This is a genomic window from Pseudoalteromonas sp. H103, assembly GCF_001469205.1.
Lineage (GTDB): Bacteria > Pseudomonadota > Gammaproteobacteria > Enterobacterales > Alteromonadaceae > Pseudoalteromonas > Pseudoalteromonas carrageenovora.
This window is the reverse complement of record NZ_LOFG01000006.1, coordinates 1-104,553: the sequence shown is the minus strand read 5'-3', so window position 1 is coordinate 104,553 and position 104,553 is coordinate 1. Positions and strand designations below refer to the sequence as shown.

At 39.9% G+C, this 104,553-nt stretch carries 96 protein-coding genes, 2 tRNA genes, 1 rRNA gene and 1 other RNA gene; 67 read left to right on the top strand and 33 right to left on the bottom strand.

The window, feature by feature from the left end; genetic code table 11:
- Positions 1–287 precede the first annotated feature (287 nt).
- The 4 genes from ATS74_RS06300 to ATS74_RS06280 all read left to right on the top strand — a co-directional run bounded on the left by ATS74_RS06300 (position 288) and on the right by ATS74_RS06280 (position 7,007).
- Positions 288–920 (top strand): putative quinol monooxygenase, encoded by a 633-nt coding sequence (locus tag ATS74_RS06300; protein WP_058548084.1) that lies wholly within the window; start codon positions 288–290, stop codon positions 918–920.
- A 288-nt stretch (positions 921–1,208) separates the two neighbouring features.
- The gene (locus ATS74_RS06290; RefSeq protein WP_058548082.1) at positions 1,209–2,624 is read left to right on the top strand and encodes a TolC family protein; all 1,416 of its coding nucleotides are present in this window, start codon (positions 1,209–1,211) and stop codon (positions 2,622–2,624) included.
- Positions 2,614–3,927: an efflux RND transporter periplasmic adaptor subunit gene (locus tag ATS74_RS06285; protein ID WP_058548081.1), complete on the top strand. Its 1,314-nt coding sequence runs from the start codon at positions 2,614–2,616 to the stop codon at positions 3,925–3,927. The genes ATS74_RS06290 and ATS74_RS06285 overlap by 11 nt, the downstream gene beginning before the upstream one ends.
- The gene (locus ATS74_RS06280) at positions 3,924–7,007 is read left to right on the top strand and encodes an efflux RND transporter permease subunit (RefSeq protein ID WP_058548080.1); all 3,084 of its coding nucleotides are present in this window, start codon (positions 3,924–3,926) and stop codon (positions 7,005–7,007) included. Before ATS74_RS06285 ends, ATS74_RS06280 begins: the two co-directional genes overlap by 4 nt.
- A 373-nt stretch (positions 7,008–7,380) precedes the next feature.
- Here the strand turns inward: ATS74_RS06280 and ssrS are convergent.
- Positions 7,381–7,563, bottom strand: a non-coding RNA gene (ssrS, locus tag ATS74_RS19655) — 6S RNA.
- 193 nt (positions 7,564–7,756) lie between these two features.
- On the opposite strand from ssrS, the gene ATS74_RS06275 reads away from it, so the two are divergent.
- The 4 genes from ATS74_RS06275 to ATS74_RS06260 are packed head-to-tail and all read left to right on the top strand — an operon-like array spanning position 7,757 to position 12,046.
- Positions 7,757–8,320 (top strand): UPF0149 family protein, encoded by a 564-nt coding sequence (locus ATS74_RS06275; RefSeq protein WP_058548079.1) that lies wholly within the window; start codon positions 7,757–7,759, stop codon positions 8,318–8,320.
- A 38-nt stretch (positions 8,321–8,358) separates the two neighbouring features.
- Positions 8,359–9,681, top strand: coding sequence for a Xaa-Pro aminopeptidase (pepP, locus tag ATS74_RS06270; RefSeq protein ID WP_058548078.1), 1,323 nt, complete (start codon positions 8,359–8,361; stop codon positions 9,679–9,681).
- Positions 9,682–9,695: 14 nt separating this feature from the next.
- Entirely contained in the window at positions 9,696–10,883 is a 1,188-nt protein-coding gene (gene ubiH / locus ATS74_RS06265) for a 2-octaprenyl-6-methoxyphenyl hydroxylase (protein ID WP_058548086.1), read from the top strand.
- Positions 10,880–12,046: an FAD-dependent oxidoreductase gene (locus ATS74_RS06260; protein WP_058548077.1), complete on the top strand. Its 1,167-nt coding sequence runs from the start codon at positions 10,880–10,882 to the stop codon at positions 12,044–12,046. Before ubiH ends, ATS74_RS06260 begins: the two co-directional genes overlap by 4 nt.
- 279 nt (positions 12,047–12,325) lie before the next feature.
- On the opposite strand, the gene ATS74_RS06255 is transcribed toward ATS74_RS06260, so the two are convergent.
- A complete protein-coding gene (locus tag ATS74_RS06255; RefSeq protein WP_058548076.1) occupies positions 12,326–13,525 on the bottom strand; it encodes an alpha/beta hydrolase-fold protein in 1,200 nt (399 codons plus the stop codon).
- A gap of 487 nt (positions 13,526–14,012) precedes the next feature.
- Between ATS74_RS06255 and rpsF the strand changes: the two genes are divergently transcribed.
- The 9 genes from rpsF (at position 14,013) to alr (ending at position 20,171) form a co-directional block, all read left to right on the top strand.
- Positions 14,013–14,354 (top strand): 30S ribosomal protein S6, encoded by a 342-nt coding sequence (gene rpsF / locus ATS74_RS06245; RefSeq protein WP_004588455.1) that lies wholly within the window; start codon positions 14,013–14,015, stop codon positions 14,352–14,354.
- 43 nt (positions 14,355–14,397) lie between these two features.
- Positions 14,398–14,715, top strand: coding sequence for a primosomal replication protein N (gene priB / locus ATS74_RS06240; protein ID WP_004588456.1), 318 nt, complete (start codon positions 14,398–14,400; stop codon positions 14,713–14,715).
- Positions 14,716–14,727: 12 nt separating this feature from the next.
- On the top strand, positions 14,728–14,955 hold the full coding sequence (rpsR, locus tag ATS74_RS06235; protein WP_002962753.1) for a 30S ribosomal protein S18: 228 nt from the start codon (positions 14,728–14,730) through the stop codon (positions 14,953–14,955).
- A 35-nt stretch (positions 14,956–14,990) separates the two neighbouring features.
- Complete coding sequence (rplI, locus tag ATS74_RS06230) at positions 14,991–15,443, top strand: 50S ribosomal protein L9 (protein ID WP_058548074.1); 453 nt, start codon at positions 14,991–14,993, stop codon at positions 15,441–15,443.
- A 185-nt stretch (positions 15,444–15,628) separates the two neighbouring features.
- A complete protein-coding gene (locus ATS74_RS06225) occupies positions 15,629–16,183 on the top strand; it encodes an RNA polymerase sigma factor (protein ID WP_058548073.1) in 555 nt (184 codons plus the stop codon).
- Positions 16,170–16,652 (top strand): hypothetical protein, encoded by a 483-nt coding sequence (locus tag ATS74_RS06220; RefSeq protein WP_201023022.1) that lies wholly within the window; start codon positions 16,170–16,172, stop codon positions 16,650–16,652. The genes ATS74_RS06225 and ATS74_RS06220 overlap by 14 nt, the downstream gene beginning before the upstream one ends.
- Positions 16,653–16,661: 9 nt before the next feature.
- On the top strand, positions 16,662–17,600 hold the full coding sequence (locus tag ATS74_RS06215; protein ID WP_058548072.1) for a DUF4097 family beta strand repeat-containing protein: 939 nt from the start codon (positions 16,662–16,664) through the stop codon (positions 17,598–17,600).
- 112 nt (positions 17,601–17,712) lie between these two features.
- On the top strand, positions 17,713–19,092 hold the full coding sequence (gene dnaB, locus ATS74_RS06210; protein ID WP_058548071.1) for a replicative DNA helicase: 1,380 nt from the start codon (positions 17,713–17,715) through the stop codon (positions 19,090–19,092).
- Positions 19,092–20,171, top strand: a complete 1,080-nt coding sequence (gene alr / locus ATS74_RS06205) for an alanine racemase (protein WP_058548070.1) — start codon at positions 19,092–19,094, stop codon at positions 20,169–20,171. Before dnaB ends, alr begins: the two co-directional genes overlap by 1 nt.
- A gap of 30 nt (positions 20,172–20,201) precedes the next feature.
- Here the strand turns inward: alr and ATS74_RS06200 are convergent, their stop codons facing one another.
- A complete protein-coding gene (locus ATS74_RS06200) occupies positions 20,202–20,441 on the bottom strand; it encodes a DUF2960 domain-containing protein (RefSeq protein ID WP_058548069.1) in 240 nt (79 codons plus the stop codon).
- Positions 20,442–20,540: 99 nt separating this feature from the next.
- On the opposite strand from ATS74_RS06200, the gene ATS74_RS06195 reads away from it, so the two are divergent.
- The 3 genes from ATS74_RS06195 to ATS74_RS06185 are packed head-to-tail and all read left to right on the top strand — an operon-like array spanning position 20,541 to position 22,255.
- Positions 20,541–20,792, top strand: coding sequence for a hypothetical protein (locus ATS74_RS06195; protein WP_004588464.1), 252 nt, complete (start codon positions 20,541–20,543; stop codon positions 20,790–20,792).
- A gap of 41 nt (positions 20,793–20,833) precedes the next feature.
- Positions 20,834–21,451, top strand: a complete 618-nt coding sequence (gene pnuC, locus ATS74_RS06190) for a nicotinamide riboside transporter PnuC (RefSeq protein ID WP_058548068.1) — start codon at positions 20,834–20,836, stop codon at positions 21,449–21,451.
- A gap of 3 nt (positions 21,452–21,454) precedes the next feature.
- Positions 21,455–22,255 (top strand): phosphotransferase, encoded by an 801-nt coding sequence (locus tag ATS74_RS06185; RefSeq protein ID WP_058548067.1) that lies wholly within the window; start codon positions 21,455–21,457, stop codon positions 22,253–22,255.
- Positions 22,256–22,260: 5 nt separating this feature from the next.
- Here ATS74_RS06185 and ATS74_RS06180 read toward each other — a convergent pair whose 3' ends face one another.
- The gene (locus tag ATS74_RS06180; RefSeq protein ID WP_058548066.1) at positions 22,261–22,443 is read right to left on the bottom strand and encodes a hypothetical protein; all 183 of its coding nucleotides are present in this window, start codon (positions 22,441–22,443) and stop codon (positions 22,261–22,263) included.
- 246 nt (positions 22,444–22,689) lie between these two features.
- On the opposite strand from ATS74_RS06180, the gene ATS74_RS06175 reads away from it, so the two are divergent.
- Together ATS74_RS06175 and ATS74_RS06170 are read left to right on the top strand one after the other, a co-directional pair.
- Positions 22,690–22,764 (top strand) — tRNA-Arg (locus ATS74_RS06175).
- A gap of 172 nt (positions 22,765–22,936) precedes the next feature.
- Positions 22,937–24,151, top strand: a complete 1,215-nt coding sequence (locus ATS74_RS06170; protein ID WP_058548065.1) for an HD-GYP domain-containing protein — start codon at positions 22,937–22,939, stop codon at positions 24,149–24,151.
- On the opposite strand, the gene ATS74_RS20095 is transcribed toward ATS74_RS06170, so the two are convergent.
- Complete coding sequence (locus ATS74_RS20095; protein WP_058548064.1) at positions 24,111–24,434, bottom strand: hypothetical protein; 324 nt, start codon at positions 24,432–24,434, stop codon at positions 24,111–24,113. The genes ATS74_RS06170 and ATS74_RS20095 overlap by 41 nt on opposite strands.
- Positions 24,435–24,718: 284 nt before the next feature.
- Here ATS74_RS20095 and ATS74_RS06160 point away from each other — a divergent pair, with 284 nt between their 5' ends.
- Positions 24,719–25,969, top strand: a complete 1,251-nt coding sequence (locus tag ATS74_RS06160; protein WP_058548063.1) for an outer membrane protein transport protein — start codon at positions 24,719–24,721, stop codon at positions 25,967–25,969.
- Positions 25,970–26,081: 112 nt separating this feature from the next.
- Here ATS74_RS06160 and ATS74_RS06155 read toward each other — a convergent pair whose 3' ends face one another.
- The 3 genes from ATS74_RS06155 to pepA form a co-directional block, all read right to left on the bottom strand.
- A complete protein-coding gene (locus ATS74_RS06155; protein ID WP_058548062.1) occupies positions 26,082–28,937 on the bottom strand; it encodes a valine--tRNA ligase in 2,856 nt (951 codons plus the stop codon).
- Positions 28,938–28,990: 53 nt separating this feature from the next.
- A complete protein-coding gene (locus ATS74_RS06150; protein ID WP_058405111.1) occupies positions 28,991–29,437 on the bottom strand; it encodes a DNA polymerase III subunit chi in 447 nt (148 codons plus the stop codon).
- Positions 29,438–29,592: 155 nt separating this feature from the next.
- A complete protein-coding gene (gene pepA / locus ATS74_RS06145; RefSeq protein WP_058548061.1) occupies positions 29,593–31,104 on the bottom strand; it encodes a leucyl aminopeptidase in 1,512 nt (503 codons plus the stop codon).
- 308 nt (positions 31,105–31,412) lie between these two features.
- On the opposite strand from pepA, the gene lptF reads away from it, so the two are divergent.
- Together lptF and lptG are read left to right on the top strand one after the other, a co-directional pair.
- Complete coding sequence (gene lptF, locus ATS74_RS06140; protein WP_058548060.1) at positions 31,413–32,525, top strand: LPS export ABC transporter permease LptF; 1,113 nt, start codon at positions 31,413–31,415, stop codon at positions 32,523–32,525.
- On the top strand, positions 32,522–33,589 hold the full coding sequence (gene lptG / locus ATS74_RS06135; protein ID WP_058548059.1) for an LPS export ABC transporter permease LptG: 1,068 nt from the start codon (positions 32,522–32,524) through the stop codon (positions 33,587–33,589). The genes lptF and lptG overlap by 4 nt, the downstream gene beginning before the upstream one ends.
- 69 nt (positions 33,590–33,658) lie before the next feature.
- Here the strand turns inward: lptG and ATS74_RS06130 are convergent, their stop codons facing one another.
- Positions 33,659–34,159 carry an RDD family protein gene (locus ATS74_RS06130; protein WP_058548058.1) on the bottom strand — a complete coding sequence of 167 codons (501 nt, stop codon included), beginning with the start codon at positions 34,157–34,159 and terminating at the stop codon, positions 33,659–33,661.
- 282 nt (positions 34,160–34,441) lie between these two features.
- On the opposite strand from ATS74_RS06130, the gene ATS74_RS06125 reads away from it, so the two are divergent.
- The 7 genes from ATS74_RS06125 (at position 34,442) to ATS74_RS06100 (ending at position 38,479) form a co-directional block, all read left to right on the top strand.
- Positions 34,442–34,526, top strand: a tRNA-Leu gene (locus ATS74_RS06125).
- A gap of 121 nt (positions 34,527–34,647) precedes the next feature.
- Positions 34,648–34,839 carry a hypothetical protein gene (locus ATS74_RS19840; RefSeq protein WP_152996109.1) on the top strand — a complete coding sequence of 64 codons (192 nt, stop codon included), beginning with the start codon at positions 34,648–34,650 and terminating at the stop codon, positions 34,837–34,839.
- Between the two features lie 432 nt (positions 34,840–35,271).
- Positions 35,272–36,561 carry a M20 family metallopeptidase gene (locus ATS74_RS06120; protein ID WP_058548057.1) on the top strand — a complete coding sequence of 430 codons (1,290 nt, stop codon included), beginning with the start codon at positions 35,272–35,274 and terminating at the stop codon, positions 36,559–36,561.
- 102 nt (positions 36,562–36,663) lie between these two features.
- A complete protein-coding gene (locus ATS74_RS06115; RefSeq protein WP_058548056.1) occupies positions 36,664–37,275 on the top strand; it encodes a TetR/AcrR family transcriptional regulator in 612 nt (203 codons plus the stop codon).
- Between the two features lie 30 nt (positions 37,276–37,305).
- Positions 37,306–37,716 carry a GFA family protein gene (locus ATS74_RS06110; RefSeq protein WP_058548055.1) on the top strand — a complete coding sequence of 137 codons (411 nt, stop codon included), beginning with the start codon at positions 37,306–37,308 and terminating at the stop codon, positions 37,714–37,716.
- Positions 37,717–37,731: 15 nt separating this feature from the next.
- Complete coding sequence (locus ATS74_RS06105) at positions 37,732–38,178, top strand: RidA family protein (RefSeq protein ID WP_058548054.1); 447 nt, start codon at positions 37,732–37,734, stop codon at positions 38,176–38,178.
- 76 nt (positions 38,179–38,254) lie between these two features.
- On the top strand, positions 38,255–38,479 hold the full coding sequence (locus ATS74_RS06100) for a hypothetical protein (RefSeq protein WP_058548053.1): 225 nt from the start codon (positions 38,255–38,257) through the stop codon (positions 38,477–38,479).
- 16 nt (positions 38,480–38,495) lie between these two features.
- Here ATS74_RS06100 and ATS74_RS06095 read toward each other — a convergent pair whose 3' ends face one another.
- Positions 38,496–39,698, bottom strand: coding sequence for an MFS transporter (locus ATS74_RS06095; protein ID WP_058548052.1), 1,203 nt, complete (start codon positions 39,696–39,698; stop codon positions 38,496–38,498).
- A gap of 101 nt (positions 39,699–39,799) precedes the next feature.
- Between ATS74_RS06095 and ATS74_RS06090 the strand changes: the two genes are divergently transcribed.
- The gene (locus ATS74_RS06090; RefSeq protein ID WP_058548051.1) at positions 39,800–40,582 is read left to right on the top strand and encodes an AraC family transcriptional regulator; all 783 of its coding nucleotides are present in this window, start codon (positions 39,800–39,802) and stop codon (positions 40,580–40,582) included.
- 14 nt (positions 40,583–40,596) lie between these two features.
- Here the strand turns inward: ATS74_RS06090 and ATS74_RS06085 are convergent, their stop codons facing one another.
- The 3 genes from ATS74_RS06085 to ATS74_RS06075 all read right to left on the bottom strand — a co-directional run bounded on the left by ATS74_RS06085 (position 40,597) and on the right by ATS74_RS06075 (position 44,104).
- Positions 40,597–42,657, bottom strand: a complete 2,061-nt coding sequence (locus ATS74_RS06085) for a TonB-dependent receptor (RefSeq protein WP_058548050.1) — start codon at positions 42,655–42,657, stop codon at positions 40,597–40,599.
- A 74-nt stretch (positions 42,658–42,731) separates the two neighbouring features.
- The gene (locus ATS74_RS06080; RefSeq protein ID WP_058548049.1) at positions 42,732–43,388 is read right to left on the bottom strand and encodes a YoaK family protein; all 657 of its coding nucleotides are present in this window, start codon (positions 43,386–43,388) and stop codon (positions 42,732–42,734) included.
- Between the two features lie 26 nt (positions 43,389–43,414).
- A complete protein-coding gene (locus tag ATS74_RS06075) occupies positions 43,415–44,104 on the bottom strand; it encodes a substrate-binding periplasmic protein (protein ID WP_058548048.1) in 690 nt (229 codons plus the stop codon).
- Positions 44,105–44,227: 123 nt separating this feature from the next.
- On the opposite strand from ATS74_RS06075, the gene ATS74_RS06070 reads away from it, so the two are divergent.
- The 3 genes from ATS74_RS06070 (at position 44,228) to ATS74_RS06060 (ending at position 46,018) form a co-directional block, all read left to right on the top strand.
- Positions 44,228–44,476: a TIGR03643 family protein gene (locus ATS74_RS06070; RefSeq protein WP_058548047.1), complete on the top strand. Its 249-nt coding sequence runs from the start codon at positions 44,228–44,230 to the stop codon at positions 44,474–44,476.
- A 76-nt stretch (positions 44,477–44,552) separates the two neighbouring features.
- Complete coding sequence (locus ATS74_RS06065) at positions 44,553–44,915, top strand: hypothetical protein (protein ID WP_058548046.1); 363 nt, start codon at positions 44,553–44,555, stop codon at positions 44,913–44,915.
- A gap of 23 nt (positions 44,916–44,938) precedes the next feature.
- Positions 44,939–46,018: an endonuclease/exonuclease/phosphatase family protein gene (locus ATS74_RS06060; protein WP_058548045.1), complete on the top strand. Its 1,080-nt coding sequence runs from the start codon at positions 44,939–44,941 to the stop codon at positions 46,016–46,018.
- Positions 46,019–46,244: 226 nt separating this feature from the next.
- Here the strand turns inward: ATS74_RS06060 and ATS74_RS06055 are convergent, their stop codons facing one another.
- The 5 genes from ATS74_RS06055 to ATS74_RS06035 form a co-directional block, all read right to left on the bottom strand.
- Entirely contained in the window at positions 46,245–46,559 is a 315-nt protein-coding gene (locus ATS74_RS06055; RefSeq protein ID WP_058548044.1) for a CC0125/CC1285 family lipoprotein, read from the bottom strand.
- 21 nt (positions 46,560–46,580) lie between these two features.
- Entirely contained in the window at positions 46,581–47,288 is a 708-nt protein-coding gene (locus ATS74_RS06050) for a hypothetical protein (RefSeq protein WP_152996108.1), read from the bottom strand.
- 108 nt (positions 47,289–47,396) lie between these two features.
- Positions 47,397–47,807: a hypothetical protein gene (locus tag ATS74_RS06045; protein WP_058548042.1), complete on the bottom strand. Its 411-nt coding sequence runs from the start codon at positions 47,805–47,807 to the stop codon at positions 47,397–47,399.
- A gap of 115 nt (positions 47,808–47,922) precedes the next feature.
- On the bottom strand, positions 47,923–48,426 hold the full coding sequence (locus tag ATS74_RS20090) for a DUF4265 domain-containing protein (protein ID WP_082660566.1): 504 nt from the start codon (positions 48,424–48,426) through the stop codon (positions 47,923–47,925).
- Positions 48,427–48,928: 502 nt separating this feature from the next.
- Positions 48,929–49,426: a GNAT family N-acetyltransferase gene (locus tag ATS74_RS06035; RefSeq protein WP_058548040.1), complete on the bottom strand. Its 498-nt coding sequence runs from the start codon at positions 49,424–49,426 to the stop codon at positions 48,929–48,931.
- Between the two features lie 393 nt (positions 49,427–49,819).
- On the opposite strand from ATS74_RS06035, the gene ATS74_RS06030 reads away from it, so the two are divergent.
- Positions 49,820–50,167 carry a hypothetical protein gene (locus tag ATS74_RS06030; protein WP_058548039.1) on the top strand — a complete coding sequence of 116 codons (348 nt, stop codon included), beginning with the start codon at positions 49,820–49,822 and terminating at the stop codon, positions 50,165–50,167.
- A gap of 153 nt (positions 50,168–50,320) precedes the next feature.
- On the opposite strand, the gene ATS74_RS06025 is transcribed toward ATS74_RS06030, so the two are convergent.
- Together ATS74_RS06025 and ATS74_RS06020 are read right to left on the bottom strand one after the other, a co-directional pair.
- Positions 50,321–51,697, bottom strand: coding sequence for an NAD-dependent succinate-semialdehyde dehydrogenase (locus ATS74_RS06025; RefSeq protein ID WP_058548038.1), 1,377 nt, complete (start codon positions 51,695–51,697; stop codon positions 50,321–50,323).
- Positions 51,698–51,913: 216 nt separating this feature from the next.
- The gene (locus tag ATS74_RS06020) at positions 51,914–52,429 is read right to left on the bottom strand and encodes an NUDIX hydrolase (RefSeq protein WP_058548037.1); all 516 of its coding nucleotides are present in this window, start codon (positions 52,427–52,429) and stop codon (positions 51,914–51,916) included.
- A gap of 238 nt (positions 52,430–52,667) precedes the next feature.
- On the opposite strand from ATS74_RS06020, the gene ATS74_RS06015 reads away from it, so the two are divergent.
- From ATS74_RS06015 to ATS74_RS05990, 6 genes are read left to right on the top strand one after another with little or no spacing between them, the layout of a single operon-like run.
- Complete coding sequence (locus ATS74_RS06015) at positions 52,668–54,008, top strand: sigma-54-dependent transcriptional regulator (protein ID WP_058548036.1); 1,341 nt, start codon at positions 52,668–52,670, stop codon at positions 54,006–54,008.
- 34 nt (positions 54,009–54,042) lie between these two features.
- Entirely contained in the window at positions 54,043–54,252 is a 210-nt protein-coding gene (locus ATS74_RS06010; RefSeq protein ID WP_058548035.1) for a histidine kinase, read from the top strand.
- A 43-nt stretch (positions 54,253–54,295) separates the two neighbouring features.
- The gene (locus ATS74_RS06005) at positions 54,296–55,780 is read left to right on the top strand and encodes a sensor histidine kinase (RefSeq protein ID WP_058548034.1); all 1,485 of its coding nucleotides are present in this window, start codon (positions 54,296–54,298) and stop codon (positions 55,778–55,780) included.
- Entirely contained in the window at positions 55,781–56,242 is a 462-nt protein-coding gene (locus ATS74_RS06000; protein WP_058548033.1) for a response regulator, read from the top strand. It begins immediately after the preceding gene.
- A gap of 11 nt (positions 56,243–56,253) precedes the next feature.
- Positions 56,254–58,224, top strand: coding sequence for an ATP-binding response regulator (locus ATS74_RS05995; RefSeq protein ID WP_058548032.1), 1,971 nt, complete (start codon positions 56,254–56,256; stop codon positions 58,222–58,224).
- A 15-nt stretch (positions 58,225–58,239) separates the two neighbouring features.
- Entirely contained in the window at positions 58,240–58,854 is a 615-nt protein-coding gene (locus tag ATS74_RS05990; protein ID WP_058548031.1) for a fumarylacetoacetate hydrolase family protein, read from the top strand.
- On the opposite strand, the gene ATS74_RS05985 is transcribed toward ATS74_RS05990, so the two are convergent.
- From ATS74_RS05985 to ATS74_RS05975, 3 genes are all read right to left on the bottom strand, one after another.
- A complete protein-coding gene (locus ATS74_RS05985) occupies positions 58,844–59,734 on the bottom strand; it encodes a hypothetical protein (RefSeq protein ID WP_058548030.1) in 891 nt (296 codons plus the stop codon). The genes ATS74_RS05990 and ATS74_RS05985 overlap by 11 nt on opposite strands.
- 130 nt (positions 59,735–59,864) lie before the next feature.
- On the bottom strand, positions 59,865–60,917 hold the full coding sequence (locus ATS74_RS05980) for an aldo/keto reductase (RefSeq protein ID WP_058548029.1): 1,053 nt from the start codon (positions 60,915–60,917) through the stop codon (positions 59,865–59,867).
- Between the two features lie 211 nt (positions 60,918–61,128).
- On the bottom strand, positions 61,129–61,563 hold the full coding sequence (locus ATS74_RS05975) for an acyl-CoA thioesterase (protein WP_058548028.1): 435 nt from the start codon (positions 61,561–61,563) through the stop codon (positions 61,129–61,131).
- Between the two features lie 398 nt (positions 61,564–61,961).
- On the opposite strand from ATS74_RS05975, the gene dinB reads away from it, so the two are divergent.
- Complete coding sequence (gene dinB / locus ATS74_RS05970) at positions 61,962–63,014, top strand: DNA polymerase IV (RefSeq protein ID WP_058548027.1); 1,053 nt, start codon at positions 61,962–61,964, stop codon at positions 63,012–63,014.
- 122 nt (positions 63,015–63,136) lie between these two features.
- Positions 63,137–64,672, top strand: a complete 1,536-nt coding sequence (locus tag ATS74_RS05965) for a M17 family metallopeptidase (RefSeq protein ID WP_058548026.1) — start codon at positions 63,137–63,139, stop codon at positions 64,670–64,672.
- A 58-nt stretch (positions 64,673–64,730) separates the two neighbouring features.
- On the opposite strand, the gene ATS74_RS05960 is transcribed toward ATS74_RS05965, so the two are convergent.
- Entirely contained in the window at positions 64,731–66,368 is a 1,638-nt protein-coding gene (locus ATS74_RS05960) for a methyl-accepting chemotaxis protein (protein ID WP_058548025.1), read from the bottom strand.
- Positions 66,369–66,511: 143 nt separating this feature from the next.
- On the bottom strand, positions 66,512–68,737 hold the full coding sequence (locus ATS74_RS05955) for a S9 family peptidase (protein WP_058548024.1): 2,226 nt from the start codon (positions 68,735–68,737) through the stop codon (positions 66,512–66,514).
- 112 nt (positions 68,738–68,849) lie between these two features.
- On the opposite strand from ATS74_RS05955, the gene ATS74_RS05950 reads away from it, so the two are divergent.
- Complete coding sequence (locus tag ATS74_RS05950) at positions 68,850–69,254, top strand: HIT domain-containing protein (protein WP_058548023.1); 405 nt, start codon at positions 68,850–68,852, stop codon at positions 69,252–69,254.
- Between the two features lie 32 nt (positions 69,255–69,286).
- Here the strand turns inward: ATS74_RS05950 and ATS74_RS05945 are convergent, their stop codons facing one another.
- Complete coding sequence (locus ATS74_RS05945; protein ID WP_058548022.1) at positions 69,287–70,987, bottom strand: dipeptidyl-peptidase 3 family protein; 1,701 nt, start codon at positions 70,985–70,987, stop codon at positions 69,287–69,289.
- A 295-nt stretch (positions 70,988–71,282) separates the two neighbouring features.
- On the opposite strand from ATS74_RS05945, the gene ATS74_RS05940 reads away from it, so the two are divergent.
- Positions 71,283–72,122: an HDOD domain-containing protein gene (locus ATS74_RS05940; protein WP_058548021.1), complete on the top strand. Its 840-nt coding sequence runs from the start codon at positions 71,283–71,285 to the stop codon at positions 72,120–72,122.
- Positions 72,123–72,180: 58 nt separating this feature from the next.
- Here the strand turns inward: ATS74_RS05940 and rdgC are convergent, their stop codons facing one another.
- The gene (rdgC, locus tag ATS74_RS05935) at positions 72,181–73,098 is read right to left on the bottom strand and encodes a recombination-associated protein RdgC (protein WP_058548020.1); all 918 of its coding nucleotides are present in this window, start codon (positions 73,096–73,098) and stop codon (positions 72,181–72,183) included.
- Positions 73,099–73,205: 107 nt separating this feature from the next.
- On the bottom strand, positions 73,206–74,972 hold the full coding sequence (locus tag ATS74_RS05930; protein ID WP_058548019.1) for a sensor histidine kinase: 1,767 nt from the start codon (positions 74,970–74,972) through the stop codon (positions 73,206–73,208).
- 323 nt (positions 74,973–75,295) lie between these two features.
- Here ATS74_RS05930 and ATS74_RS05925 point away from each other — a divergent pair, with 323 nt between their 5' ends.
- The 14 genes from ATS74_RS05925 (at position 75,296) to ATS74_RS05860 (ending at position 91,252) form a co-directional block, all read left to right on the top strand.
- Positions 75,296–75,664 (top strand): response regulator, encoded by a 369-nt coding sequence (locus tag ATS74_RS05925; protein ID WP_058548018.1) that lies wholly within the window; start codon positions 75,296–75,298, stop codon positions 75,662–75,664.
- A 229-nt stretch (positions 75,665–75,893) separates the two neighbouring features.
- Positions 75,894–78,311, top strand: coding sequence for a bifunctional aspartate kinase/homoserine dehydrogenase I (gene thrA, locus ATS74_RS05920; protein ID WP_058548017.1), 2,418 nt, complete (start codon positions 75,894–75,896; stop codon positions 78,309–78,311).
- Between the two features lie 9 nt (positions 78,312–78,320).
- The gene (gene thrB / locus ATS74_RS05915; RefSeq protein WP_058548016.1) at positions 78,321–79,256 is read left to right on the top strand and encodes a homoserine kinase; all 936 of its coding nucleotides are present in this window, start codon (positions 78,321–78,323) and stop codon (positions 79,254–79,256) included.
- A gap of 11 nt (positions 79,257–79,267) precedes the next feature.
- On the top strand, positions 79,268–80,551 hold the full coding sequence (gene thrC / locus ATS74_RS05910; protein ID WP_058548015.1) for a threonine synthase: 1,284 nt from the start codon (positions 79,268–79,270) through the stop codon (positions 80,549–80,551).
- 270 nt (positions 80,552–80,821) lie between these two features.
- Entirely contained in the window at positions 80,822–82,078 is a 1,257-nt protein-coding gene (gene glyA, locus ATS74_RS05905; RefSeq protein WP_058548014.1) for a serine hydroxymethyltransferase, read from the top strand.
- A gap of 104 nt (positions 82,079–82,182) precedes the next feature.
- Positions 82,183–82,632 (top strand): transcriptional regulator NrdR, encoded by a 450-nt coding sequence (gene nrdR / locus ATS74_RS05900; protein WP_002961761.1) that lies wholly within the window; start codon positions 82,183–82,185, stop codon positions 82,630–82,632.
- 2 nt (positions 82,633–82,634) lie between these two features.
- Positions 82,635–83,771: a bifunctional diaminohydroxyphosphoribosylaminopyrimidine deaminase/5-amino-6-(5-phosphoribosylamino)uracil reductase RibD gene (gene ribD, locus ATS74_RS05895; RefSeq protein ID WP_058548013.1), complete on the top strand. Its 1,137-nt coding sequence runs from the start codon at positions 82,635–82,637 to the stop codon at positions 83,769–83,771.
- A 16-nt stretch (positions 83,772–83,787) separates the two neighbouring features.
- Positions 83,788–84,441, top strand: a complete 654-nt coding sequence (locus tag ATS74_RS05890; RefSeq protein WP_058548012.1) for a riboflavin synthase — start codon at positions 83,788–83,790, stop codon at positions 84,439–84,441.
- 29 nt (positions 84,442–84,470) lie between these two features.
- Positions 84,471–85,583, top strand: a complete 1,113-nt coding sequence (gene ribBA, locus ATS74_RS05885; protein WP_058548011.1) for a bifunctional 3,4-dihydroxy-2-butanone-4-phosphate synthase/GTP cyclohydrolase II — start codon at positions 84,471–84,473, stop codon at positions 85,581–85,583.
- A 101-nt stretch (positions 85,584–85,684) separates the two neighbouring features.
- Positions 85,685–86,149 (top strand): 6,7-dimethyl-8-ribityllumazine synthase, encoded by a 465-nt coding sequence (gene ribH, locus ATS74_RS05880; protein ID WP_058548010.1) that lies wholly within the window; start codon positions 85,685–85,687, stop codon positions 86,147–86,149.
- Between the two features lie 15 nt (positions 86,150–86,164).
- Positions 86,165–86,575 carry a transcription antitermination factor NusB gene (gene nusB / locus ATS74_RS05875; protein WP_058548009.1) on the top strand — a complete coding sequence of 137 codons (411 nt, stop codon included), beginning with the start codon at positions 86,165–86,167 and terminating at the stop codon, positions 86,573–86,575.
- 96 nt (positions 86,576–86,671) lie between these two features.
- Complete coding sequence (thiL, locus tag ATS74_RS05870) at positions 86,672–87,646, top strand: thiamine-phosphate kinase (RefSeq protein ID WP_058548008.1); 975 nt, start codon at positions 86,672–86,674, stop codon at positions 87,644–87,646.
- Positions 87,643–88,128, top strand: coding sequence for a phosphatidylglycerophosphatase A family protein (locus ATS74_RS05865; RefSeq protein WP_058548007.1), 486 nt, complete (start codon positions 87,643–87,645; stop codon positions 88,126–88,128). Before thiL ends, ATS74_RS05865 begins: the two co-directional genes overlap by 4 nt.
- 37 nt (positions 88,129–88,165) lie before the next feature.
- Positions 88,166–91,252: a ligand-binding sensor domain-containing diguanylate cyclase gene (locus tag ATS74_RS05860; protein WP_058548006.1), complete on the top strand. Its 3,087-nt coding sequence runs from the start codon at positions 88,166–88,168 to the stop codon at positions 91,250–91,252.
- Between the two features lie 41 nt (positions 91,253–91,293).
- Here the strand turns inward: ATS74_RS05860 and ATS74_RS05855 are convergent, their stop codons facing one another.
- The 4 genes from ATS74_RS05855 to ATS74_RS05840 all read right to left on the bottom strand — a co-directional run bounded on the left by ATS74_RS05855 (position 91,294) and on the right by ATS74_RS05840 (position 96,706).
- A complete protein-coding gene (locus tag ATS74_RS05855) occupies positions 91,294–93,405 on the bottom strand; it encodes a hypothetical protein (RefSeq protein ID WP_058548005.1) in 2,112 nt (703 codons plus the stop codon).
- 200 nt (positions 93,406–93,605) lie between these two features.
- Positions 93,606–95,468 (bottom strand): 1-deoxy-D-xylulose-5-phosphate synthase, encoded by a 1,863-nt coding sequence (gene dxs / locus ATS74_RS05850; RefSeq protein WP_058548004.1) that lies wholly within the window; start codon positions 95,466–95,468, stop codon positions 93,606–93,608.
- Between the two features lie 105 nt (positions 95,469–95,573).
- A complete protein-coding gene (gene ispA / locus ATS74_RS05845; protein WP_058548003.1) occupies positions 95,574–96,461 on the bottom strand; it encodes a (2E,6E)-farnesyl diphosphate synthase in 888 nt (295 codons plus the stop codon).
- A gap of 2 nt (positions 96,462–96,463) precedes the next feature.
- Complete coding sequence (locus ATS74_RS05840) at positions 96,464–96,706, bottom strand: exodeoxyribonuclease VII small subunit (RefSeq protein WP_058548002.1); 243 nt, start codon at positions 96,704–96,706, stop codon at positions 96,464–96,466.
- 308 nt (positions 96,707–97,014) lie between these two features.
- On the opposite strand from ATS74_RS05840, the gene pomA reads away from it, so the two are divergent.
- The 4 genes from pomA (at position 97,015) to ATS74_RS05820 (ending at position 101,409) form a co-directional block, all read left to right on the top strand.
- Positions 97,015–97,782 carry a flagellar motor protein PomA gene (gene pomA, locus ATS74_RS05835; RefSeq protein WP_058548001.1) on the top strand — a complete coding sequence of 256 codons (768 nt, stop codon included), beginning with the start codon at positions 97,015–97,017 and terminating at the stop codon, positions 97,780–97,782.
- Positions 97,783–97,784: 2 nt separating this feature from the next.
- Positions 97,785–98,705 carry a flagellar motor protein MotB gene (locus ATS74_RS05830; protein WP_002961733.1) on the top strand — a complete coding sequence of 307 codons (921 nt, stop codon included), beginning with the start codon at positions 97,785–97,787 and terminating at the stop codon, positions 98,703–98,705.
- 212 nt (positions 98,706–98,917) lie between these two features.
- Positions 98,918–99,418: a hypothetical protein gene (locus tag ATS74_RS05825; protein WP_058548000.1), complete on the top strand. Its 501-nt coding sequence runs from the start codon at positions 98,918–98,920 to the stop codon at positions 99,416–99,418.
- Positions 99,419–99,468: 50 nt separating this feature from the next.
- Positions 99,469–101,409: a DNA topoisomerase III gene (locus ATS74_RS05820; RefSeq protein WP_058547999.1), complete on the top strand. Its 1,941-nt coding sequence runs from the start codon at positions 99,469–99,471 to the stop codon at positions 101,407–101,409.
- Positions 101,410–101,434: 25 nt separating this feature from the next.
- Here the strand turns inward: ATS74_RS05820 and ATS74_RS05815 are convergent, their stop codons facing one another.
- Positions 101,435–102,745, bottom strand: coding sequence for a M20 metallopeptidase family protein (locus ATS74_RS05815; RefSeq protein WP_058547998.1), 1,311 nt, complete (start codon positions 102,743–102,745; stop codon positions 101,435–101,437).
- 113 nt (positions 102,746–102,858) lie between these two features.
- Between ATS74_RS05815 and ATS74_RS05810 the strand changes: the two genes are divergently transcribed.
- Entirely contained in the window at positions 102,859–103,716 is an 858-nt protein-coding gene (locus ATS74_RS05810) for a tetratricopeptide repeat protein (protein ID WP_058547997.1), read from the top strand.
- Positions 103,717–104,330: 614 nt separating this feature from the next.
- Positions 104,331–104,553, top strand: a 16S ribosomal RNA gene (locus tag ATS74_RS05805); the annotation flags it as partial.

Sequence of the window (104,553 nt, the reverse complement as noted above, 5' to 3'; positions counted from 1 at the left end):
TTAAAGCATATGCAGTTGATAAGAAAGCAACTGACTCGTAATCAGTAGTCTGTATAAGTTATCCGTTCGACTTAGTTAGTCGGCACCATTTATTTAAAAGCCTCGCTTATTGCAAGGCTTTTTTGTATTTGTAGTTTATTGAACATTATTATGGGCAATATCTTCCATATTAATTGGGTTGTTCCTCTCTTTTTAAAAAGTCTCATATTTTGCACAATTAGCCTATCTACTCTCGCTGATTATTTTCATAAATGGCGATATAGCAACAAAATAAGTATGGGCTAATTATGATCACACAAATTGTTAAGTTTAATATTAAAGAACAAAATATTGAGCGGTTTAAAGCATTACTAGAAGACGATAAGCAAGGCGCTAAAGCCGAAACTGGTCTATTAGAAATGCGTTTATATCAAGATAAAAACGAATCAGGTGTATTTTTTGCCTATGAGCGTTTTGAAGATCAAAATGCAGTTGATTACCACGGCGCTCAAGGGTATACACATGCTTTATTACAAGTATTACCAGAAATTAGCCAATCAGCATCAGAGGTAATGCTTCTTGAAAACACAGCTCCCGCACCACTTCACGAAAGTAATCCAAAAGCTATAAACCCAGAAGACGATGTGTTTATTTTATTTTTTATATTTAAAATTAAGCCAAGTTTTAAAGAGCAGTTAATAGAGCGTTTTGAAACGCATGTAGAGCAAACTCGTAGCCAAGAGCCTGGTAATCTAGTGTTTGACTTATATAGCATTGAAAACAACAACGACACATTAGTTGTATATGAACATTGGCGGAATGAGTCGGCTCTTTGGGATATTCACTTTAATCAGCCGTACGCGCTAGAAACAGCAAAACTGTTAGAGCAAGCTGTTATTGGTGATATGAAGCAGTACATGAGTTTTGTTACTGAAATTTAAGCTTCTTTCAATTCGCTATAATACTGCCTTGTTAGTGACCTATTTTATTAATGCGATAATAGGTCACTAATTTTAATATAGCGTGTATAACTTCCCACCTAGCAAATGTTGTGCGTTATGACGTTTATTTTTTTAACATTTAAACCTGATCAAACCCTCACTTTTACCGTATAACTGCCTATTATGTTAATTCATCGCAACGTATGTAATGTTATGTAAAGTAAGTTGAGCCAAATTTGCCAAAGTGCTTGAATTACACTCATAAATGGCAGTAATTCAGGTTTAATTATGATTTGGCAATGCAAGCCAACCCTATTGGCAATTAGTGTAATGCTGCTTAGCGGCTGTACGAGTAATTTAAACTCGTCGCAGCGCATGGAGCAACCTAATGATGTGCCTCAGCAATGGCAACAAAAAGCCTCAAACTCAGTACTTGCAGTACAAGAGCAATGGCTCACTCAATTACAAAACCCTACGCTTAACAAGTTTGTACAACAAGCACTTAAAAATAACCAACAGCTTTTACAAACCAGCTACGATGTTGAAATTCAAAAGCAGCAGCTAATAGTATCTGGAGCAGCACTTTGGCCTAGTCTAGACTTATCTACCCGTACAAGCCGCAGTAAAGACAATCGTCCTGTTAGTTATAACAACGCAAGTTCAGTAAGCTTAGATTTAACTTATGAAGTGGATGTGTGGGGCAAGCTCTCTGATGCAAAGCGCGAGGCTAATCTTAACTATTTAGCTCAACAAGCACGCTTTGAGCAAGCCAAACAGCAACTAGTCGCAGATGTTGTTATCAGTTGGTTTGATGTCGTTTCAGCGCAGCAGTTGTTAGATCTATTTAAACGCAGAGAAGAAAACGCCCAACAAAGCCTAGAAATAATTGAATCAGGCTATCGTCAGGGTATTAATGAAGCACTTGATGTGTACCTTGCTCGAAACGAGCTTAACACTGAGCGCACTCGCATTGCGACACAGCAAGCTAATTTATCGGCTTCATCGCGTATTCTTGAACGCCTGCTAGGCGAATACCCAAAAGGTGCTATCAGCGCTAATAGTGACTTACCCGTTATTAATACCGATATACCTTTAGGTTTACCATCAGAACTTATAACGCGCAAACCCACGTTACGTGCTAGCTGGTATGAACTTTTAGCTACCGACGCAGCTTTAGCTTATGCGCATAAACTGCGTTTTCCTAGTTTAAATTTAACTGCGTCTTTGAGTGATAGCACAGACAGAGTAAGCGATTTATTTTCGCCTTCAAGCCTTGCATGGTCGTTATTAGGCAGTATTTCAGCGCCACTTTTTGAAGGTGGACGTTTAAAAGCGAACGAAGAAATAGCGCGCCTTAATACTCAAAAGCAAGAGCAGCTTTATTTACAAACGCTTTATGACGCTTTTGGCGATGTTGAAAATGCAATCTCGCAGCAACAATCTCTCAAAGCGCAGTACACAAGTACTCTAGAAGCACAAGAAAACGCACTTGCAGCAGAACAACTTTCGTTTGAGCAGTATCAAAGCGGCTTAGTGACTTATACAACTGTGCTAGATGCACAAGATAGATCTTTTGATGCGCAAAGTTCTTTAATTGAAATTAAAAATCAATTAATAGCTAACAGAATTAACTTACACGTTGCCCTTGGTGGTGATTTTGCAATGCCCTCAAGTGAACTAAAGAGCAATAATGATGAAAACTAAAACAGCAAAAATTATAATTCCAATAGTGGTCGTTGTTGCCACTTTATTAATTGTTATGTTTATTAAAGGTAATCCACCAGAAGCTAAGCGTTTTGGCTCTCCACCAAAGGCGTCAATTAGTGTGGCAGCACTTGAGCTTAAACCACAAAGCTATCAAATAATGATTGATAGTTACGGCACTGTAAAACCACGTACGCAAAGCTTATTGGTAGCCCAAGCTTCGGGGCAAATAATTGACGTAAGCGATGATTTTAGAGAAGGCGGTTTTTTTGAAAAAGGCGATGTACTTTTACAGCTAGATGATAGAGATCACCAAGCTGAAGTTAAATCGGCGCAAGCTAATTTACTAACCGCAGAGCAAGGTTTGTTAGAAGAAAAAGCACGTGGTCAACAAGCTATTACTGATTGGAAACGTCTTGGTGGCTCAAAACAAGCAAGTAGCTTAGTACTGCGTGAACCACAATTAGCTGCGGCAGAAGCTGAGGTTTTATCGGCGCAGGCTGCGCTTGAAAAAGCAAAGCTTGATTTAGAGCGTACAAAAGTAACGGCACCTTACGCTGGGCGTATACTTAGCCGCAGTGTTGATTTAGGGCAAGTGGTGAGTAACAATACACAGCTTGCCACTATTTATGCAATCGACAGTGTCGAGATCCGCCTACCTATTAAAAATAAAGATCTTCCGTTTGTAAATTTACCAGAGCAATACCGCGATGGCGCTAAAAATCAAGCGGGATCTGTAGTTGAGTTTTCGTCTGATTTAGTTGGCGAACAAATTTGGCACGGGCAGCTAGCCCGTACTGAAGGTGCAATTGATGAAAATGCGCAGCAGCTTTACGTGGTTGCAAAAATTAACGACCCGTATAAAGCCACAGCCAACAACCAATATCCGATAAAAATAGGTCAATATATTAAAGCGCAAATCACAGGTAAAACAGTACCTGATGCGTTAATTATTCCTAATAGTACTATTTACCAAGGCACGTACGTTTATATTGTTGAAGGCGGTGTACTAAAACGTAAAGACATTACGCTTGCTTGGCAAAATGCGACACAAGCGATGATAAAAACGGGTTTAAATGCAAACGATAAACTGGTTATTACGCCACTTGGACAAGTCAGTTCTGGCACACAAGTCAGTATTTTAGGTGAGCAAAATGCTGAGCAACCAAAAGGTGCGAACAAACAAGGCAAAGGAGGGCGCCCGTCACGTGAGCAGCTTGAGCAAAAAGCAAAAGAGTTGGGTATTAGCGTTGGTGAATTAATAAAGAAACGTCGCGCAGCAAAACAAGGAGATAAACCATGATAGCTTGGTTTACCAAAAACCATGTTGCTGCCAATTTATTGTTAGTGACGTTATTGCTGTCGGGGCTGTTTAGTTTATCGAGCAAAATACCGCTTGAGGTATTCCCATCATTCGAAACCGACATGATAAGCGTAAATGTAACTCTGCGTGGTTCAACGCCTGAGGATGTGGAACAAGGCGTAACAATTCGAATAGAAGAAGCCGTTCAAGATTTAGAGGGTATAAAACAAATATTCAGTCGTTCGTCAGAGGGCTCTGGCTCTGTAACGATAGAAGTAGAAAGCGGCTACGATCCACGTGAGCTACTTGCTGATATAAAAAGCCGAGTAGATGCAATTAACACCTTTCCTGCGGATGCCGAAAAGCCAATTGTAGCGTTAGCTGAGAGAATTCGTGAAGTAATAGCCGTTACAGTATCGAGTGATTACGGCGAAAAAGAAACACGTGAATACGCAGAAACAGTTCGCGACCAAATACTACGTTTACCTAATGTGACACAAGTAGAGCTAAGCGGCGTACGCGATTACGAAATTGCCGTAGAAGTAAGCCAAGACACATTACGCCAGTACGATTTAAGCCTTGCAGAAATATCGAGCGCGATTGCTAATTCAAGCTCTGATATTTCTGCTGGTAACTTAAAAACAGAAGGTGGGGACGTACTTATAAGCTCTAAAGGGCAAGCATATCGTAAAGATGAATTTGCCAGTATTGTTGTTAAAAACCAAACCGATGGCACAATTATCCGGTTAGGCGATATAGCATCAATTAAAGATGACTTTGAAGAAACACCAGTACGTACGCGCTTTAACGGCAAACAAGCTGCATTTATCGACGTGTACCGTATTGGTCCGCAAAGTGCTATTACAGTAGCTGACGACGTTAAAAACTATATAAAAGAGCAGCAAAGCTCGCTTCCTCAAGGGTTCGAACTTAGTTACTGGGATGATGACTCGGAGCTTGTAAAAAGCCGTATTTCAACCTTAACCACCAATGCCCTACAAGGTGGTATTTTAGTACTGGCTTTGCTGACTTTATTTTTACGCCCTGCAATTGCATTTTGGGTGTTTATTGGTATTCCGGTTTCATTTATGGGCGCGTTTATAGCCATGCCTATATTTGGCGTAACACTTAATATTATGAGCTTATTCGGTTTTATATTGGTACTGGGTATCGTGGTGGACGACGCCATTGTAACTGGCGAAAACGTCTATACGCATTTAAAAACGGCTAAATCGGGTGAGCAAGCCGCTATTTTAGGTACTCAAGAAGTCGCAACGCCAGTTACTTTTGGTGTATTAACTACCGTAGCCGCATTTTTACCCTTGGCTTTTATTGAAGGCGCCCGAGGAGCACTGTTTGCACAAATTCCGGTTGTGGTTATTCCGGTATTATTGTTTTCATTAATCGAATCTAAATTTGTATTACCAGCGCATTTAAAATATATAAAACTGCGCCATGAAAAAGGTAATCCTTCAAAGTTAGATGCACTTCAACAGCATTTTGCAGATGGATTTGAAAACGCGATTTTGAAGTACTACCAACCCACACTAAATTTAGCGCTGCGCCACAAAGTGACATCGGTTAGCTTATTTGTAGGTGTGTTTTTTATCATTTTAACTATGATCACCAGTGGGTGGACTAAGTTTGTATTTTTCCCGCGTATACCCAGCGAAACCGTGCGCGTTAACTTAACACTACCAACAGGCACACCCTTTGAAGTAACTAATAAATATGTAATTGATATGTCGCAAAAAGCGCAGCAATTACAAGATAAATACCGCGATACAGACACAGGTGAAAGCGTTATTTTAAATATATTAGCAACAACAGGTGGCCGTGGCGGAGTATCTAACTCAGGCTCTGTACGCTTTGAAATAACACCAGCTGAACAGCGTGAGTCAGATATAGGTTCGCGAGAGCTTGCCAGTGAATGGCGCGATTTAATAGGCGTGATACCAGGTGCAGAAAGCCTAACATTTAGAGCTGAAATAGGCAGAAGCTCTGACCCAATAGACGTACAACTAAGCGGTACCTCGTTAACGATTCTACAAGACGTGGCTGATCATATTAAAACGCGTTTAGCCACTTACCCAACGGTATTTGATATTGCCGATAGTATGTCTGATGGTAAAGAAGAGTTACGTATAGAGCTTACCCAGCAAGGCTTAGCACTGGGTTTAAATAGAGTTAATGTAGCAGGGCAAGTACGTAACTCATTTTTTGGCTCGCAAGTTCAGCGCATTCAACGTGGACGCGATGATGTACGTGTAATGGTGCGCTTGCCTATTGACGAGCGTCGCTCTGTAGCCGATTTACAAAACATTCTTATAAACACACCTGCGGGCGGTTCTGTACCGCTATCGCATGTAGCTACACTGACTGCGGGGCAAAGCCCTTCAACAATTAATCGAATCGATCGTTACCGTACTTTAAATGTGACCGCCGATATCGAAAAAAGTAATACAAACATGACTATTTTGCAGGCTGATCTATCTGAGTATCTTGACGGCTTAATGCAGCAATACCCTGGAGTAGATTACAAACTAGAAGGTGAAGCTAAAGAGCAAAGAGAGTCATTTGGTTCATTGGCTTGGGCACTAATCTTTGTATTTTTTATTATTTATGCGCTGTTAGCTATCCCGCTTAAATCGTACATGCAGCCACTTATAGTAATGAGCGTAATTCCGTTTGGCATGATAGGCGCCGTAGTGGGGCACTGGATTATGGGAATGGATTTAACCATTATGAGCTTGCTAGGTATGCTGGCACTTATAGGGGTAGTGGTAAACGATTCACTAGTTCTGGTTGATTTTATAAATAAAAAACGCAGTGAAGGCGGCCGTATAATTGATGCTGTTAAGCTTGCTGGGGCTGCGCGTTTTCGCCCTGTAATGTTAACTAGTTTAACCACCTTTATAGGCTTAATGCCGTTACTATTTGAAAAAGCCACTCAGGCGCAATTTTTAATTCCAATGGCGGTAAGCCTTGGTTTTGGGATTATCTTTGCAACCTTTATTACTCTATTGCTAGTACCAATAAACTATATGTTGATGGAGCGGTTTCAGGGTTGGTTTAAGTAACCAGAGTTAAAACTAAATAGATAAATTGAAAAGAGTTCTAGGACTAAGCTGTAAGTGAGAAATTGCTTACAGCTTTTTTTTGCTAAAGTTTATAGCAATTTTATTAAAAGCATGGTCAATTTATTGTATTAAATAGCGCACTCATTGCGTTAAAAATTATTTATATACGACGCTATGGATGCAAAAGCTAGATCAATGCGCGGAGTAATTAGCGATAACAACTCTATGTCATAGTTTTCCGTTTTATAGTTGCATTATTTTCTAGGCGCTTTAATAAATAGCTAATTTAATGCCATTGAAATTATAAGAATAATTTAGACAGTTGTAACAAGGAAGATGAATAAATAATAAGAGGGATTATAAAACTAAGAAGATGTTCCCCAAGATACGGTACCCGGTTTCAGTCCTGAAACCAGAAGGTTTCAGGGCGGAAATCTGCGGTCTACCGTAGGCTTCTCGGTACATGCCGAGCTTGCACAATAGTAGACGAACAGAAATCCTGGTATAAAATTTATCGGCTCAGGGACTTAACCAAGCTCCGGTACCCCAGGGAACAATTTAAGTATATAAGACATAATCCAATCCTTAAACCCTAAACGTAAAAAATTAAACTGTTCGCTTAGTTTTCCCCCAGCTTTAACTCGTCATTTACTTTATCGCATGCTTTTTGAGCTTGATCATACAATTAATTGGAGTTGCTTTTTATCGAGTGGTAGCATTGCTTTAACTAGCAAAGTGAAGATATAAACATGAGCGATTTACCTGATTACGAAAAAGCCCAGCTGCTTTTAGAAAAAAACGAAATTTTTGTATCACCTGCAGAAGCACATGGCGTTATTAGTGGCTTATTAGCATGTGGGTTGAGTATTGACGATAAAGAATACTTAGGCTTATTAAGCGACGTATTTAACGATGGTGAATCGTTTAGTAACGATTTAAAGCAATTTTTTGGCACTATTTATAAGCAAGTAGTTGCAAGCTTTAACGATGAAGCCTTTGCGTTTGACTTATTTTTACCAAGTGATGACGAAACACTCATCGATCAGGCAAATGGCCTCGTATCATGGGTTGCAGGCTTTATGCTTGGCTTTGGCTTAAAGCAAAAAGATTACGGTAAGTTATCGGCAGATGTTAAAGAGGTTATTAGTGATTTTAGCGAGATCACTCGTCTAGATACCACCTTCGAAGAAACCGAAGAAGATAGCAATGCGCTTCATGAAGTGATTGAGTATGTTCGTGTGTCGGCACTGCTTTGCTTTGCAGAGTTAGGTAAAGAGCAAAAAACACAAACAACTAAAAAAACTCTGCACTAAACATTCACTTTTAAAACAGCAAAACGGGTTGGTAAATAATGGTTGAAATAGATAAGTCAGAATTTAAAGCACGTCGCGAGCGCTTACTTGCACAAATGGATGCAAACAGTGTGGCAATTATTCCTGCTGCCAGTGAAGTTACCCGCAGCCGCGACACTGAATATGCCTTTAGACAAGATAGCGACTTTCTTTATTTAACCGGTTTTAACGAATCCGATGCTGTTTTGGTGCTTAGTAATAACAGCGACATACCTAGTACACTCTTTTGTCTTGATAAAGATAAACTAGCCGAAATTTGGCATGGCCGCAGAATTGGCTTTGATAAAGCTAAAAGTGACTACTTGTTTGATGAAGCTTACCCGCTAAGTGAGTTAAACGATAAGCTCGTAACTATGCTCAATGAAAAAGATGCAATTTATTTTGCACAAGGCGCTTATCCTTCATTTGATACCAAGGTTTTTTCGTTATTAGGTACGCTTAGAAGTGGCTCACGAAAAGGCCTTAAAGCACCAAGTGCCATAAAAGAAATACGCGGCCTGATTCACGAAATGCGTTTGTTTAAATCGCCAAGCGAAGTAAACATTATGCGTGAAGGCTGTGAAATAAGTGCTCGCGGACACATGCGGGCAATGCGCTATTCGCACCCCGGTGCTACTGAGTTTCAGCTAGAAGCAGAGCTGCATCATCATTATGCAATGAACGGTGCGCCGCACCCAGCTTACGGCACCATTGTTGGCAGTGGCGATAACGCTAATATTTTGCACTACACGCAAAATAGCGATGTGTTAAAAGATGGCGACCTAGTATTGATTGACTCTGGTTGTGAGCTACAAGGCTACGCGGCTGATATTACGCGTACTTTTCCCGTAAATGGACAATTTAGCGAGCCGCAAGCCGCGCTTTATAACATTGTACTTAAAGCACAAGAAGTAGCTTTTGAAGAGGTTAAACCCGGCGGGTTTATGTCGCACGCTAATAAACGTGCAATGCAAGTGATGACCCAAGGTTTACTCGAACTCGGTATTTTAACCGGCGACTTTGATGAATTAATGGCAAAAGGAGCGTGCAAAGAATACTACATGCATGGTCTTGGTCATTGGTTAGGGCTAGATGTTCACGATGTAGGTGATTACAAACAAAATAATGTTGAACGCGCATTTGAGCCAGGCATGGTTTTAACCATAGAGCCCGGGCTTTATATAAGTGAAGATTCAAACGCACCACAGCAATATAAAGGCATTGGTATTCGTATTGAAGATAACCTTTTAATCACTGAATCAGGGCACGAAAACCTAACCCTAAGTGTGCCTAAAACCATAAACGATATTGAATTACTAATGCAAAGCGCTAAAAACGCATAAGCTTGGAGAGTAAAGTGGCTAAGCAGTTTGATGTTGTAGTTATTGGTGGCGGGCTTGCTGGTGCAAGCTGCGCGCTAAGTATTGCTAAAACAAATCCTTCACTCAGTATTGCGGTAGTAGAAGCAAACCAAGTAACGGGCGATTACCACCCAAGCTTTGATGACAGAAGCATAGCCCTTGCTCAGCAATCTGTTGAGTATTTACAGCGCTTAAATTTGTTTGATAAAAATGCACCGTTTACAGCAGCAATAAAAAAAGTAAGCGTGTCGGATCGTGGTCACTTTGGTAAAGCACATATTAATTGCGACGAATTTGCTAAGCCCTCATTAGGTTACGTAGTTGAGGTAAACCCGTTTGGCCGAGCACTCTATCAGCGATTAACACAGGCAAGCATTTCACTTTATTGCCCCGACAGCGTAAGCACCATTAAGCAAAGCCTAAACAGTAACGAGCTTACTTTACAAAGCGGCGAGCAATTAAATACTAAGCTACTTGTTATTGCCGATGGTGCACAATCTCCAACCCGAAAATTACTCGGTTTACGCTTTAACACTCAGCCCTATGAGCAAGGCGCTATAATTGCAAATGTTGAAGTAGCAGGCGGGCATAACAATCATGCTTATGAGCGTTTTACTGAGCACGGGCCTATGGCGCTTTTACCAATGAGCAATAACCGTTACTCATTAGTGTGGTGTATGAAGCAACAGCAAGTTGAGCAGCATACCGTTTTAAATGAAAGCGACTTTTTAAATACGCTACAAAGTGCATTTGGTTACCGAGCAGGGCAATTTACAAAAGTTGGCACACGCACAAGCTACCCGCTGGTTTATGGGCAAGCAGAATCATTAACGGCGCATCGTACAGTAGTAATTGGTAACGCCGCACATGCTATTCACCCTATTGCAGGGCAGGGCTTTAATTTAGGCCTGCGTGATGTACAAGTACTTAGTGATTTAATAGCAACAAGTAAAAACGAGTTAGGCTGTTATGCGTTTACCCGTGAGTATTCACAAAAGCGCATTAGCGATATAAATACTGTAATGACATTAACCGATGCACTGGTTAGGCTTTTTTCAAACTCGTCACGGGTATTGGCGCTTGGGCGCAGCATTGGGCTTTTCTCAATGGATTTATTTCCCGCATTAAAAGCACCCTTGGCAAAGCAGCTAATGGGGCAAGTTAAACAAGGTAGGCGTTTATGAAGCAAGCACAGGTTTGTATAGTGGGTGGTGGCTGCGTGGGCTTAACTCTCGCTTTAGGGCTGGCAAAAGCCAATGTAAGTGTTGTGGTGTTAGATGCCGGGCCAAAACAAGCGCCCCCAACTGATGAATACGCCTTGCGCGTCAGTGCGCTGAGCATAGCAAGCCAAACCTTGTTTGAGCAACTTAATGTGTGGCCACACATAATAGCAGAGCGAGCGTGTGCCTATACGCATATGGACGTACGCGACGCCGACAGCTTTGGTAAAATAGCCTTTAATAACGAGCAACTTGAGCTTGAACATTTAGGCCATATAGTAGAGAACGATATTATTCGTTTTGCGCTTATAAAAGAGCTAGAGCAACAACCAAGTGCCACACTCATGTTTGATACTGAGTATCAGCAAATACACCAAAGTGAGTCCGACGTATTTATAACTCTTAAAAGCGGCGAGCCAATTATTGCTAAGCTGCTGGTGGCGGCCGATGGCGCAAATTCGGCTATTCGTAAACAATTTAATATGGCGCTCAGCTTTAAAGATTACGACCACCACGCGCTAGTTGCTACGGTTAAAACCCATGAGCCACATGCATACACCGCGCGCCAAGTGTTTTTACCAACAGGGCCACTGGCATTTTTACCCTTAAGCGATGACAACACCCACTCTATTGTATGGTCTACCAGCCCCAACCATTGTGATGAATTGTTAGCAATGGACGACAGCAGCTTTAATAAAGCCGTAATGGCTGCCATAGATGGCCAATGCGGGCTGTGTGAAGTGCTAAGTAAACGCGCAGCATTTCCACTTAAAATGCGCTACGCCCAGCAATGGGTAAGTGGCAAAGTGGTATTAATGGGTGATGCAGCGCACACCATTCACCCTTTGGCAGGTCTGGGTATGAACCTAGGCCTAAAAGACGCCGCGTATTTAATTGAGCTTTTAACAAGGGATAGTAAAGAATTTGCCAGCACGCGCACACTTCGTGATTACGAGCGCACCCGCAAGCTCGACGCGCAAAAGCACATAGCCATGATGCAAGGGCTCAAAGAGTTATTTGAAGGTGCAAACCCAGTTAAAAAGCTGATACGTGGAGTCGGGCTGTCACTCGTTGATAACCTAGGCCCAATAAAACACCTATTCGCCAAAGAAGCGATAGGCAAATAACGTAGGTTGGGAAGAGCAAAGCGAAACCCAATGAGAAAGTAAAGTAGTCAGTTTTTAGCTGTCAGCTTTCAGTCAGAGAAAAACCGATGTTTAGTTTAAACATCGGTTTTTTGGCTTTAAGTAGATTAAAAGCTGCGCTTTTCACGCGAGCAAGCTTGGCGTCTACGTGTAAAGTTTACCACTGAGCTTAATATTACCTGTAGGCGTGCAGCTTGCTGACGCGACGAGCGTAGCGCGTAATTATTATCGTTAGTTAAAAAGCGCTTTGTGTTAAATCAGCTACAAATTATTTTGTGCTTCATTGACCATATCTTTGAGCGCATCAACTAACATTGGATCTCGCGAGTTTTGTTTAGCAAGTTCTAGTGCGTGTTTCATACTAGTAACAGCCTCCTTAAATTGTTTGTCAGCCGTGTAGCCTTGCGACAATCGCATGTGGGAGTAAGCAGCATCAGGATAATCGCGAGTAAAGTGTTTAAGCGTAGTTATCGCTTTTTTAGTATTGCCAAATTTTTGCTGGCTATGGGCAAATTCTACGTACACATCTTGTGGAATTTTAAGCTCAAATCCGTACTTATCACTCAGTGCTTGGTAGTAACCGGTAATAAGCGATACATCAGCAAATCTTCCGTGCTCGTCAGTCACTTTAAATATGAGGTCGCCAAATAGATTAATTAGGCTATCGCTAAGTGCTGGTAGTATGGTGCCCATATGAGAAAAAGTAGGGTAATGTTTATACTCCCATTTTAGCTGCGTAGGCATTTGTTGTTCTAAATTTACTAACGTATTTAATACACCCGTATAAAAGCGTGACCCTTCACTTGCCACACTAATAAATAACGATTGAGCGCCTTTAGGGTTTTTAGTGTATTTAATAATATTATTTTTTAACTCTTCGTCACTCCACCAACTATTTGGGCTAATAGCTATGTAGTTGTTAAATAATTCCGGTTGATTAACTAAAGTATAAAGCGCCAATGTACCAGCATTAGAGTGACCAATTAAGGTGCTGTAGCCGTTAGTTGAGTAATTACTATTTATATAAGGCATGAGTTCGTCAGACACAAACTTTAAAAAATTATCGGTTTGCCCAGCGTCAGGCCATTTATTTTTAACAAAGGTTTGAAATTCAGTTTTTGGCTCACCTTGTACTTTAGGTAAGTAATCACGAACGCGGTAGGTTGTATCAACACCAACAAGCATTGCATTAGGTATTTGCTCGTAATCAACAAGGGATTTAACTACACCAGAGGCTGTATGAAAGTGCTCAACACCATCAAGTAAATAAATAACATAAAGCGGCTGATCGTCTTTTACAGTGTCAGGTATAAAAATTCTGATAGGCCTGTCTTCGTTAAGTATTTTTGATTGTAGAATAACTTTTTTACCAACGGGTATGTCGGTTGTAGAGGTGTTTGCATAGCTCGAAAAAGATGTACTAACTGTAAGTACTAATACTAGCGATAGTAAGAGCTTCATAAATATCCTTATTTAATAATGTGTTGCTTAATAATTGCACGACTTTATGTTTGAGTAAATGTTTATATTTTAGGGGCAAATGTAGAGCTTAAGTAATTTAAAGCTGCGCTTTTTATGCAAGCAAGCTTTGCGTCTACACACAAACCCAAAGCACTTATTGTAATTCTGCTTGTTGATATAAAGCGGACGCATATTAATATCACTCTGATAGCTGATAGCTGATAGCTGATAGCTGATAGCTGATAGCTGATAGCTGATAGCTGATAGCTGATAGCTGATAGCTGATAGCTGATAGCTGATAGCTGATAGCTGATAGCTGATAGCTGATAGCTTTAACACTTATCTATTAAAGCTTAAAAAACCTGCTTGCTTAATTATCCATCTAAGCGTAAAATGCGCGCTCATTTCGGCTTTTAAACTATTAATTCCTTGCCTTAAACCGACCGGCCGAAACGGTAGAAGGCTCTATTAACCGTAAGGAATATCCATGCGTCATTACGAAATCGTATTCATGGTTCACCCTGATCAGAGTGAGCAAGTATCTGGTATGATCGAACGTTATACTGGTTCTATCACTGAAGCTGGTGGTACTATTCACCGTCTTGAAGACTGGGGCCGTCGTCAACTGGCTTACCCAATCAACAAGCTTCATAAAGCTCATTATGTTCTTATGAACGTTGAAGCACCTACTGAAGTAATCAGCGAGCTAGAAACTACTTTCCGCTACAACGATGCAGTGCTTCGTAACTTAGTTATGCGTACTAAAAATGCAGTAACTGAAGCGTCTCCTCTTGCAAGAGAAGAGAAGAAAGAAGCACCAGCTGCTTAATTGTTTTGAGTCCTAGCATGGCACGTAGTCAGCAGTTAGTGTAATGGTTAGCCCATATATGAATCAGCTGGTTATATCGGGGGTTGTTTGTAAAACACCCAAGTTTAGCCAAAGCCCTGCAGGCATACCGCATTGTATTTTTGTTGTAGAACATAAATCGATGCAAACCGAAGCAGATCTTAACCGTAATAGTTACGTTAGGCTTCAGGTTGTTGCCAGTGGTAAGCAAATGCAACAACAGACTCAACATTTGCACGTTGGGCAGGCATTGCAAGTGAGTGGTTTTTTAAATCGCCACGAAGGTCGTAACGGCCTTAGCCAATTGGTTTTGCATGCTCAGCATATAGAAAGAATTATTTGAGGAATTAATCTCATGGCACGTTATTTCAGACGTCGTAAGTTCTGCCGCTTTAAAGCGGAAGGCGTACAACAAATCGATTACAAAGATCTAGCTACTCTTAGAAACTATGTTACAGAAAGTGGCAAAATCGTACCTAGCCGTATTACAGGTACTAGCGCTAAATACCAGCGCCAGCTAGCAACTGCTATTAAGCGTGCTCGCTACTTAGCCCTTCTTCCATACACTGACTTACATAAGTAAGCAGCGGATTAACAGTTTTTAAAAGGTGTAGAAACATGCAAGTTATTCTACTAGATAAGATCGCTAACCTAGGTAGCCTAGGTGAACAGGTTGTAGTTAAATCTGGTTTCGCACGTAACTTCCTTTTCCCGCAAGGTAAGGCAGTTCCTGCGACTAAAGCTAACATTGAAACTTTTGACGCACGTCGCGCAGAACTTGAAGCGAAAATCGCTGAACAGTTAGTTGCTGCACAAGCACGCGCTGACAAACTAGAAGCATTAGCAGAAGTTACTTTAGTATCTAAAGCTGGTGACGAAGGTAAGTTATTCGGTTCAATCGGTACTCGTGACATCGCTGACGCTATCTCAGCTGTTGGTGTTGAAGTTGCTAAATCAGAAGTTCGTTTACCTCTAGGTACTATCCGTGAGACTGGCGAATTTGACGTTGCAATCGCAGTACACTCAGACGTAACAGCTACTATTAAAGTAATCGTTATTGCTGAAGCTTAATTTTTAATTAAGCCCAAAAAGCCGTGCTTTTAGCGCGGCTTTTTTGTGTCTAAAATTCCTCTAACACCCTCCTAAATCTCACCAAATAAAAATTTTTATTATTTTTTAAACCTTTTTCGTCTGTCTTTGCGTCTTACTAATCAATAAACTAAAAGCATAAAAATAATTAAAAGGCGATATCACGGATGTTACACGTTAAACCCGAAAACGCGCCCATGTGCGAAGCTGCATTAATTGAGCGAGTTAAATCGGGTGATCAAGGCGCATACAAAGCGTTATATGAGCTGCACATAAAACGTGTTTACGGTTTATGTTTGCGCTTACTGGCCGACGAAGCGCACGCTGAAGACGCCTCCCAAGAGGTGTTTGTGCATGTATGGAACAAAATAGCACAGTTTGATGGGCGCTCTCAGTTTTCTACTTGGTTACACAGTGTGGCAAGTAACGTGGCGATTAGTTATGTACGCAAACATAAAAGCTGGCTTAATAAAGTAATAAGTATTGAACAAAGCGGTATGGATGAGCAAAGCGCACAAAGCTGTAAAGGCTTGAACGGGTTAGATAAATTAATTGTTCGCTTACCAGAGCGTGCCCGTATGGTGTTTGTTTTATACGCCATTGAAGGCTATCGCCATGAAGAAATAGCAATGCAATTAGGTATGGCTGTAGGGTCTAGTAAATCGCAATATCATCGTGCAAGGCAGTTATTACAAGAGTGGTACGAGTATGAGTATGAGTAAACAAAACTTTGATGACTACTTAAACGAGTCTTTAAACAATTTAAATAAAGACATAGCGCCCAAAAAAGCGCTTTGGGCGGGTATAGAGCATGCCATAGTAACGGCAAAACCGAGAGTTAATAAAGCACCGTTATGGCCAAAGTTAACAGCCATTGCTGCTTGCAGTGTGGCCGCATTGCTTGCTGTAAATATGTTTATAAACAATAACGAGCCAAGCCAAGTGGTTGCTATGAGCGATTACTTTAAAGCGCAAAAGCAAAGTTTATTAGTGCAGTACAAAAACCAGGATGCACTTACCAATAACTGGCAAGCACAGTTACAAGAGCTTGAAGATGCAGAGCAAGCAATTAAACAAGCGCTTGAAAACGAGCCACAAAACCAAGCGTTACTAACTATGCTGGCGCAAGTTTACCAGCAACAACTCGATTTAATAAACAAGGTGCATGCACCGCGTTGGCAGCAAATATAGGGGAATAACATGAAAGCAATTTTACTCGGATTAAGCCTATTACCACTAAGTGTATTAGCGGGTGATAAAATAGATAAGCAAATAGAAGTACCAAGCGGTGGTACTATTTTTATTGAAAACCAACGCGGCGACGTACAGATAACTGGTTGGGATAAAAATGAGTTTAAAGTATCTGGTGAGCTTGATGATAAAGCACAAGGCTTTGAGCTAAAAACAACGGGCGAAAAAACCGAGTTTATAGTAAAAATGCCAAGCAATTTGGGTTGGGGAAACAATGGTGATGGCTCTAACTTAACTGTATTTATGCCAAAAAGCAGTAGTTTAGAGTTTGCTGGTGTTAATGTATCTGTGGTTGCTAAAACCCTTAAAAACGGTGCTGAAGTAGATGTAGTTAATGGTGAAATTACCGTTGATGATATTACTGGCAATATTAAGCTCACTACGGTAAATGGTGATGTAAACGCAGAGAATTTAAACGGTAATATTCAATTTGAAACCGTAAACGGTGAAATTAACGATAGGCAGTCAAGTGGCGAGCTGCGTTTTAGTGCCGTAAATGGCGATATTAAATCAAACTCAACAGCAAGTGATGTACGATTAGAAAACGTTAACGGCGATATCGATTTTACATTATCGAGTATTAAAAACTTGCGTATAAATACCGTAAATGGCGAAGCCGAAGTACATATTAAAGAGCTGCTAAAAGGTGGCGATGTACGTTTTGAGTCGGTTAGTGGCGATGGTGAGTTTTACTTCCCGCAAAGTGTATCGGCTAAATTTGAAATTAAAGCTCATGCTAATGGTAAAATTATTAATAAAGTAACCCGCGATAAAGTAAGCAAAGCCAAATATGGTCCTGCGAGTGATTTAGAGTTTAGCGCAAATGGCGGCAATGCAAACGTTGAAATGGATACGATAAGTGGGCGCATAGCGCTTCGCACTAAATAGCGTATTTAGCGTGTATGATTACAAAAAGCAGGAAAAGATTTCCTGCTTTGCTATTTGCACAGCCCCGCCAAGTCGATAGAATAGAGCCATTCAATTTTAGTACTGTGAAGTTATGGCCAAACCAGATAAGCAAGTCGATACCCTTAAAGTTCCTCCCCATTCAATAGAAGCTGAACAATCTGTTTTAGGTGGCTTAATGCTTGATAATCAAGCTTTTGACCGCGTAGCTGAGCTTGTTGTATCGCAGGACTTTTATACCCGCACGCACAAGTTAATTTTTGAGGCGATGACGGCGCTTGCTGAAATTGGCGATCCGATAGATTTAATTACAATTTCTGAAAGCCTAGAAAAAAATAATCAACTTGCTGGTATTGGTGGTTTTGCTTACTTAGCTGAAATAGCTAAAAACACCCCAAGTGCTGCTAATATCGATGCTTACGCAAACATAGTGCGCGAGCGAGCCGTTGTTCGTGAAATGATTGGTGTTGCAAACGAAATAGCCGAAGCAGGCTTTAATACCGAAGGGCGCACCAGCCATGACTTATTAGATTTTGCCGAGAGTAAGGTATTTAAAATTGCCGAGCAGCGCTCAAAAAGCACTGAAGGTCCGCAAAGCATACACAACATACTCGAAAAAACCGTTGATAAAATAGAAGAGCTTTATCAATCACCACAAGATGGTGTTACCGGCGTAAGTACGGGTTATGCCGACCTTGATAAAATGACCACAGGCTTACAACCTTCTGATTTAATTATTGTTGCAGCACGTCCGTCGATGGGTAAAACCACCTTTGCGATGAACCTTGCAGAGCACGCGGCTATGACTCAAGACAAGCCTGTGCTTATTTACTCATTAGAGATGCCCTCTGAACAAATTATGATGAGGATGTTGGCATCACTTGGTCGTATTAACCAAACTAAGGTACGTACCGGCCAGCTAGATGACGACGATTGGGCGCGACTTTCATCAACCATGGGTTTGTTGATGGAAAAAGGCAAAATGTACGTTGATGATGCATCGGGGCTTACACCTACCGATGTACGCTCACGCGCAAGGCGTATAGCGCGTGATCATGGTGGTATTAGTATGATCATGGTCGATTACTTGCAGCTAATGCGTGTACCTAGTTTATCGGATAACCGAACACTTGAAATTGCAGAAATTTCGCGCTCTCTTAAGTCTCTTGCAAAAGAGCTTAAATGCCCGGTTGTTGCGCTTTCGCAGCTAAACCGTACGCTTGAGCAACGTGCTGATAAACGCCCAATTAACTCAGATTTACGTGAATCAGGTTCAATAGAGCAAGATGCCGATTTAATCATGTTTATATACCGTGATGAAGTGTACAACGAAGACAGCACTGAAAAAGGCATCGCCGAAATCATCATAGGTAAACAGCGTAACGGTCCAATTGGTAAAGTACGCTTAACATTCCAAGGTCAATTTTCTCGCTTTGATAATTACGCGGGGCCAGCAGTAGATGACGAATATTAATGCGACTAGCCACAGCTGAAATAAATTTAACGGCACTTGCGCACAACCTAGCACAAGTGAAGCGTTTTGCGCCTAATAGTAAAATTATGGCGGTATTAAAAGCCAATGCATATGGGCATGGTTTAGTAACCATTGCCCAGCATTTAAATGGCGCTGATGCCTTTGCTGTTGCCCGTATTGATGAAGCCTTAGCGCTTCGTGCAGGCGGGTTAACCAAGCCAATAGTGCTACTAGAGGGCTTTTTTAATAAAGCCGATTTGCCTATTTTACTCGCGAATAATTTTCAAACCATTATTCATGATGCTAACCAATTAGCGGCACTAGAAAATGCCAAGCTTGATGCGCCAATAACATGCTGGCTAAAAGTAAATACCGGTATGCACCGACTAGGTATTGCACCTGAGCAGTTTGAAGAATTTTATAATCGCTTGCAAAAAACAGCGAATGCAAAAAACACCATTAATTTAATGACTCATTTTTCGTGTGCTGATGATGTTGATAATACAAAAACGGTTCAACAAATTACGTTATTTGATAACTTAGTAAATGGTATTGACCAAGCGCATTGCTTATCAAATTCGGCGGGAATTATTGCTTGGCCAACAGGGCATGGTGATTGGGTGCGCCCTGGACTTATGCTTTATGGTGTATCGCCAATGGCTAACAAAGTGGGGCAGCAGCATAAGCTCAAACCCGTTATGCATTTAACAACTAAAGTGATTGCAGTACGTAATGTAGCTGCGCACGAGGCTGTTGGGTATGGTGGACGCTGGCAAAGTGACAAGCCTACCAAGCTTGCTGTTGTGGCAATGGGTTATGGTGATGGTTATCCGCGCCACGCAAAAGAAGGCACCCCAGTAATGATCGCAGGACAACGCTACGGTATAGTGGGTAGTGTTTCTATGGATATGATCAGTATTGATATTGGCTTAAATGAGCACAATGTAAAAGTAGGCGACAGCGTTACAATGTGGGGGCCAGAGCTTCCTGTTGAAGAAATAGCACAATGTGCCGATACTATCCCTTACGAGTTATTGTGTAATATCACACCGCGCGTAAGTTATGAGTATCAGCCATAGTTAGTTTTTAGCGTATACCAGTTGGTATAATTACTCTTTTATAAAGTAAATATCGCTAAAGCCCATACGGGAAAATTCTTGATCGCGAAAATTACGTACTGCCGATGACCCTTTAGAGGTCATTTCTATTTGGCGCACCATATTTAAGTAGTTTGTTAAATCGATACCTTCGGCAGCCGCAATAGCTTGATACATATCGTGGTATTTGTCTTTTGCGAAGTTAATTTCGCGCGGTTGGTTTTTAAATGTATAGGTTATTCTGCGTGCCATAATAAGCTCAGCTAAATTGAGTGTTAGTGTAATTTTACACTGTATTGAACCGGCATTGAATGATTTGTTGAAATCAAATAATTAAAAGTAGAGTTTAAAATGAAATTATCAGTAGAGATCAGTAAATACCCGCTTCATCAAGATTACATCCCGTTTATTAAAGGCTTTATTGACCGCTTAAATGAATACGACAATTTAAAAGTAATCACTAATACGCTTTCTACACAAATTTTTGGTGATTACGATTTAGTTATGCAAGTGCTTAATACCGAAATTAAACGCTCGTACGAAGAGTTTGGTAAGGCAATTTTTGTATGTAAGTTTTTATCTGGCGATTTATCTCCAGAGTAATCGCTCCTATTTAATTTGTATTAAAAACGGTAACCGCACACATGGACTTTTTAACGCAAACCTTAAGTGGTTTTACAGCAATGTCGCATTGGGAATATATTGCGGTAGTGTTGTCTATTGCTTATTTATTGCTCGCAATAAAAGAGAGCTTATGGTGCTGGCCTGCCGCTTTTCTAAGTACACTTATTTATACCATAATGTACTGGAATGGCGCGCTACTTATGGAGTCCTTGCTTAATTTTTATTACATGTATATGGCTGTATTTGGTTGGGCTGTGTGGCGTAAAGGTAAAAAAAATAGCTTAAGTATCACATCGTGGTCGATTGACCGTCACGCTAAACTTATAGCCACTACAAGCGCTACGGCTATTGTTATTGGCTACGTAATGCAAAATTATACCCACGCTGATTTTGCCTACCTAGATAGCTTTACTACTTGCTTTGCCGTAGTGACCACTTACTTAGTTGCTAAAAAGGTACTCGAAAATTGGTTATATTGGATAGTCATAGATGCAGCCTCAATGTATCTATATTACGAAAAAGGCTATTATCCAACGCTAGCGCTCTTTGTTTTTTATACTATTATGGCTGCTTGGGGCTTTAAAACCTGGTACGAAGAATACGAGCAGAGCCAAGCTAAGCCACTGGCACAGCTTTAGTTAATGATTGAGTATACTCAGTTAGTAAAAGTGTGTAGTGCGTTTATGGAGCCTTTAAGCATTGTTTCAACCGAACGATTGCTTAATGGCTTTAGTAACGATAATTTTTTAATACGCACTCAGCAAAGCGCCTATTTATTAAAATGTTATAAAACGCAGTGGCCAGCAATTGGCTTACAGGCGCAGCAAGAACTAAGTAAGCAATTTATTTGCCCAAAACCGATATGGACAGATAAAAAAAATAACTACGCGGCTTTTAATTATATAGAAGGCGACATTGCTCAAAATAATACCCAGCAAAACCTCATTAGCAAACTTGCTAAAGTGCATGCTTACCCTGTAAAAACGCCGCCCATGAACATAGCTCAAGAGTTGCTTTACTATCAGCAAAGCGATATATATAAACATCACCAATTACAAATAGAACATGCTTTAAAAAGCATTGCCAAAATGCCTTACAGTGAAGGGTTTTGTCATAATGATTTAGTAAAAGACAATATTATTGTGAATACTTCGGGTATGTACTTAATTGATTTTGAATATGCTCAAACCAACGATATTTACTTTGATTTAGCTGCACTGGCAGTTAGCTTTAATTTAAACGAGCAAAGTAGAGAAGCGTTATTAAACAGTTATAAAACCTACTTAAAAAAAGAAGGTGAGTTTTATCACTCGACAGAGAAACTTGATTATTACAGCGTGTTATTTTTAGTGTTATGTATTGGTTGGTATGAGCAGCGCGACATAAATACAAAATCTGTAGGGTTACGCGCGCAACTAATTAAACTTTTAAAGACTTTATAATGCGATTACAGGCCACCAAAGCGCTCAGCTAATTCTTTATATTTTGCAACTTCTGCTGAATCAAATTGTGGCTCGCCGTTTTCATCTTCTGATTTTGCTATTAGTAAACTCTCGCGAGCAAGACGTTTTACACGCTCAACTTTCACACCTAAAAATTCAGCTGTTTGCTCTGTAGACATTAAACTCATAATTATTTCCCTCGTATTAAATCAATTCGTATCACAATAACCATAGTAATAATGTTGCTAAAGCGTTACTGCTTTTTACCGAATATGAATAAATAGCGTGTTTTTAAGTCATTGTGAAGTGTTTTATTTAAAACAGCTTAATTAATAAGCATATAAGCTGATGTTACTGGTATTTATTTAAAGATCTCTTTATTATTGCTGATGCTAAAGCACTGATATCGCGAGTTGGTGTGGCGGCACAAATGTGCTCTCGTGGTGAAATGGATATCACGTGGCCCTCCGGAGGCTGAGTTGTAGGTTCGATCCCTACCGAGAGCGCCATTTGATTAAAGCTTTTGTGCAATATATGTTTTTATCTTCTTACTTTATAAAACCTTCCATAAGTAATCCTTTGTAGTTATTTATTACTGCATGCAACTCAAAAACTAGACTTTTAAGCTTAATTAATGCTATTTAAGGTACATATTCTCAAACTGTAAAAAATCCTGCCTTTATGCTAATTACTTTGCCTATATCTGAGCTTACCCCTGGTATGTACGTCGATAGCGTAACTAAACAGCACGAAGGCATTAATAGCATTAAAATTAAGACCAGTGGTTTAGTGCGAGATAAATCAATTATTCAGCGTTTAGTCGCTGAGGGGGTGTTAGAGCTTCTTATTGATTTTACTAAAGGCGATGCGGCTATTCCCGCTAAATACAAGCCGAAAAATAAACCTAAAACCTTTAATAGCCAACAAAAAGCTGAAAAAACACCTATAGCAATAACACTTGAGCAAGAATTTGCCAAAGCGAGTGTTAATTACGATCAACAAGGGCGTAAGCTACAATCGCTTTATGGTGATTTAACCTCTGGGCTTAGCTTAAATGTTAAGGTGCTTGATGAGATAGCGAGTGAGATAGTGAGCTCGGTATTTCGTAATGCAAACGCAATGTCTATCCTGACCCGCATTAAAGATAAGCATAGTTATAACTGGCGACACATGATCAATTGCGCCATTTTTACTGCAGTATTTGCTAAGTACCTTGGTTACAAAGAGCCTTTAGTACAAGAGTTGGCTATGGGCGCATTACTTCATGATTTAGGCCAAGCAAAGCTCCCACAAGGTATTTTTTCAAAACCAAGTAAAGTAACCAATAACGAGCTTGTTGCTATAAAAAAGCATGTTGCACAGGGTCTTGGTTTAGTTAAAGGTGAAAAAGGCATTACACCGCTTATGCTCGATATGATAGTAAATCACCATGAACGGTTAGATGGCTCTGGTTATCCACGCGCTATACAAGGTGATAAAATAAGCCGACCAGCACGTATTATGGCAATTGTAGATGTATATGATGCAATGACTGCCGATAGACCGCATCAAGATGGTGATGAGCCGATTAATGCGCTACGTTACTTATTAGCTAATAAACAAATGTTTGATGCCGAGCTGGTACAGCACTTTATTAAGTGCTTAGGAGTGCACCCCGTAGGGACAATAGTAAAGCTGACTAACGATCGTTTAGCGCTAGTACTTGAAGGTAATAAGCTTAATCCTATAAAGCCTAAAATTAAGCTATTTTATAATGCTAAGCATAGCCATCATATAACGCCAAAAAACATTGATTTAAGTGAGCACACCCACGACATAAAAATACTAGCAAGTGTAAAGCCACTCGACTATCAAATTAATTTGTCTCGCTTGTTAAAAGAGCATTTGCTGAATTAGTTTTACTACATTGCCTTTTTTTACTTTGCTTAGCCGAAATAAACGCCCCTAAAAAGCAACTTCCCATTAAAGTTAACCATATTAAAGTGCCTAGCTCTACATGAAGCGCAATGCAACACAACGCTAAAGAAACCAATGCATTTAACATGGCTCCTAGCCAATAATGATTTACCGGGTTATCACATTGCCCTGCTTGTGTGCATGCGCAATAATTTGCTTTATAGAAGCAAAATACACTTGCACCACAAAATATTAGTCCTGCAATAATAAGTGAAATGATCACAGCGTTACTTCCTTAGTGATTTTATAAAGAGTGTAATTTGCTCTATATTTCAAGTCAATCTAAATGATAATTAATTACAATTAGAGCTTTAACTCTAATAACACATTTCTCATCCGATGAGTTTTAAATAGTTGTTAAAATGTCGTTAAATAACATGTTTTTTGCTGTTTTTTGACGCTTTCATAGGGTTTTTTACAAAAAATTAAGGTAGTGTAGCAAAGTTTCAAATCCTAATAACAACACACATAGCTACCCAAACAGTAGGTTTGGTTAAGGACTCAACAATGAAATTTTCTAAAACGCTTATTGCAGCCTCGCTTGCATTTGTTTCGGCTGATACTTTTGCAGCCGCGTTTCAATTATCAGAGCAAAATGCATCGGGTTTAGGCCGTGCATATGCTGGTGAAGCATCTATCGCAGACGATGCGTCTGTAGTTGCACGTAACCCAGCACTAATGACTTTATTTAAAGACAAGCAGCTAAGTGTTGCTGCTATTGGCGTAATTCCAGATGTAAGCTTAGAAGGCGAAAGTGCTCCAACAGGTATTGATGAGTCATCATTAGATGATGATAGCATTGCCCCAAGTGCAGTGGTACCAGCAGCTTACTTCACTATGCCTTACAACGATAAAGTATCAATTGGTTTTGGTGCGTTTTCTAATTTTGGTTTATCAACAGATTTTGAAGATGATTACTCAGCAGGTCAAATTGCTGGTAAAACAGAAATCTTCACCGTTAACTTAAATGCAAGCGTTGCCTATAAAGTAACTGAAAAATTTAGCTACGGTATTGGATTAAACGCAATTTACGCTGATGCAACAATCGTTCGTCATGCAGGTTCTGGTTTACCATTTGCTGCAAGCACTGAAGTTGTTAATTTAGAAGGTGATGATACAGGTTACGCTTTAAATGTTGGTTTAATGTACCAGCTAGATGATAATAGCCGCTTTGGTTTTAATTATCGTACTGAAACAGATATTACATTTGAAGGCGACTTTTCTAGTGCTCTACCAACAGAGTTTGGTGGTACTAGTGGGGTGAAATACCCTGGTTCTGTTGATATCACGCTTCCTGCAATAGCCGAGTTTTCTGGCTCACACCAGCTAGATGACAAGTTAGGCTTACATTACAGTGTATTATGGACAGGTTGGAGCAGCTTTGAGTCACTAGAAGCACAAGTAACAGCTCCAACTGGCGATAAGTTTAGCGCATTTAATAAAGATGAAAGCTTCTCTGATTCATACCGTTTTGCTGTTGGTTCAGATTACCAATATAACGAAAACTTATTACTTCGTGCTGGTGTAGCATTTGATGAATCTCCAGTTTCACAAGATCACCTATCGATTTCTATCCCAGATACCGATCGTTTTTGGTTCTCGTTTGGCGGTAACTACGCAATTGATCAAAGCTCAAACGTTGATCTTGGTGTAAGTATTATCCGTGGTAAAACTCAAAACTTTGAAGAGGAAGGGTTTGAGTTTGAGTCTAAAGGCCACGCGGTATTACTTGGCGCTCAGTACAACTACAAGTTCTAATATAGAAGTGCTTTGTAGTTAAATGCAAGGTACAAAAAAGCCGCTCACTTATTAAAGTGAGCGGCTTTTTTAATGCCTATTAAATGATGTTAATAGGTATTCTTATGAAAGCTTATAAGCTTTCTATTTTAGTTTTTTGCTCAAGTAGCTTAGTTTTAGCATCGGTGAATTCAGCTAATTTAGCGTTTTCTTTTGCAAGTACGGCTTCAGGTGCATTGTTTACAAACTTTTCGTTAGCTAGTTTGTTTTGCACTTGTGCTAGGCCTTTTTCTGCTTTTTCGAGTTGCTTGTTAATACGTGCAAGCTCGGCTTCAACATCAATTAAGCCCGCCATAGGGATCATAATTTCAAGGTTGCCAACATAAGAGGTTGCACACGCTGGTGCCCCGTCTTTGTTTTCAAGCATTGTAAACTCTTCAAGTTTAGCAAGTGATGCTAAGAATGATTTGTTCTGCTCAATGCGGCGTACATCATCGCTTGATGCGTTGGCAAGTAATAAGCTAAGCGGTTTACTTGGGCTAATATCCATTTCACCACGAATATTACGAATAGCTAAAATGAATTGTTTAACCCACTCTAAATCGTCCATCGCTTGTGCATCAACGCTTGCTTCATTATAAACAGGGAAGCCTTGTACCATAATGCTAGTGCCTTTAGTTTCAAGGCCTGCAAGTGGCGCTACACGTTGCCAAATTGTTTCTGTGATGTATGGCATCATTGGGTGCATTAAGCGCAGTAGGCTTTCAAGTACAGTGATTAGCGTGTGACGCGTACCACGTTGTTGTGCTTCATTACCTTTGAATAATACCGGCTTAGTGAGCTCTAAGTACCAGTCGCAGAACTGGTTCCATGTGAATTCATAAAGTGTATTAGCGGCAAGGTCAAAACGGTAGTTATCTAAGTGCTCAGTATACGTTTTAACGGTCGCTTCATACTGGCCTAAAATCCAGCGATCAGCTAGCGAGTACTCTTTGGCTGCATCGCTTGTAAAACCACAATCTTGTTCTTCGGTATTCATAAGTACGTAACGGCTAGCGTTCCATAACTTATTACAGAAGTTGCGGTAACCTTCTAGGCGGTTCATATCCCAATTGATATCGCGACCTGTTGACGCCATTGCTGCTAATGTAAAGCGCAGGGCATCGGTACCGTGTGCTTCAATGCCGTTATCGAAGGTTTTACGAGTATCTTTTTCGATTTTTTTAGCGACTTTTTCTTGCATCAAATTACTGGTGCGCTTGGTTACTAAGCTCTCAAGGTCGATACCGTCAATCATGTCGATTGGATCAAGTACGTTACCTTTTGATTTTGACATTTTATCGCCATTTTCATCGCGAATAAGACCGGTAACGTAAACAGTTTTAAATGGCACTTGTGGCTTGCCGTTGTCATCTTTTATAAAGTGCATGGTCATCATGATCATACGCGCCACCCAGAAAAAGATAATATCAAAACCGGTTACCAGCACGTCAGACGGGTGGAAAGTTTTTAAATCATCGGTATTTTCAGGCCAACCTTGCGTTGAGAACGTCCAAAGCGCAGACGAGAACCAAGTATCAAGTACATCTTCGTCTTGGCTTAGCGCAACATCATCAGCTATATTATTTTCGCGGCGTACTTCAGCTTCATCACGACCAACAAACACATTGCCTTCGCTGTCGTACCAAGCTGGAATACGGTGACCCCACCAAAGTTGGCGTGAAATACACCAATCTTGTACATCGTTCATCCACGAGAAGTACATGTTTTCATACTGCTGTGGCACAAACTGAATATCGCCATTTTTAACCGCGTCTTTTGCAGGCTCAGCAAGCGGAGCAACACGCACATACCATTGGTCGGTAAGAAGTGGCTCAATGACCACACCAGAGCGGTCGCCATAAGGCACTGTTAACGCATGGTCTTCTATTTTTTCAAGTAAACCAAGTTCTTCAAATTCTGCGATAATCGCTTTACGTGCAGCAAAGCGATCAAGCCCGTGCAAGCGCTCTGGAATTGGCGCGTCAAACTCAAGCTCTTTACCGTCAAAGGTGTATGTTTCACCTTGAGTAAGGATAGCGGCGTCTTTATCGAAAATGTTGATCATCGGCATTTGATGACGCTTGCCAACTTCGTTATCGTTAAAGTCGTGCGCTGGCGTTATTTTTACACAACCTGTGCCTTTGTCTTTATCAGCGTGTTCATCTGCAACAATGGTGATACGACGATTTACGATAGGCAGTAAAATCTCTTTACCAATTAAATCTGTGTAGCGCTCGTCATCTGGATTAACCGCAACACCTGAGTCACCTAGCATGGTTTCTGGACGTGTTGTGGCTACGACAATGTAGTCTTTGCCGTCTTGTGTTTTAATGCCATCGGCTAGTGGGTAACGTAAGTTCCACATGTGGCCTTGTTTGTCTTTGTTTTCAACTTCAAGGTCTGAAATAGCCGTGTGTAATTTTGGATCCCAGTTTACTAGGCGCTTACCGCGGTAAATTAGGTTTTCTTTATGAAGGCGTACAAAGACTTCTTTAACGGCTTCAGATAGGCCATCGTCCATAGTAAAACGTTCACGGTCCCAATCAACCGATGCGCCAAGACGTCGAAGCTGCTTAGTAATTGTACCACCAGATTCGTTTTTCCATTCCCAAATTTTATTAATAAAATCTTCGCGGCCTAAATCGTGACGTGTTTTACCTTCTTCAGCGTGTAGTTTACGCTCAACCAACATTTGCGTTGCAATACCCGCGTGGTCAGTACCTACTTGCCATAATGTGTTGTTACCTTGCATACGTTTAAAACGCGTTAGGGTATCCATTATAGTATCTTGGAAGGCGTGGCCCATGTGCAAGCTACCAGTAACATTTGGCGGCGGGATCATAATCGAATACGGTACGCCTTGGCCAGATGGCTTAAAGTAGCCTTTTTGTTCCCAGTCTTGATATAGAGACTGTTCAATATCTTGCGGATTGTAGGTTTTATCCATTACACAGAACCTTAAATAAGTACTTAAATTAGTTGGTTAGTTTGCCTGATTGGCTAGCTATTTATATCTTGCGTGGTGAGATTGGCACCGAGTTGGCGTAGCTTTTTAAAACGCTCGCGGGCTGCTTGTTTAGCAGCAGGTTCTACGGGGACAAAATCAAAAACTTGGTTAAATCGACGAATATAATCCGGTAACTGGGTAGCCAAGTTAATTAAAACTTTACGGTTGCCAACAGGTGGCGTAATGCCAATTTCTACAGGTGCGCCGCCTTTTGGGCCTTCACCTTGTAAATTATGTGGCACAAAACTATCTGGGTCGAATGCCCAAATTATTTCATCAATGGCACAGGCCGTTTCGTTATCGTTTACACAAATAAATACACGCTGCCCATTTCGATACTGATCGGCCGCAACTTGTGCAGCCAAAGCAAAATGATCATCAGCCTGGGCTTTAGACTCATCTTGTTGCTTTAGAACGAAAAATTTAGCGTTCATGTTCATTGTATCGGGGTTTCCCATGACATTGAATGTATACCAAGTTGATATACTTAAATTAAGAGGCAGATTTTGCCATATAACCGAGTTTGCTTCAATTAATACACAAATAAATAAGGCGCCAAATGGCGCCTTATAAAGAGCTATTTTAAACGGTATGTTTAATCTTGAGCGGCTTCACTTACACCGGCTCTATTTAATAAATACTGAGTAAGCATAGGAACAGGGCGGCCAGTTGCGCCTTTTTTAGCGCCACTGCGCCATGCAGTACCGGCTACATCTAAATGTGCCCAGTTGTACTTTTTAGTAAACTTAGATAAAAAACACGCTGCGGTAATTGTACCTGCAGAGCGCCCGCCTAAGTTTGTAAAGTCGGCAAATGGGCTATCTAGTTGATCTTGATAGTCATCCCACAGTGGTAACTGCCATGCACGGTCGCCACTTTGCTCAGAGGCTTTTAATAAGTCATGCGCTAGCGGGTTATGATTTGAAAGTAACCCTGTAGCATGAGCACCTAATGCCACAATACACGCACCCGTTAGTGTGGCTACGTCAATCACTGTATCTGGGTCAAAGCGTTCAACGTAAGTAAGTGCATCACATAATACTAAGCGCCCTTCAGCATCGGTATTAAGTACTTCAACAGTTTGACCCGACATAGTTGTTAAAATATCACCTGGGCGATATGCATTAGAACTAGGCATGTTTTCACAGCCGGCTAAAACACCAATTACGTTAATAGGTAACTGCATTTGTGCCAGTGCGCGCATTGCGCCAATAACACCTGCTGCACCACCCATGTCGTATTTCATTTCATCCATGGCCTCGCCAGGTTTAATAGAAATACCGCCTGAGTCAAACGTTAAACCTTTACCTACAAGTACAATTGGCGCTTGGTCATCGCTTGCGCCTTTGTAGTTAATAATCGACATAATAGATTCGTTATCACTACCACGGCCAACAGCTAAGTATGAGTTCATACCGAGCTCAGCCATTTTTTCTTCGCCAATGATGTCAACAGTGATGTTATCAAAATTGGTAGCCAGCTCTTGAGCTTGTTCACCTAAATACGCAGGGTTACAAATGTTAGGCGGCATGTTCGCTACGTCTTTACATAGCTTGCTACCTGCTGCAATAGCTAAACCGTGCTCAATAGCGCTTTCGCCAATAGTGAGTTCGCGACGAGTAGGTACGTTAAATACCATTTTACGAAGTGGACGACGCGGGTCTACTTTTTTACTTTTCAGCTGGTTAAACGTATATAAACAATCTTGTGTTGTTTCTACCGCTTGGCGTACTTTCCAGTAGGTATCGCGACCTTTAACGTGTTGCTCTGTTAAAAAGCACACAGCTTCCATAGAACCTGTTTCGTTTAAGGTATTAATTGTTTTAGAAATAATTTGCTTATATTGCTTATCATCAAGCTCACGCTCTTTACCACAACCAACAAGCAATACGCGCTCGCTTAATACATTAGGTACATGATGCAATAATAAAACTTGCCCCGGCTTACCTTCTAGGTCGCCACGGCGAAGTAAATTTGAGATATAACCATCACTGATTTTATCGAGTTGTTCACCAATGGGGGATAACCTACGTGGCTCGTAAACGCCAACGACAATACATGCGCTGCGTTGTTTTTCTGGGCTACCACTTTTTACGTTAAATTCCATTGTCACTCCTGATTTTGAGTCATTTAAGTTATAAATAGGGGCTAAAAAATTATTTCCTAGTCTAAATTACGTAACTTATGTAGAGATAGTTTTAATTTTAGCTGACTTTACTAGACTCTTACTGTGTAATTGAACTTTATATGCTTAAGGGCTACTAATGCAACATTATATCGCGTACTTAGGTAGGATAATTAATTTTGATAGCTTATAATAATAGCCTATTTACCAATTTTAACTGGGTAAAATAGCTATTTAACTATTCAACACTCACTATTGTAGTGAAATTCCATGTTTAACAGGGGCGAGCATTGCTTATTTTCCGTTATTTGACCGCTGAGGTTTTAAAATCGCAGGTCGCCGTATTTTTAACTTTGATGACTATTTTTTTGTCGCAAAAGTTTGTTGGCATTTTAGGCGATGCGTCTGAAGGAAGTATTCCTGCTAAGTTAGTTTTATCGATGATTGCGCTAAAGCTTCCGCAACTAGCTTCGCTTATTTTACCTCTGAGTATATTTTTAGGCATTATTTTAGCCTACAGCCGAATTTACGCCGATAGCGAAATGACCGTTCTTAAAGCCTGTGGCGTAAGTGAATGGTACGTTGTACGAGTAACCCTAATTTCAAGCGTTGGTTTGGCTATATTGGCGGCTGCATTAACTATGTATATTGCCCCTTGGGCAAGCGAGCAAGAGTATCAACTAAAAGAACAAGCTAAAGCTGATGCCGGATTATCAGCGCTCAGAGCTGGGCGGTTTCAAGAAACCGGCAATGAAAAAGCCGTGGTGTTTATTCATAATATTGAAAAGGGCGGCAAAGAGCTAAACAAAGTGTTTGTAGCACAACTGCCTGATAGCGAAAAAGACAACCTAGCTCGCTTAGTATACGCCGAGCAAGGTGTCGTTGTGGAGTCAATCAGTGGTGAGCAACAACTTGTTCTTACTGATGGTAAACGCTACGAAACCGACGGTAAAACACCGGCACTTAATTTAACCGAATTTGACGGGTACAGTGTGCAAATTCGTGAACAAGAAATAGAGCACCAGCGTCGTAAATTAGAAGCCGTACCTACTAATCAGTTACTTGCTTTAAATACCTCTGAGTCTATTGCTCAGTGGCAATGGCGTATAGCTATACCACTTTCTATTCCTTTGCTTACTTTACTAGCCGTGCCATTAAGTGTGGTTAATCCTCGCCAAGGTAAATTTGCAAAATTAGTGCCTGCAATTAGCTTGTACTTAGGGTATTTCATTTTACTTAATGCCGCCAAATTTGCAGTAGAAGATGGCAAAATTCCGCCTTCAATAGGCCTGTGGTGGATACATTTAAGTGCACTCTTTATTGGCAGTTTATTAATTATTAAAGGGCGCCCGTTAGGTGCTTGGCTTAAAGCTGTTATTACTAAGCGGGAGTTAGGCGTATGATGAAAACGCTTGATTGGTATTTAGGTCGTAGTGTTTTACAAACAACCGGCTTTGCATTGCTGGTACTTGTAGGTATTAGCACCTTAATTAAATTTATCGACCAGTTAAAATCGGTAGGGCGCGGCAGCTACGATTTAATGACTGCGATGCTTTATACTTTGTACTCAATACCTGGTGATTTAGTTATATTTTTCCCTATGGCGGCACTGATAGGTGGTTTAACGGGCTTAGGCGCACTTGCCTCAAATAGTGAGCTAGTTGTTATGCAAGCAGCGGGAATGTCGCGCTTGCAAATTATTGGTTCAGTAATGAAAACCGCTGTATTTATGGCGGTATGTATGATGGCTTTAGGCGAGTGGGGCGCACCAGAAGCGCAGCTGCATGCCAAAGAAATGCGTAATCAAGCAATACATGGTGGCGATGTATTTAATGCTCAAAAAGGTGTTTGGGCAAAAGATGGCAACAACTTTATTAATATTGAAGATGTAGATCAAAACGGAAAATTAAATGGTTTGCACATGTATCACTTTGATAAATCGTTAGATTTAACGCAAATCACAAAAGCCCGTGAGGCCGTAAGCCGAGATGAAGGCTGGTTATTACGTGATGTAAATAAAGTACATATAACAGATGATGAAATTAGCAGTGAACAAATAAAAGAAGAGTTTTATCCATCGCAATTAACAGCTGAAAAGCTAGGCGTGGTATCGGTAAAACCTGAGTCGCTTTCGTTCACAGGCCTTTGGTCATATCTTGGCTACTTAAAGCAGAACGAGCAAGACACTAGTACTTACGAGTTAGCGTTATGGCGAAAAATAATGCAGCCAGTATCTGTTGCGGTTATGTTGTTAGTGGCACTGTCGTTTATATTTGGCCCGCTGCGTACGGTTACAATGGGCGCACGTATTATTATGGGTGTAGTAACTGGGATTATATTTCACTTAACTAACGAAATATTTGGCCCTGTGGTTATGGTTTACCAAATACCCGCTATTATCGGTGCTGTACTGCCAAGTGTTATATTTATAAGTTTTGCTACGTATTTAATGAATAAACGGGTATAGCTGTTTATTTATGCATTAAAAAGGGTGACCAATGGTCACCCTTTTTGCTTTTAGTTACTTTAATTAGTACTAATCAAGCTCTCGGTAAATGCGTTTATTTTCTTCTTTGGTAAGCGCTATGACCTCTGTTTTAGAGAGGTAATCTTGCAGTGCTTTATTGTTTTTAAAATCAACTAATACCAGTAAATTACCCAAACCAAGCAATGCACAAAGACTGCGAATAATAGCCTGCGGCCAGCTAATTAAGTTACCTTCAAGAGTTTGCACCTTTAAACGCCATGCACGCATACCGATCGTTTGACCGCTTTTAGTCCAAAAATAGCCAAAAAATACTAAGGTAACAATAATAAGTAGGGCACTTCTAATACTTGAAAATAATAACGATTCTTGAATAAGTGCCGACACATCTTCAGCGCCATTTAAACTAATAACATCGAGAGAAATAAGCCCTTGTACGGCAAACAAATAGAGTACAACCGTTAACATAGCAAACGCAATAATGGCTAACGTATCGTAAACTAACGAAGCAAAGCGACGCCAAAAACCAGCACGTGGAAACTCACCCGACATAAATATACTCTCACTATTAATATGCGCGCTAGTTTAGCAAAAAAGCTTACAAATACTAAGCGCTATAGTTTAGCGATACTATTTAACCTAATAATTACTTTTATAAATGTTAATAGGTGGCTAAATGTTAAGCGGTTGATCATGCTAATGTCATAAAACGCTTGCCGCTAACCCTATTGTTTGTATAATGCTTGGCATAGAGACGAAGGCACATAAATAATCCTTAGCTCTAAAGTGGTTTTTCTTTATCTTCTCGTGTTTAGAAGGTTAAAGAAAAATGACGCCAGCGTGATGAAATTGGTAGACATGGGGGATTCAAAATCCCCTTCCGAAAGGAGTGGCGGTTCGAGTCCGCCCGCTGGTACCACTTTTTATAACCTCTGCTAGTTTTAGCAGAGGTTTTTTTATGTCTGAAATTTGTGTTGGGGCGAACTCGAGCACCACTCAAGTGGCGCTAGTATCAGTTACAGTCCACCTGCTGGGTGAGAGTGAACCGAAACGAAGTTTCGCAGTTACTCGAAGTGAGTTCATGGATGAACGATGGATACTGCTTCAGGGATGAATTAAGTATTCGTAATAAAATTTGTAAAGCTGAATTCAAGCGCCGCTCAGGTGGCGCTAGTATCAGTTACAGTCCACTTGTTGGTACCACTTTCTATGACCCTAACCAAATTGGTTAGGTTTTTTTATGTCTGAAATTTGTGTTGGGGCGAACTCGAGCACCACTCAAGTGGCGCTAGTATCAGTTACAGTCCACCTGCGGGTACCTCTTTTTATAACCTCTGCTAGTTTTAGCAGAGGTTTTTTATGCCTGAAATTTAGTAGGTGAGTTCGAGCATCATTCAAAGTGACGTTATTATTTGTATTCCAAGTGCAGGTACCTTTTTATAATTCTGACCAAATTAATTAGGGTTTCTTTCTAAAATTTGGGTGTTTTGATTTAAGTGAATCTGAGAGCTCTTTTATAGTTTGCATTGCGTGCATAAAAAGAGTTATGTCAGATCCATAAAATAGTAACTGTATTTAAAAATGATGTAAGCTATAACTCAACAGCTCTTTTTGATAACACTAAATCGGTTGTTGGCTTCATTAAAATAATAAAGGAAAACAGGATGAAAAAATCACTACTTTCAGTGGCATTAGGTTTTGCTGCGCTAGGTGCGTTTAACGCACAGGCAAACCTTGATCAGCACGTTAAAAATGTAGAGCAGCAGGTAATTGAATGGCGACGCGATTTTCACCAAAACCCTGAGCTTGGTAACCGCGAAACGCGTACCGCAGGCATTGTGGCTAAACATTTAAAGTCGTTAGGTATGCAAGTACAAACCGATATTGCTTACACAGGTGTTGTTGGTATTTTAAAAGGCGCAAAGCCTGGCCCTACAGTAATGCTACGCGCCGATATGGATGCACTACCGGTAACAGAAAAAACAGATGTGCCATTTAAATCAACCAAAACCACAAATTTCCGTGGCGTTGATGTAGGCATAATGCACGCTTGTGGCCACGACACGCACGTAGCTATGTTAATGGGCGCTGCCGAAGTATTAGCAAATATGAAAGATGAATTGCATGGCAACATCATGTTTGTGTTTCAGCCTGCTGAAGAGGGCGCACCTTTAGGCGAAGAGGGCGGTGCAGAGTTAATGCTTAAAGAAGGTATTTTTACTAAATATAAACCTGACGTAGCATTTGGTCTACATATTACATCGAGCCTACATACAGGTAAAATTGGCTATCGAAGTGGGCCGTTTATGGCCAGTGCTGATCGCTTTGAAATAACGGTACATGGTCGCCAAGCGCATGGCTCAGCACCGTGGACAGGCGTTGACCCTATTGCTGCCGCTGCGCAAATTGTAACGGGCGTTAACCATATTGTGAGCCGCCAAGTAAATATAACCAAAGAGCCCGCTATTGTGTCGTTTGGTAAAATTGCCGGTGGTGTACGTAATAATATTATTCCTGAAGAAGTTGAAATGGTCGGAACTATTCGTAATTTTGATATGGATAATCGCGCGCAAATCTTTGAAAATATTAAAACAACCGCTACGCATATAGCTAAATCGTCGGGGGCAACGGCTGATGTGCATATTCACGAAGGTTACCCTGTAACGGTTAATAACCCTGAGCTTACAGCGCAAATGTTACCTAGCCTTGAAAAAGCAGCGGGTAAGCAGAATGTGCTAGAAATGGGTAAAATTACTGGCGCAGAAGACTTTTCGTTTTATGCATTAGAAATACCCAGTGTATTTGTGTTTTTAGGTGGCACGCCTGCAAACCAAGATTTAAAAACGGTAGCAAGTAACCACTCACCGTATTTCTACGCTGATGAGTCATCGTTTAAAGTGGGCACAAAAACACTTAGCCAATTAGCGGTAGATTACTTAAATAGCCACAAATAATGTCGTAGTTATCCAGCGAGTAAAGTAATTGCTGGCTGGGTATTGTTGTTTATATTAACAAGCTGCACTATGTGTGCACTTTAACCTAACACGTTTAAATTTATGTCTGATCAACCCTTTTTGGCACCTAAGCAACAACGCAGCCAGCAAACCCAAGAAAAACTATTAAAAGCGTTGCATCATAGTTTAAAAAGTAAGTTTTTTGAGCACATAAGTATAAAAGAGTTGGCCGATTACGCCGAAGTGTCGGTAGGTACGTTTTACCGTCGCTTTAAAAATAAAGAGTCGCTGCTGCCCATGTTGTATCAAGACTTTGGTATTGATTTAAATAACTGGGTAACAGAGCTTGAGACACAGAGCTATAAAAACCTAGACGATGTAGTTAACACTCTATGTCATAAAACGTATGTGTTTTTATCATCACAGCAGGGAATATTTAGAACACTGCATTTAAATTCGCGTTTGCACAGCGAGTTATTAGGCACCGATAAACACATAAACAGACGAGTTATTTATCAGCGTTTAGCGCAATTAATTACCCAAACAGATACTAAAGTAAGCGAGGCGGCAGCAAGTACGGCGGTATTTTTAATTGTTAGCTCATTGCTTGATAAAGTGCTTTATCACGATTTAACGCCTGCGATTGCTTGCCCTTTAAGTGCAGCGCATTACGCAGAAGAACTACCTAAAATTGTGTTAGCTTATTTAGGTTAAACACCTTTAAACATGCTCAAGGAGAGTAAAATGAAAATTACTGGAAGCTGCTATTGTGGTGAAATTAAATACCAAGCAGAATCTCAAAACAATAATGCACTTATTTGCCATTGCAGCGATTGCCAACGTATGTCGAGCGGTCCATTTAGAGCCGTTATAATTGCAGAGCCAAACTCGGTTGTGTTTACCCAAGGCGAGCCAAAAGAGTTTGTTAAAACAGCCCAAAGTGGTAACAAGCGTGCGCAGGGATTTTGTGGCACATGTGGTACAACACTTTATGCTACAAATGCAGAAAAAGAAGGTCGTGTTTATGGGTTGCGTATTGGTGCGGTTGATCAGCGCGATGAGTTTAAACCGTCTGCACAAATTTGGTCACAATCTACGCTCGCGTGGCTAAACGATTTACACAAAGTGCCGGCCTTTGAAACTACACCTCAATAAACAGGTAGGCTATTAATGAAAACACTGATAAAAACAGCCTTATTAGCAAGTGTACTACTTACCGTTTTTGCGCAGGCAAAATCCAGAAATGTCGACTTTTTAAATACAGGCAAAGCGAATCCTAACTTGCCATTTTCGCAAATAGTAAAAGCAGGTAATACGCTTTATATGTCGGGACAAATAGGGATTAACCCTGCAACCGGTAAGTTAGCAGCGGGTGGTTTTGAAGGTGAAGCTAAGCAAACTCTTGAAAATATTAAGCGCACTTTAGAGCTGCATAACTACAGCATGAGCAATATTGTAAAGTGCACGGTTATGCTGACCGACATAAGCGACTTTAAAGCGTTTAACGCTATTTATACGCAATATTTTAGTGCGCCGTATCCTGCACGTAGTGCCTTTGCTGTTAAAGCGTTAGCCCTTGATTCTTTAGTAGAAGTTGAGTGTATAGGCTCACTTTAAATTTAAAAAGTAAGTTTTCTGAAATTTTTTTAGCCAAATGACTGTCTATTTATAAGTCAGTCATTTGGAGGAAAATATGTGTAGTTCACCTAAAAGCAGCCGAGCAGTTAAAAAATCAGCCATTAACTTTAATGACGAGCTAACCCAAGAGCAGCGCCTGCGTTTTGCAGCAAAAGCTAATTTAGCACAAGAGCGCCGCGCACAGCGCGAAGCTACTCATAAACGCTATGAGAAAAAATATACCCCTGTAAAAAAGCCAGCAACGGGCTTGTTCTCATGGTTACAGCAGTTAGTAAGTTAGTTACAGCAGTAAAAAATTAACTGTTATTAAGCGTGGTATTTTTACCGCTAAACCATCCGCATATAGCACATAACACGCCCGCAACAGCACATAGCCACAATGGCGCACTCCAGCTCCCTGTTGCAGTATGCAATGCCCCTGCAACCATAGGGCCAATAGCCGCCAGCAAATAACCAATACTTTGTGACATACCCGAAAGCGATGCCGCTTGCGTGGAGTCATCAGTACGTAGGCTAATAAACGATAGCCCTAAAATAAAACACGCTCCAGAACTAAAACCAAGTAGTAGTGTCCATACCAAGGCAAAACTTGGCATATACAACAAACCAAGCGCACATGTTGCACTAAGTGATGCAAGTATAAAGCTAAGTGCGCTTTGATCTTTGAGCTTGGCAAGTAGCGGTATAAGTACAAGCCCAGGTATGGCGGTCGCAATTTGAAAAGCCCCATGATAGGCGCCTGCTTGCGTAGCGCTTTGGCCCGCTTCGGTTAAAATGCCCGGCAACCACGTAATGATGATGTAGTTTAAAAACGAATTTAAACCTAGCAATAGTGTAATTTGCCATGCAAGAGCATAACGCCAAATGCTTTTAGTCAGTGTTGAGGTATGTGCTGTTTGTGTAGGTTTTGTGTGTTTATTTAATTGCGCCATCCATACAATTAAAGTGGTGACTGTAATAAGCGTACTTGCGCCTAAAGCAAACTGCCAGCCCAAGCCTTCATATTGGCTAAGCGGGTAAACTAACGCTGAAAACCCACCCGATGTAACGCCCATAGTAAGTACATAAGCAGAGGTCATAACGGCGACTTTTGCGGCAAAGTCACGTTTTATTAAACTCGGTAATAAAACGTTAGCTATAGCAATACCAGCACCAATAATAGCTGTGCCAACAAACAACATTATTGACGAATTAAACACCCGCCCAGCAATACCCATTAATATTAAAAATACAGCAAAAAACAAAGTGCGCTCAAGCCCTTGGCGTTTAGCTAGGCTTGCTGCCATGGGCGATATAATCGCAAATGCAATAAGCGGTAACGTGGTGATAAACCCCGCCTGCGAAGCGGTTAAACCAAAGTGCGCAATTATTTGATCAAGCACTGGCGCAACACCTGTAAAAGGTGCACGTAAATTGGCGGCAATAAGTAAAATACCTATTACCAGTAGTATGCTCGAAAAGCGCGACGTGCCAGTATTGCTTTGAGGTGTGTGTGTCATTATTAAAAATAAGTTAGCTAATTATTGGCGCTAGTATAATTAAATCGGCACTATTATAATTTAGCTATACTGACATTAAATTGCTAAAAACAGACAAAACTATGTTTGAACCTAAAGGGTGGGGCTATCTGCAAAATTATGAGCATATGGTGCAGCCCATAATTGCCAAAGTAGATACCGCACAAGGCAGTAAAGAATACCCTTTACATACTCACCCAAAGGGGCAATTAATATTAGCGCTTGATGGCTATGTAACCTGCGAAGCGGCAAATAAAATGTGGATGGTGCCAACTCACAGCGCTATTTGGGTGCCTGCTAATACGTGCCACAGTAATCGCGCATCAGATAACGCTAATTTATGCTTTGTATTTATTGATGCCAACCTAAAAGGCATGCCCACACACACTTGTACTTTGGCTATTACTTCCCTCGTTAAAAGCTTAATGCTTAAGCTGGCAAGCGAAAACCAAGCTTATAGCGAAGGAGATAAAACCGCGCGTTTAGCCCAAGTATTGTTTGATTTATTAATAGAAATGCCAGCGCAGCCGCTTGATTTTGCGCTTTCTAAGCATGTAGTTATACAAACCATGAGCCGGGAGTTAATTGAGCATCCCAATAACCGCAAAACCCTTGCACAATGGGCAGTGCAATTTGCGTTAACCGAACGTACGTTGGCACGACTTATAAAAAAGCAAACCGGCATGACCTTTGGTAAGTGGCGAACGCAACTACATATAATTACCGCGCTGCAGGCACTTTCAGATGGGCAAAGCGTACAGCAAGTGTCGGAGTTATTAGGGTATGAATCGGTGAGTGCGTTTATAACTATGTTTAAAAAGGTAATGGGAAAATCGCCCACTAAATACTTGGGCGATTTAAATTAAGCTAAATGTGTGCTTTACCAAGTATACGTGGCTGAGAGCATTGCGTTACGTGGCTTACCAGGAAAGTACCTGTCGCCAGTAAAACTAGTGAAATCGGCACGCTCTGCGTAAGCTTCGTCGGTAAGGTTTATTACACGGGCAAGCACTTCTAGGTTATTGGTAACTTGCCATTTAGCGCGTAAGCTTAAAATATCATGGCCCTCGTAGCTATGAAGGTTTTCTGGGTCGGTATAGTAACTACTTACGCTATGCCATTGCAGTGCAAGCGCTAGGTTATTAAAGGCTTGCCAATTTAAATCAAGATTAGCAATGTTGCGCGGCGCAGTATCTACCTCGTTGCCGTTAATATTTAAGCCACTCACTAACTGGTTATTAGTATACGTATGCTTTGCATGTGTACCTGCAAATTGTAAGTTAAGTGTTTTACTTAATGCGTAATCTACTTCAAGCTCAATACCTCTGTGGCGAGAGCTGCCATTATTAACGTTAAAAAAGTCGCTATCGCGATAAATAGTGTTGTGCTTACTCATGGCATACACAGCCAATGCATAACTCACATCGCTGTAATATCCTTTTAAGCCAAGCTCGACATTATTAGCTATTTCTGGGTTTAAATTAGCGGTGGTTTGTTCGCGTTGTAATTGATATAGCTCAGCCGCTTGGGGCGCTCTATAGCCACGCGAAAAATTAGCATATACGGTATTGTTGTTATTGACCTTATAGCTTACACCTAGCTTAGGCGATATATTGCTAAAACTATTTTTACCACTAGCTGGGCGGCTATAGCGGCAACCGCCAAAGCCACATTCACTGCCATCATCTTTTGTACGGCCAGTAAGCATATTATTAGTGTAATCGTACTGCATATGCTCATATCTTAGGCCGGCGCTAATAAACCATTTATTTAATTGCCAATCAATAGATGCAAATGGCGCATACAGTGTTGCGTTTACGTCGTAATCGTAGTGTTTGCCTTGCGGTACTGTGGCAACTAAAAATGCAGAGCCCTGAGTTGGTTCGTTTTGGCTTTGTGTAAAATCGCTGCGGGTATATTCGCCATCAAGCCCTAGGTTTACTTTTATATTACTTTGTAAATTGTGCTGATAAAGAGATTGCACCCCAAAGCCTGTTTGGCTATTAGTTTCAAGTGGGGTGCCGGGTAAAAAGTGCTTAAAAAAGTCCATGCTTTGGTCGCGCACATAAGGCGTAATAGAAAGCACATTCCCGTTTTTTAATTGCCACTGGGCATTGCTCCACGCTCTAAATGAGCGGGCTTTTCTAAATGCATCGGGGTCAAAGTTTTGCTGTGCTATGTCTTCGTTTTTATAGCTTTCAAAACCCGTTATAAAGCCCGCTGTTTGCTGATCTAAATCTGTGTATGTAAGGCCAGAGGTAAGTAATAGGTTTGAACGCTCAAAGCGGTGGCGAATATTTACTTTTTGCTGTTTTACGCTCTCGTCGTCGCGATAACCAGTATCGTCAGTCACACTTGCGTTAATGCCAATCCCACTGTTGCCGTAGTCTTTCCCTGCGCGTAATTTATAACGAGCATAACCGTATGATCCATAGTCAAGCCCTAGCAATCCGCCGCCTTGGGTGGTGTCAGGCGTTATTACATTAATAACACCATGCACGGCATTAGAGCCATAAAGCGCAGAGCCCGGGCCTTTTAATACTTCAATACGCTTTGCCATTTCGCTATGCGCTTCAAATAGCTCGTTTATATTACAAAAGCCCGCAGCGCGAAGTGGTATGCCATCTTCAAGGGTGAGTATGCCGCCACATGCTGCCGCGCCCGAAAGTACAGGCGAGCGAAGTGCAGGTAAATACTCTTGCCCGTTACCACGTTGTACATTTGCGCCAGCAATACGCTGTAATGATTCTTCAACATGAGTTGGCGCAATACTGTTTAATTGCGCCTCAGATAAGGTGCTAATAGTAAGAGGAAGGGGTGTGGCAAGTGCTTCTGTACGCGAGGCGGTGGTTGTTATCGTTTCTATAGCATCATCGTTTTGATTATCAGCAATTGCAACATGGCTTAGTGGCAATAATAGCGGCAAAAAATAAGGTTTCATACATTCCTTTAAGGTAAGTAACGCTTTATTAACGCCATGGTAAGGTGTTTTAAACAATTTTTAAACCGATTGCGTTAAAGTGTGCGAACTCTATAAACCCTATACGTTATCGATAATACAAAGCACGCCAGTGCAGGCACCACTAAAGCGAGTATTGAGTAATACTCAAATAAAATAAACCCAGTAATACCGCCAAATAAAAAACCAATAATAATAAGTAAAAACATTACACCTTTTCGGCTATCAAAGGTTTCCCCTTTAAGTGCTTTACCTATCATTAGGCCAAGGTCGGTAAAAATTCCGGTTAAGTGAGTAGTACGCACTACGGCGCCGCTATAATTAGTGGCTAATGCATTTTGTAAACCACACGCGGCGCTGGCAAGTGTAATGCCATAAACATAAGACTGGTCGAGCAAATAAGCACTTAAAAGTAGTAAAAGGCCTTCAATAAATAACAAAGTGTCGTAATGTCGGCCAAGCTTTAACGAGCCACCAGTGAGTAAAAAGCCAGAAAGCGCCGAGCCCAGCATAAAGCTTAAAACTATACTCATTAGTAGTAACGCAGCAGAGGTACTGTTCATTAGTTTTATACCAAGTAAAGTAACACTGCCCGAAAGGTGAGAAATAGCCTGATGCTCAAATCCTAATAACCCTACAGCATTCACAATGCCAGCAATAAAGGCGAGCGCAAACGCGCCATATTCAACCCACTGTGGTAATTTTGTAAACATTAGATATCTCGTAAATATAATCGTGGCTATTGTTTTTGATTTTTAAAACGTATTATTTGCTCATCAACCAACTTGGTGTTTATTACGCCGTGTTTAAAGGCAATATAAACAGGAAGAGCAAACTCATTTAACTGCCTAGCGGTTATGTTTTTATGGTTTTTTGCATACCATAATCCGGCCTGATAATTAGTTATTGCGTAATCAACGCGGTTTTTATCAAGTAGCTCAAAAGTGGCTTTAGTGGAGAGCGAGCGCATTAAATTACTATCATCAATATTGTAATGCGCAGCAATAATGTTTGGTAAAGCAACACCTCTCAACATAGCTATACGCGCAGCTGATAAATCCGTTGTGTTTAACTGCTCCTTGGTTTTACCAAATAAACCAAATTGGGTGATATGCAGTGGCTCACTGGTAAAGTCTAAATATTGAGTGCGCTCTTTGTTATTTGCCAGTGAAAAATAGCAATCGTAATACCCGAGTGTCATTTCTTTTTTAATGCGTGCCCACGGTAAATGCATCACATCAATGTTTAAATTTAAATTACGCTCAATAAACCTTAAGTACTCTATATCAAGGCCAGAAAAGGTATTGGTTTGCTCATCATATATTGTAAAAGGAGGGTAGTGCGTGGTTGCGCAGCGAAGCGTTTTATTAGGCGTTGCCAATAATAGCTGAGAAAAAGTTAAAGCTAAAAACACCAATACAGCGCGCATAAACACAAACCCAAAAATTTTTATAAGTATAGAACCTGAGCGCTTATTATACAGATTAATTGCTTTAAATTGTGTGATCTATGTATTTTTATATCGCGTATAAATTAAATTTTTGAGAGCCACATGTTTAACGCAGAGCAGCAATCGCGCATTATTGAAATGGCGTGGGAAGATAGAACACCATACGAGGCAATAGAGCAGTTATACGGGCTTAAATATCCGCAGCTGGTGGTATTTATGCGCGAACATATTTCAAAAGGAAGTTTTAAAGTGTGGCGCAAACGCCACGCAGGGCGTACTACAAAACATTTAAAACTTCGCGACCCTTCAATAATGCGCAGCCATTGTAAAACCCAATATAAACATCGCTAGTTTTAAACTCGTTGTTTCATACAATGTTCAGTCGTGTTTGTTAATCTTTAGGTATTAACTACACAAGAGATTATGTATGAAAGCACCTATTTATACCGCTTTAATCGCATTTGCTTTATTTTCAGTGAGCGCTGATGCAAAACCACATAAAGAAAAGCATGGTTATAAACACGGCCATACTAAGCATTATTCAAGTAAACACTATGACGATAACCACCTTTCTAAAAAAGAAGAAATAAATCTGATACGTGCAGGGTGGACGCCACCAGGCTTGAGTAAACGTTATCACCGAGGTGATTTTTTAGAGCGTGATATATATAAGCAAGGTAGAGTGATTAAACGCTCTAGAGATAATGGTACAGTAAGTATAGTAATTGACCGTACGATTATTCATATGGTCCGCGATACTCGAGAAATTCTTTCTATTTTAAGTCGTTAAGTTAACTTTATAAGGATATTTAAATGCTTATTGTATTGGCTATAATTGCAGGCTTTTTTTTACTAGTCACCTTATTACCTATGTCATACAGCCAGCATTATTTAGTTCGTAGCTGTGACTTTGTTCGTTTACAAGTTTTTTATATAGCTAGCATTGTTGGAGTGGCTTCACTTTTATTACTTTGGCAAAGCGGTAATACAGGGTATTTACTCACAGCTTTAACGTCACTCGTTATTATGGTACTACAAGGGAAATGGATTTTTCCTTATACTTGGCTTGCTAAAAAAGAAGTTAAAACAGCTTCTGTGAGCGAAGATCACAGTGTAAGAATAATGTCGGCTAATGTGCTTATGTCAAACCACAATAGCGAGCAGCTTATTTCACTTGTTGATAAGCATCAGCCTGATTTATTAATAACACTTGAAAGCGATAGCTGGTGGGAAAACAAGTTATCGGTACTAAAAAAACACTACCCATACTTTATAGAGTGCCCAAAAGACAACCGCTATGGCATGCACTTATACAGTAAATTTAAAATTCTTGATGCTCAAATATGTGAGTTAATTGAAGATGATATACCCTCAATTCATATATTGTTTGAAAACGATGAAGGCCTGCAAATGCAAGGGCACTTTATTCATCCCGCACCACCAAGCCCCACTGAAGAAGATTCATCGCGCCCACGCGACTCGGAGCTAATAATGGTGGCTAAAGCACTTAAAAACCCAACCAGGCCAACAATTGTAGCGGGCGATTTAAACGATGTGGCATGGTCGCGTAGCACCCGTTTGTTTATGCAAATAAGTGGTTTTTTAGACCCACGCAAAGGCCGTGGTTTTTATAATACCTTTCACGCGAGTTACTTTTTTATGCGCTGGCCGCTGGATCATTTATTTCACAGCCAAGGCTTTAAAGTAAAACGTATTAAGCGCCTTGCTAAATATGGCTCAGACCACTTTGCACTGCTTACCGAGCTGGTGTTTGAAAATGCTAAGCAGCATTCATTAGAAGATAAATCAGATGAGCTTAAGCAAGAAGAAATACAAGAGCTTGCTATGAGTAAAGCCGATAAACGAAAAGTACCAAGGTTTGAGGAGGGCTAGCTATTAGTTTTTAGCTGTTAGTTGAATACGTTTTAACTTGAACGCTCAGGTTTAATTCATGATATTTCATCAAACTTGATAACTTCATCAGCCAGTGTAGGTCTGATAAGAGAAGCGCTATCCGACACAGTAAAATACCTTGCCAATTATAATCAATATTTTATGTTTTCGAGTGGCAAGAAAGTGCTATAAGCGGAATCTCGTAACCTTAGACTCTTGTTAGCATTTAATTACACTTAATTTCCGCTTTTTTCCAAGGGTGATCAAATGAAACACCAGTAGTTCCGGCTGCAAAGGAGTTATTTTTGCCTAATTCTGAAGTTACTTCAGTGTAACCATTTGGACATAATTCCTTTGCGCGCATATCCCAGTATGTGTTCACTGTCTCAGTGGAGTTTGTGCCATTACCTAAATATTCAACATAATAGTGGTTTTCGCCTAGCGCTTTATCTTTGTAACCACCTGACCATGTATGTGCCTGATAGCCCGTTGCACAACCAGCTAATAATAAGAACCCTGTAATTGATAAGCTAAACTTCATTGTTTCTCCAAACCTGACTTGTTAGCAGTCAGTTACACTTATATTTGTTAAGAGTAATTCCCCAACTTTAGTTAAACAGCAATCATCTACTTCTGGTAATCCAGTGTCAGTATCTATGTTAGAATCGTTGCCCCAATCAGGATCTATTTCTTTCTCTTTTACATAAACTAAGTTGAGTCTTTTTAGATTTGCTATATGTAAACCAAAATCCATTTTTAAGTGTTGGTATTCAATTTTTTTTTCTTCTGACAATTTGTCATATTGTCCAATAGCAAGTGAAGGAGTTGAGTATTCACTTGCTGTAGCTTGATACCACCTTTTTGATATTGAATTAAGTATCTCAATGTCTTTATCAGTGAGCTCTTGAAGAATAGCCAACAACTTTTTCTTAGTACTATATGAATCAGAATCTACATCAATAGTTTGCTTTAAGAAATTTACTAAAAACCTATTACGTTCTTCGGACAAGATTCTGACGGCTTGATACATTCCGTCCTCAAACAGGTCTAAAGCAAACTTATTATTGTTTAACTTTTCTATTTCTACTTTTTTTAACCGTTTGTCGAGCTCTTTAAGAAAAGAGGTAATCCGATCTAACCTTTGATTTGGTACAACCGAGCCAACGAGTTCTGCGAGTGCACCTCCAACAAAAGGGGCAGCACCTAAAACACCTTTGGTTAATGCTACTGCATGGTCTACGCGATTATTATCAATATCAGAATCTGGCACGGCCTTTCCTTTGACTGCTAACGCCACATTAAGCGGCTAAAAATTGTTGGCTATAATGTTGAACGAAGTGAAAACAGGCAACTGTTTTTAGCCCGTTTGAATGCCTTGTTAGCAGTACGATAACTCAAACTCTGAATTATTTAAAATACTCTCGATAAGTTTCTGATAGCTATTGGGATTACAAACATAACCAGAATAGTTTTTGTTATTAAAACTAAATTGATGGAGAGAAGAAAGCACAATTTTTTGACTATCCAGATACTCCTCAAATGAGGTAAGACTCACGGCAGAACAAGAAAAATTAAAGAGACCATTTATTAATAATTCAGTTATTACACCTTCAGATACTTGGGTATAAAACCACTGTAATTTAGAAAGTTGATTACTAAGATCTCGTAAACACAAAGATACGGCTTTCTCGGCTGTTTTCGATGAACTTTTGACCAAGGCATTAGATGGAAGATGAATTACACTCCCAATAAAATTTCCTGATTTTTCCTCGACACCTATTTCTAACACTGAACTTTCCTGCACTGCTAACTTTTAAATAAGGGGCGCAGACATGTGGGCTATAATGCGAAGCAGCCCACGTGTATGCGTCCCAGCGAACGCAGTGAGTGACTTAATTTTTTTGTTATGTTTCGGTGCTATGAGCACACTTTGCCTCTTCAAACTCCCACACTCCCGCAGATTCACCTGATTCTAAAATTGAATAAGCGGTAAATATATCGGTTGAAGGTGGCACATCAATACTTAGCAACTTTGATTGAGATCCTTCATAAGTACAACCAATGTGTTCAAGTTTCTGCCAATATTGCCCAAATCTATCGCTTTCTAGAACTCCAGCTTCTAGTAGTAATCTATAAGTTGAATGACCCGAGTTTTTAACAATCTCTACAACCTCTGGAGTTTCGTTACCTCTTGCTTTTACAACATCAAGATAGCTAAAACCATAAGCTGCGAACGGGGAGTTCTGAAGTCTGTAATTATCGTTGCCCAAAGGCTCTGCCCACAAAGTTTCTGTACTGGCATTTTGAATGTTATCGGATGTCAGCGTAATGCTGACTTTTACTAAATTTTCCAAAATATCTTCCGAGAAACATAACTTTAAGCTAAGGGGCGCAGATACGTGGGGCATAATGGCGAAGCCGCCCCGCGTATAGGCGTCCCAGCGACCGAAGGGAGAGGCTTAAGCGCTTTGTTAGAAGCAGAGCCTGTTCCATTGGCTTTTTTAAAAACTAATAAAGCCAGCATACGATTGATTGTTAAAGCAAACAAGCAAAATGCCAGTGCAGTGATGTAGGTGATTTGACTGAAGCAAGCCGCCCTATGAATTACGAAGTGCAATGGCACTTGCTGACTGAAAATAAGAACTTGGCGATAAAGCGCCTATTGCTTGACCTTTGAGGTCAATGCGGCGAAGTTAAAACCACCAAAAGCCAGAGCGATTTTTGCAACAGCAGGTGAGGGCGGTTGAATTGATATTTTTATAAGGCCAAACGCAGTTTAGGCTGACGCGTTCTAACGCCGCGTTAAGTAGTGAGCGACGCCTACGTCTAACCTAAACCATTACACCGTAAACACAAAACTCAATTTGAACCAAGAATACCATGCGTTGCGAATCTGCCTTAAACGCTTTGTTATGCGTTCATTCCATGTGCAGGGCTGATTCTGGACATGAGAACCATATCTATATACTGTCCACTTTTGAATGTACTCAAACGCTTAATGCCCTCAGTTTCAAAGCCTACCTTTTCATACAGAGCTTTGGCTGAAAGATTATCAGCATGAACCTCTAATTCAACACGAACTAAATTAAGCCAATTATCAGCTTGATTGATTGCTTCATGCATCAAGGCTTTTCCGACACCTTGTCCGTGACTTTCAGGGTGAACAGCGATGGCAATAGAAGCAGTATGCTTATCCCGAACTTTATCCGTTAGGAATAGCGTCACGTGTCCAACCACCTTACCATCAACTTCCGCGACTAACGTGTATTGATTTGATGCTGAAAAGAGATTTGAAACTTGCGAAGAGCTCAAAAAAGGAAGTTGTGATGTATTTGCCATTACTTCCGTAAAGCTATAAATATTATGAAGATCTTTATAATCAAATTCTTCTAAGTGTCTAATTTTCAAGTTACATCCTTACTGTAAGGTCTGCCGAACGCATAACAATTTAATAGTGCGCTCATCGCGCATATTTCTGCCGACGCCACGCTCATTTTTCTGCATTATATAGTTTTAACAAATAACCTAAGGTATTACTATCACTAAGTTTTCTAGAGTTTTTAGATAAAGTTAAATTAACCAATATGCGCTCAGCGCTCATTTTCATGAATATATGCGCAAAGAGCAGCCATACCAATCAATTCACGACGATATTTGGCCAACTCAATGACCGGTTATCGCTCATTATTGCCCGTCAGGTTAAGTCTAGTGAAATAGATTGCATTGCATAGTTAAAGTTTTTATATTGTTCGGCAATATTTTACTTGATGCTAATGAAGCACTGCGTGCAAAGGAAAGCATGTGAATTATAAAAAAATGTACTACCCAGTTAAGGCGCTTGCTGCCTTATCTTTAGTTGCAGTTGCAATCAAGTACTGGATGCCAACGGAGATTGGCTTTGCGTTTATGCTATTACCTTATTTGGTTTTGTATTTTTTAGCGAGTGCTAACAACTACCAAAATAAACGACTCTTTCTTATCAGAATTATAGCTGCATTATTTACTATTATTTTAGCGCTAGTTCTCATTTTTGGCATTGAACCTGACCCTCAGGCCGGAATAGGTATCATGTTTTTGCTGGTGATGCAGCTAACCGCAATTAGTGCCTCAGAATTTATTATATTATTTTTTAATGTTGATAATGATTAAGAAGAAAAATGTACATTTTCAGCTATTAGTATTTAGTTTCGTGGGGTTTGGTCAGTAAAGGATGAGCTCTGCTGTAATCTAATTTTAAAGAAAAAAAACCTAAAAGAGGTTACCCACTTTTAGGTTTTTTATATATTGGTATTTAAAGCTAAATTAGCTATTAATCATAATACATTTGATATTTACAAACTCGCGCATACCAAAGCCGCCATGTTCTCGGCCGTAGCCACTTTCTTTAACACCACCAAACGGTAGGTTTGGCTGTGCAAGACCATAACCGTTAATGTTGATCATACCTGTGTCAAAGTGCTTTTTAGCCAGTTCAATGGCTTTTTTCTCATCTTTAGAGAAAATACCGCCGCCTAAACCATAGCGAGAGTCGTTGGCGATACGCATGGCATCGTCGTTGTCTTTTGCTTTAATAAGCGAAGCAACTGGGCCAAATAGCTCATCATCGTATGCTGGCATGCCTGGTGCTAAGTTATCTAGCAGAGTAGGTGGGTAGTAATAACCCGTTTGCGAAGGTACTTCGCCACCAGTGATTACATTTGCACCGGCCTTAACCGATTGCATTACTTGGTCATGAATTTTGTCACGTAAATCTTCACGTGCCATTGGGCCTAGGTCTGTATCATCAGCCATTGGGTCGCCCATTTTTAACGCTTCAAATTGAGCTTTAATTTGGGCTTTAAAGTCATCGTAAAGTGAATCAACTACAACAAAACGTTTTGCTGATACACAGGTTTCACCGTTGTTGATCATACGCCCTGTTACACAGGTTTTAACGGCAAGCTCTAAGTCGGCATCATCCAGTACTAAGTAAGCATCGTTACTACCTAGCTCCAGTACTGTTTTTTTAACGTGTTTACCGGCTTCTTCGGCTACTTTTTTACCCGTGCCATCACTACCTGTAAAAGTTACGCCGCTAATTGCTTTGTGCGAAATAAGTGAGCTGGCTGTTTTACCATCAATAAGTAGATTGCTAAAACAATGCTCAGGAAAACCGGCTTGTTTAAATAGTGTTTCGATTTTTTCGGCCATGCCAAAAACGTTACCCGCATGCTTAAGTACGGTCGTGTTGCCGGCCATAATGTTAGCTGCGCTATAACGAATAACTTGATAAAGCGGGAAGTTCCAAGGTTGAATACCTAATAATACGCCCGTTGGTTGATAGCTAATAATTGCACGGCCGCCGTCCATATCACGCTCTTCGTCGGCAAGTACTTGAGGGCCATGCTCTGCTGTATAACGACAAATGCCAGCACACAGTTCAACCTCTTGGAAGCCTTGCTCGTAAACTTTACCCATTTCTTCGGTCATTAGTTTAGCAATGGCTTCTTTTTGTTCTTCAAAAAGTGATGCTAATTTATTTAAATGCTTAGCACGTTCGGTAAATGAGGTTAAACGCCATTTTAAATATGTTTCGTGAGATTTTTCAATTGCCAGCTCTGCCTCTTCTTGAGAAAGCAGTGTGTAGGTTTCAATGGTTTGCTCAGTTGCGGGATTGATCGTCTTAACTGTGTTACTCATTTCTATCTCCTTACAAATTAGTTATTTGTAAGGGTGCAAGGGCAAAGCCAGTTTTTATATTTTTAAAGTTAAGTGAGTATATGTTTGATTATATTGATATTATTTTTAATTTTAAGTGCTAACTTAAGCTTCAACTACAAAAATAAAAAAATAAATGCAGTAAAATATTCTGGGGGCTGCAAAATTTACAACACCCAAGGTGATAATCATTAAAAGCTAGAGTAGATCGCAAGCTATACGCTTAAGTAAAAAAGTTTCTCTTAATATAGAAAGTCCTTGTTTTTCGCTATTAGCAAGTGTGCGCTCGTTATGGGCAATGGCTTCGTTAATATCAACCCATTTAGTGCTCATGCCATTTTGTTGCTCATAATGCTCTAGTTGGGCTTTACCAAGTTCGTCGGCAATACTGCATACATAGCAGTACGATTTTATATGAATAATATCAAAGTCGTCTTTATACCAAGGGCGATATTCTTCGTATAAGCCAAAAGGTTTAATAACCTGTATGTTTTGTGCTCCGGTTTCTTCATTAAGCTCTCTTATCAAGCCTTGTTCAATACTTTCACCTTCATCAACGCCACCCCCGGGCAAGCTGTAATCTTCATAGCGTGCTGTATACATAAGTAATATTTTATTATTTTGAATAACAATGGCACGTGCTGTTAAACGGGTAAATGAGGTACCTTGGTTAATGTTAATACCAGAATGAACCAAGGTTTTTAATTGCTGCATTTCGTCTCCTTTTTTTGTAGCTTAATGATAACAGTTGCTATAATTATATAAATACAAACGATTTTAATTATTTTTTTTAAATTAAATGTGATCGTTTTTTTTCAGCCAGCGTAAATCTTAAGTTGGTATAATAAATCGTTGAATTACTAAGTTAAAAATTTGATGAAAGCAAATTCGCGTTACCCTTTAAATTAATGGTTAGGGTGCGTAGAATAATAAAAAAGCATAGGGATTTATCATGTTGAACATACTTTTAGTTGATGACGATATAGAGTTTAGTGACGTCGTTTGCCACATAGTCGAATTCCTCGGCCACAATATTAATACTGCAACGAGTTTAAAAGAAGCACATCAGTGGTTTGAAAATAATACCTTTGATCATGTACTACTTGATTTTATGCTGCCTGATGGCAGTGGCTTGCACTTACTAGATCATTTAAAAATGATTGGCCAAGATCCAAAAATTACACTTATATCTGGGCACCCATCAGTAAAAGGTATTTTAGCTGATATGTGTGAGCCCAATATTGGCCATTTATTAAAACCATTACAACGCGAAGACTTAGAACTTGTATTAAATGGTCCTAAAAAAGCACCTAAAAAAGCAAAGCAAAGTGGTATTACATGTCACTTTGGTGGCTTAATTGGCGAGTCTGAGCCAATGCAACAGCTTTACAACATGATTGAACGTGTAGCTAAAACTAACGCTAATGTAATGCTTATGGGCGAAAGTGGCGCAGGTAAAGAAGTGGTTGCACAGGCTATTCATAATGCTAGCCAATGCGAAGGCCCTTTAGTTGCAAGTAACTGTGGTGCACTTTCTAAAGAGCTAATTGGTAGTGAACTGTTTGGCCATGAAAAAGGCGCATTTACGGGTGCAATTGCACGCAAAGAAGGCGTATTTGAGCAATCAAACAATGGTACTTTATTTTTAGATGAAGTGACCGAAATGCCTATTGATATGCAGCCTAATTTATTACGCGTACTTGAGACTAAAAAAGTAACACGTGTAGGCGGTAACCGAGAAATACCTACAAATTGTCGTGTTATATCAGCGACCAACCGCACACTTACTGATTTGGCACAAAATAATGTAATACGCGAAGATATTTACTTTAGGCTTGCTGTATTCCCTATAGATATTCCGCCACTGCGAGAGCGCAAAGAAGACGTTCCTCTTTTAGCTAAAGCCTTTTTAGAGCAATTAAATGATGAAAATGGCACTTCATTTAGCTGGACTGCTGCGCAGTTAAAAGAGCTGCAAAGTTATGAGTGGCCTGGTAATGTGCGCGAGCTTCGCCATGCCATACACCGCGCTTTTATAATGAGCGATCCGCAAACAAGCGAGATTACTTTGCCGGCTAATTTAGAGTCGCCTTTTTCACGCGTGAATACGCAAACAGAAGATAAGCAAGTATCGGCAGGGCAAACTATTGAAGAGGTTGAAAAGGAACTGATTCATGCAACGCTTGATAAGGTACAAGGTAATAAAACCCTTGCTGCGCAAATGCTAGGAATAAGTACTAAAACACTTTATAACCGTTTAAACGCCTATGGCGGTATTGGAGAATATAAATAACCCTAAATTTTAGTTAGTAGGTTTAAGGAAAAGCATGACATCAGAAAAGCAAACAGAGCCATTAAACAAATTAGTGCACGATGCAAGAGCACCGCTTAACCGTATATCAATGAACGCAGAGCTTATTAAACTCGTGCTTGAAAACGATATGCCAAAGCAAAAAGCGCTTGAAGCACTTGATAAAATTATTGCTAACTGCCAAGACTGCAGTAACAGTTTACAAAAAATTTCTGACTCTCAATAATGATAATATTAACCAGTTTTATAATGTGGGAAGCTAACGTTAAATGATCAAGCAAAAACAGCAAGGCAAGGCTAATGTAACCTGGGCAGCGTTTATTGTTGTAGTGCTAAGTATTATTGTTGGTAATGCATTTTTAGCACTTAATACCATACAAGGTTTAACTCAAACGCAAAAAAGCTTAGATAATACTAATATGCTTACAACTGCTATTGAGCAATTGCATTTGTCTATTGTACAAGCTGAGTCGGGCCAGCGAGGGTACTTATTAACAGAAGAAGATGATTATTTAGTACCTTATTATGATGCGGTTAACCAGCTCCAAGCGCAAACTGATCATGTTAAATCATTACACTCTGAAATTGACGGTCAAGCTGAGCGTATAGCTGAGCTATTATTACTCACCGAAGCTAAAATTGCTGAGTTAAAACAAACCGTAAAGCTTGCAACTAACGATAAAGAAAGACGTGCACTTTATGTATTAAATACTCATAAAGGGCGTAAACTGTATAAGCAAATTCGCGCTAAAGTAAATGATATTCAAGACCGCGAATTACTTTTTAAAGTTAGCCATTTTTCTAAGCTTGCTAAAATTAAAAACGAGGCAAAAATTACGTTTGTTATTACCGCTATTACCAGTGCTTTACTTATCATTGGTATGTTTGTAATGACCCGACTTAATTTAAGAAATGCTGCGCAATATCGCGCCGATCTTGAAAAACAAAACGAAACTTTAGCGAGTAAAGTTTCAGAGCGTACTCAAGAGCTTACTTTGTATTCTGACGAGCTAAGTCGCTCTAACCGAGAGCTTGAAGAGTTTGCGTTTGTAGCGAGTCACGACTTGCAAGAGCCGCTTCGTAAAATTCAGGCATTTAGTGACCGCCTAGAAACTATGTTTAAAGATGAGCTAGGTGAAAAAGGTATAGACTACATTGGGCGAATGAAAAATGCAGCACAGCGTATGTCTAACCTTATTAACGATTTGCTTGAGTTTTCTCGTGTAACAACACGCGGCAAAGACTTTGACGATACTGACTTAAACGATGTGGTTGCAGATATTTTAAGTGATTTAGAAATTGCGATTAATGAAAGTAACGCGCAAGTAAATGTTGATAAACTACCTGTAATTCAGGCCGATAAAAGCCAGATGCAACAGTTGTTTTTAAACTTACTTTCTAACGCAGTTAAATTTAGAAAGGCAGGCACAACACCTCGTATAGATATTACATATGAAGATGTAAATGAGTTTAGTGAAGAGCTAAATGTTGATGCTCAATGGCAGGTAGTAACAATTAAAGATAATGGCATAGGCTTCTCGCAAGAATATGCAGATAAAATATTTGTACCATTTCAGCGTCTCCATGGGCGCTCTGAGTATAAAGGCACAGGGATAGGGCTTTCGGTATGTAGGCGTATAGTTGAGCGTCATGGTGGTGTTATACACGCTCAAAGCATAGAGGGTGAAGGTGCAACCTTTACTATAAAATTACCAGTGGAAGCATCGCTTTTCACTTTGCAAGGAGAGGCGTAAATGCCGTATTCAAAAGTAAAACCAATCACCATATTAATGGCAGACGATGATGAAGATGATCGCTTGTTAACACAAGATGCGCTTGCAGAGAGCCGCGTTTTAAACGAACTTCATTTTGTAGAAGACGGCGTGGAGCTATTAGAGTACTTAGAGCGCCGTGGTAAGTTTGAAGATAAGTTATTGTCTCCACGTCCGGGGCTAATTTTACTTGATTTAAATATGCCAAGAATGGACGGCAGAGAAGCGCTTGAAGCTATCAAAGCTAACCCTAACTTAAAAGGCATTCCTGTTGTAATTTTAACGACGTCTAAGCAAGAAGAAGACATGGTTAAAGGTTACAACTTAGGTGCTGCATCTTATATCACTAAGCCTGTAACGTTTGATGGCTTAGTTGATTTGATGAAAACATTAGGAAAGTACTGGGTAGAGTTTGTAGAGCTACCATCAACATTTAACGATTAAAGGGAGATTCTATGTTAGATAAAGTGACTAAGCTGCTGCTAGTAGAAGACGATGAAGATGATTACATACTCACCTGCGACTATTTACAACAATTAGATTCACATACGTTTAATGTAGAATGGATAAGCTCTCCAGAGCAAGCAATTGAAAAGCTAAGTAAAAATGAGCACGATATTTGTTTGCTCGACTATCGCTTAGGTGCATCTAACGGCCTAAGCGTTTTAAAAAAAGCGATAGCCAACGGCTTTAGCGGCCCTATTATTATGTTAACGGGACAATCTAACGATGAGTTAGACTCAGCTGCGCTTGATGCGGGCGCCGTTGATTACTTAATAAAAACAGAAATGAGCTCGAGCCGATTTGCGCGTGCTATACGTTATGCTTTAGCGCGTAAAGATGTAGAAGGTGAGCGAGTTGAGCGTTTAAAAGCGGAAGCTGAAAACCGCTCAAAAGATAGATTTTTAGCACATTTGAGCCATGAATTACGTACTCCGCTTTCTTCAATTTTAGGTTACACCGAACTATTACTTCAAAGTGACTTTAGCCACCAAGCCGAAAACGAATTAGGTGTTATTTATCGAAATGGTAAACACTTATTAAGTTTATTAAACGACGTACTCGATTTATCAAAAATAGCTGCCGACAAGCTAGAGCTTACTTTAAGCGAAGTAAATTTAGACAGCATGCTTGCAGATGTGTACACACTAATGCGGGTATCGGTGCTTGATAAAGGCCTTACTTTACGCTTTGAATCCCAAGAGCCTCTCCCGTTAGTTGCCAAGCTTGATGCGACGCGTGTGCGCCAAATACTCATTAACTTAATTAATAACGCGGTTAAATTTACCGATAAAGGCGAAATTGTTGTAAAAGCTTGGACTCAATGGGTTGATGATACCGAAATGCTATTTTTTAGCATTAAAGACTCAGGCATGGGCATAGCACCAGAAAAACAAGAACTTATTTTCAAACCTTTTGAACAAATAGCCGATGTTGAATCTCGCTCTGTTGGGGGCGCAGGTTTAGGTTTAGCTATTTGTGCTGAACTACTAAACAGAATGCACGGGCGAATAGATTTACATTCAGAAATAGGCAAAGGCTCTACTTTTACTATTTCGGTTTATCCGGGGGATATTAGTGAGGTAGAGCGCCAAACACTTAACTTTACTAGTGCGCCGCAATTACAAAGTAAATCTGCGCCCTGTAAAGTACATGGCCGTGTGTTAGTTGTTGATGATTTACGTGATTTACGCATGCTTGTGGGTCATATGATAAGCACCTGTGGTGCACGTGTAGATTACGCAGAGCATGGCCAGCAAGCGCTTGAAAAAGTACGTATAGCTGAGGCCTATAAAGCCCCATACGATATTATTTTTATTGATATTCATATGCCAATAATGGGTGGTAAAGAAGCCACAATCGAACTTAGAAAAATGGGCTACAAAGGGCCTATTATTGCGCTTACAGCGGCTACTATGAAGGGCATTCATGAAGAACTTGCGGCGCTTGGTTTTAACGATGTAATACCAAAACCCGTAGATAGCAGCGCGTTATATCAATGCTTACAGGATTATTTAATTGCTCCTGAGTGTGCGCCACAGGCTAAAAATATTGCATCAAATAAAGTGCTAACAGTAAAAAAACAGCGCTTTTTACTTGTTGAAGATGACCATGATGCTGCACAAATCACACAACTATTACTAGAAAGCTTAGGGGTTGAAACCGTAATTGCCTCAAGTTGCGCACAATGTTTGCAAATTCTCAATCATGACCAACAATTCAACAAAGTATTGCTTGATATGCACTTACCCGATGGCCGAGGTGTTGATTTAGGGCAGCAAATTAATGATCGTTATCCTGAGTTAAGGCTTGTTATTGTAAGTGGTGCAGAGCCAGATCCTAAACAGATCAAAGATTTAAATATAGATCGCGTTTTACTAAAACCTATTAACTTGAGCTTGTTAGAAACACTAATCAGCTCATAATTGAGATGTTATTATATGCAGTCAGTAAAGTTAGTATCTGAACAATTAACTCCTTCAAAAGTGGTATGTGTTGGGCGTAACTATACCGCACACATTGCAGAATTAAACAACGAAACTCCTGATCAAATGGTGTTGTTTAACAAACCAAATAGTGCAATTACAGGCACTCTTTCATCTACTCATAATAACGATACTCTTCATTATGAAACCGAGCTTTGCTTTGTTATTAAAAATAAGAAAATTGCAGGCGTAGGGCTAGGTCTTGATTTAACTAAGCGTACAGTACAAAGTAAGTTAAAAAATAAAGGGCTGCCATGGGAGCGTGCAAAAGCATTTGATAGCTCTGTAATTTTAACTGACTTTGTTGATCTTAGTGATGCAGCGCAGCACTTTACTTTTGAGCTTAAAATTAACGATAAAGTAACTCAGCAAGGTGATACTCACTTTATGTTGCACAAGCCAGAGCAAATACTTACAGAGATAAGCGAATTTATGAGCCTAGAAGATGGCGATATTATTATGACCGGTACGCCATCGGGAGTAGGGGAGGTTAAGCGTGGTAATACATTTACGGTTAGTCTTTACTCAAATGAGAAGTGCTTGCTAACTCAGCAGTGGGTTACTCAGTAATAGGAAGCACTTGTTGCTTAAAGTGAGAGTTAAACTCAGGAAAGCTCTGTTTAAGCCAAAACTGTTGGCTTTGCTGGTACTTTTCACTATTGAGGACTTTGTTTTTTAGTGCCTTATTTATTTTGCTAATTGCTTGTTTTGCAAAATTATTAGGTGCGTTAGCTGCACATCCCACTGCACCTAATACATACTCCCGGTTATCTTCTTCTATTGCTAAACTCACTATGTTTTTAAATTTACTGTGCTTAATAAAGTAATCACTCATAAATGGGTAGTCGATAGAGTAATCTAAAAAACCATGGCTCAAGCGTGATATAACCGCTTGGCTTTCGTTCTCGCTACTCCAACTTAAAGATGCTTTATGATGGGCTGTGGTATTTTCAATAATAGTATTTATTTTATCTGTGTACTTTCTTGCGGCTGCCTGTCCATAAACATAAGACGGATCTGCAAGTAGATTTATTAACTTTATAGGCGAGCCGTGTTTATTACTAAGCTCTGGTGCTAACTCCTTAGTGGTAATAATATTAAACGGCGGGTAAACCGTTGTAGGTGTAGAGTAGTTAAATAAGTGATTATTTACTTTTTTATGGATAACACACGGAAAACAAATATTTTGCCCCTCGTTTAAGTACTTATTAATTCGCTCCTGAGGAACAATTAATCGAGTGTGTTTTACATCATCAATCTCATTAATTAATTGCTCGGTTAAATTATCACAAATTCCGCCTTGAGGTGCGTCTTCGTTTTTAGCTATGTGAAAAGGTGGCGTGTAACTTTGCAGCCAGATAATTTCTTTTATTGGGGTTTTTTCTTCAGCCCAAGTAGACGTACTCAAACAGCTAAATACGCTAATAAATAAAAACGATTTTTTCAGCATAACTCATTAAGTATTAATTTGTTAACGGTGAACTAAGTATAGTTAGAGAGAGTTTTTCAGCAAATTTTCTTATAAAAAAAGCAGTATAAAAATACTGCTTTAATACGCTTCTATTTTATAGCAGCGTGCTTTAGTAAGGCATTGGGTAGTTTTTAAATATAGTCGCTATATCATCAAGTAATTCACTACTAAGTATAATGTTAAATGCATCTATATCTTCTTTGAGCTGAGCCATGCTTGTAGCGCCAATAATAGATGAGGTAACGCCATCCACTTGGTTACACCATGCAAGAGCAAGCTGTGCGGGCGTTATATTGTTAGCATGAGCTAAATCAACATATTGCTGCGTCGCTTTTTGAGCATTGGCTGTGTCTCTAAAAATGCCATTACGTTGCATGAAAGTCCAACGCGAGCCTTCTGGGCGAGCGCCGTTTAAGTATTTACCTGTTAACATGCCTGCCGCAAGTGGCGACCAAGGCAAATAAGCAATATCTTCGTGTATACATTGCTCAATTAAATAAGGCCAATCTTTGGCATGCGCTAAGCTAAATTCGTTTTGAATAGACACCATGCGCGGTAAATTATGCTCTTTAGCTAAATTTATAAACTGGCTAATACCCCATGGTGTGTCGTCTGACAAACCACAATGCTTAATTTTACCTGCTTTAATACACTCGTTAAGGCCTTCTAAAATATCCAACATACTGGCTTGGTGTTGCTCAGTATTTACATCGCTAAAGGTTAGTTTGCCAGGCCACTGCCTACCAAAATGTGGAGTAGAGCGATTAGGCCAATGTAATTGGTATAAATCTATATAATCGGTTTGCAGGCGTTTAAGTGAGTTATCAACGGCTTCTATTACTGCGCTGCGGGTTATATCGCTGCCATCACGCACCCACGATAACCCATTACCCGCTATTTTTGTCGCAAGTACAATATCGCCACGTTTTTGTGTGTTTCGGCTAAGCCAATCACCAATAATTTCTTCGGTTTTTCCGTAAGTTTCAGGAGAAGGTGGCACGGCATACATTTCGGCGGTATCAATAAAGTTAACGCCTTGCTCGAGTGCGTAAGCTATTTGCTCATCAGCATCACTTTGGGTATTTTGTTTACCCCATGTCATGCTACCTAAGCATACTCTTGAAACATCAACGCCGCTGCTGCCTAACGGACTGTATTGCATTTAAAATCCTTAAATTAAGTAACCTGAAATCTGGATAATAAATCTATCTCTAGCTGCTATTTTCAGTGCTAACTACGTTGAATTTACTTGCAATAGGCTAGCTATTGACGCGTAAATTCGCCTTATTTTCACAGAAAATCTCTGGCTAGAGAAATAATTCAAATATCACTATGATTTAATACGTTAGTAAATCTCTTAACCAAAGTTCAGGTTAAGTAAGATCTTGAGAGTGGCTAATTAAGGCCGATAATAATGGCTCTGAAATAGCGGCTTTTTGCCCTGTTTTAAAGTCGAACATTACAACTAAAGAAGACCCTGTAGTTGTAACGGCTTGTTGAGCATGACTAAATACTGAATAATTCATCATAAAACGATCCGTTTTTATATCTGAAATAGTAATACCAACGGTTAAAGTATCTGGAAAAGTAACAGGGCGTTTGTAGCGAATATTGTTCTCGCTTATTACCGGACCAATACCGCCCGGTTTTATTGTATCAAACAGGTTTATTTTATTTAAAAAGTCGATGCGAGCAATTTCAAAATAACGTAAGTACACTACGTTGTTAACGTGCTGCAGTGCATCCATGTCAGCCCAAGCTACTGTAATGTCAGTATGGATAGGGTGTTTATCTTTGAACCTTTGCATGTACTTATACTCTTAGTTTTAAATGAGTTAGGTTATCAATATGGTGTATTTAGCTCAAGGTAATTAATTTTATGTTTTTTATAAGATGATTGTACCTATTTAAATTTTAGGTCTACAGTTTAATTACACAGACACAACACACGAGAACACACATGCAAAATATAATTAATTGGGCATTAGCCAGTTTAGTTTTTATAGCGTCTTTTGCTTGCTACGCAATGGGCAATGCTTCTGGTGGTATTATACTACTGGCAGCAGGGTTTTTATTTGAGTTTGTTTTTTGGCTACATTGTTTTAAAAAACCTAAGCGTTTTAAGCAGCCATTTTAATTAATGGGACTTGCTAATTAAAAGTGATTCCATAATAATGCCTGTATAAATAAACAGTTGTTTGCGGTGATGAAAAAGTTTATTCATATCGATATGGACTGCTTTTACGCAGCGGTCGAAATGCGCGATAACCCAAAGCTTGCCAATGTGCCTTTAGCCATTGGCGGCAATAGTCGACGAGGCGTGCTTTCTACAGCAAACTATATAGCCAGAGAGTACGGCGTACGCTCTGCTATGTCTAACTACCACGCTAAACAGTTATGTCCAGACCTAGTAATAGTGCCTGGGCGTATGTCTGTTTACAAAGATATTTCTAGTCAAATTCGCGCTGTATTTAAACGCTATACCGATTTAATAGAACCTCTTTCGCTTGATGAAGCCTACCTAGATGTAACAAACAGCACAGCATGTAAAGGCAGTGCAACGTTAATTGCCCAGCAAATTAGAGCCGATATTTATAACGATACCGGCCTTACAGCCTCTGCAGGTGTGGCGCCCATTAAATTTATTGCCAAAATAGCCAGTGATGAAAATAAACCCAATGGCCAATTCGTGGTTTTACCTGATGAAGTGGATGGGTTTCTAAATAACCTACCGCTTGGTAAAATTCCTGGAGTAGGGAAAGTGACTCTAGAAAAGCTTAATTTGAAAGGGCTGTATACAGGTAAAGACGTACGCGAAAAAGGCGTAAATTGGATGCAGCAACATGTAGGTAATTTTGGTGTATCGCTTTATCAAAAATGCGCAGGTGAGTATGTTGGAACTGTATCTACACAGAGAATACGTAAATCATTAAGTGTGGAGCACACTTATGAATACAATAAAAATAGTTTACAGGAATGTTTAGAACAACTGCCTAAACTATTAGAGGAGCTGACTACTCGTCTTAATAAGCAGCAGCTACAAAACAAAATTAATAAGCTTAGTGTAAAAGTTAAGTTTGCAAATTTTGTGGTGACCAGTGCCGATCAGGCACATCATCAACTAAATACAGATATTTTTACTGAGCTGTTTAGTAAAGCGTATCAACGAGGCATGCAACAACCTGTACGCCTTTTAGGAATTGGAGTTGGCGTAAAAAATGAGCCTAATTTAAATCTACAATTGAGTATTCTCGATTAGCGTGTACTTTTTACTGTAACACCAAGTTGCCAGAGCAAAATTTGCTTATCGCAGCTGGCTGGTTTTGTATTTTTATATCGACGATAATACCCTCCTTATGTTTAATAACAGGAGCTTTACTTATGGCATATCCTCAAGCAATCGCTGCACCTACACTAAGTGCTAGCCTTGATTCTTCTTCTCACGATGCACTTATTATTATTAGTGATGACTTTTCTCAGTTAGCCAATAATTCACTAAGCGATGCTATAAACGCGCAAGCTAAAGTAGACTCTCGTATTGGCAAGCAAGTTACCTTTTTAGTTATTGAAAATACACGCGTTATTCTTGCGCCAACAGGCCCACTAAACCGAGATTACGACGATGTTCGCCGCTATTTTGATGCAGCTAAACTAGCTATAAATGAAGCGAAAGCGTCGGGGAGTGTCAGCCCTGCTATTTACTTACCAAACTTGCATACTGATGAACGTTACCAAAATGCGCTAGAAGTTGCTTATTTAGGTGCATGCCAAGCTTTATGGCAACCACTTGAAGCCCGTGAATATCACGGCGAAGGCATTGAGCCAATTACTCAAATTGGTTTAATTGACGCAAGTGAGGAAACTGTTAAGGCTGTAAATGCAATTGCGGCAGGGCAATATGCCGCACGTGATTTATGTGGTACTGAACCAGAGCGTATGGCGCCTCCTCGTTTTGCAGATTACTGCGTGGAGCTTTTTAAAGGCTCAAACGTAAGTGTTGATGTTGTTGACGACATAGACTTAATTGATAAAAACTATCCAATGCTAAGTACGGTTGCACGTGCATCGTATGCAGTAGAGCGCCACCACCCTCGCGTTGTTAAGCTTGAATACGTGCCTGTGGGCGAAGTTACCCGCACGCTTATGTTTGTAGGTAAAGGTTTAGTATACGACACAGGCGGTGCGGATCTAAAAGTAGGCGGTTACATGGCAGGTATGAGCCGTGATAAAGGCGGTGCAGCATCAGTTGCAGGCTTTATGAAAGCGGTTGCTGATTATCAGCCTAAAGGCGTTAAAGTTATTTCTTACTTAGCCGTTGTGCGTAACTCTATTGGCTCAGATTGTTTTGTACCAGATGAAATAATTACTAGCCGTGAAGGCGTGCGTGTTCGCATTGGTAACACCGATGCAGAAGGGCGCTTAGCAATGGGTGACCTACTTAGCGAAATGAAAGATTTAGCTAAGACAGAAGTTAACCCAACCTTATTTACGGTGGCAACATTAACGGGGCATGCGGCGCGTGCAATGGGCCCTTACGGAGCCTATGTAGAAAACGGACCTGCACGCAGCGCTAATACATCTCGTCAAATAGCTGACCTGGGTGATTTATGGGCAGATGGCGCAGAGGTTTCTCGTTCTCGTCGTGAAGACTACGACTTTATAAAACCGCGCACTTTAGCTGATGATGTTTTATCAAGTAATAATGCGGCTTCTGCAGTTACTGCGCGTGGCCATCAGTTCCCTATGGCATTTTTAGCTGTTGTTGGCGGGCTTGATAAACACGGTAACGACTCTGCTCAGCCACTGCCTTATGTACATATGGATATTGCAGGTAGCGGTGTTGAAGGTGGCGATTGGCAGCACGGTAAGCCAACCGCTGCATCAGTAACAAGCTTATTTGCACGCTACTGTATGTGAGCTAAAAACTTACGTGCAATAAAAAAGCCCTGATAATTCAGGGCTTTTGTTTTTTAAGTTATTTTAATTTAAAGCGATTAACCACACTCGAAAGCCCTTGGCTACTTTGTTTAAGATTGTCGCTAGCATCGGTAAGCTGCTTGGTATTATTGAGTGATTGCTCGGTTGATTGAGATAACTCGTTAATACGTAAATTAACCTCGTCGGCAGCTTGTGTTTGCTGCTCTGTGGCTCGCGCTATTTGGCTGTTCATTTCAGTAATAATTGACACAAGCCTTTCAATTTCACTAAGTGATGTATTAGCAGATGAAGTCTGTTCAACGGTAGAAACCGAAAGCGCTTGGCTTGACTTAACAGCCTCAACAGCGGCTTTTGCCCCTTCTTGCAATTTAGTGATCATAGCTTGAATTTCGTCAGTACTTTGCCCTGTACGACTCGCTAGTGTGCGTACTTCATCGGCTACAACAGCAAAGCCTCTGCCGTGCTCACCGGCTCGAGCTGCTTCTATTGCAGCGTTAAGCGCTAGTAAATTAGTTTGCTCCGATATACTTCTAATCACATCAAGTACTGAGCCTATATTATTGCTCTCGTTGGCCAAGTCTTCAGTAACTTGGCTTACCGTTTCTATATTGCTAGAAAGTGTTTCTATGGCGGTAATGGTGTTTTCAACCACGCTTTTACCTGTTGATGCATTGCACGCGGCATCATTGGCAGCTTGTTCTGCTGCCTCGGCATTACGACTTACGTCGTGGATTTGGTGAGTCATTTGCTCCATTGCAGCAGCAACTTGTGTGGAGCTGTCGTTTTGTAGCTCGATAAACGAATGGCTTGTTTTGCTAGAGTCGTCAACGGTATAGGCATGCTTATTTACATCATCGGCACTTTGCGATACTTGAACCAACGACTCTCGCATTTTTAACACAAATAAATTAAATGAACGCGACAGCTCTGAAATTTCATCATTACCCGATTCGTTTAGCGTACGGGTTAAATCACCTTCGCCTTGGGAAATATCTTTCATCATATCGGCAGCTAGGCGAGTAGGGGTTAAGATGCTCTTACCTATAAAGTAGCTGAGGATTATAACTGCAATAATCATTATTAATGCGCTAAAAAGTATAAGGTTACGCTGCTCGCTAAATGCTTCGCCAATTGAATCAAGGTAAACACCTGAACCAATAATCCACTGCCACTGATTAAACCCTTTTACAAACGCTATTTTATCTACAGGTTGTTCTTTACCAGGCTTTGGCCATTTGTAAGGAATAAAACCTTCGCGGTTTTGTTTTACAATATTAACCATTTCTACAAATAGCGCTTTGCCGTCGGGGTCTTTGTTATTGGTTAAGTCTTTACCTTCAAGCGCCGGTTTTATAGGGTGCATTACCATTGCAGGTTGGTAGTTGTTTATCCAAAAATAATTAGTTTTGTCGTAGCGTAGGGCTCTTACAGCCTCAAGAGCTTGGGTTTGAGCTTGCTCTTGCGTGAGGGTGTTGTTTTTCTCAAGTGCATAGTAATGTTCAATAACACTGTATGCGGTTTCTACTACATTTTGTGTTTTTAGGTATTGCTCGTTTTTGAGTGAGCTATATTGATGAGTTAGGCTAGATATACTCAGTACTATTAGGCCAAATACAACAATGGCTATTAACAGTGAAAAACGCTGGAATATACTAAAACTACGTAAATTAGGCATACTTTTATCCTCAATAAGTGTGCGCATTAGCGCATAGAATAAGCGTAGCTAAAAAGGGCGTTTAATCTAGGCTTAATTACCTATTAAGACAAAAAAAAGGCTGATATTTCAATCAGCCTTTGGTCTATTTTTAAATGGTTTAATTATTTAACATCAAAATGACGATTAAAGAAATTAGTAATGGTTTGATGCAAATGCGTTTGCACTTGTTTACCACGAAGACTGTGTTTAGAGCCCGGGTAAGTCATCATCTCAAACTGTTTTTCGTTATCTTGAAGTTGTTTAAATAACTTAGTGGCGTGGGTAAATAACACGTTGTCATCGGCCATACCGTGGTAAATCATTAATGGGCCTTTTAAGCCATCTGCGTACGGGAATACAGCGCTATCTTCGTAGCCTTTTGCGTTCGTGTTTGGATTACCTAAATAACGTTCAGTGTAGTGAGTATCGTACAATGCCCAATCTGTTACTGGTGCTCCCGATACGCCTGCTTGAAAGTAATCGCCCGCTTTAAACATTGTCATTAATGCCATGTAGCCGCCGTAGCTGTGGCCATAAATACCAATACGCTGTGGATCTACGTAATCAAGGGAGCGTAAAAATTCTACGCCCTTAATTTGGTCGGCGACTTCTACTACGCCTAAGTTTTTATAAATAGCATCTTCAAACTTTTTGCCGCGATTGTAAGAACCTCGGTTATCAAGCTGAAAAATAACGTAGCCTTGTTGCGCCATATATTGAAAATACAAATTTTTACTGCGCCAGCTATTGGTAACTCTTTGTGCGTGCGGCCCACCGTAAACATTAACAATAACAGGGTGTTTTTTGCCATCACTTACATTACTTGGCTTAAATAAACGGTAATGCATTACTTGGCCATCTTGAGCTTTAATTGTGCCGTATTCTGGTGTTGTTAAATCACTTAAGTAAGGCGTAAGCGGGTGGTTACTATCGAGCTTGTTTTCTTCAAGCCAGGTAATAAAGTCGCCGTTTACATTACGAAGAGCGGCTGAGTTTGGCGTATTATCAGATGAACTATTATCGATAAAAGTTTTACTATCTTTTGCCATTACAACACTGTGGTACTTACCTTTTTCGGTAATACGCTTTGCATCGCCTTTTTTAAATAAAGGGGCGCTGTATAAATGGCTTTCAAGCGGTGTATCTTTACGTCCTGCAAAGTACACAATACCTTTTTTCTCATCAATACCTTTTAAGCTATCAACAGCCCAATCGCCAGAGGTAATTTGGCGAACAAGTTGGCCGTTAGTACGGTATAAGTAAAGATGTTTAAAACCATCGCGCTCAGATGCCCATATAAAATGCTTTTTGTCTTTTAAAAACTCAAGGTCAAAGTGTAGGTTTATCCATGTGTCGCTATTTTCGCTAAGCGCTACTTTTTGTGTTTTAGTTTCGCTGTTATAAAAGCGAAGCTCTAAATTATGCTGAGAGCGGTTTTGCCACTGATAAGAAAGCGTAGTGCTGTCTTTTAGCCATTTAGCGCGGGCAATGTAAATGTCTTCATCTTCGCCTAAATCAATCCAATCAACTTTTTGGTCGTTAAGTTTAACTACGCCTAGCTGAATCTTAACGTTATCTGTTCCTGTAAACGGGTAGCGCTGATTAAATAGTTTTACTTCATCTGCGTAAATTTCGTTACGAATTGCTTCTTTTACAGGGGTTTCGTCAACACGTGTATAAGCTATTTTAGACTCATCGCCTGACCACCAATAACCCGTCATACGGCTCATTTCTTCTTGCGCTACAAACTCGGCCATGCCGTTTTTAATAACGCCGCCACCGTCTTTACTTAGCTGTATTTCTTTTCCAGAATCAAGCTCTAAAGCGTAAAGGTTTTGCTCACGAATAAACGATACATAATTACCTTTAGGTGAAAAACGCGCATCGGTTTCAAACGTTTCTGTGTTTGTTAGTTTTTTACTTTTACCTGAAGCGAGCTCGTAATAATACAAGTCACCATTGAGTGGAAATAAAAGTGCTTTGCCGTCTTTAGACCATTTATATTCTAAAATACCTTTACCAAAAATACGCTGGCGTTCGCGGCGTGCTTTTTCTTCATCTGAAAGGTTTTCTGGGCCTGAAAATAACTTAGCAGAATCAACAAGTACACGATTGGTGTTGTCTTTTAAGTTGTATTCCCACAAATCATAACGATTGTAGTCATCGTTTTTACCTTGTAAGTAAGTTACGCGGCTGCCGTCAGGTGAAAATTTAAGTTGTACCGGTGACTTACCCGAAAGGCTCGGATCGTCAAAAATACGTTCTAGAGATAATGGTTTTGCTTGAACACTAACGGCGCCAACCATTAATGGCAGTGCCAGTGAGAGGTGTTTTATTTTTTTTAGCACAAGGTTGCCTTAGCTTATTATAAATATTGCTTTGAATGGTAAAGCCAAGCGTGTGCAACTGCAACTAAATGCTATAAAGTGTCATTTATTGAAGATAAAGTAGGACATTACAATGACTAACCCTAAATTTGAACTTGCCCCTGAGCTTAAGCGCGATTGTATAGAACTTACCGACTGGCCGTTATGTAAGGTGCTACTGCTGAACGATAGCCAATACCCTTGGTTTGTACTTGTACCTAGGCAAGCAAACTTAAAAGAAATTATTGATTTATCTGAGGATGATCAAATTGTGTATTTAAAAGAGTCAGCCAAGTTAAGTAAGTTATTAATGGATGTGTTTAGCCCTGATAAACTAAACGTAGCAGCTTTAGGTAATGTGGTACCGCAATTACATATTCATCATATTGCACGTTTTACGACTGATGCTGCTTGGCCTGCGCCAATTTGGGGTAAGCACCCGGCAGTGCCATATACAGAACCACAAATTGCAGAGCTAAAAAAAGCGCTGAAGTTATAAACCACAACGCTAGTAACGTATTACGTGTTGGGTTAGTTAAGGCTTAGCACGTCTTTACCTTGTTTAAAGGTTACATCTACAGGGATATTAGCTTGGCTTAGCTTTTCTAGGTCTTTAGCAAGCTCTTCTTTAATATCGCCATGTGTTGCGATTAGTTGATCTACTTTTTCGTAATCGCCATCACCTTGTAAAGTTAAAATTAGGCGAGATAATTTAGCCATTGCTACGCCCATTTTTTCCATGTTTACGCGGTATAAACCTTCGTCATTTTTAGAAAATGCGCCTTCTTGTGCAAAGAAATTAAAGCGGATCATATTGGCTTTACCATGTGCACTTGATGCGCCAAAACGTACAGAGCGGAAAATACCAGCCATAAACGTAGTGTAGTAATCCTCTAGTGTACCTTCGGTAATTTCGCCTTTTTTGAGTAACTGCTCAACCATGTATAAACCTAAAATATCGGCTTTACCTTCTTCAAGTGCACTTGCGTGTTCTTGTAATGATTGGCGAACGGTTCCTTTACCTGTAAGCGTGTTTTTAATACCTAAACCATGTGCCACTTCATGGAACATAGTATTGGCAAAAAATGCGTTAAAGGTAATGTGTTTGCGTTGCTCTGGCACAATTAGCTGCTCAGAGATTGGCACTAAAATTTTATCAAACTTAGCGCGCATTGCGTTTTTAAGTTGCAGGCGACGAGTGCCTTTTTCAAGCTGAACTTGCTCATCGTTTGGTAAATTAATCGCAATGGTTTTACTGCCTGCATTAGAGTGGCCTGCGTAGTAAACAACATCGTAAGCATTTAAATCGGCATCCGAACCAGGTACTTCTTGTTTGTACTTCGCATCTACTGGTAAGCCTTTTTGAAGCTCAGGTAAAAAGGCTGCAAACTTAGCAAGGCGCTCGCTCCATTTTAAATCTTTAATTAATACGTAAGACTCATAAGCTGCGCGGTAGCCAAACAATTGATCTTCGTATGTTTCTATTGGGCCAATAACCACATCTACTGGATTATTTTTCATATCCATCCACGCAAAGTCAGACACCTGGAAATCATCTTTTTGCAGTGCGTCAGCGCGTAGATTTAAGTAATTAGCAAATTCTTTATCATCTGCAAGTTTACTTGCTTCACGTAATAGGTTTGCTGCTTTTGCAAGCTCATCAGCGTATTCTTTTGAATAAGGGACGCTGTAAAGCTTGCCTTGCTCGTCACGTTTAATTACTGAGTAAAGGCCTTTTTTATCCTCAACGTCAGCTTTGTTTAACTCTTCTTTAGTTATATCTGCAGGGTAAAACTGTGCTCCGAGGGCTTTTTCTTTATAGCCTGATAAAAATGCTTCGTCACCATTTAAACGATCCCAAGGACCGTAGTTAATATCAGCAAATTTACGTACTTTTTCATCACTCAGTTTTGCTAAAAACGCATCTTTATTTTCACCAAAAGATTGTTTCCAAAATAATTCATCCATAATTTTAGATGCATCAATAAGCTTAGACACCATCGCTTTTTGGTTATCACTCAAATGCGAAAGATCAGCCTTTAGGCTAAAGTCAGTGTAAATATCTAAACGTTGTTTATCGGTATTAATAAGCTCAGGACCTGATTGAGCACCACTTTCTTGGGCTAGGTCTACGGCTGTGTTGTCGGTAGAAGACGGCGCTTGCTCAGAGCATGCACTAAGAAAAACAACACCTGAGAGCAAAATTGCTTGGCTAATTTTATTTAAGATCATTATCTTGCCTATTAAAAAGTAAGTTTAATAATTTGTATAGCTATGCTTAATAGCCAAAGGTATACAAATGCTTCCTTATTGTGATTGCATTAAAGCAAAACTAAATGGTAAATAGCAAGTATTTGGCGTTGTAAGGCAGGCACATGCGCTAAAGCGTCATAAATTAAAATAAACTTCTATAATTTCCTTAACTTTATCGGTAAGTTAGACAATACTAATTTATATTACTAATACAAAAATTAACGGTCTGAATTTGCAGTTGCTTGCAGGCTAAACAAAAAGGATGGCAAGCTATATGTCTACAGAAAATGCTTTATTAACGATTCTAGTTGATAGAATAAATAACGATACGCTCGTGCTGCCAACGCTACCTGAGGTTGCAATTAAGGTTCGCCAAGCGGCGGATAACCCTGATGTAAACTTGATGCAAATGTCGGATGTTATTGCTCAAGACCCTGCGCTTTCAGCCCGTATGATAAAAGTTGCTAACAGTGCAATTATGGGACGTGCGGTAAAAGTGTCTAATTTACAGCAAGCAGTTACACGTATTGGCTTGCGCCAAATTAAAAATATTGCAACCGCAATGGCAATGGAGCAACTGTTTGTATCAAACAATGAGCTAATTAAAGGTTACATGGGTAAAGCGTGGCAAAAAACATTAACGGTTGCGAGCCACTCTATTTCACTTATGGAATTTTACTTACAAAATCAAAAGCACACGTCGTTAAATCGCGATTCAATTACACTCGCCGCACTTGTCTATAATATTGGCGTGTTACCTATTTTAACTGAAGCAGAGCGCCACCCCGAGGTTTTTGCTAACCCAAGCTTTTTAGCTCATGCAATTCAAAAGTTGAGTGGTAAAATTGGCTCTTCTATAATGACTGCTTGGGAGTTTCCGAAGGAGTTTGTTGATGTTGCACAAAGCTGGGCCGATCCCACTTATAAACCGTCTCAAGTAAGTTATGTAGATTTTATTCGTGTAGGCGCTATTTTAGAGGGGACGTTACAGGTTTCTGATAAATCAGCCGCATTACAAACTTATATAGATAAGGGCGTAATTCCATCGATGCAGTTATTTTCAAGTGACGAGTACAACGATATGCTAGCTGATGTAAAAGATATGTTTAGTTAAACATATTTTTTATTGGTATTAAAAAAGCACGATTTTATCGTGCTTTTTTACGTTTTAGTTATGCTTTACCTAAATCGTCTGCATCACCTAAACCAGCGGTTAGCTCTTCAAGCAATTGTTTAATTTCTTCTGACGCTAAAATAAAGTCGGCATCGAGTTTAACGGCCATATCTTCTTTAGGAATATCAGCGTTTTCTTCTTTTAAAGTTTCTGAGTAGCTTAAACGTTTAATAGAGCCATCGTTTTGTAGCATAAACTTCAGGCGCTCTTGCCAATCAAGGGCAAGCTTAGTTACACGTTTACCGCTTTCTAAATGTGACTTAACTTCATCACAAGCTAGATCATGACCTTTAAGTTTTACTTGTGCGCCGCTGTCATCGGCTTCTTCAAGTTCAGCGTCTGAGCCTATTGCAAAGCCTTCTGGAGTACTAAAGTTAGTTAGCCAGTCTGTTAAAAATACATCAAGGTCATAATTAGCAAATGCAGGTACTACAGGTAATGTACCAAGTGACTTACGAAGTAGGGCGAGTAGCTCTTCTGCTTTGTTAAAGCTGCCACTATTTACTACAACCCAACCATTTTCTTGGTCAATGAATGCAAATTGTAGGCTCGATTTTTTGAATGCCTGAGGAAGCAGTGTATGAAGGATGTTTTCTTTTAATTCGTCTTTTTCTTTCTTTTTAACAGGACGATTTTCTTCTGCTTCAATTTGATCAATTTTTTCAGCAACGAGCTCGTTTATAACCGACGCAGGTAACACTTTTTCTTCACGTTTTGCACACACTAAAATACTTTTTTGAGAAAAATGCGATAACGTTTCGCCATGCTTTCCAAACGCTTTTGTCCAGCCAAATGTAGCAAGCTCTTGGCCTGTACACGGACGAAATAAGTCTTGCTCTAATGCTTTGTCAAAATCTTCTTGAGTATATGAAACGTCTTGCTTAAAGCGGTAACAAATAAGGTTACTAAACCACATAGGGGGATTGATCCATTTGAAAAATTTGTTCAATCATAGCAATAAAAACAACATCTCGAAATGGCTGATTTGTTACTGGCAAATATGGCTAAATTTAACGCACATAGTTACTCTTGGTTAAACATAGAGAGGGGTTTAGCCATGTTTTTAGGGAACTGAATGTAATAGCGAAGACCTTTACCTGGCTCGCTTGTGGCATCAATAGAGCCACTTAATGTTTGTTTTACTAAATTAAACATTATGTGCGTACCTAAGCCGCTACCACCTTGATCGCGCTTAGTCGTAAAAAATGGGTCAAATAACTTAGTTAATTGCTCGCTAGTAACACCGTTACCATTATCTTTGTAATCAATGGTTAAGTTAGTTTCATCACTTGTTATTTTTATATCCATAAGGCCATTTTCTTTGCCTTCAAAGCCATGAATCAGTGAATTCATTATTAGGTTGGTAAAAATTTGACTTATAGCACCTGCAGGTAAGTTAAGCACTAAATCATCTGGGCATTGTAAGTTAATTGTGTGGGATGTTTTTTTAAGTTTAGGATGCAGCGAGCGAATTACTTCGTTAACGTAATCTTTAAAGTTGATGGTTCTTATTGCCTCACTGGCTTGATCAACCGCAATTTGTTTAAAGCTCGCAATTAGCTCAGATGCTCTATCAAGGTTTGTAGTGAGTAGGCTAGTACTTTGTTTAGCTTCATTAATAAACTCCTCAAGCGCTTTTGGTGAGAGTTTCTTATCGGTATAGGCACTTTCGAGTTTATTTAAACGTTCTTGTAAAAATGATATTGCAGTAACGCCAATACCAATGGGCGTATTTATATCGTGCGTTATACCAGCTACTAAACCACCTAAGGCTGCCATTTTTTCAGTGCCAACTAAACGCTCTTGAGCTAGGCTTAGCTCATCTATATAACGTTGTGATTCGCTTTGTTTGCTAATTAGTTCTTGCTCTGTGCTTCGGCGTAAATCAATTTCTTCGGTGAGAACTATTTTTTGTTTTTCAAGCTCATATTTTTGCTGCTGTAAGTCCATCATTGCTTGGCTCAAGTTAGATGTTTTACGCGCTACGTCTTGTTCTAGTTGTATATTGTGCTGATCGAGCTTTTCGTTACTAATAATAAGTTCTTTTTGGGTATGCTCTAGCTCTTTTCGGTATTGCACCACTTTGTCTATCAGGTTATTGAATGAGTGCTCCATAACTTTAAGTTCGTTATGCTCTTCTGTTTCAATTTCTATGTGTTGACCTTCTAATTCATCAAGCTCGATGTTTTCTAATTGCTCAGTGAGTTCAGCTAAAGGATCGGTTAACAGTTTTCTAAATGCCATTAAAAATAAAATAATCAAAAATGTAGTTTTGATCATCGCATTACCAATCAAAAAGTAGATCGAAACCATAATCCGGCTAAAAACAACTTCTCGGCTGGAAAACAAAGTAACATCGCCAACTTGAGTGGCACGCCCTGAAAATTCAAAAATAAGCGGGAAGGTATAACCAAATAAGCCAGATTTAGTATCTTCTAAAATAACTTCTTCTTGCACTAATTGCTGGTTATACAATTTATGTATATCTAAAGAGCGACCCAGTTGAGAAATTATTTCGCCACTGTCGTCACGCACTATAATTCCTTCGATCATTGGAATTGCGAGTAAGCCCTCTGCCGTAGTAATTGTTTGCTTTGTATTAAGCTCCCAAATGGCACGTGTTAAGCTGCGACTAAAGGTTTTTTGTAAGGTGCTAAGTTCATCTCGAATGTAGTCTTTAGTATTGACGTATTCAGCAAGTACTTGGCCACAAGTCACCACAAAGGTAAGCAAAAAATAGACTGATAAAACATTAGTCAGCAACTTCTTAGAAAGGCTTTTTTGTAACATGAGTGACGTGTTCATCCTTTGTTATTTTTATAACGTTTTTAGAGTAATTTAAAAGTTAGTCAATAAACGCCTAAAAATAAATAAAAAAGTTAAAATTTAATAAGATAAACAGGCTCTAGTGAAGTATTAATGTATTTAAGCTAAGCTTTTGCAGTAACTTATTACTAGTGTTAAACGCTGGTAATTAATGAAAATAGATTTATTCGATAATTATCACCATATTAAATTATTAATGTGTTGAGTATATAGGAACGTGGTAAACTGCGTTTGTTGCAATGGAGGGCAGGTTTTAATTACTTTTAGATGGCTGTGTAGTAGTAAACATGATGAAATTTTCAATACTTGTATGTGATGATTCAACAGTTGCCCGTAGGCAAGTTGTGCGCTGTTTAAATGACAGTCTAAGTGCAGAGATTCAACAAGCAGTAAATGGTGTGCAGGCTTTAGCATTATTGCGAGAGCAACATTTTGACTTGATTTGTTTAGATTTAACAATGCCAGAACTAGACGGAGTGCAGGTACTCGAAACAATAAAAGCAGAAAAAATAGAGTGCTTTGTATTGGTTATTTCAGCAGATATTCAAGAGAAAATGAAAGTAAGAGTAGCCCAGCTAGGCGCAATCGACTTTATTGAAAAACCCATTAATAAATCTAAATTAAAAGAAATATTGCATAAATTTGGCATTCATTAGGTTATTTTATATTAAAAAAGGCTGTTTTATCTTTTCAATTAGGGTTGACAGCATAGCCTCTGTTAAGGCAGTCTTAAGCCTATGAAAACAATTAATCGCGTACTGACCATTATTATTACAACCACCATTCTTACTGGATAGTGGCATAGGTCGGTGCAACAAATTTAAAGGCCTGTGTTCACTTAGAACACAGGCCTTTTTTCGTTTTATGGGATGAGGAACATAAACAATGCGCGTTTTAAAATTTGGCGGCTCTTCGCTTGCCGACTTTGCATGCTTAGAACAGGTAGCTCAGTTAGCTAAAGCACAATTAAAAGATGAAATGTTACTGGTACTTTCAGCGCCAGGCGGGATGACCGATTCACTGGTTGCGTTAGCTGCGGCAGCAGAGCAAGGTTTAGATTTTTCACAGCAATGGCAAGCACTTGTAAGCCGATGTGAAGGTTTAAAAGCTGATGTGGAAAAAACAGGTGTGGTTGTTTCTAATTGGCCAAACTTAGGTGAGCTTAAAAATAAATTAGATGGCGTAGCGCTTATAAAGTGTTGCCCAGATCAGGTTCGTGCATTTGTAATTAGTTTTGGTGAGCGTGTGAGTGTGTCGCTTATGCAAAGTTTATTAAGCTCGCACGATGCTAAATATTTAGAAGCAACAAGCTGTATAGCCTCAACAGGTGGCTACATTGATGCTGAAGCTGATTTAGTAACAAGCAAGGCGCGTTTTCAAGCTGTACTTAAAGAAAACCCAGCCACTATTTATATTATGCCTGGTTTTACAGCAAGTAATGAACAAGGTGAGCTTACAACGCTTGGTCGTAATGGTTCTGATTATTCTGCAGCAATTGCAGCTGCCTGTTTAGAAGCTGAAATTTGTCAAATTTGGACGGATGTAGACGGTGTTTACAGCGCCGACCCTCGTTATATCAAAAAGGCGACTAAAGTAGATTTCTTATCTTATAAAGAAGCGATGGAGCTTTCTTACTTTGGCGCTAAAGTACTTCACCCTAAAACGATTTTGCCGTGTGCTAAAGCGGGTGTGCCGTGTGAAATTAAAAATACTCATAACCCAGATGCCCAAGGCTCATTAATTGGTAACGATTATAAATCTGACGAGCCAGTAAAAGCGCTTTCAAGTTTACAAGACTTAGCCATGCTTACCGTTTCAGGCCCAGGTATGAAAGGTAAAGTGGGTATGGCGTCTAAAGTGTTTAACGCACTGGCTCACGACAACGTATCAATTGTATTAATCACGCAATCTTCATGTGAATTTAGCATTAGCTTTTGTGTTCACGAAAGTGATTTAGCGTTGGCACTTGATGCGTTACAAACAGCATTTGAACTTGAGTTGCAAGCAGGGCTTATTGAGCCAGTACAAGTACAGCGTAACTTAGCGATTGTTACACTTGTGGGTGATAACATGCGCGCACACCGTGGCTTAGCTGCTAAGTTTTTTGCCTCGCTTTCACAAGCACAGGTAAACATTGTTGCCATTGCACAAGACTCTACCGAGAGTGCTATTTCAGCGGTTATCGATGGTGAGCTATGTAACGATGCAGTGAAAATATGTCATGAGAACTTCTTCACGCATGTGCCTTCAATTGATGTGTTTTTATTAGGTTGCGGCTTAGTAGGACAAGAGCTTATTTCTCAGTTAGAGCGCCAACAAGCATGGCTTGAAAAGCGTAATATTAAGTTAAACCTTTATGGTGTAGCTAATTCTCGTCAATTACATTTAGATAGTGAAGGCATAGCGTTTGCTGATTGGCAGCAAAAGTTAGCAGCATCTGATCAGGCGTTTGATTTAAATTTAGTAGAGCAATTTGTTAAACAAAACCATTTAGTTAATCCTGTTTTAGTTGATTGCACGTCGTCTGATGCACTTGCTGCACAATACGTCGACTTTTTAAATGCAGGCTTTCACGTTGTTGCAGCTAATAAAAAAGCAACAACTAGCTCGTACACGTACTACCAAGACTTAATTGCAGCAACACAAAAAAATAATCGTAAATTTTTATACGAAACTAATGTAGGCGCAGGCTTACCGGTAATCGATAACTTACAATCGTTATTTGGTGCAGGTGATGAGTTGCTTGAGTTTAGTGGAATTTTATCGGGCTCACTTTCATACATGTTTGGTGCACTGCAAGATGGTTTATCACTCTCTGAAGCCACAATTAAAGCTAAAGAAAGTGGTTTTACAGAGCCTGATCCTCGTGATGATTTATCTGGTACCGATGTAGCACGTAAATTACTGATCATTGCTCGCGAAGCGGGTATGAAGCTAGAGCTTAGTGATATAGAAGTTGAGTCGGTATTACCACAAGGTTTTGCACAAGGCGACAGTGTTGATGAATTTATGGCAAAACTGCCAAGCCTAGATGCGCCATTTAATGACCGTATTCAAAGTGCTGCCGCAGAAGGAAAAGTTCTTCGTTATGTAGGCACAATTAAAGAAGGTCACTGTAAAGTGGGTATTGAAGCTGTTGATTCATCACATGCATTAAATGTAATTCGTGATGGTGAAAACGCCTTAGCAATTTTAAGTCAATATTACCAACCACGTCCGTTTGTGATTCGCGGTTACGGCGCAGGCTCTGAAGTAACAGCCGCAGGCGTATTTGCTGATATCTTAAAAACGTTATCTCGCTAGGAGTTCATTATGATTGAAGTATATGCTCCGGCATCTATAGGTAACTTTGCAGTAGGCTTTGATGCGTTAGGCGCAGCCCTTGCGCCAATTGATGGCAGCTTATTAGGTGATGTAGCTGTTGTTAGTGCTGCACCAAGTGATGAGTTTGTTTGTTCTGGCGAATATGCTCATAAGTTACCGAGTGATCCTAACGAAAACTTAGCGTATCAATGCTTGGTACATTTTAGAGCACGTGTAGCGCCAAATATGCCAAGCGTAAAATTAGAGCTTAAAAAGAACCTACCAATTGGTTCAGGGTTAGGCTCTAGCGCGTGTTCAGTAGTAGCAACGTTTGCCGCATTAGATAAATTTGCACACACTAATTTAAGCCAAGTTGAGCTCATTGAGCTAATGGCTGACTTTGAAGCAATAGTAAGTGGTGGTCGTCATTACGATAATATTACGCCATGTTATTTAGGTGGGCTGCAGCTTACAGGCGATTTAATCCCTGATAAATCAATTGCGTTACCAGTTGATGAAAACTGGTACTACGTTGCTGCGTTTCCTGGCTTTTCGCTTAATACCGCAAAAGCTCGCTCGGTATTACCAAAAGAGCTAAGCATGCACGCAGGTGTTGAGTTTGCACAGCGTTTATCTGCTTTTAGTAGTTTATTATTAACGCAGCGTTTTGACGATGCACTTAGCATTATGCAAGACGATATAGCTGAGCCGTATCGTGCACCATTAATAACAGGGTTTAAGGAAGCTAAAGCAAGTTTGCCAGTGCTTGGTGCAGAAATTGTGAGTATTTCAGGTGCAGGCCCTACGCTATTTACAGTGTGTAAAACATTAGAAGCTGCTGAGAAATGTGCACAGTGGCTAGAGCAACATTATATAAATGAGCAGGGGTTCTGCCACATTTGTAAATTAGATAACGACGGCACGCGTCAATTAAACGTTTTATAGGATAGGCAGTTATGCAATTACATAATTTAAAAGATGGTTCTCAAAAAGTGTCGTTTGTTGAAGCGGTAAAAACAGGTTTAGGGCGCAACCAAGGTGTTTTTTTTCCTGAATCTCTTGCTCCAATGGCTGACGTAGACGCCTTACTTGATATGGACTTTGTTACTCGCAGTGGCAAAATTTTATCGCACCTTATTGGTGACGAGTTACCAAGTGATACGGTTGCTCAAATGGTTAAAAATGCATTTAACTTTCCGGTTAAGCTAGTAGAAGTTGAAGAAAATACATACTGCTTAGAGTTGTTTCATGGTCCTACGCTTGCGTTTAAAGACTTTGGCGGACGCTTCATGGCTGAGTGTTTAGCGCAGTTTAATCAAGGTGAAAAAGTTACCATTTTGACCGCAACATCAGGGGATACAGGCGCTGCTGTAGCGCATGCTTTCTATAATAAGCCAAATATAGATGTGGTAATTTTATACCCTAAAGGCAAAATTTCACTTGCTCAGCAAAAGCTTTTTACAACGCTTGGTAATAATATTCATTGTTACGCAGTGGAAGGTAGCTTTGATGACTGCCAAGAACTCGTTAAAAAATCGTTTTTAGATGATGAAGTTAAATCAACACTTGGCCTTAATTCAGCTAACTCAATCAACATTAGCCGCCTAGTAGCGCAAGTGTGTTATTACTTTGAAGCCATTGCTCAATTACCTAAAGAAAAACGTGCAACAGCGCATATTTCAGTACCTAGCGGTAACTTTGGTAATGTATGTGCCGCCATGATTGGCGCGGTAATCGGTATGCCAGTAGGTAAACTAAGTGCTACAACTAATCAAAATGATACAGTTCCGCGCTTTATGCTTGATAAAAACTGGGCGCCAAACGCAACGCTTGAGTCGCTTTCAAACGCGATGGATGTAAGTAAACCTAATAACTGGCCGCGCGTGCAAACAATGTTAGATAATAACTGGTTTAGCTACGATAACTTTTATTCAAGCAGCGTAAGCGAGCAAGATACACAAACTGTGATGAAAAATATTCAACAAACAGGCTATGTAGCAGAACCACATACGGCGATTGCTTACCAAGGTCTTGTTGAAAATAGAGCACCTGGTGCCGCGGGTATCTTTTTAGCAACAGCACATCCTGCTAAATTTAAAGAAAGCGTAGAAGAGATTTTAAATATTGAATTGGATATGCCAAAACCATTAAGCGATGCATTAGCTAAACCGTGCTTAGCAAGCGATATTAACGCCGATTATGATGCGTTACGCACTGAAATACTGGCAAAGTTAGGTTAACCCAGTAGCGAAAAATTAAGCGGCTTAGGCCGCTTTTTTATTATTTAAAATAGGTATTAGCACGCTGCTATCATTAACTAATTAAATGTAAAAAATAAAATTCATTTAAATTATTAATGCATTTATAAAAAAATATCATCTTAAAAACCCTGTGAAATAGTTTCAATCCCTGTTTAAATATCCTCAACTTAAGAGCGTAGGCAAAGAGTCGTTTAAAGCGTACAATAAAGCCTCTAAAAAACACCATACACGTTGCCCTAGGAGACCCCAATGTTAGAACGTAGCATGAATATTTCGGATTTTGATCCAGAGTTATTTGACGCGATAAACAAAGAAACTGCTCGCCAAGAAGAGCACATCGAATTAATCGCTTCAGAAAACTACTGTAGCCCACGTGTACTAGAAGCACAGGGTTCACAGCTTACAAACAAATACGCTGAAGGTTACCCAGGCAAACGTTACTATGGCGGTTGTGAGCACGTTGATGTTGTTGAACAACTAGCAATTGACCGTGCAAACGAGTTATTTGGTTCTGACTATGCGAACGTTCAGCCACATGCTGGTTCTCAAGCAAACGCAGCTGTTTTCTTAGCATTATTAGATGCTGGCGACACAGTACTAGGTATGAGCTTAGCTCATGGTGGTCACTTAACGCACGGTTCACACGTAAGCTTCTCTGGTAAGCTTTACAATGCAATTCAATACGGTCTAGATGAAGCAACGGGCGAAATTGATTACGCACAAGTTGAAGCGCTAGCACTTGAGCACAAACCAAAAATGATTATTGGTGGTTTCTCAGCGTACTCAGGTATTGTTGATTGGGCTAAGTTCCGTGAAATTGCAGATAAAGTAGGCGCTTACTTATTTGTTGATATGGCTCACGTTGCAGGCTTAATTGCTGCGGGTGTTTACCCAAGCCCAGTACCTCATGCACACGTTGTAACAACGACAACACACAAAACACTTGCTGGCCCTCGTGGCGGTTTAATTATTTCTGCATGTGGTGATGAAGCTATTTACAAAAAGCTTAATAGCGCTGTATTCCCTGGTGGCCAAGGTGGTCCTTTATGTCACATTATTGCTGCAAAAGCAGTGGCATTTAAAGAAGCACTACAACCAGAGTTTAAAACATACCAAGCTCAAGTAGTTAAAAATGCACAAGCTATGGTTGCTGTAATGCAAGAACGTGGTTACAAAATCGTATCTGACAAAACAGAAAACCACTTATTCTTACTTGATTTAATCGATAAAGATATCACAGGTAAAGATGCCGACGCAGCGCTTGGTAATGCAAACATTACAGTTAACAAAAACTCTGTACCAAACGATCCTCGCTCACCGTTTGTTACTTCTGGTTTGCGTATTGGTTCACCTGCAATTACACGTCGTGGCTTTAAAGAAGCTGAGTCGAAAGAACTTGCTGGCTGGATTTGTGACGTATTAGACAACATCAACGATGAGTCTGTACAAGCGCAAGTTAAAGAAAAAGTAAAAGCAATTTGTGCAAAATTACCTGTATACGCTTAATTGTACAAGCAGCTGTAATTTAGATCACAACCACTTAGTTTTTTGCTAAGATAAAAGGCCGCTATTTAGCGGCCTTTTTTGTTTTAAAACGGAAGTACCGAGTTATGCATTGCCCATTTTGTACCGCAAAAGATACTAAAGTTATTGATTCTCGCCTAGTCGGTGGAGGCCACCAAGTTCGCCGTCGTCGTGAGTGCAACGATTGCCACGAGCGCTTTACTACATTTGAAGGGGCAGAGCTCGTTATGCCGCGCGTAATAAAACAAGACGGCAGCCGAGAACCATTTAACGAAGATAAGCTTCTAAATGGCCTTAACCGCGCCCTTGAAAAGCGTCCAGTGAGTACCGAACAAGTCGATGAAGTCGTTAATATTATTAAATCTCAATTGCGTGCTACTGGTGAGCGGGAGATATCAAGCCACTTAGTCGGTGAGTGCATTATGGAAGCGCTTAAAAAGCTCGATAAAGTAGCGTATGTAAGATTTGCCTCTGTGTATCGCTCGTTCGAAGATATACGCGAGTTTGGTGAAGAAATTGCCCGTTTAGGGGAGTAATAATGCAAAGCCAAATACCATTTACCGAACAAGATGAAATGTATATGGCGCGCGCCATAGAACTTGCCAAAAAAGGTCGGTTTACAACAACACCAAATCCTAATGTGGGATGTGTGTTAGTTAAAAACAACCAAATCATTGGTGAAGGTTTTCATCAGCTTGCAGGGCAGGGACACGCTGAGGTTAATGCGCTTGCAGTGGCTGGTGAGAAGGCAAAAGGCGCTACGGCTTATGTCACGCTTGAACCGTGCAGCCATTACGGACGCACTCCCCCGTGCGCTGAAGGTTTAAAAGCCGCAGGTGTAGTAAAAGTTATAGCTGCAATGGTTGATACCAACCCGCAAGTAGCTGGTAAAGGGCTTAAAATACTTAGCGATGCTGGTGTTGAAGTTGCATTTGGATTGTTAGAGCAACAAGCTCGTGCACTTAATTTAGGTTTTTTTAAGCGTATGGAGCAAGGCTTGCCTTACGTAACATGTAAAATGGCCGCAAGTATTGATGGTAAAACCGCACTTAAAAATGGCCAAAGTAAGTGGATCACAGGTTCTGTAGCACGCCAAGATGTGCAGCTGTATCGCGCTCAAAGCTGCGCAATTTTAACCGGTGCAGATACCGTACTTGTTGATGATGCAAAACTTAATGTACGCCAAAACGAATTGCCACAACCTTTACCTACAGATTTACCGCTTCGCCAACCTGTGCGTGTTATAATTGACTCGCAAAATAGATTAACACCTGAACTTGCCTTATTTAGTATTGAAAATGACATAATAATTTTTACCACCAAGGTTGATAAATCAAAGCAGTGGCCGCATTTTGTAAGACATATAGAAGTAAGTGAGATTAACGCAAAGGTTAATTTAACTGAGGTTTTACAGCAGTTAGCTCAATTACAGATTAATAATGTATGGCTAGAAGCAGGTGCTACACTTGCTGGTAAAATGTCTGAACTTAATTTAATTGATGAATTTGTATTTTACTTAGCACCAAAATTAATGGGGTGTGATGCAAAAAGTTTAGTAAATTTTCCTGAATTGACGAGTATGCAAAATACAGTTCATTTAACATTTAATGAGTGTGTACGTATTGGCGACGACTTACGTATAACTGCAGTAAAAAAACTCATTAAAACCACTTAATAAAAAGAGTAGCACTATGTTTACTGGAATAATTGAAGCCACAGGCAAAATTGCCTTACTACAAAAAAAACAAGGCGACTTAGCTATTCGCATCCAAAGTGCTGATCTTGATATGAAAGATGTAAAACTTGGCGATAGCATTGCAACCAACGGTGTATGTTTAACTGTCGTAGATAAACATATAGATGGTTTTAGCGCTGATTTATCCAACGAAACAATTAGCCTTACAGGCTTTGCTCATTATGCTTTAGGGCAAACTGTAAATCTTGAAAAAGCGATGCAGCCAGTATCTCGCTTAGGTGGTCATTTAGTGTCAGGGCACGTAGATGGTATAGCAACAATTACTGCCATTACACCTAATGCCCGCGCAACAGAGTACTGGTTGAGCACCAATGAAAATTTAATGAAATACATCCCTTATAAAGGGTCTGTATGTATTGATGGCATAAGTCTGACAGTAAACGCTGTTGAAGGTAATAAATTTAAACTAACAATAGTACCGCATACTAGCGAGCAAACGACCATCGCTGATTTTAAAGTGGGGACGCAGGTTAATTTAGAAGTCGACCAAATTGCACGTTATTTAGAACGTCTAATTAAAGGCGCTGAGCAACCTACAGGCTCAGACATTTCAATGAGTTTACTAGCTAAAGCTGGTTTTATTAAATAACGACACTGATAACTTACACGAGCAAATTTATGAATTTACACAGCGCACAAGAAATCATCGACGACATTAAAGACGGAAAAATGGTTATTTTAATGGACGATGAAGATAGAGAAAACGAAGGCGATTTAATAATAGCTGCTGAGCATATTAGCGCAGAGGCGATTAACTTCATGGCTACTCATGGCCGTGGTCTAATTTGTTTAACCATGACTCAAGAGCGTTGTGAGCAACTTGATTTACCATTAATGGTTAAAAACAATGGCGCAGCGTTTTCTACTAACTTTACTATGTCGATTGAAGCATCTAAAGGTGTAACAACGGGCATATCTGCAGCAGATAGAGCGCGTACAGTTCAAGCTGCTATTGCAAAGGGGGCTGTACCAAGCGATATCGTACAACCTGGACATATTTTTCCTATTATGGCGCAACCTGGTGGCGTTTTAACACGTGCAGGGCATACCGAAGCTGGCTGTGATTTAGCTCGTTTAGCAGGGCTTGAAGCATCATCAGTTATTGTTGAAATACTTAATGCCGATGGCACGATGGCGCGCCGCCCAGATTTAGAAATATTTGCTAAAGAGCACGGTATTAAAATTGGCACTATTGCTGATTTAATCGAATACCGTAACTTAAACGAAACCACAATTGAACAAGTTGCTAAGTGTAAGTTACCGACTGAACACGGCGAGTTTGATTTAGTAACGTACAAAGACACTATCGACGGACAATTACATTACGTATTGTTAAAAGGCGAAATTAAAGAGCAAGAACCAACGCTTGTTCGCGTGCATTTACAAAGTACCTTTAACGACATTTTACTTTCAGACAGAAGTGCGGACCGTAGTTGGGGTCTTTCTGATGCGATGGCTTACATAGCGAAAAATGACGGTGCTCTGGTTATTTTAGGCAAGCAAGAAAGCACTGAAGAGCTAGAAGCAACAGTAAAAGCATTTGCCGCTGCTGATGCCGGTGAAAATGTAACACCTCGTAAATTTAAAGGTACATCGCGTACTGTCGGTGTTGGCTCGCAAATACTGGCTGACCTAGGTATTAAACAAATGCGCCTTATGAGCCGCCCTAAAAAGTACCATGCACTTTCGGGCTTTCATTTAGAAGTGGTTGATTACGTTGAGCCGCAATAAGCGGTTTGCTTTAAACTAGTCTATTTTTTTATTTTTATGGTATGATGCGCAGCAATTTTTGCGCAATCGCAACCGCTTGAACATATTTTTAGGGTTATCAAATGAAAATTATTGAAGGTAATAAGTACGCTCCAGGCAAAAAATTCGCTATCGTTATTTCTCGTTTTAACGACTTTATTGGTAGCAGCCTTCTTGAAGGCGCTGTTGATGAGTTAAAACGTACCGGTGGTGTATCTGATGACGACATTACTGTTGTTTATGTACCTGGTGCAGTTGAGTTACCTTTAGCGGCAAAACGCGTTGCAGCAAAAAAAGAGTATGATGCAATCATCGCATTAGGCGTAGTGATCAGAGGTGGTACACCACACTTTGACCTAGTTGCTGGCGAATCAAACAAAGGCCTTGCAAATGTATCGCTTGAGTATGATATCCCGGTTGCATTTGGCGTATTAACTACAGAAAGCATTGAACAAGCAATTGAACGCGCTGGTACCAAAATGGGTAACAAAGGCGGCGAAGCGGCATTAGGCGCGCTTGAAATGGTTAATGTGTTAGATAAAATTTAAGTTTAAGGAATTTTTGTGAAACCAGCAGCAAGACGTAAAGCACGTATCTTAGCACTTCAGGCCGTTTATTCTTGGCAATTAAGTGGCAATCTAATTGCCGATATCGAACAACAAATGTTGATCGAAAACGACGTGACTAAAATTGATGTTGAATACTTTAAAGATTTAGCTACCGGCGTTGCTGTTAACTACAAGCAATTAGACGAAGCTGTATCTCCACATTTAACACGTCCGTTTGATGATTTAGATATGGTTGAGCGTGCAATCTTACGTTTAAGCGCGTATGAGCTTAAATTCCGTGAAGATGTACCTTACAAAGTAGCAATCAATGAAGGCATTGAACTTGCTAAAATGTTTGGCGCAGAAGATAGCCATAAATTTGTAAACGGTGTACTTGATAAAGCTGTTAAGCATTTACGCAAGTAATACTAACGCACTTAAAGCGCGCCAATTTAATGAGTAGCGCTTTGTACGTTAGTACACGTTAAAAAGGAGAGCCGGCATAGGTCGGCTTTTTTGTGTATGAAGGAATTTGAATTAATAAACCGCTACTTTAAAGGTCGCGGGATCACCCGTCGTGACGTAAACCTTGGTATTGGCGACGACTGCGCTTTAGTAACCGTGCCGCAAAACTGCCAACTCGCTGTTACAACAGACACCCTCGTTGCAGGTGTACACTTTTTTGATGATATTTCCCCTCGCGCATTAGGCCACAGAGCACTTGCTGTTAATTTAAGTGATTTAGCAGCAATGGGTGCTGAGCCTACATGGGTATCAGTTGGGTTAACATTACCAAGTATTGACCAAAAGTGGATTGAAGAGTTTACTGAAGGTATGCACGAAATTGCAGAATACTTTAATGTACAAATTATAGGAGGCGACACCACGCAAGGGCCGCTAACTATTACTATTTGTGCAAAAGGGACAGTACCTGAAGGCACTGCACTTCGCCGTAGTGGCGCAAAAGTAGGTGATTGGATTTATGTAACTGGCCCATTAGGGGATGCTGGGCTTGCGATAGAATCACGTAAGCAAGGCATAAGTATTGAGCCAGAGCATTTAAAGTACTTAAATAAACGCTTTGACTTTCCAACACCACGCGTTGCAGCTGGACAAGTATTACGAGGCCTTGCTTCATCAGCTATTGATGTGTCAGATGGCTTACTAGCTGACTTAAGCCACATTCTCGATATGTCTCAAGTTAATGCGTCGGTTAATATACAAAGCATTCCTACATCAGATGCAATGCGGTCAAGTCTTGAGTTTAAACATCAATTACCGTTTATTCTTAATTACGGTGATGATTACGAACTATTGTTTACTGTACCCGATAGTAATAAAAGTATGCTAGAAATGAAGCTACGCCAATATGGTGTAGACGCAACATGCATTGGGCAAATTAAAAGTGGCGATGGCCAAATAGAGCTTTTACATAATGGTGAAAAGTTTGATTTTGAGCAACAAGGCTTTGAGCATTTTGCCAAGGAGCCAGTTTGACTTCCAAAAGACAGTTTAATTTAAAGCGCCCACATCAATTATTTGGTTTGGGTTTTGGTACTGGCCTTGCGCCAGTTGCACCTGGTACATTTGGTACTTTTGCAGCATTACCATTTATTTTTACAACCATGTACTTCCCGCTATGGCTACAAATTGTATTTGCAGTAGTAATTAGTATTTTTGGTATATGGGCATGTGGAAAAACCGCTGATGATTTAGGTGTACACGACCACCCTGCAATAGTGTGGGATGAAGTTGCAGGCTATTACATCACTATGATTGGGGCCGCGTTAAGCTGGCAAACATTATTAGTTGGTTTTTTATTGTTTCGCTTTTTTGATATAGCCAAACCGGGCCCAATTCGTATGCTAGACAAACGCGTTCACGGTGGTGTTGGTATTATGGCTGATGATATATTAGCGGGTATATTTTCGCTGGTATGTTTGCAAGCATTAATAAAAGCAGGTTTACTACCCTTTTAATTTTTATCTTCAATTTGTTTAACTAGGTGGCAGCAATATGATGCGATTTTTACTGGTTTGTGTACTGATGTTGTGCGCTATGCCAAGTTGGGCCTCAATTACTGATTATGTAGTTAAGCAATGGAATATAAAAGATGGGTTGCCCTCGCAATCACTAAAAAGTGTAGTGCAAGATCAACAAGGCTATATGTGGCTAGGCACTCAGTTTGGTTTAAGTCGATTTGATGGCACTACATTTACAAACTACAACACGCAAAATAGTCCTTTTTTACCTAGCAATGGTATTAATAAGCTTTTAGTCGATTCGAATGGTTTATTGTGGATTGGCACAAAAAGTGGTTTGGTTGTTATTAACCCGGCTACATTTGCAGCACAAGAATTTAATATTAAAGGCCCTGTAAGAGACATACTTGAAGACTCTAAAGGCAGCATATGGATAGCCGCCAATGGCTTGTATTATGTTGATAGAGGGCAAGTTGATTTACGTACTCAAGTAAATGGGCCTTTGCCTATTGTTAATGCAACCGTAATTACTCAAATAGTTGGCTCTGTAAGCAAAATGGCGCTTTCTCCTGAAGGTATTTGGCTGGTTAATGATCGCCACTTATTACGCCTAACTAAAAGCTCCTCTGATTTTTCTAAACTACGCTTAGAACTTACTGCGAAAATATCGCTACCAGAGCGGTTAGCACAAACGATTGTTCACGACCTTTCTTTTTTAAATGGAAATTTATACTTAGCTTCTGAGCTAGGGGCTTACTTTTTAGATTTAGATGACGAGTTACGACCATTTCCATTACCTAATACGAATAACTCTGCCGTTTATAAATTTATGAGTGATACCGATGGTGGCTTATGGATTTCGACTTATGGGCGCTTATTATTTAGAGACAAAACTGGTGAGTGGCAATGGGTAGAGCCAAGTCAGCTTGATCAAAGTATATGGTTTGCAGACATATTTAGAGATGACAAAAATAACGTGTGGCTTGCAAGCTTTAGTGAAGGTTTATGGCTTGCTCATGAAGGGCGTGTAGAAAGGCATTCTGCGGTATCGCAAATGACCGAATCGGTTATGGCTATAAGCCAAGCACCAGATGGAAAACTATGGGTGGCTAATAAAAGTGGCATTGGCTATTTTGATTTAGATAAAAGTTTTATTAATTTATTACCAAGTAGTAAGTACGGGCGCGCTTCCGTTCATGACTTACAATTTGATGGAGACCGTTTATACATAGCGACAGGGCGTGGGTTATTTGTTTTTGAAAACAATACTCTTTATACCGTACCTGGGCGTGCGCTTCGTGATAATCCGGTGTTTGCAATTAGTCGCTCGAGTAAGGGCGGATTTTGGATAGGCACAGGGCGTGGTTTGTATCGCTTAAATTATGCTGGCTTAACTCCTTTTGCTTATAACGCATTCTTAGGTAGTAAGTTTATTACCTATGTATTAGATAAAACAAATTTTGGTGTAATTGGTACAAGTAAAGGGGCATATTACTTTACTGACCGCGGTATCGAAAAAATAGGCGACCAAACCACACTCGAAAGCGCATACGTAACCAGCGTGCTGCATATTGATGGTGTAGGTATTTTAATTGGCTCGCTAAACGATGGCCTTTTTTATAGAAGTACGCAGGGCCAATGGAGACAACTTGATGCTGCCAATGGTTTACCGTATGGGTCTATATTTAGTTTAGAGTACGACGAAACCCTAAAGCATGTTTGGGTTAGTACAATGAAGGGCGTTTATAGAATGCCTGTTGATCAATTTAAAACAGATATTAAAAGTTTAAAAGTTGAAGAGGTTATTTCATCTTTTGATCGCCAATTAGATGGCAAGGCTAATCAGTGTTGTAGTGGACTTGGTCACGATGCGGTGGCCGATACAGGAAGCTCTATTTGGTATCCTAGCTTGCAAGGTGTAGTAGAAATACCTAAAAATGTAGAGCTTTTTGGCCTGCTTGCAATAAAACCCAAAATAGAAACTATCACAACGCCGCTTCGTAATTTAACTACGGCTGCGCTTGGTAAAAAGCCATCACTTGAAACAGATGAGCGTGATATAACCCTTACTTATACCGCCATTGATTACTATGCTCCTAATAGTATTGAATTTAGATATAAGCTAACAGGCTTAGACAGTGATTGGCGTTATGCAAATACTCGCCGAGAAGCTATCTATACAAACTTACCGGCTGGCTCGTTTTTGTTTCAGTTAGAAGCTAAACGCCAAGGTGAGGATTGGACTAAAGCACAAGAAGCTGAATATGGCTTTACAGTGCCAGAGCGCTTTGATGAAACCATTTACTTTAGGCTGTTAATTACCAGTGGCTTTGTTTTATTAATTTACTTAGTATTTTGGGTGTTTAGAGCGCAAGAGCGCAGAAAGCAAGAAGTTCTCGAGGGGCTTATTACAGAGCGTACATTGGAGCTTCGTCAAGCTAACGATAAACTTGGGCAAGTAAACTCACAGCTCAAATTAGTTAGTCACTCAGATGAGCTTACAGGGCTTCGTAGTCGTCGCTTTTTGTTCGATCAGCTCCCTAAAGATATAGAGCACTTTCAGCGCAACTCGCAATCGCTACAAGCTCAGGGGAAATCGCTGGTGTTAGTGATTATTAACTTTGATAACTTTAGCCGTATAAACGATGCTTATGGTCCCATTGCGGGAGACAGTTGTTTACAGCAAATGGCGGCATTGTTAAACGCCCGTACTCAGGGCTCTGATTATGTAGCGCGTTGGAGTGGTGATGAGTTTTTATTATTACTACGTGATTTTAAGTGTAATAAAATAGACAGTTACGCATCTGACTTATGTAAATTTATAGCCAGTAATTCGTTTCAATTACCTAATGGTAAAACAACGAGCATTACGGCGTCGATTGGTTGGTCATTTTATCCATTACCGTTATTAGGCGGGCAGGTAATTAGCTGGGAAACCTCTATTAACTTGGCAGATATAGCGCTTCATCAAGTTAAAAAACGCGGTGGTGATGGCGTGGCTAATATTACTTTTGATGAGCAACTAGATGCATTTGAATTTGAACAAAACTCTAATGTTGATCAGCAATTAGGTATTTTACAAAGTAATGGCTTGGCAGATATAAAAGTGTGGATGCGATAATGCCCGACCAAGGTTATTGGTCAGGCATGGTAAGGTTAACTCTATTTGTTAAGCCAAGCTGGTAATATTGCAACCGACTCTGGGGCTGTAAATGCCGTACTGGTATCGGCGCTTATATCACCGCCTGAACTGCTTAAAATATTATTAAATCGCATAACCACGTTATTTGACTTCTCAGCTACGTATAAATCTGTTCCGGTATACATAATATCAACAGGGTTACCCAGTAGGGTATTTGGACCGCTAATAGTGGTACTTATGTTTACCAAGCCCGATGCCGTTGCTACGTTATTCAATACGTATATTTTGCCATCGTCAGCAACTGCTGCGCTACCAACATCAGAGAGTATTAGCGAGCTACTTAGCGAGTCGTAGTCGATGCCGTGTATGTTGCTTGGTGCTGCTAGTGCTGTGCCTGCATTTGCTGGCGTTATAAGCCTATCCTCAACTGCAATATTAGTACTACCAGCCATTAGTTTGCTTTTAACTTCGTCAAATACAGCAACGGTTCCATTTGTTAGTGCTACAAAAACTCGATCAGTGTTTACATCGTAATCAACATCCCAAGGGCGAGCATCATTTGCAAACGTAAGCGTCATTAATGGGCTTGCATCCCCTGTGGTGCAAGTTGAAAATATTGAAATACTTGGAGTATCTGCATTATTTTCTGCAACTAAAATCATACCGCTATCAGAAGCCACATCAAGACCTTTAGGAGATATAAGGCCTGTATTCGAACCAGTAATAATGCTGTCTTGGTTCGTATTATAAGTTTGCCCATCTCTGTTTATTGCCACTTTATTTGAAATAACAATACCGCCAATTGAGGTTGTACTGTTATCGAACGTTGTATAACTATTACCCGCTTTATCAAAAGTTACACTCTCGATAGTTTGACTCGCATTATAGTTGCCAATTTCTGTGTTAAGTTGTGAGCTTAATCTACTAATTTGCCCAGTTGTTTCACCTGCAGTGCCCGGATTACTACTTACAGCAACACCTAGCAGCGCCATATTAGCGGTATCACTATCTGAAATGTCAGCCATCTCATTTTGTATGCCCAGTTTAGTAATTGACTCAGGTTTAATTGTTGAGGTAACTAAATCAGGAGTGATATCGCCGCTTTCACCTGAAAATATATTGCTGAACACAAGAACAGCATCATTTGATTTTTCAGCTACACGTAAGTCACTACCTTCAAGGCTAATATCAACTGGGTTACCAAGCATTGTTGCTGGACCGGCAATACTTCGTGCAACGCTTACTAAGCCCTCAGCAGTTGAAGCATTATTAATTACAAATAACGAACCATCGGTTGCGTCTGAGGCACTCCCTACATCAGACAAAACAAGTTTATTAGTATTTGAGTCATAAACAATGCCGTGAATATTTACAGAAATTTGCGTGCCATCATTATTACTAGGGGTAATTGTGCGGCTTGGAATTGTGGCAAATTCACCACCAACAAAATTATCGTAAACGGCTACATCACCATTTGTTAGTGCTACATAAAGGCGGTCGTTAGATTCATCATAATCAACATCCCACGGTGCCGCTTCTGTAATGGTTGTGCCTAAAGGCGCTGTATCGCCCGCGGCTGTAGCGCCAAAAGTCGTTACTTGCATAGCGCCAAAGTCAGCAATAAAAACAAGCCCACTCTTTTGTGCTACAGCTATTCCTTTAGGATTTACCAATGTTGTGTTAGTACCTGTTATTTCGCGATCTGTATTAGCTGTATAGGTTGCGCCGTCACTACGGTTTGCAAGCTGACATATAGTTTTAATACTGCCATTTTCGCTGTCGCTTGCTTGCAATAAATTACCTAAGCTATCAAATGCAACGCCTTCGTTAGCTGTTGTATTAAAGGTTTTTAGTTTAGAGGCGCTTTGGTTAATTAAATCGATAGTGCCTGTATTGCTCTCGCCATTGTTTGCCAAAATAAATGTGGCTGATGCAAAGCCAGGGTTGCCATTTGTACCGTCGGACCCGTTTTGTCCATCGGTGCCTGCAATACCATCTACACCGTTTTCACCATCGTCTGAGCTACAGCCTGTAATGCCGATTAATACTGCAAGTGTTAAAGCTGAAAAACTAAGCGTGTGTTTAAGTGTATTTTTTTGTGCTGAATGAGTTGTTAAATTAGCTTTATTCATCATTTCTACCTTTTAAATATTCCATCAAATGTAGGTAAATAACGCGCTTGCTCATAAGGCATAGACTAAGCGGCACCGATTATTTACATGTTAACCTCATATCAATAACGGCTATAAAATGAAACTGGATGCAAAAAAGTTAAAATTAAAAACAAAAAAAGGAGCCTTGAGGCTCCTTTTTAATAAACTAAGTAAATAGCTTAAGCAATAAACGACTTAATTGAACTTAAAATACCTTGCTCACCTAAGCCCATTTCATCATGCATTTGCGCTTGTGTACCGTGCTTAATAAATTCATCAGGAATACCTAAATTAAGTACGTGAATGCGGGCTTTAATACTTGCCAAGTATTCATTAACTGCGGAGCCTGCACCACCACAAATAGCATTATCCTCTAGGGTAACTATTACATCGTGGCTTTGAGCAAGCTCATTTAAAAGCGTTGTATCAAGCGGTTTAATAAAACGCATGTTAACAAGCGTTGCGTTTAATTCATTCGCTGCAAGTTGTGCGTTATCAAGCAATGTGCCAAATGACAAAATAGCAATTTTAGCACCTTGCTTAATTGTGTCTGCTTTACCTATTTCGATAAGCTGCATATCGCTTTGAATATCTGCAGTACCGGCACTTCCGCGAGGGTAGCGTACAGCTACAGGGCAATTTGCTTTATAACCGGTGTACAACATTTGGCGGCATTCGTTAGTATCGCTAGGGGCCATAATAACCATATTAGGTATACAGCGCATAAAGCTTAAGTCGTAAGCACCTTGGTGGGTTTCACCGTCAGCACCAACGATGCCTGCACGGTCAATTGCAAATAGCACCGGTAAGTTTTGTAGGGCTACATCGTGAATGAGCTGATCGTATGCACGCTGTAAAAAACTTGAGTAAATAGCAACAACAGGCTTTAAACCTTCACAGGCTAAGCCGGCGGCAAGTGTTACTGCGTGTTGCTCGGCTATAGCTACGTCAAAGTATTGCTCTGGGTGCTCTTTTGAAAAGCGCACCATGCCCGAGCCTTCGCGCATAGCAGGTGTTATTGCCATCAGCTTACTGTCTTGCTCTGCCATATCGCACAGCCAATCACCAAACACTTTTGAAAAGGTTGCTGCGCCAGGTTTAGATTTAGGTAAACATGATGTGCTTGGGTCGAACTTTGGTACGCCATGATAGCCAATAGGATCCGCTTCTGCTGGCTTATAACCTTTACCTTTTTGTGTTTTTATATGCAGTAATTGCGGGCCTTTTAAATTACGCATATTACGAAGCGTATCTACGAGCATGTTTACATCGTGTCCATCAATTGGGCCAATGTAATTAAGGCCTAATTCTTCAAAAAAAGTACCAGGTATAACCATACCTTTAAGGTGCTCTTCCATTCTGCTGGCAAGCTCTTTGACTGGCGGTACACCAGAGAGTAACTTTTTACTACCTTCACGAATATTAGTATAAAAGCTACCTGATAAAATACGTGCAAAGTGATTAGTAAGTGCACCTACGTTTTCAGAAATCGACATTTCGTTATCATTTAAAATAATAAGCATGTCTGACTTTACGTCACCTAAGTGGTTCATAGCTTCAAAGGCCATGCCCGCAGTAATAGCACCATCGCCAATAACTGCAACGGTTTTACGTCCTGCGCCTTCTTTTTTAGCTGCAATAGACATACCTAATGCCGCTGAAATAGATGTACTTGAATGGCCCACACTAAAAGTATCGTATTCGCTTTCATCTCTAAACGGAAAAGGGTGCAGGCCATCTTTTTGACGAATGGTGTGCATTAAATCACGACGACCAGTTAATATTTTATGTGGGTAAGCTTGATGTCCTACATCCCATACAACGCGATCTTCTGGTGTGTTATAAACATAATGTAGTGCAACAGTTAGCTCAACTGTTCCTAAACCAGACGCTAAATGACCGCTACTTTGCGATACTGAGTTGAGTAAGTAATCGCGCAGCTCGTTGCTAAAAGCAGGAAGTTTATCTTGCGCTAAATCACGCAGCTGTGCTGGTTCGTCAACCAAATTAAGTAATGGATACTTGCTACTATCAAGTGTCATGGTTTTATATATATCCTTCGCTAACATTAATTAACACAAAGCGTTTATGAGTAATTAATGTTGAGTAATAATGTCAGTGCTAATTGCAATACGCTAAAGCGGTTATTAGTGGTCACGCTCAATAAGGTAATTTGCTAGCGACGCAAGATGTGTTGTGTCGGCATCTATTTTTGCAAGCGCTTCATGTGCTTGTTGTATTAAGTTTTGCGCCTTTTCTTTAGCGCCTAGCATACCTAATAACGCCGGGTATGTCGCTTTATTCGCGGCGATATCTGACCCTTGTGGCTTACCTAAAATAATAGTATCGCCTTCAACATCTAAAATATCGTCGTGTACTTGAAATGCCAGCCCTATAGCATACCCAAAAATGCTTAAGTTTTCTAAAGTTTGTTTGTCTGCATTTTCGCTACACAATGCACCAAGTGTAATCGCACAATTAATGAGCGCACCCGTTTTTAGTTTATGTATACGTTCAAGCTCTTGAACGGTAACTGCTTTATCTGTTGCTGCAATATCTAAAGATTGTCCGCCCACCATGCCCTCAAGGCCAGATGCTTTAGCTAGTTGAGCAATCATTTTTATCTGTGTTTGCGAAGAGCATGTAAATTCATGGCTTGCTATTAACTCAAAGGCGAGGGTTTGTAGTGCATCACCAGCTAAAATTGCGTGCGCTTCGCCAAACTCAATATGGCAAGTAGGGCGACCACGACGTAAATCGTCATCATCCATCGCAGGTAAATCATCATGAACAAGTGAGTAGCTATGAATACATTCAATAGCGCCTGCCAATATGTCCAAATCTTGCTTTTTAGCACCGAGCATTTCGCCTGTGGCGTACACTAAAAATGGGCGTAGTCTTTTGCCACCATTAAATAACCCATACTCTGTGGCACTTTTTATTGTTTGCTCTGTATCGAGAGGTTGGTCAAAATGTTGTTGTAAAGTAGCTACTACATCTTTTTGAGCACATTCAATATAATCTTTAATGCTCACAACTATTCCATATCGTTATCAAAGTTTGTAAGTGCTGACTTTTCGCTGTTACCCATCAAAATTGATACTTTTTGCTCTGCTTGCTGTAATTTTCCTGATGAAGCACTCGCTAATGCAATTCCACGTTCAAATTGTTTAAGCGATTGCTCAAGCGACAAATCACCTTGTTCCATATCACTAACAATTGTCGATAATTCTTCTAGTGCTTGTTCGAAACTTAAGTTTTCAGGTTTTTTAGTCGCCATCTTTATTTCAGCTTACATAATAAATTTAGGGGTCAATTTTAGGGGGAATGCTAAACTAGGTCAAAGGATGATATTGGTTTTTTACCTTTATGGCGTTAAATTATATTTAATTGCATTAATAAAGGCTTAATAGCACTCTTAATGGTTAATAAATTAGGTTGCACATATAACTTGATCTAAAATAGTGCTAAAGGCTGCTTTTTATGTTTATTTATAAAAATGGCTTAAGCAATTCAGTATGTTGCCGATAAGCAGATAATAATAAAAGTTTATAATAAGGCACTGAACATGAAACCTCTGGAGGAAATGTGGATTTAGCAACCATAATCGGGATCCTAGGCGCAATTGGCTTAATTGTCATGTCTATGTTTATGAGTAGTAGCGGTGAAATGGCTATGTTTGCCGATGCTCCTTCAAGTGTCATTGTTTTTGGCGGCTCACTGTTTATTGTTTTATCAAACTTCACCATGTCACAATTTTTAGGCATAGGTAAAGTAGTTGGTAAGGCATTCATGTTTAAAATAGAATCCCCTGAAGAGCTAATAGAAAAAGCAGTAGAACTTGCTGATTCAGCACGTAAAGGTGGTTTTTTAGCCCTTGAAGAAGCCGAAATTCCCAATCCATTTATGCGCAAAGGCGTAGATATGCTTGTTGATGGGCATGATGCTGACGTTGTGCGTGCAACACTTCAAAAAGATATTTCTTTAACCACTACCCGTCATGAAATGGGCGCGGGTTTATTTAAGTCGCTTGCTGATATAGCACCTGCTATGGGCATGATTGGTACACTCATTGGCTTGGTTGCAATGTTATCTAACATGGACGACCCTAAAGCAATTGGACCCGCAATGGCTGTAGCACTATTAACTACTTTATATGGTGCATTTTTAGCAAACGTTGTAGCAATTCCAATTCAGGTAAAACTCGAACTACGTAAAGACGAAGAAGCAATGAACCAACGTTTAATTTTGGATGCAATTTTAGGTATCCAAGATGGTCAAAACCCAAAAGTAATTGAAGGTATTTTGAAAAACTACTTAGCTGAATCTAAACGTAAAGTAGATACCGAGGAGTAACCATGTCTGATCAAGAGTGCAAATGCCCACCACCAGGTTTACCTGCTTGGATGGGAACTTTTGCCGATTTAATGTCATTATTAATGTGCTTCTTTGTACTCTTGCTTGCGTTTTCAGAAATGGATGTACTTAAATTTAAACAAATAGCAGGCTCGATGAAGTTTGCATTTGGTGTGCAAAATAAAATAGAAGTAAAAGATATCCCCAAAGGCACGTCTGTTATTGCCATGGAATTTACTCCCGGTAAACCAGAGCCAACCCCTATAGAAACCATTCAACAACAAACTGTAGAAATGACCCAGCAAATGCTTGAGTTTCAAGCAGGTGATGAAAGCTCAGCCGGTGGTAGGCAAGAGCAGCGAGGAGATAAACGCGGAGGGGAGTCGCGTAGCACTTCGCAAGAGCAATCGTCAGAGCAAGCAACTTCAGCGGCCGATCAAGAGCAAACAAATGAGTTAGTTAAAAAAATAGCGCAACAACTCGAAAAGCAAATTATAGATGGTGCAATAGAGCTTGAATCTTTAGGGCAGCAAATTATTATTCGTATTCGTGAAAATGGCTCATTTCCCTCAGGGAGTGCATTTTTACAACCTAAGTTTAAACCTATCATTCAAGATATTGGTGTGCTGTTAAAAGATGTACCTGGCGAAATTACTGTTTCGGGACATACCGACGATTTTCAGGTTTCAAATGAGTTATATATTAATAATTGGGACTTATCGTCAAAGCGTGCTGTAGCAGTCGCAAGCGAGCTGCAAACAGTGCAAGGGTTTGATAAAAACCGGATGATGGTAGTAGGGCGTGCCGATACTCGCCCACTTGTACCAAACGATTCAAATGAAGATCGCCGAAGAAACCGTCGAGTAGAAATATCAATCTTGCAAGGTAAGGCTAAAGAGTCTGATCCTATTGATGTGCGATAAGTTATTGCTTTGTGTTATATCTCATTATGTTTGTTTTAATTTAAGGTACTTAATTGCCTAAGTATCTTGGCAATTTCATCATTTTAGCTTACAGTACATTTCCTTAACATATGTAATGGAGTGCCTGTGAAAATAATCAATAAATATTGCGACATGCCGGGTAATGGTGATGGTACTGATGACGATACAAAAACAAAATAGGGCAGAGTATTTTGCCTGAATGGTTTTTGTATATTGTCAGTATTTTAAGTAAAAGCTGGGTTTTAATGCTAAGCCCGGCTATTTTTATATTTTTTGTATTTAAAGATCGACTAGCCTTTCGATTTGTACTACTTACCGCAGCTTTTTTCCTCTTTGGTAACCTAACTGCTTCAAGCCTAAGAGCGTTTGATGACATTTATATTTATCGTTATTTAGTTTGGGCGCTCACAGATATTATTTGGATGGCACTTATAGCCTACTGGGGTATAAAGGATAAAGTTTATTTATGGCAATGTGTTATTGGGCAACTAGTTGTTATTGGCGCACCTATATTACAACTATTCCGATTAGTTGATCGCCACTTGTGGGATTTAGCTTACAGTACAGTTATTTATCAGACCCTAATGCCATTTATCAATATTGCCACGGTGGTTGTATGCTATTTACCTTTAATTATCCTTTTCACTAAGCAAGGCAGTGTAAGGTCAAAAAGAGAAAACTCCTCACCTTAAAATAGTTGTGCTAAACTACTGTTTATATAAACAGTGAGTGAGCGACTCCCATGAAACTCTACATTGCAGAAAAACCATCACTAGGCAGAGCAATTGCTGATGCCTTACCAAAACCACATAAAAAACACGATGGGTATATAGAAGTAGCTAATGGTGATTGTGTCTCGTGGTGTATAGGGCACTTACTTGAGCAAGCAGAGCCTGATGACTACGATGAGCGCTTCAAAAAATGGCAATTTGAACACCTTCCTATTGTGCCTGAGCAGTGGCAGCTAAAGGCTAAAACGAAAACTCGCAAGCAATTAACTATTTTAAAAAAGTTAATTAAACAAGCATCATTGTTAGTTCATGCTGGTGATCCCGACCGCGAGGGTCAACTTTTGGTCGATGAGGTAATAGAGCAAGCCAAAATAAGCAAAACTAAAAAGCAAAGTATTCAGCGTTTACTAATAAGCGATTTAAACTTAGCAGCAGTTAAAAAAGCACTTAGTAGTATGCGCTCTAATCGCGAATTTATTCCACTTAGTGTATCAGCGCTTGCACGTTCACGAGCGGATTGGCTTTTTGGTATGAACCTTACGCGTGCCTATACTTTAGCTGGGCAAAAAGCAGGGTTTGGCAATGTGTTATCAGTTGGGCGCGTACAAACCCCTATTTTAGGTTTAGTGGTTAACCGCGATAACGAAATAGCTAATTTTGTATCAAAACCATTTTATGAAGTGTTGGCGCATTTAGTTACTCCAAAGCAGCAGTTATTTACAGCTAAGTGGGTGCCGAGTAAAGCTTGCGAGCCTCATCAAGATGAAGAAGGGCGGGTATTAAATAAAGCACTCGCCGAAAATGTAGCTTCGCGTATAACTAATCAAAAAGGAGAGGTAACAGCACTTGAACAAAAACAAAAAAAACAAAGTGCACCTTTACCTTATAATTTATCTTCACTTCAAATAGATGCTGCAAAGGCATTTGGTATGGCTGCTCAGCAGGTGCTTGATATTTGCCAAACACTTTATGAGCGCCATAAATTAATCACCTACCCTCGTTCAGATAATCGTTATTTACCTAAAGAACATCACTTAGATGCGCCTTCCATTTTAAAAGCAATTGCAGCAAATGGCGGTCAAAAAACTGAGTTTGCGAATGGGGCTGATGCTAAAAAATGCAGTAAATGCTTTAATGATTCAAAAGTTGCTGCACACCATGCAATTGTGCCCACAGCAAAGCAATTAAAAACTGCAAACTTGGCCACTGATGAAGCAAAAGTGTATCAGCTCATTTGTAGGCATTATTTGATTCAGTTCTACCCTGACTACATTTACAACGAAACTAAAACTGAGATAACAATTGCTGGTGGTTTATTTAAAGCCAATGCCAAGCAAGACGTAAATTTGGGTTTTAAGGTACTAATGGGTAAAGGCGAGCTAAAAGATGAAGCAACTTTACCTCATTTAGCTAAAGGGATGGCGCTTAATTGCACTAAAGGTGAGGTTGTTGAAAAGCATACTACACCTCCATCACATTTTACTGATGCAACATTGTTGGCTGCGATGACGGGCATTAGCCGTTACGTTAAAGATCCACAAATTAAAAAAGTATTAAAAGAGACCGATGGTTTAGGTACTGAGGCTACTCGCGCAGGTATTATTGAATTGTTATTTAGACGTCGCTTTTTAAAGCGTGAAGGTAAAGCAATTAAAGCAACCGAAACCGGTTTGGCACTTATTAGTGTTTTACCACAAGGCTTAGCAAGTCCCGATTTAACGGCTAAGTGGGAGTCGAGCTTAGGGGATATAGCGCAACAAGCAATGAGTTATCAGCAGTTTTTACAGCCATTACTGGCAGAGCTTGAAAGCTTTGTACAACAGGCGGCTAATTGCGATAGCCATGTATTTTCAAAGCTATCTAAAACATCTCCTAAAAAACGCTTTGCTAAGCAAGGCAAAAAAGCGCCATATAAAAAATCAAATTATAAAAAGAGCTCCGCAACTACTTAATAACTGAGCTCTTTAGTACTGCTTATTAATTATTAAATAAAGCGACTGCAGCGTTACTCATAGCTTTTATACCTGTAGGTAGTGCTACTTTATAATCAGGTGCAAATTTACTTGAATGTAATGAAGGGAGTGTTTCGTTATTTTTCATCGCTTTTGCATATTGTTGTTGGTTAACTCCGCCTAACCAGAATAAAGTAATAGGGACGTTTTCATCCGTTCTGCCGTATAATCCAAAATCTTCACCCGCCATAACCGCTTTTGTTTCAAGTACATTAGTTGCGCCAATTGCATCAGCAATAGCACTTCTAACTATATTTGTTTGCTCTGGGTTATTGTAAGTGGATGGAATTGACTCATCTTCGTGAACATAAACAACAGGATATAGTGGCTCTTCAAGCCCTGCGCTTTGTGCAATACCTGCTGTTATACGTTTAATTGCTGCTATTTGAGCTGTACGCACGTCAGGATTGTAACTTCTTAAAGTAAGTTGTAGTTTTACTTCATCTGAAATTACATTATGTTTTGAGCCACCATGAATAGAGCCCACAGTTATAACCGAAGGTTCAAGTGGAGAAAGCTCACGACTCGTGATTGTTTGAAGTGCTAATACAGTGCGTGCAGCAATAACAACAGGATCAACAGTGGTATGTGGGTAAGCGCCGTGGCCTCCTTTTCCTTTTATAGCAATATCTACCGAATCAACACTTGCCATAGTATATTCATTTTTCATTGATACCTTACCAGCAGGTACGCTGGCACTTACATGTAATGCAATAACGTGGTCGGGTTTCGCGTATTTACTAAATAAGCCTTCATTTAGCATTGCTTTTGCGCCACCGCCTACTTCTTCTGCAGGTTGAGCAACCATCATTAGCGTGCCCTGCCATTTATTTTTATGTGCAATAAGTTGCTCGGCGGTGCCAATAAATGAGCTCATATGTATATCGTGACCACAGCCATGCATTACACCTACATTAGCACCGTGCTCATCTATAACTTTTACTTTAGACGCATACGCTTTGCCAGTTTGCTCAACAATAGGTAAGCCATCTGTATCAGTGCGGATCATAATGGTAGGTCCGTTACCATTTTTATAAATTCCAACTACACCAAAGCCACCTACGTTATCGGTTACATCAAAACCAAGCTTAGATAACTGAGAAGCTATTTTTTTTCCTGTTTCTTCTTCATGGTAAGAAAGCTCAGGAGATTGATGTAAATCGAGGTAAAACTTTTCTATGGCTGGCATCGTTTTCGTTAAGTTTAAATCAAGTGGTTGTGCGTATAGCAGTGGACTAGCTAATAAAAGTGCTGCACTTAAATAGGTAAATTTCATAGTTTCCCTCGTTGTTTAATATCTATACCAAGTGATTTATAGGTATATGACTTGTAATTATTATGTTCACCACCATATAAAAACCTAAATAAATGAATATGGCAATAAATTCAATGAGCAACATAGTTAGTATCAACGCACAAAACTTACAGCAAGTACTTGGTGAAACATCACAGCAAAAGCTGGTGTTATTAAACTTCTACTCTCCGCAGAGTCCAGAATGCATTAGCCAATTATCAATACTGGATAAATTAGCGGGTGAATATACTGACTATATTGTAGTAGCAAACCTTGATTGTGATGCAGAGCAGGCACTGGCTTCTCAGTTAGCGCAACAAGTAGGGTTACAAACATTACCTACACTTGTGCTATTAAAAGATTCTGCACCGGTTGATTTGTTAGCGGGAGCGCAAACCGAAAACCAAGTAAGAGAATCACTAGGTAAGCATCTACCCGCTCAGCAGGATTTATTATTAGAGCAAGCTAAGCAAGCTTTATTAAAGTCAGATCTAAATGCTGCATTTAATTACGCAAAGCAGGCCTATGAAATTGATAATAAGAATGCACGCATAAAATTGGTGCTTGCTGATATATGTATTCAAATTCATAAATTAGATGATGCCAAAGCATTGATTGATACAATTGATGCACAGGAGCAAGATGCATACTTTCATAACATAAAAGCCAAATGCGAAGCTGCTTTAGAGGCAACCGACTCACCAGAGATTAAAGAAAAGCAATCTCAGGTTGAGAAATACCCCAACGACTTAGAGCTGAAAATAGAATTGAGTAACTTACTTAATGACGCAGGTCGTAAAGAAGAAGCACTCGAAACATTATTTACTGTCCTTAAAAAGGATTTGAACTTTAATGATGCAAAACCAAATTTTTTAGCAATTATAGCTTCTCTTCCTGATGGCGACGCATTAGCAGCTAAATACCGCAGAAAGCTCTATAGTATTTTATATTAATACCTAAGTGGCGCAGGAAATTATAAAGCACCTATATAGGTGCTTTATACGTTTTAAGGGCATTTATAAATATTAATGTTAGCTGTAGCCATGTTTTTAGTATGTTTATCGTACTATTTCGGGGGTTCTTGATTGCATATTGAGCGAACAGTGTTTTATTTAAAGTTTTATCAATAAAACGCTTGCGTAAAAATCTGTTCTCCCTATAATGCGACCCCACTGAGACGGCAGAGCAGGCAACGCTTAGCGAGGCAAGCAAACCACTTAGTGAGTCGAGTAAAACTTAGTTCTGAAAACTTTCAAGTTTAACAAAATTAAGTATTGACAAAAAAATAGGAAAGCGTAATATGCGCAGCCCTAGCGAGATAAAGTTTAACGCTTTAATCGCAACGTTCTTTAACAATATAAAGCAATCATCTGTGTGGGCACTCGTACAGATTGAGTTCTAACAGCCAAGCTACTTAGGTAGCGAGGCAAACAAATTAGAGTCTCAATTGAAACTGAGTGACCAACAGAATAATTACTTAGGTAGTTATTCAGCACAGTCAATTCAATATCGAAAGATATTAAATAAATTCAGAATTCATTGAGCTGTCGAAAGACATAAAACTTTTTAATTGAAGAGTTTGATCATGGCTCAGATTGAACGCTGGCGGCAGGCCTAACACATGCAAGTCGAGCGGTAACAGAAAGTAGCTTGCTACTTTGCTGACGAGCGGCGGACGGGTGAGTAATGCTTGGGAACATGCCTTGAGGTGGGGGACAACAGTTGGAAACGACTGCTAATACCGCATAATGTCTACGGACCAAAGGGGGCTTCGGCTCTCGCCTTTAGAT

Bases quoted from the DNA above. Each gene is read 5' to 3' on its own strand.
- ATS74_RS05995 (WP_058548032.1), top strand. From the start codon at position 56,254: ATGTTAGATAAAGTGACTAAGCTGCTGCTAGTAGAAGACGATGAAGAT.
- ATS74_RS05810 (WP_058547997.1), top strand. From the start codon at position 102,859: ATGAGCAACATAGTTAGTATCAACGCACAAAACTTACAGCAAGTACTT.
- ATS74_RS05950 (WP_058548023.1), top strand. From the start codon at position 68,850: ATGACTAACCCTAAATTTGAACTTGCCCCTGAGCTTAAGCGCGATTGT.
- ATS74_RS06105 (WP_058548054.1), top strand. From the start codon at position 37,732: ATGAAAACACTGATAAAAACAGCCTTATTAGCAAGTGTACTACTTACC.
- ATS74_RS05965 (WP_058548026.1), top strand. From the start codon at position 63,137: ATGGCATATCCTCAAGCAATCGCTGCACCTACACTAAGTGCTAGCCTT.
- thrB (WP_058548016.1), top strand. From the start codon at position 78,321: ATGATTGAAGTATATGCTCCGGCATCTATAGGTAACTTTGCAGTAGGC.
- ATS74_RS06220 (WP_201023022.1), top strand. From the start codon at position 16,170: ATGAGTATGAGTAAACAAAACTTTGATGACTACTTAAACGAGTCTTTA.
- ATS74_RS05925 (WP_058548018.1), top strand. From the start codon at position 75,296: ATGATGAAATTTTCAATACTTGTATGTGATGATTCAACAGTTGCCCGT.
- ATS74_RS06195 (WP_004588464.1), top strand. From the start codon at position 20,541: ATGAAATTATCAGTAGAGATCAGTAAATACCCGCTTCATCAAGATTAC.
- ATS74_RS06180 (WP_058548066.1), bottom strand. From the start codon at position 22,443: ATGAGTTTAATGTCTACAGAGCAAACAGCTGAATTTTTAGGTGTGAAA.
- pnuC (WP_058548068.1), top strand. From the start codon at position 20,834: ATGGACTTTTTAACGCAAACCTTAAGTGGTTTTACAGCAATGTCGCAT.
- ATS74_RS06020 (WP_058548037.1), bottom strand. From the start codon at position 52,429: ATGCAGCAATTAAAAACCTTGGTTCATTCTGGTATTAACATTAACCAA.
- ATS74_RS05820 (WP_058547999.1), top strand. From the start codon at position 99,469: ATGAAACTCTACATTGCAGAAAAACCATCACTAGGCAGAGCAATTGCT.
- ATS74_RS06070 (WP_058548047.1), top strand. From the start codon at position 44,228: ATGTTTAACGCAGAGCAGCAATCGCGCATTATTGAAATGGCGTGGGAA.
- ATS74_RS06215 (WP_058548072.1), top strand. From the start codon at position 16,662: ATGAAAGCAATTTTACTCGGATTAAGCCTATTACCACTAAGTGTATTA.
- ATS74_RS06120 (WP_058548057.1), top strand. From the start codon at position 35,272: ATGAAAAAATCACTACTTTCAGTGGCATTAGGTTTTGCTGCGCTAGGT.
- ATS74_RS05860 (WP_058548006.1), top strand. From the start codon at position 88,166: ATGATGCGATTTTTACTGGTTTGTGTACTGATGTTGTGCGCTATGCCA.
- ATS74_RS20090 (WP_082660566.1), bottom strand. From the start codon at position 48,426: ATGCCCCACGTATCTGCGCCCCTTAGCTTAAAGTTATGTTTCTCGGAA.
- ATS74_RS06005 (WP_058548034.1), top strand. From the start codon at position 54,296: ATGATCAAGCAAAAACAGCAAGGCAAGGCTAATGTAACCTGGGCAGCG.
- lptG (WP_058548059.1), top strand. From the start codon at position 32,522: ATGATGAAAACGCTTGATTGGTATTTAGGTCGTAGTGTTTTACAAACA.
- ATS74_RS06170 (WP_058548065.1), top strand. From the start codon at position 22,937: ATGCTAATTACTTTGCCTATATCTGAGCTTACCCCTGGTATGTACGTC.
- rpsR (WP_002962753.1), top strand. From the start codon at position 14,728: ATGGCACGTTATTTCAGACGTCGTAAGTTCTGCCGCTTTAAAGCGGAA.
- pepP (WP_058548078.1), top strand. From the start codon at position 8,359: ATGGTTGAAATAGATAAGTCAGAATTTAAAGCACGTCGCGAGCGCTTA.
- ATS74_RS05985 (WP_058548030.1), bottom strand. From the start codon at position 59,734: ATGCTGAAAAAATCGTTTTTATTTATTAGCGTATTTAGCTGTTTGAGT.
- ATS74_RS06075 (WP_058548048.1), bottom strand. From the start codon at position 44,104: ATGCGCGCTGTATTGGTGTTTTTAGCTTTAACTTTTTCTCAGCTATTA.
- ATS74_RS06000 (WP_058548033.1), top strand. From the start codon at position 55,781: ATGCCGTATTCAAAAGTAAAACCAATCACCATATTAATGGCAGACGAT.
- ATS74_RS05960 (WP_058548025.1), bottom strand. From the start codon at position 66,368: ATGCCTAATTTACGTAGTTTTAGTATATTCCAGCGTTTTTCACTGTTA.
- ATS74_RS06025 (WP_058548038.1), bottom strand. From the start codon at position 51,697: ATGAGTAACACAGTTAAGACGATCAATCCCGCAACTGAGCAAACCATT.
- ATS74_RS06225 (WP_058548073.1), top strand. From the start codon at position 15,629: ATGTTACACGTTAAACCCGAAAACGCGCCCATGTGCGAAGCTGCATTA.
- ATS74_RS06155 (WP_058548062.1), bottom strand. From the start codon at position 28,937: ATGGATAAAACCTACAATCCGCAAGATATTGAACAGTCTCTATATCAA.
- ribBA (WP_058548011.1), top strand. From the start codon at position 84,471: ATGAATTTACACAGCGCACAAGAAATCATCGACGACATTAAAGACGGA.
- glyA (WP_058548014.1), top strand. From the start codon at position 80,822: ATGTTAGAACGTAGCATGAATATTTCGGATTTTGATCCAGAGTTATTT.
- ATS74_RS06085 (WP_058548050.1), bottom strand. From the start codon at position 42,657: ATGAAACCTTATTTTTTGCCGCTATTATTGCCACTAAGCCATGTTGCA.
- ATS74_RS05840 (WP_058548002.1), bottom strand. From the start codon at position 96,706: ATGGCGACTAAAAAACCTGAAAACTTAAGTTTCGAACAAGCACTAGAA.
- ATS74_RS05855 (WP_058548005.1), bottom strand. From the start codon at position 93,405: ATGAATAAAGCTAATTTAACAACTCATTCAGCACAAAAAAATACACTT.
- rplI (WP_058548074.1), top strand. From the start codon at position 14,991: ATGCAAGTTATTCTACTAGATAAGATCGCTAACCTAGGTAGCCTAGGT.
- rdgC (WP_058548020.1), bottom strand. From the start codon at position 73,098: ATGTGGTTTAGTAACCTTATTTGTTACCGCTTTAAGCAAGACGTTTCA.
- ATS74_RS06280 (WP_058548080.1), top strand. From the start codon at position 3,924: ATGATAGCTTGGTTTACCAAAAACCATGTTGCTGCCAATTTATTGTTA.
- pepA (WP_058548061.1), bottom strand. From the start codon at position 31,104: ATGGAATTTAACGTAAAAAGTGGTAGCCCAGAAAAACAACGCAGCGCA.
- ATS74_RS06255 (WP_058548076.1), bottom strand. From the start codon at position 13,525: ATGAAGCTCTTACTATCGCTAGTATTAGTACTTACAGTTAGTACATCT.
- ATS74_RS06185 (WP_058548067.1), top strand. From the start codon at position 21,455: ATGATTGAGTATACTCAGTTAGTAAAAGTGTGTAGTGCGTTTATGGAG.
- thiL (WP_058548008.1), top strand. From the start codon at position 86,672: ATGAAGGAATTTGAATTAATAAACCGCTACTTTAAAGGTCGCGGGATC.
- dxs (WP_058548004.1), bottom strand. From the start codon at position 95,468: ATGACACTTGATAGTAGCAAGTATCCATTACTTAATTTGGTTGACGAA.
- dnaB (WP_058548071.1), top strand. From the start codon at position 17,713: ATGGCCAAACCAGATAAGCAAGTCGATACCCTTAAAGTTCCTCCCCAT.
- dinB (WP_058548027.1), top strand. From the start codon at position 61,962: ATGAAAAAGTTTATTCATATCGATATGGACTGCTTTTACGCAGCGGTC.
- ATS74_RS06130 (WP_058548058.1), bottom strand. From the start codon at position 34,159: ATGTCGGGTGAGTTTCCACGTGCTGGTTTTTGGCGTCGCTTTGCTTCG.
- thrC (WP_058548015.1), top strand. From the start codon at position 79,268: ATGCAATTACATAATTTAAAAGATGGTTCTCAAAAAGTGTCGTTTGTT.
- ATS74_RS05940 (WP_058548021.1), top strand. From the start codon at position 71,283: ATGTCTACAGAAAATGCTTTATTAACGATTCTAGTTGATAGAATAAAT.
- ATS74_RS06100 (WP_058548053.1), top strand. From the start codon at position 38,255: ATGTGTAGTTCACCTAAAAGCAGCCGAGCAGTTAAAAAATCAGCCATT.
- ATS74_RS06015 (WP_058548036.1), top strand. From the start codon at position 52,668: ATGTTGAACATACTTTTAGTTGATGACGATATAGAGTTTAGTGACGTC.
- ATS74_RS05945 (WP_058548022.1), bottom strand. From the start codon at position 70,987: ATGATCTTAAATAAAATTAGCCAAGCAATTTTGCTCTCAGGTGTTGTT.
- ATS74_RS06065 (WP_058548046.1), top strand. From the start codon at position 44,553: ATGAAAGCACCTATTTATACCGCTTTAATCGCATTTGCTTTATTTTCA.
- rpsF (WP_004588455.1), top strand. From the start codon at position 14,013: ATGCGTCATTACGAAATCGTATTCATGGTTCACCCTGATCAGAGTGAG.
- ATS74_RS06260 (WP_058548077.1), top strand. From the start codon at position 10,880: ATGAAGCAAGCACAGGTTTGTATAGTGGGTGGTGGCTGCGTGGGCTTA.
- ATS74_RS06110 (WP_058548055.1), top strand. From the start codon at position 37,306: ATGAAAATTACTGGAAGCTGCTATTGTGGTGAAATTAAATACCAAGCA.
- ATS74_RS06290 (WP_058548082.1), top strand. From the start codon at position 1,209: ATGATTTGGCAATGCAAGCCAACCCTATTGGCAATTAGTGTAATGCTG.
- ATS74_RS05815 (WP_058547998.1), bottom strand. From the start codon at position 102,745: ATGAAATTTACCTATTTAAGTGCAGCACTTTTATTAGCTAGTCCACTG.
- ATS74_RS06300 (WP_058548084.1), top strand. From the start codon at position 288: ATGATCACACAAATTGTTAAGTTTAATATTAAAGAACAAAATATTGAG.
- ATS74_RS06150 (WP_058405111.1), bottom strand. From the start codon at position 29,437: ATGAACATGAACGCTAAATTTTTCGTTCTAAAGCAACAAGATGAGTCT.
- ATS74_RS06160 (WP_058548063.1), top strand. From the start codon at position 24,719: ATGAAATTTTCTAAAACGCTTATTGCAGCCTCGCTTGCATTTGTTTCG.
- ATS74_RS06275 (WP_058548079.1), top strand. From the start codon at position 7,757: ATGAGCGATTTACCTGATTACGAAAAAGCCCAGCTGCTTTTAGAAAAA.
- ATS74_RS06080 (WP_058548049.1), bottom strand. From the start codon at position 43,388: ATGTTTACAAAATTACCACAGTGGGTTGAATATGGCGCGTTTGCGCTC.
- ATS74_RS06055 (WP_058548044.1), bottom strand. From the start codon at position 46,559: ATGAAGTTTAGCTTATCAATTACAGGGTTCTTATTATTAGCTGGTTGT.
- ATS74_RS06010 (WP_058548035.1), top strand. From the start codon at position 54,043: ATGACATCAGAAAAGCAAACAGAGCCATTAAACAAATTAGTGCACGAT.
- ribD (WP_058548013.1), top strand. From the start codon at position 82,635: ATGCAAAGCCAAATACCATTTACCGAACAAGATGAAATGTATATGGCG.
- ATS74_RS05890 (WP_058548012.1), top strand. From the start codon at position 83,788: ATGTTTACTGGAATAATTGAAGCCACAGGCAAAATTGCCTTACTACAA.
- ATS74_RS06200 (WP_058548069.1), bottom strand. From the start codon at position 20,441: ATGGCACGCAGAATAACCTATACATTTAAAAACCAACCGCGCGAAATT.
- ATS74_RS06060 (WP_058548045.1), top strand. From the start codon at position 44,939: ATGCTTATTGTATTGGCTATAATTGCAGGCTTTTTTTTACTAGTCACC.
- ATS74_RS05930 (WP_058548019.1), bottom strand. From the start codon at position 74,972: ATGTTACAAAAAAGCCTTTCTAAGAAGTTGCTGACTAATGTTTTATCA.
- ribH (WP_058548010.1), top strand. From the start codon at position 85,685: ATGAAAATTATTGAAGGTAATAAGTACGCTCCAGGCAAAAAATTCGCT.
- thrA (WP_058548017.1), top strand. From the start codon at position 75,894: ATGCGCGTTTTAAAATTTGGCGGCTCTTCGCTTGCCGACTTTGCATGC.
- priB (WP_004588456.1), top strand. From the start codon at position 14,398: ATGGTTAGCCCATATATGAATCAGCTGGTTATATCGGGGGTTGTTTGT.
- ATS74_RS06115 (WP_058548056.1), top strand. From the start codon at position 36,664: ATGTCTGATCAACCCTTTTTGGCACCTAAGCAACAACGCAGCCAGCAA.
- nrdR (WP_002961761.1), top strand. From the start codon at position 82,183: ATGCATTGCCCATTTTGTACCGCAAAAGATACTAAAGTTATTGATTCT.
- ATS74_RS06285 (WP_058548081.1), top strand. From the start codon at position 2,614: ATGAAAACTAAAACAGCAAAAATTATAATTCCAATAGTGGTCGTTGTT.
- ATS74_RS06090 (WP_058548051.1), top strand. From the start codon at position 39,800: ATGTTTGAACCTAAAGGGTGGGGCTATCTGCAAAATTATGAGCATATG.
- ATS74_RS05990 (WP_058548031.1), top strand. From the start codon at position 58,240: ATGCAGTCAGTAAAGTTAGTATCTGAACAATTAACTCCTTCAAAAGTG.
- ATS74_RS05975 (WP_058548028.1), bottom strand. From the start codon at position 61,563: ATGCAAAGGTTCAAAGATAAACACCCTATCCATACTGACATTACAGTA.
- alr (WP_058548070.1), top strand. From the start codon at position 19,092: ATGCGACTAGCCACAGCTGAAATAAATTTAACGGCACTTGCGCACAAC.
- ATS74_RS06095 (WP_058548052.1), bottom strand. From the start codon at position 39,698: ATGACACACACACCTCAAAGCAATACTGGCACGTCGCGCTTTTCGAGC.
- ATS74_RS05830 (WP_002961733.1), top strand. From the start codon at position 97,785: ATGTCTGATCAAGAGTGCAAATGCCCACCACCAGGTTTACCTGCTTGG.
- ATS74_RS05980 (WP_058548029.1), bottom strand. From the start codon at position 60,917: ATGCAATACAGTCCGTTAGGCAGCAGCGGCGTTGATGTTTCAAGAGTA.